Here is an 85,850-nt window from a genome sequence, read left to right as displayed (position 1 = left end):
CCATCAGCCCCGAGGTCTCCTTGTCGAGCCGGTGCACGATGCCCGCGCGCGGCAGACCCGCCGCGGCCTCGCCATAGCGGTGCAGCAGTCCGTTCAGCACGGTGCCGCTCCAGTTGCCGGCCGCCGGATGCACGACCATGCCGGCCGGCTTGTTGATGACGACCAGCGTGTCGTCCTCGTAGACGATCTCGAGCGGCACCGGCTCGGGCGTGAACGCGAGCTGCTCGGGCAGCAGATCGGGCACGAGCTCGATCGTGGCGCCGAGCGGCACCGGCTGGCGGATCTTCGCCGGCTTGCCGTCGACTCGCACCCGCTGCGCCTCGATCCAGCTTTGCAGACGGCTGCGCGAGAACTCCGGGAACACTTTGGCGAGCACCTTGTCGAGGCGCTCGCCGGCCAGTTCGTCGGGCACCACGACGCTGCGCGGCGGTTCGTCGGCCGCGCGCACGGGCACGGGCGCCGCCGTGGCCGCGGAGCCTTGCGGACCGCTTTCGGCGAGCGCGTCGCCGGCGAAATCGTCATCGAGGGAATCGACGCCCAACGCGTCGGCCGGGTCGGCGCTTACGCTATAATCTTTGTTGCTATTCCCGGCGCCTGCGGTGCCTGGAGTATTTGAGCGGGTCATTGAATCTGGGTCACCTGGACGTAAAGCTAGACTGGAAAATGCGAGCCTTGAACACCATCACTGAAGCGGCGATCAATTTGGCGGCCATCAAGAAGGCGGCCCGGAAAGTGGCCGGATACATTGCGTGCGCCGCGGCCGTCGTCGCTGTTGCGGCTTGCCACGGCCTGCCGGAGAAGACCGACGAAACGGCAACGTGGAATAACAACAAATTATATACGGAGGCGAACGACGCCTTGACCGGTGGTGACTGGGGCAAATGCGCGAAGTATTTCGAGCTGCTCGAAGGCCGCGACCCGTTCGGCCACTTCGCGCAGCAGGCGCAGATCAACGTCGCGTACTGCAACTGGAAAGACAACGAAAACGCCGCCGCCGACCAGGCCATCGACCGCTTCATCCAGCTGCACCCGGATCACCCGGACATCGCCTACGCGTATTACCTGAAGGGCATGATCCACTTCAACGACGACCTCGGTCTGTTCGGCCGCTTCTCGGGCCAGGACATGAGCGAACGCGATCCGAAATCGCTGCGCGAGTCGTACGACGCGTTCAAGGTCGTGGTGGACCGCTTCCCGAACAGCAAGTACGCGCCGGACGCCGCGCAGCGCATGCGCTACATCGTGAATGCGCTGGCATCGCACGAAGTCCACGCGGCGGACTATTACTATCGCCGCGGCGCCTATGTCGCCGCCATCAACCGCGCACAGCTCGCCTTGCGCGAGTACAAGAACGCGCCGGCCATCGAAGACGCGCTGCATATCATGATTCTGTCGTACGAGAAGCTGAACAACCAGCAACTCGCTGACGACACGCGCCGCGTGCTGGCCGGCACTTTCCCCGACAGCCCGTACGTGACCGGCCACGCACGGCCCGGCACCGCGAAGTCGTGGTGGCAGTTCTGACGCCTCACGCGCCGACGGCATAGACCGTCGTCTGAAAACGAAAACGCCACGAGCTCGGTCGTGGCGTTTTCGTTTGTGCGCGCGGCGAGACTCAATCGCGCTCGAACAGCGCAATCGATTCCACGTGCGACGTATGCGGGAACATGTTGACGACGCCCGCGCCTACCAGCCGATAGCCGGCCTCATGCACGAGCAGCCCGGCATCGCGCGCGAGCGTGCCCGGCGCGCACGACACGTAGACGATGCGCTTCGGCAGCGGCCCGTTGCCGCTCTGGGCGATCTCCGCGAGCGCCTTCGCGATCGCGAGCGCGCCTTCGCGCGGCGGATCGACCAGGAACTTGTCGAAATGGCCGAGCGCGCGCAGGTCGTCGGCGGTGACTTCGAACAGGTTGCGGCACGCGAACGACGTATGGCCGGCGACGCCGTTCAGCTCCGCGTTCGCGAGCGCGCGCTGGGTCAGCACTTCGCTGCCCTCGATACCGACCACTTCCCGCGAGATTCGCGCGAGCGGCAGCGTGAAGTTGCCGATCCCACAGAACAGGTCGAGCACGCGGTCCGTGCGCGCCGGCGCGAGCAGGCGCAACGCGCGGCTCACCAGCACACGGTTGATCGCGTGATTGACCTGGGTGAAATCAGTCGGCTTGAACGGCATGCGGATGCCGTATTCCGGCAGCGTGTAGTCGAGCTGCACGTCGAGCGGATAAAGCGGCGTGACCGTGTCGGGACCGCCCGGCTGGACCCAGAACTGCACCTTGTGTTCGTCCGCGAACTCGCGCAGCACCTGCTCGTCCGCGGCCGTCAGCGGTTCCAGGTTGCGCACGACGAGCGCCGTGACCGACGAGCCGACCGCGAGCTCGAGCTGCGGCATACGGTCGTAGATCGACAGCTTGCGGACCATGAAGCGCAGCGGCATCAGCATCGCCGACACATGCGGCGGCAGCACCTCGCAAGTCTTCATGTCGGCGATATAGCTGCTCTTCTTCTCGTGAAAGCCGATGCGCATGCCGCCGCGCTCCGGCAGATAGCGCACCGCGAGCCGCGCGCGATAGCGGTAACCCCAGGACGGTCCGTGAATCGGCCGGAACACCGTTTCGGGGCGCAGCTTCGCCAGATGCTGCAGGTTGTCCTCGAGCACACGCTGCTTGACCGCGACCTGCGCGCGCATGTCGAGATGCTGCATCGAGCAGCCGCCGCAGATGTTGAAGTACGTGCATTTCGGCGTCGTGCGGGTCACGCTCTCGCGGAACACCTGAACGACTTCGGCCTGCTCGAATTTCGGCTTGCTGCGATGCGTCGAATAACTGACGAGTTCACCCGGCAGTGCGCCTTCGACGAACACGACCTTGCCTGGCGTGCCGTCTTCGCCCGCGGTGCGGCCCACGCCGCGCGCTTCCATATCGAGCGAAACGATTTCGATGACTGGTTCGTTGCCGGTAATGGCGGGCGCCGGCGCCGGGGCGTGCGCCCTGGCATGCTTCGATGAGCGCCGCGGCGAGCGACGTTGGGGGGCAGTTCGGGACACCTGCGGACTTCCTGGCAAACTATGGGGAAAGGCGAGATTGTAGACGAAGCGCCGGGCTTGCCAGTGGCGTGGCGTGGACCGCGCCCGGAGCGTGTCCATATCGCGGCCCGGATTGCAGCGCGGCGCCCCGGCGGACGCCCTACTCGCGCGCCGCCCTTACGGCTCGAACGCCGCCAGATATTCCGCCCACTGTGGCGCGGTTTCCAGCGCGAGCGCGTTCTTCACGAGGTTGATCTCATCAGCATACTCCGACGGCGAAAAGCCGCCGCGCATCAGCTGGAAGCGGCAATACAGCAGGTACGTATTGACGACGTCGGTCTCGCAATAATTGCGGATTTCCTCGATGCGGCCTTGCTGGAACGCCTGCCACACCTGACTGCCGTCCATCCCCATCTTGCCCGGAAAGCCGCACATCTTCGCGAGCGCGTCGAGCGGCGCGTTGGCGCGCGCCTGGTACATCGCGAGCACGTCCATCAGGTCGGTATGGCGCGCGTGGTAGCGGCTGATGTAGTTGTTCCACTTGAAGTCGCGGTCGTCCTCGCCGACATCCCAGAACCGATAGGCGGGGATGCCGTTGACGAGCGCGCGATAGTTGAGCACCGGCAGATCGAAACCGCCGCCGTTCCACGACACGAGTTGCGGCGTGTACTTTTCGATCACGCGATAGAAAGACTGCACGAGCGTCGCCTCGCCGTCCTCGGGCGTGCCGAGGGAGCGCACGCGAAAACCGTTGTTGTCGCGAAACACGCAGGAAATCGCCGCGACCCGTTGCAGGTGATGCGGCAGAAAATCGCTGCCGGTTTTTTCGCGGCGCGCGGCGAACGCGTGCTCGGCGACCTCGGCGTCGCTCATCGACGCGGGCAAATCTTCAAGACGGCGGATGCCGGCGACATCGGGAATCGTCTCGATGTCGAAAACAAGAATCGGTGTCATCAGGTCAGAGAACGGCGTCTTTGCGGACACCGTTTGAGGCGAAGAAGCGCTTCAGTCGCACCAGCGCTTCCTGTTGGATCTGGCGCACACGCTCGCGCGTGAGGCCCATTTCGTCGGCCAGCTCTTCGAGCGTGGCGGGCTCGATATGATTCAGACCGAAGCGCCGCTCGATCACATGGCGGTGCTTGTCCGACAAACGCGCGAGCCATGCGCGTGTCAGCGTTTCGAGCTCGCGATGCTGCACCTCGGCGTCTGGCGACTGGCTCTGGTCGTCCGACAGCAGATCGAGCAGGCTGCTCGCCGGATCGAGGTCGAGCGGCGCGTCGAGCGACGCGGTGTGCTCGTTCAGCGCGAGGATGTCGGTGACTTCGTCGGTGGTCTTGCCGGTCAGATAGGCGATGTCGTCGATGCTCGCGTCGCGGCGCTCGGCGGCTTCCCCCGAATTCATCGAGTTCTTTTCCAGATGGCGCTTCGCCCGCAACACCTGGTTGAGCTCACGAATCACATGCACCGGCAAGCGCACGGTGCGCGCCTGGTTCATGATCGCGCGCTCGATGCTCTGGCGAATCCACCACGTCGCGTAAGTCGAAAAACGGAAGCCGCGCGTCGGATCGAATTTCTCGATTGCGTGCATCAGGCCGAGATTGCCCTCCTCGATCAGATCGAGCAGCGGCACGCCGCGATTCAGATAACCCTTGGCAATGCTGACGACCAGCCGCAGATTGCGCTCGATCATCACCTGCCGCGCTTCGAACTCGCCGGCCTTGGCAAGGCGCGAATATTTCTGCTCTTCCTCGACGGTGAGCAGCGGCTTCACGCTGATGCGGTTTAGATAATGCTGGATCGTGTCGGCCGTGAGTTCGGCCTGCAGCAGTGCGCGGAAGTCGTCGGCGTCGGGCAGCGCGTCGCTGGTGCTTTCGCGCGCGTCGGCGCCCTCGCTGTCGTCGAGGCCGCTCTGGCGTTCGTCGAGATCGCGCTCCTCGACGATCTCCTCTTCCACTTCCGAAGCGCCGCTTTCGTCCACTGCGGCGGACGTGACTTCGCTGATCGTCTCAGACTCGGCTTGCGGCGGGCGGCGCTTCGATTTCGGCATGGTCGTATCGCTTATTGCGGCGGCAAATACTTCAGTGGGTCGACTGGTTTACCCTGTCGGCGAACTTCGAAATGCAACATCACGCGGTCGGAATCGCTATTGCCCATCTCAGCGATCTTCTGCCCTTTCGTTACCGCGTCCCCCTCTTTTACCATCAAAGCGCGGTTGTGTGCATACGCGGTGAGATAAGTTGCATCATGCTTGATGATAATGAGATTGCCGTAACCACGCAGCCCATTTCCGGCATAAACGACGCGACCATCGGCCGACGCTTTAACCGGCTCGCCCGCGGAGCCGCCGATATTGACGCCTTTATTGGTCGAGTCGTTGAAGGTGTTGAGCAGCGGACCGCGCACCGGCCATGCAAATGCTACGTTGCCCGCCGCCGCGCTGCCGAGCTCGGCGTTCGCCGCAGAGGAATTGGCCGCAGGCGCAGCTACCGCACCATTCGCGGGCGTTCCGTTCGTCGCGCCGCCGTAGAGCGGCGGCATCGCGGCGCCGACCGCGGCCGGTGCGTTGTTGTTCAGTGGCGCGCTTTGCACCGCGCCCGAGCTGCCGATCGGCGCGGTCGACACGCCCGGCGTCATGGCCGCGGTATTCGCACCCGGCGGCACGACGCGCAGCAACTGGTCGACTTCGATCTGATTCGGATTGGTCAGGTTGTTCCACGTCGAGATGTCGCGGTAATTCTGGCCGTTCTCGAGCGCAATGCGGTACAGCGTATCGCCCGGCTTCACGCGATAGTAACCGGGCGGCGGCGGGCCGAGCGGCACCGCCGGTTGCGCCGCGCCCTGCGCGGTGGAGAGCACGCCGCCGCCGGAGCGGTCGACGACGGGCGCCTGGTCGAGCCGGGATGCACAGGCCGTCATCAACAGGGGCAAGGCGAGCACGCACACGCTGCGCTGGGTTACGGTCAGGGGGGTATTCGGGGTGGTTCTCTGCATCGCGCGCAACATACTCATCGGTGTCAAATCACTCCGGATTTTAAGGGTACAAAGAAAACGCGATCAAGCCGCGACTCGCGCCATTGCGCGGGCCCGAGGCGCTCGACCAGCGTCAGCACCTGGCTCTGTCCTTCCTGCGAGCCGACCGGCGCAACCAGACGTCCGCCGATCGCAAGCTGCTCGAGCAATGCCTGCGGCACGTCGAGCCCGGCAGCCGCGATCACGATCGCGTCGAACGGCGCCGCCGACGGCAAGCCGAGCCGACCGTCGCCGTAGTGCAGCCGGATATTCGGAATGCGCAGCGGACGCAGATTGGTCTTCGCGCGCTCGGACAGCGGCTTGATGCGTTCAATCGAATAAACCTCGCGCGCGACCTGGCTCAGCACCGCTGCCTGATAGCCGCAACCGGTGCCGATTTCGAGCACCGTGTTCAGCGCGCGCCCGGCCGCCGCGAGTTCGATCATCCGCGCGACCACCGACGGCTTCGAGATGGTCTGGTGATGACCGATCGGCAGCGCGGCATCTTCGTACGCCTGGGCCGCAAGCCCCGGATCGACGAACATGTGGCGCGGCACCGCCGCCATCGCGTTCAGCACACGCTGGTCGCTGACGCCATTGGCTCGCAGGCGTTCGACCATGCGTTCGCGAACCCGTTCCGAGGTCAGCGCGAGGGCGTTGTTCATCGCGCCGCTGCTCGCGCCGCCGAATGCGCCGCTCATTGCACCGGCTAGCGCGGCGTTCGACGCGGGTTTCGCGCTTTGCTGCAGTTGCGGCTGAAGTGGTGATGGTGTCGGACGTGCGCTGTGTGCAGACGCATGCGTCGAGGTTTTGCCTGGCTTGACCGACGACTTCGGTGCTTGCTTGACAGGCTGCCCCGCCAATCCACCGGACAACGAATTCGCCGTTGTCTTTGCGACTGGCGCGGCCTGCGGCTTCGGCGGCATCGCACCGGTGGTTCCCGTTGGCGTGCCCAACGTAGTGCTTTGCGTCTTCGCCTGGGGAATCACCTGGGGTCGTGTCGTCGGCGTGGATTGGGCAGCACCGGAAGTCCTCGCTTGCGCTCGTGCGGCCGCGCCGCCCTGCGTCGGTTTCGCCGACTGCTGCCGCGCATTCAACGCCGCGCTCGCCGCGAGCGCCGCCGCGCGCATCTCCCCCGGACGTCCCTCGGGCCGGCGCGGTTCGCGCACCAGGTCCTCGAGACCTAGCGGAAAGCGCTTCGCGCGCTCGCCGGTCATGAACTGCCGCTCCCGGCGCGTAGCCAGTCGCGCGCCGCGGGCAGCATTTGCGTGTAAGTCAGATCGAGCTGCAGCGGCGTGATCGACACGGCGCCGTTCGCGACCGCGTGGAAGTCCGTGCCTTCGCTCGCGTCGCGCGCCTGGCCCGAGGCGCCGATCCAGTAGATCGGTTCGCCGCGCGGATTGGTTTGGCGGATCACCGGCTGCGACGGATGACGTTTGCCGAGTCGGGTGATCTCCCAGCCGCGCAGTTGGTCATACGGCAGGTTAGGAATATTGACGTTCAGCAGCGGATGCCCCGGCAACGGCCGTTCGAGATAATGCGCGACGATTTCGGCGGCAACGCGCGCCGCGTCTTCGAGATGCACCCAGTCTTTGTCGACCAGTGAAAACGCTATGGCCGGCACGCCGAACATGATGCCTTCGGTGGCGGCCGCAACGGTGCCGGAATACAACGTGTCGTCGCCCATGTTCTGGCCGTTGTTGATACCCGACACGACGAGGTCCGGTGTATGGTCGAGCATGCCGGTCAGTGCGATGTGCACCGAGTCGGTCGGCGTGCCGTTCACGTAGTAGAAGCCATTCGCCGAACGCAGGACCGAGAGCGGCCGCCACAGCGTCAGGGAATTCGACGCGGCGCTGCAGTTCTGTTCGGGAGCCATCACGGTGACGTCGGCGATCGGCTTCAGCGCTTCGTAAAGCGCGGCGAGGCCCGGCGCCAGATAACCGTCGTCGTTGCTGAGTAGGATTCGCATGCGCCGATTGTAACCGAGGAAAGATGGCACGCGAACGGCATGCTCGGGGTGTCGGCGTGGCGTGCACGAGCGTCGTGCGAGCTGGTGTTTTTCAGGTGCGCGGATGCTTGCGTCGAGCGCAAAGATGCTGCCTTGCGTCGCAACCCGCAGCGCAATAAATCGTACGGTCGTGCGCTTTGCTTTACACTCGAAACCGTTGCGAACCCTGAACGATATGGAGACACGATGCGTGCGATTCGCTGCAAGCAGTACGGGCCGCCCGAGAGCCTGGTCGTCGATAACCTGCCGGATCTCGAACCGCCGCCAGGCCACGTCGTGATCGACGTGAAGTCCGCAGCCGTCAATTTTCCCGACGTGCTGATCATCGAGAACAAATACCAGTTCAAGCCGCCGCTGCCGTTCACGCCGGGCTCGGAAGCCGCGGGCATCGTGCGCGCGGTGGGCGAAGGCGTCACGCAGTTCAAGCCGGGTTCTCGCGTGGCGGCGTTCACCGGCTCCGGTGGTTTCGCCGAGCAGGCGCTCGCACCCGCCGCGGCCTGCGTGCCGCTCGACGACGATGTGTCGTTCGAACTCGCGGCCGCGTTCACGCTCGCGTATGGCACCTCGCATCACGCGGTGGTCGATCGCGGCGCGCTGCAGGCTGGCGAGACGATGCTCGTGCTCGGCGCGGCTGGCGGCGTCGGGCTGGCTGCGGTCGAAATCGGCAAGGCGCTCGGCGCGCGCGTGATTGCGGCGGCATCGAGCGACGAGAAGCTCGCGACCTGCGTCAAGCACGGCGCGGACGCTACGATCAACTACAGCAGCGAGGATCTGCGCGAGCGCATCAAGACGCTCACCGACGGCAAAGGCCCAGATGTGATCTACGACCCGGTCGGCGGCGTGTATGCGGAACCGGCGTTTCGCAGCATCGGCTGGCGGGGGCGTTATCTGGTGGTCGGCTTTGCCAACGGCGAGATCCCGAAGCTGCCGCTGAACCTGATGTTGCTCAAGGGCGCGAGCGTGGTCGGCGTGTTCTGGGGCGATTTCGCCAGGCGCGAGCCGCAGCGCAACCGCGCGGCATTCGAGCAGATGACCGGCTGGATTCGCGAAGGCAAGCTCAAGCCTTACGTATCGGCCCGCTATTCGCTCGAGGACACCGGCCGCGCGTTGCGCGATATGGCCGAGCGTCGCGTGATCGGCAAGGTGGTGATCACGCCGTAGTGCAACCAATCAGGCAGCATGAAAAACGGCGCGGCGCCCGAAGGCGATTTCGGGCGCCGCGCCGCTTGCGATCCACGCTCACAGCTTCTCGGTATCGCCGGTGCGCGGCTGCCACTTCATCAAACGCCGCTCCGCGATCCCGACGATCGCGTCGAGAATCAGCGCAAACGCGGTGAGCACCAGAATGCCCGCGAACACGGTGTTGATATCGAAGGTGCCTTCGGCCTGCAGGATCAGATAGCCGACGCCGCGCGCCGAGCCCAGATACTCGCCCACCACCGAGCCGACGAACGCCAGCCCCACCGACGTATGCAGGCTCGAAAACACCCAGCTCATCGCGCTCGGCAGATACACGAAGCGCAGCAGCTGTTTGCGGTTCGCGCCGAGCATGCGCGCGTTCGCGAGCACGACCGGGCTCACTTCCTTCACGCCCTGGTAGACGTTGAAGAACACGATGAAGAACACCAGCGTGACGCCGAGCGCAACCTTCGACCAGATGCCGAGGCCGAACCATACGCCGAAGATCGGCGCGAGAATCACGCGCGGCATCGAGTTCGCGGCCTTCACGTATGGATCGAACAGCGCGCTCGCGGTCGGCGCGAGCGCAAGCCACAGGCCGACGCCGAGCCCGATCGCGGTGCCGAACACGAACGCGAGCACTGTCTCGACGAGCGTGATCCACAGGTGCAGATAGATCTCGCCGCCGGTGAACCACTCCCAGATCCGCTGCAGCACTTTCTGCGGCTCGCCGAAGAAGAAGGCCGCCTTGTTTGGATCGTCGAAATAGAACGGCGGCATCAGCGTCGGACTCGTCAGCACGTACCACAGCACGAAGCACAGCACGAGCAGCAGCCACTGCCAGATCACCAGATTCGCCCGGTTTGGGCGCAACGTCTTCCACATGACTTGGATTGCCTTGGACGATTGTTGAACGCGTCTTCTCTTTAAATACGCATGCAGGGATGCGCGGCACACTCAAACAGCGGTGAGCTGCTGTTGATACCCCTTGAGCACTTCATCGCGCAGCACACCCCAGATCTGCGCGTGCAATTCGACGAAGCGCGGATGCGAGCGGATTTCGGCGACATCGCGCGGCCGCGGCAGATCGATCCGGAACTCGCCGATCGGATGCGTGGCGGGCCCGGCCGACAGCACGACCACGCGATCGGACATCGCGATCGCTTCGTCGAGATCGTGCGTGATGAACAGCACCGCCTTGCGCTTCGCGGCCCAGAGATCCAGCAGTTCGTTTTCCATCAGCTGCCGCGTTTGAATATCCAGCGCGGAAAACGGCTCGTCCATCAGGATGATGTCGGGATCGAGGATCAGTGTTTGCGCCATCGCGACGCGCTTGCGCATGCCGCCCGACAGCTGATGCGGATAGCGGTCGCCGAAGCCGCCGAGTCCGACGCGTTTTAACCACTCTTCGGCCTTCGCGCGCGCGTCTGCGGCCGACATACCGCGAAACGACAGGCCGGCCATCACGTTGTCGAGCGCCGAGCGCCACGGCATCAGCGCATCGGCCTGGAACATGTACCCCGCGCGGCGATTCAGGCCATCGAGCTTCTCGCCGAACACGCTGACCGCGCCCGTCGACGGCTGCAGCAGCCCCGCGCCGATGTTCAGCAGCGTGGACTTGCCGCAGCCAGTCGGCCCGACCACCGACACGAACTCGCCCGGCTCGATACGCAGCGTCGTGTCTTTGACCGCTGTGTAGCGCTGCGCGCGGTTGTCGCGCGCAGCGAACGTGCAGGTGATGTTTTCGAGCGCCAGGGCAGCAACGGTCATCGTACGGCTCGCTTCAGGGATCGGGTTTGCGGGGAGTTGTGGCGGCGACGCTGAAGGCGGTGGGCGTGGACAAGGCGAATCGCCCGGCCCACGTCCTCTTCGATACACCTACGCGCGCGCCGCATCGTTTACGCCTTGACGGTCGTCAGCGCCTTCTTCACGAAGTCGTTGGTCCAAGTCTTCGACAGATCGATCTGCGCGTTCCGGATCATCGGATCGAACGCTTTGAGCGTCTTCAGCGACGTCGCGGGACCGTCGGCGGGCATCAGGCCGTCGGGCGACATCGCTTCGCGCACGTGCTGCCACGCGTCGAGATAGAGTGCGCGGTCGCCGAGCAGATAGCTTTCCGGCACGGTGTTGATCAGTTCGCTGCCGCTCGCGTTCTGCAGCCACTTGAGCGCGCGCACCATCGCATTGGTCAGCGCCTGCGTGGTGTTCGGGTTCTTCGTGATGAACGACTGCGACGCGTACAGGCAGCCCGCCGGCATATCGCCGCCGAACACGGTGTGCGTATCGGCGAGCGTGCGCGTATCCGACACGACGCGCACTTCGCCGGCGCGCTCGAGGCGCGTGACGACCGGATCGAGATTGGCGATCGCGTCGATCTGCCCGGACTGCAGCGCGGCGATCGCACCGGCACCCGCGCCCACGCCGATGAACGCGACGTCTTTCGGACTGAGCCCGGCTTTCGCGAGCACGAAGCTGGCCATGATCGACGTCGACGAACCCGGCGCCGTCACGCCGATCCTCTTGCCCTTCAGATCGGCGATCGATTTGAAGTTCGGCATCGTCTTCTTCGATACCGCGAGCACGATCTGCGGCGCGCGGCCTTGCAGCACGAATTCGCGAAACATCTGCTTTTGCGCCTGCAACAGCAGCGTGTGTTCGAATGCCCCGGAGACCACGTCGGCGCTACCGCCGACGGCCGCCTTCAGCGCCTGCGAGCCGCCCGCGAAGTCGGAGATTTCGACTTCAAGCCCTTCGTCCTTGAAGTAGTTGCGGCGCTCGGCGATCGTCAGCGGCAGGTAGTAGAACAGGTTCTTGCCGCCGACCGCGATGGCGACCTTGGTGGTCTCGGGTTTGGCCTGCGCGAAAGCGAACGGTGTGGCCGCGAGCGAGGCGCCCGCGAGCGCCGCACCGCCTGCGAGGAAGGTTCTGCGTTGCATGGTCCGTTGTCTCCAGATTTTTTTAGTCCGGCCTTTCACCGCCCGTGTGCGCATTGCGCACGCGCTTGAGCTTGGTGTGTGGCTTGCCGGTCGCGCGGCGCGGATCGTCCGTCAGCGCGGCGCTTTAAGCGCTCTTCTCAATGCGTTGCATTGTGCGCATCAGACGATCTGTTGCGCCCGCAACCGCGCGATGCCGTCAGCATCATAACCTAGTGATTGAAGGACTTCATCGGTATGTTCACCCAGTTCCGGCCCTAGCCAGCGCGTCTCGCCGGGCGTCGCCGACAGCTTCGGCGTGACCGTGGGCAGCGTGATTTCCTTGCCGTCCTGCCACTTGAACCGCTGGATCATCTGTCGCGCGATGAACTGCGGATCGGTGAACATATCGGCGACGCTGTAGATGCGGCCCACCGGCACATCGGCCGCGTTCAGCACCGCGAGCGCTTCGTCGATCGTGCGCGTGGACAGCCACGCGGCGATCGCGGCGTCGATTTCCTGCGTGCGCGGCACGCGGCCATCGTTATGCGCGAGCGCCGGATCGTTCGCGAGATCGTCGCGTTCGATCGCGATCATCAGCCGCTTGAAGATCGGATCGCTATTGCCGCCGATCACGATGCTGCCGTCGCGGCACGGATACGTATTGGACGGCACGATGCCCGGCAGCGACGCGCCGGTACGCTCGCGCACCATCCCGTAGACGCCGTATTCGGGCACCACGCTTTCCATCATGTTGAAGACGGCCTCGTACAGCGCGACGTCGACGACCTGCCCCTTGCCGCCGTTCACCTGCTTGTGATGCAGCGCCATCAGCGCGCCGATCACGCCGTGCAGCGCAGCGATCGAATCGCCGATCGAAATGCCGATGCGCGGCGGCGGCAGGTCCGGATAGCCGGTGATATGGCGCAGACCGCCCATCGATTCGGCGATCGCACCGAAGCCGGGCCGATCGCGATACGGCCCGGTCTGGCCGTAGCCCGACAGACGCACCATCACGAGGCCGGGGTTCTCGGCGGACAGCACGTCGTAGCCGAGCCCGAGCTTTTCGAGCAGCCCGGGCCGGAAATTCTCGACGACGATATCGGCCTCTTTCGCGAGCCGCCGCACGATCTGCCTGCCCTCTTCGGCTTTCAGGTTGACCGTGACGGACTTCTTGTTGCGCGCCTGCACGGCCCACCACAGCGACGTACCGCCCACTTCCGGATACAGCTTGCGCCATTTGCGCAGCGGGTCGCCGCCTTTGGGGTCTTCGATCTTGATGACGTCGGCGCCGAATTCGCCGAGAAAACGCGCGGCGAACGGCCCGGCGATCAGCGTACCGAGTTCCAGCACCTTGACGCCGGCGAGCGGACCGCGTGCGTCATGCGGTGCGGTGCTCGCGCCTGAATCGGGGTTGGCGCTCATGAGTCTCCTTTGTCGGCCAGAGTTGGTGCACAGCGCTTACTCTGGTCCCCTGCAAGTGGGTTGCATTGTTTTGTATCGCCGTGCGCGCGGTCTGCATCACGGCTGGCGATGACGCGTGGCTTCACGGGTGCCGCGGCGGCCAACAAGCCGCGTGGCTACATCGAACGACGGTCGAGCATCGCGCGCGCGATCGTGCCCGCGTCGACATATTCGAGCTCGCCGCCCACCGGCACGCCCCGCGCGAGACGCGTGACGGCAAGGCCGCGCGCCTTCAGCGTCTGTCCGAGGTAATGCGCGGTAGCTTCGCCTTCGTTGGTGAAATTGGTGGCCAGCACGACTTCCTTGACGACGCCATCCGACGCTCGCTTCACGAGCCGGTCGAAATGGATCTCCTTCGGGCCGATGCCGTCGAGCGGACTCAACCGCCCCATCAGCACGAAATAGAGGCCGCGATAGGTCATCGTCTGTTCGAGCATGATCTGGTCGGCCGGCGTTTCGACGACGCACAGCAGCGACGGATCGCGCTCCTCATCGAGGCAGACCTCGCAGATCTGCGCTTCGGTGAAGGTGTTGCACTTTTCGCAGTGGCGCAGATGCTCGGTCGCGAACAGCAGCGAGCGGCCGAGCTTTTCGGCGCCTTCGCGATCGTGCTGCATCAGGTGATACGCCATGCGTTGCGCGGACTTCGGCCCGACACCGGGCAGCGCACGCAGCGCTTCGACGAGCGCCGACAGGGCGGAAGGTTGTTTCATGCGGATCGGCGTCGACGTGGATGGTGCTCGGGTAGGCGAATCGGGATGCGAAGTGGTGGCGGAGCGGGGCGCGCTTTCGCACCGCGGCAATGAACCGCCGCGGCGCTCAACCGCTCAGCCGGGTCTCAATCAGAGCAGATTCAGAACGGCAGCTTGAAGCCCGGCGGCAGCGGCAGGCCGGCGGTCATGCCGCCCATCTTTTCCTGCGCGGTCGCCTCGGCCTTGCGTACGGCGTCGTTGAACGCGGCGGCGACGAGATCTTCCAGCATGTCCTTGTCGTCCGCGAGCAGGCTCGGGTCGATCGACACGCGGCGTACGTCGTTCTTGCAGGTCATCGTCACCTTGACGAGACCGGCACCCGACTGCCCCTCGACTTCGATCTGCGCGAGTTGCTCCTGCATCTTCTTCATGTTTTCCTGCATCTGCTGGGCTTGCTTCATCAGCCCGGCGAGTTGGCCTTTCATCATGGACGTGCTCCTTCTAGATAGCGTGAAATCTGGCATTCCGGCGCCGCTCTGCGACGACGCCGCGAACGATGGATCAGTGGGCCGGCGCCGCGCCGTTCGGGGCGGCATCCGGGGTAATTGGGCGGATCGAGCCCGGCACGATGCTCGCGCCGAACTCGCGAATCAGCGACTGCACGAACGGATCGGCGCTGATTTCGCGCTCGGCCTCCTGCTGGCGCTGCGCGCGCAACTTCGCGTCGTGCGCGGCAGCGGTACGGCGCGCCGGGCCGACTTCGACCTGCACGTCGACGTTCTGGCCGAGCCGCTCGACGAGCGCTGCTTTCAGTTTAGCGACCTGCGACGTTTCCGCGTATTGCGGCACCGGCACGTTGAGCTTCAGCGTCTTGCCTTCGAGCGCCATCAGTTCGCTGTTGAACGCAAGCTGATACGAGATGCCCTTCAGCGGCAGATCGACCGCGAGCGCGGGCCAGTCGCCGGTGAAACCGAGCGGATCGAGCGGCACGGCGGGCGGCAGCGGGCGCGTATCGACGACCGGCGCCGGTGCGGCGGCCTGCGCGGCCGGGCCGTCCATGCGGACGTCGTCGGGGCCGCGGTCGAACACTGGCACGAAGTTGTCGTCTGGCGGAATGAAGTACGCGTCGTCTGCGGCCGACAGTGGCATATAGTCGTCGGGCGGCATGTCGTCCCAAGGTGCACTCGACGGGCTGTTCTGTTGCGCGTTGTTGCTGGCGTCGCTGCGGGCGTCGCGAGTGGGCGCAGCCTGAGCGGCGCTGTCTTGCGACGCGCGGCGGGGCGCACCGGGCGTCGGCACCGGCACGACCACGCGCGGCGCGGCGGGTTTTGGGGCGACCGGCGCGGCCGGCTTCGCGGCCGCGGGCGTATTGGCGCGGCCGCGGTCGGACGATACTTTCATGCCGGCGTTGCGCAGCACGTCGAGCGCGGCGCTCGCGCCGCCTGCGCGACGCGGCGCGGATTCGGCCGAGGCCGCCGAGGCCGCCGGTGCCGCCGTTGAAGCAGGGGCAGTCAATTCCTGGCGCGCTTCCGGTTCCGGTGGCGCGGTCTCTTCCGCGCGGGTCAGCGCGCTCGGCTCGGACCTAGGCGCAATTTCAGAAGATTCGTTCGAGACCGGCGCAGTCGAACTGGCGATCGCGGCACCGTCATTCGCGGGCGCATCTTCCCACGGTGCCAGCGGACGTGCGGGCATAGCCGGTGCGTCTGTCACGCGCGCTGCTTCAGCTTGCGCGGTGTCGGCCGTGGGCTTAGCGATCGGCTTTGCAACCGGCACAGCCAATTTCATCGCATCGTCCTGCTCCTCGCCGGCAACGCCCACCGGAACTGCACGAGTCGGCGCAGCGGCTGCCATGGCCGTCGCCGACGAAGGCGACAGCGCGCGCAGCGCGGCAACCGTCGGTGCACCAGAACGCTTCGCACCGGCGCCGGCCGCACCGGTCTGCGTGCCAGCGGCTCCCGCCGCCCCGCCACCGCCACCCGTCGGCGCCGGTTCGAACGCGAGCATACGCAGCAGCGTCATCGTGAAGCCCGCGTATTCGTCGGGCGCGAGGCCCAGCTCGCTTCGGCCGATCGTCGCGATCTGATAGAACAGTTGCACCTGCTCGGCGCTCAATGTGTCGGCGAAGCGGCGCAAGTCGGCCGCCTCCGGCCACTCGTCGAGCACCGACGAAGGCGCGAACTGCGCCCACGCGATCCGATGCAGCAGGCTCGCCAGATCCTGCAGCGCCGTCGAAAACGACAGGCTGCGCAAGGCCATTTCATCGGCGACCGCGAGCACTGCCGCGCCGTCGCCTTGCGCGAGCGCGTCGAGCAGACGGATCAGATAGCTTTGGTCGAGCGCGCCGAGCATGCCGCGCACCGCGTCTTCGCTGACCTGGTTCGCCGAATAGGCGATCGCCTGATCGGTCAGCGACAGCGCGTCGCGCATCGAACCGTCGGCCGCGCGCGCGAGCAGCCGCAACGCCTGCGCCTCGTGTGGCACGTTCTCTTCACCGAGAATGCGTTCGAGATGCGACACGATATGGCCGGCCGGCATCTGCTTCAGATTGAACTGCAGACAGCGCGACAGCACGGTGACCGGAATCTTCTGCGGGTCGGTGGTCGCGAGGATGAACTTGACGTGTGGCGGCGGCTCTTCGAGCGTCTTCAGCATCGCGTTGAACGCGTGGTTCGTCAGCATGTGCACTTCGTCGATCATGTAGACCTTGAAGCGCGCATCGACGGGCGCATACACCGCGCGCTCGAGCAGCGCGGCCATTTCATCGACGCCGCGATTGCTCGCCGCGTCCATCTCGACGTAATCGACGAAGCGCCCTTCGTCGATCTCGCGACACGCACGGCACACGCCGCACGGCGTCGACGTCACGCCGGTCTCGCAATTGAGTGCCTTCGCGAAGATACGCGACAGCGTGGTCTTGCCGACGCCGCGCGTACCTGTAAACAAATAGGCATGGTGCAGACGGCCGCCGTCGAGCGCATGGGTGAGCGCGCGCACCACGTGCTCCTGTCCGACGAGCGAAGCAAAATCCTTCGGCCGCCATTTGCGTGCGAGAACTTGATAGGTCATCCGGAAATTGTATCAGTAACAATGGCGCGCAAAACCGATTCGGCAAGACGCGCGAACGCGCGACACGGCCACGACGATGCGCCATCCGAATACGGCGAACGATCAATACGGAAGCTGAGAATGACTGCGGGGAAACTGCAGAGAAGCCGAGAAAACGGCCGTGGAGAAAAAAGCAAACGGAAGGTGACGAGCCCGACCCTCGGCACTGGTGGAAAACGGCTGTGGCTGCTTCGTTCCCGACCTGACCAGGTTGACCATCCCTCCATGCGAGGAGGCCCGTCACGAAAGATTCTATCATTGCCGCGCGCATTGTGCGACTGTTGATACGCGCAAAACGCGAACGACGCTCCGCCTCGAACGGCTTCGTACTGTTTACACCCGCGTCCTGCGCGCCGCCCGACGAGCTCGCAGCGCCGCGACGCCGCCCGCCACGCGAGGCACTTGAGTTCGTCGGGCCCGCCACCATTTAGATTGCAACGCGGCATCCGTGAGCCGCAGACACCGGCCGACGCCGCGGCGGCGACCTATTGGCCACACTGACCTGATGAGTACTATCGCCATCGGCAACGCATAGCGAATTAAGCTACACTGCCAGTTGAAAGACCCGCATACGCGACTCTTTCCGCGCATTCCGTGAAAACCCGGCGTTTTTTCAGACGGTTTTTCTGATTTTCACAGCCATGCGCGGCAAGTCTCCGGATGCGGCATAGCGAACGGAAATTTTCCCGGTTTTTGACGTATCGTGGCGAGCAATTCAGGCGGGCCTCGAACCGACAGAGGTATTCATAAATGAGCGAACAAATTAAGCATATTAGCGACGCATCGTTCGAACAGGACGTCGTGAAATCCGATAAACCCGTGCTGCTCGATTTCTGGGCCGAATGGTGCGGTCCCTGCAAGATGATCGCGCCGATCCTCGACGAAGTCGCGAAGGACTACGCCGATCGCCTGCAAGTCGCGAAGATCAATGTCGACGAGCATCAGTCCACGCCGGTCAAGTTCGGCGTGCGCGGCATCCCCACGCTGATCCTGTTCAAGAATGGCGCCGTCGCCGCTCAGAAGGTCGGCGCTCTGTCGAAGTCGCAACTCACAGCGTTCCTCGACGGCAACCTGTAATACATACAGAAGTACCTCGCGGCGCTCGCGGGTTCATCGCCCGCCGCGAGCCGTCAGGAATCGGGCGCATCGGTGCATGCATATCACCGCGCCCGCTGGTCGAGCGTGTTGTCAGCCGGCAACACGCTTTACGACAAAGATGCCACTCCGCCGCACTGGCGGAAATTGGCGTGTGCTATGCTAGAATCCAGAAAACGTCGAAAAGACGTGTAAGTCTTTGAGCGGTTCCGCTCACCCTCCTCCCAGATTTCATTTCGTCGCACCTTCTCCTGCGGGTTCTCCGTATGCATTTATCCGAGCTTAAGACTCTGCACGTGTCCCAATTGATCGAGATGGCCAATGGCCTCGAGATCGAAAGCGCGAACCGCCTGCGCAAGCAGGAATTGATGTTCGCCATTCTAAAAAAACGAGCCAAAGCGGGCGACACGATCTTCGGCGACGGCACCCTCGAAGTGCTGCCGGACGGTTTCGGCTTCCTGCGTTCGCCTGAAACGTCCTACCTCGCCAGCACGGATGATATCTACATCAGCCCGTCGCAAATCCGCCGCTTCAATCTGCATACGGGCGACACGATCGAAGGCGAAGTGCGCACGCCGAAAGACGGCGAGCGCTATTTCGCGCTGGTGAAGGTGGACAAGGTCAACGGCCAGCCGCCGGAGGCCTCGAAGCACAAGATCATGTTCGAAAACCTGACGCCGCTGCACCCGAACAAGGTGCTGCTGCTCGAACGTGAAATGCGTGGCGAAGAGAATGTCACGGGCCGCATCATCGACATGATCGCGCCGATCGGCAAGGGTCAGCGCGGCCTGCTCGTCGCCTCGCCGAAGTCGGGCAAGACCGTGATGCTTCAGCACATTGCGCACGCAATCAAGCAGAACCATCCCGACGTCGTGCTGTTCGTGCTGCTGATCGACGAGCGCCCGGAAGAAGTGACAGAAATGCAGCGTTCGGTGGCAGGCGAAGTGATCGCCTCCACGTTCGACGAACCCGCTGCGCGTCACGTGCAGGTCGCCGAAATGGTGATCGAGAAGGCCAAGCGCCTCGTCGAAATGAAGAACGACGTCGTGATTCTGCTCGACTCGATCACACGTCTCGCGCGCGCATACAACACGGTGGTGCCGGCCTCCGGCAAGGTGCTCACGGGTGGTGTCGACGCGAACGCGCTGCAGCGTCCGAAGCGCTTCTTCGGCGCGGCGCGCAACATCGAGGAAGGCGGATCGCTGACCATCATCGGCACGGCGCTGATCGAAACCGGCAGCCGCATGGACGACGTGATCTACGAAGAGTTCAAGGGCACCGGCAACATGGAAGTGCACCTCGAGCGCCGTCTCGCCGAGAAGCGCGTCTACCCGTCGATCAACCTGAACAAGTCGGGCACGCGCCGCGAAGAGTTGCTGATCAAGCCCGAAGTGCTGCAAAAGATCTGGGTGCTGCGCAAGTTCATTCACGACATGGACGAAGTCGAGTCGATGGAATTCCTGCTCGACAAGATCCGCCAGACGAAGAGCAACTCCGAGTTCTTCGACATGATGCGTCGTGGTGGCGGCAGCTAACGCGCGACGTTCGTGCTGGCCGTAGTCGCCGGCAACTGCATCGCATGAAAAACCGCTCGCAGATTGCGAGCGGTTTTTTTTCGCCGCCCGCCCACCTGGACAATGCGGCGTCACCAGTCTCGACAATTTCGCACAACGCGACGTTCTCGTTTTTCGCCAGCTATCTTCGCGATCGAAGAGTCCATGCACGGCTACCGGTTGAAGAACATCGTGCGGCAGTTGACCATCTCCTTCGCGACTGCCTCGGTGATCATCATCGACCAGCACCGGCTCGCGCTGCATCAAAGTCGCCTCGCGGCGTCCGTGAATCCGTACAATCCGGTCTACCAGAACACGCTCGCGAATCGCGTCGATCAGCCGGTTGGTCGCACAGCAGGCCAATTTCCTCGCGTCGCTCGACGGCTTCGATTTTCTGATCGGCGTCGCGATATGCGGCGGCCTGTTCGCCGCGTGGCAAAAACAGATCGACTGAAGGTGGGCTCAAGCATGCTGTCGAAACTCACGAACTGGCTGGGCACACGGCGTCGCGAGCGCGCGCTGCGCGATTACGCGATCGACGATTCCTTGTGGCAGGCAACACTCGCTGGTCTGCCCTTTCTCACGCATCTGGAAGCCCCCGATCTCGCGCGGCTACGCGAACTGACGAGTCTCTTCCTCGCGCAGAAGGAATTCTCGACCGCGCACGAACTCGAACTGACCGACGCGATGACGGTCGCCATCGCCGCGCAGGCGTGCCTGCCGGTGCTGAACCTCAGCCTCGATCTGTATCGCGGCTGGGTTGGCGTAATCGTCTATCCGGGCGAGTTCGTGATCCGCAAGACCGTCGAGGACGAAGACGGCGTCGTGCACGAGATCGAACACGACGCCAGTGGCGAGGCGTGGGAAGGCGGCCCGGTGGTGCTGTCGTGGGAAGACGCGCAGATGACCGACGGCAGCGACGCATACAACGTCGTGATCCACGAGTTCGCGCACAAGATTGACATGTTGAACGGCGAAGCGGATGGCCACCCACCGCTGATGCGCCGCTGGCACTCGCCGCTCGATACGCAGGCATGGGCCGACGTGTTCGACCACGCATACGATCATTTCTGCGCGAAAGTCGACGCTGTGCCCGAGCGACGTTGGACGCGTTTCGAACGCGAGTCGCTGATCGATCCGTATGCGGCGGACCATCCGTCGGAATTCTTCGCCGTGTGCAGCGAGGCGTTGTTCGTGAAGCCGCAAGCGTTCGAGGCGGAGTATCCGGAACTCTACCGGCTGCTCGCGCGCTACTACCGGCAAGACCCAGCGCGCGTCGGATTGACATTCACGCCGGTTTGAGACGCTGCGAACCGGCGCCGCTTGCGCCACAATAGAATCTGGTGGCAGAAAAATCGCCAAGGGACTGATTTTCTGGCATAATCGCGGTTTTTCGACCGTAGGCAAGTGGCTCGCGCCTGAAGGCAGTCTAATTTAAGGCTGCACGCGGGTTGGCTACCGCCAGATTAAAGGAAAGACCATGAAAGAAGGCATTCACCCGGATTACCGCGAAGTCCTGTTCATCGATATGTCGAACGACTTCAAGTTCGTGACCCGCTCGACCATCCAAACGCGCGAAACCGCGGAATTCAACGGCAAGACCTACCCGCTCGCGAAGATCGAAGTGTCGTCGGAATCGCACCCGTTCTACACCGGCCAGCAAAAGATCATGGACACGGCCGGCCGTGTCGAGAAGTTCAACAAGAAGTTCGGCTCCCGCGCTTCGGGCAAGGCAGCAAAGTAATACGGCAACGGTGCCGGCTTCCGGCCGGCAACGGAGCAAACAGAAAGGGCAGCGCGAGCTGCCCTTTTTTGTCGCCCACGCGCGGGCGGCCGCTGCGTCGCACACTTGCGATGGCATAACCCGGAACCAGCACACCGCGCTTTCACGACACCTGTTACAGGTTGTCCATCGACGTTGCCGGGCGTTACCGGCCGTGACGTGCATCGCACCGCACGACTACAATGCCGGATGCTCGAAACGGGCCCTCCCGCCCTGACTTGCCAAGTCGCTCCGGCCGCATCGTTTATCCAGACTCCACACACCGCATGAGACCTGTCGTCCGCCTCACCGCCTCTGCGACCAGTGCGTTGCCGCGCTGGCTGCTGCTGGCCATCTGTATCGTCTACGCCTCGTTCGGCCTGTTCGGCCGCGATCCGTGGAAGAACGAGGACGCGGCCGGCTTCGGTGTCATGTGGACGATGGCGAATGGCGGCGCGCACGACTGGCTCCTGCCGAATCTCGTCGGCAAATATCTGACCGAGGACGGCCCGCTCGGCTACTGGCTCGGCGCGAGCGCGATCCGGGTCCTTGCGCCATGGGTCGACGCGAGCAACGCGTCGCGCGTGTTCACGGGTCTGCTGTTCTGCGCGGGCTGTGCGTTCGTCTGGTACGCGGCGTATCTGCTCGGCCGGCGTGCCGAAGTGCAGCCGTTCAAATACGCGTTTGGCGGCGAGCCCGAACCACGCGACTATGGCCGCACGCTCGCCGATGGCGCACTGCTGATCCTGCTCGCGTGCTTCGGCCTCGCCGAGCGCGGCCACGAAACCACGCCGCAGCTCGTCCAGTTCGTCTGCATCGCGATGCTCGTGTACGGCCTCGTGCGCATGATCGACAAGCCGATCCAGGGAGCGCTGATCTGGGGCCTCGCGATCGGCCTCGTCACACTCGCGAGCAGCCCGGTGCTGGTCGGCGCGCTGCTGCTCGGCACGCTCGCGATGACGCTGATCGTGCGCGAAACGCGTTCGCGCTCGCTGCTGCTCGCGGGTCTACCCGTCGCGCTGGTGCTCGCGGTATCGTGGCCGATCATCGCGCTTGCCGCTTTCCCCGACGACGCCGTCTGGTACCTGAACCAATGGCTGCACGTGAGCCTGAGCTCGTTCGCGGGCCCACCCGGCTCCGTCGCCGCGTATGCACTGAAAAACCTGCCGCTCTTCACGTGGCCCGCCTGGCCGCTCGCGCTGTGGTCGTGGTTCAGCTGGAAGGGTCTGCGGCGCGCGCCGCACGTGGCGATTCCGCTGTCGGTGATCGGACCGCTGTTTGTACTCGTGGTGCTGCAAAGCCATCAATCGAATCGACTCTATATGCTGCTGCTGCCGCCGCTGGCGGTGCTCGCCACTTTCGCGCTGCCGACGCTCAAGCGCGGCGCGATCAACGCGATCGACTGGTTCGCGCTGCTGAGCTTCACGATCCTCGGCAGCTTCGTGTGGGCCGTGTATGCGGCGAGTCTGACCGGTTTTCCGCACCCGCTCGCGCGCAATCTCGCGCGGCTCGCGCCCGGCTTCGTGCCGCAATTCAAGATTCTGTCGTTCATCTGCGCGATCGCGGTAACCGTCTGCTGGTTCCTGCTGGTGCGCTGGCGCCTCGCGCGTCATCCGAAGGTGTTGTGGCGTAGCGTGGTGCTGTCGAGCGCCGGCACGACGCTGATGTGGGTGCTGCTGATGACGCTATGGCTGCCGGTGGTCAACTACAGCCGTACCTATCGCGACGTCGCGCAGCAGATCGCCAACCACTTGCCTGATGACTACACCTGCATCTCGCCGGTGCGCCTCGGCAATGCGCAGATCGCGACGTTCGCGTATTTCGGCGACATGCACTTCTCGTTCGACCAGGACTGCGATGTGATCCTGCGCCAGGACTCGCAGGACTACGGCGACCCCAGCGCGCTGCCCGACTACATCTGGAAGCTCGTGTGGGAAGGCCGCCGCGCGGCCGACCGCGACGAGCGCTTCCGCCTGTACGTGCGCATCGACCGTCCGAAGCCGCCGCCCGGCAAGCACCGCAACTGGCACAAGAAGCCCAACTGACCATGTTCGCCGACGTACGGAAAATCGCCGCGCTCGCGTGGCCCGTATTGATCGGCCAACTGGCCATCATCGCGTTCGGCGTGATCGACACGGCGATGGTCGGACGCTATTCGGCCGTCGATCTGGCCGCTCTCGGGCTCGGCTCGTCGATCTACGTCTCGGTCTATATCGGCCTGACCGGCATCCTGACCGCGCTGCAGCCGATTACCGCGCAACTGTACGGCGCGCGCCGCTACGGCGAGATCGGCGAAGAGGTGCGCCAGTCATGGTGGCTCGCCGCCGCGCTGACGGTGATCGGCTTTCTGATCCTGTTCTTCCCCGGGCCGCTGTTGTCGTTGTCGCACGTGCCCGACGCGCTGCACGAGCGCACGCTCGCGTATCTGCGGATTCTCGCGTTCGGGCTGCCCGCCGGCCTCGCGTTCCGGGTCTACAGTTCCGTTGCCAATGCGCTCGGCAAACCGCGGCTCGTGATGTTCCTGCAGATCGCCGCGCTGCTGCTGAAAATTCCGCTCAATACCTGGTTCATTTTCGGCGGCCTCGGCGTGCCGGCGCTGGGCGGTCCGGGCTGCGCGCTCGCGAGCACGCTTCTCAATTGGGCGCTCGCGGCGCTCGGCATGCTGCTGCTCGCGCGCATCGACGATTTCAAGGCGCTCGGTATCTTCACGCAGTTCTGCTGGCCGGTCTGGAAGCGCCAGGCCGCGCAACTGCGGCTCGGTATTCCGATGGGGTTGTCGTATCTGATCGAGGTCACGTCGTACACGTTCATGGCGCTCTTCATCGCGCGCTTCGGCACGACGACGCTCGCCGGGCATCAGATCGCCGGCAATATCGGCGCGGTGCTGTATATGACGCCGCTGTCGATCGGCATCGCGTCGTCGACGGTGGTCGCGCAGGCGCTAGGCGCGCATCGGCCGCAAGCGGCGCGCACGCTGTCGCGTCACGGCATCGCGATGGCGGTTGCGATCGCGTGCTGCTATGGCGCGCTCGTGCTGGTGCTGCGGCCGTATATCGTCGATGGCTATACGACGAACGCGCAGGTCGCGGCGAAGGCGTTGCCGCTGGTGCTGATCGTCGCCTGCTACCACCTGTTCGATGCTTTGCAGATCACGACCGCGTTCGTGCTGCGTGCCTACAAGGTCGCGGTCGTGCCGACCGTCATCTATGCGGTCGCGCTGTGGGGTGTGGGGCTCGGCGGCGGCTATGCGCTCGGCTTCGATACGACCGGCCTCACACCGCCCTGGCTGACCGGCGCGCGCGGATTCTGGGTCGCGAATACCGCGAGTCTCGCGATTGCCGGGGTCGGCTTGCTGGTGTATTGGCGGATCGTGAGCCAGCGCTATTTGCGCGAGACCGCTGCAGTGCGGGTCGATTCGGCTGTATGAGGCGATGGGGTCTCAGGAAGGCCCCGAACGGAATCATTCGGACGGTTAGTTGCGTCCCATCCTGGGTGAGACAAACCCGCTCCGCATCCCCTTTTCCCCTCCCCGCGCAGCCGGGCCCTCTCACGCTGCGGCCGCGGCCTGCTCTTTCTTCCCGCGCCGCGAACACGTTTCGGCAACCTGACCGATGGTGAGCGCGGTCGAGTGTTTCGACATGACGGACTCAGCTTAGGACTTCGAGTGCACTCCAAGTCAAGCGTCGGACGGTGTGATCCGTCAGCGTTACCGATTCTTTATCGCAAACGCATTATCGCGACCGGTATCGACCGATAAATCATCGGAAATAACCTGCCGCTAAAGTTTTAAAGATTGTGTGGCCGGATTTACTTGTCATCGATCGATCGGTATAAATCGACCGCTATCTCAAATCGGGCCTGCGATTTGTCCTATGCTTAAACGCAGCGCCCGCTGACAGGATAGGTCGACCGTTCCCGGCTAACTTTTTGCCCTCAATGGAGTGCTTGCCATGCTGAAAAAGCTTTTCATGCTTTGCGTCGCTGTGGCTTTGTCGCTGTCGGCCGGATTTGCCGCGGCAGTGGAAGTGAATACCGCCGATCAGGCCGCGCTCGAATCGGTCAAGGGCATCGGCCCCGTGCATGCGAAAGCGATCCTCGACGAACGCGCCAAAAACGGCCCGTTCAAGAACGCCGACGATCTCGCCGCGCGCGTGAAGGGCATCGGCCAGAAGTCGGTCGAGAACCTCGAAGCGGCCGGACTGACGATCAACGGCTCGTCGGCGCCGCCGACCGGCGCGAAGACGTCGACCAGGTCGACCACGAAAACGACGCCAGCGGCTCCCGCGGCAACCACCGGGGCCGCGCCCGCCGCCACGACAGCAGCGCCGGCCGCGGCCGCTCCCGCGTCGGCCGGGAAGCCGTCGAAGTCGAAGAAGAAGGCCGCTGCATCAGAAGCGGCGACTGCTGCGGCGCCGGCCGCCGCGGCAGCTAGCGCACCGGCCGAAGCATCCGGCACCAAGGCTTCGAAGAAGAAAACGAAGAAGAGCAACGCGGCATCCGCCGCGGCCGCGTCCGGCGCTTGAGGCCGGCGGGCTGCCGCCCTTGCGTTTCACCGCGACGCGCAACCGCGCGTCGTCGTCACCCGCCCGGCCGTCATGCACGCGCCGGCATTCAAGAGAGACCGTCATGAGCCTACTCGACACCATCGGTTCCCTGCTTGGCAAATCGCCAGAAGGCGGCGGCCAGCAAGCGCTGATCGCAGCCGCGCTCGAATTCGTCAATAACCAGCCTGGCGGCCTGAACGGCCTGATCCAGCGCTTCCAGGAAAAGGGCCTCGGCGACGTCGTGTCGTCGTGGGTCGGCAACGGCGAAAACCAGCCGATCGCGCCCGACGCGCTGCATAACGTGCTCGGCTCCGAGGCCGTCAGCGGCCTCGCCGCCAAGGCCGGCGTGCAGCCGGATCAGGTGACGGGGCTGCTGTCGCAGATCCTGCCGCACGTCGTCAACGCGGCGACGCCGGAAGGCGAGGTGCCGGCCGATGGCAAGCTGAACGCGACCACGGTGCTCGGCGCGCTCGGCGGCCTGTCGGCGCTGCTCGGCAACAAGGGCAACGCTTGAACACGCTGTGCGCGATGCGCTGATAGCGGCCCAAGCTGCCGGTCGAGGTCGACGCCCGGTTTGAAAACGGCGGGCAAAAGAAAACCGGCAACGAAGTCGCCTTCGTTGCCGGTTTCTTCACGTTGGCGGGAACGGCTCGACCGCCGCCGCCCCGTCACGTCATCAGGCCATCGCGCTCAGTGCACGACGCGTTCGAACCGCAGCTGGCCGTCGTCCACTTCGACCGGAATCACATCCTTCGGACCGAACTTGCCGGCCAGAATCAGCTTCGCGATCGGGTTCTCGATCTCCTGCTGGATCGCGCGCTTCAGCGGCCGCGCACCGAACAGCGGGTCGTAGCCGACCTTGCCGATGTGCTCGAGCGCCGCGTCCGATACCACCAGCTGCATGTCGAGCTTCGCGAGCCGCTCGTGCAGACGCTGCAACTGGATCCGCGCGATCGACTGGATGTTCGAGCGGTCGAGCGCATGGAACACGACGACGTCGTCGATCCGGTTCAGGAACTCGGGCCGGAAGTGCAGCTTCACCTCTTCCCACACCGCGTCCTTGATCGCTTCCTGCGACTCGCCGACCATCGCCTGGATCACCTGCGAACCGAGGTTCGAGGTCATCACGATCACCGTGTTCTTGAAGTCGACGGTGCGGCCCTGGCCATCTGTCATGCGGCCGTCGTCGAGCACCTGCAGCAGCACGTTGAACACGTCCGGATGGGCCTTCTCGATTTCGTCGAGCAGGATCACGCTATACGGCTTGCGGCGCACGGCCTCGGTTAGATAACCGCCCTCCTCGTAGCCGACGTATCCCGGCGGCGCGCCGATCAGTCGCGCGACGCTGTGCTTCTCCATGAACTCGCTCATGTCGATACGGATCAGGTGCTCTTCCGAGTCGAACAGGAACGACGCCAACGCCTTGCACAGCTCGGTCTTGCCGACGCCGGTCGGCCCCAGGAACAGGAACGATCCGTACGGACGGTTCGGGTCCGACAGACCCGCGCGTGAGCGGCGGATCGCATCGGCGACCGCGCTGATCGCCTCGTCCTGGCCGACCACGCGCTCATGCAGCTTCGACTCGATCTGCAGCAGCTTTTCGCGCTCGCCTTGCATCATGCGCGACACCGGAATACCGGTTGCCCGCGACACGACCTCGGCGATTTCTTCCGCACCGACCTGCGTGCGCAACAGACGCGGACGCTTCGGACTGTTCTGCTCCTCGGCTTCGGCGCGTGTGACTTCCTTCAACTGCGCTTCGAGCCCCGGCAGCTTGCCGTACTGCAGTTCCGCGACCTTCTCGAGCTTGCCCTCGCGCTGCAGACGCACAATTTCCGCGCGCGTCTTCTCGATCTCTTCCTTCAACTGCGCGCTGCCCTGGACCGCTGCTTTTTCGGCGGTCCAGATTTCTTCGAGGTCCGAATATTCGCGGTTCAGGCGCTCGATTTCCTCTTCGATCAGCTGCAGACGCTTCTGCGACGCTTCGTCCTTCTCCTTCTTCACCGCTTCGCGTTCGATCTTCAGCTGGATCAGACGACGGTCGAGCCGGTCCATCTCCTCCGGCTTCGAGTCGATTTCCATCTTGATCTTCGAGGCGGCTTCGTCGATCAGATCGATCGCCTTGTCCGGCAGGAAGCGGTCCGTGATGTAGCGATGCGACAGCTCCGCCGCCGCGACGATCGCCGGGTCGGTGATGTCGACGCCGTGGTGCAATTCATAGCGCTCCTGCAAACCGCGCAGGATCGCGATGGTCGCCTCGACCGACGGTTCGTCCACCAGCACCTTCTGGAAGCGGCGCTCGAGCGCGGCATCCTTCTCGATGTACTTGCGGTATTCGTCGAGCGTGGTCGCGCCGACGCAATGCAGCTCGCCGCGCGAGAGCGCCGGCTTCAGCATGTTGCCCGCGTCCATCGCGCCTTCGGCCTTGCCGGCGCCGACCATCGTATGAATCTCGTCGATGAAGACGATGGTTTGCCCTTCGTCTTTCGCGATGTCGTTGAGCACGGCCTTCAGGCGCTCCTCGAACTCGCCGCGATATTTGGCGCCCGCGAGCAGCGCGGCCATGTCGAGCGACAGCACGCGCTTGTTCTTCAGCGTTTCCGGCACTTCACCATTGACGATCCGTTGCGCGAGCCCTTCGACGATCGCGGTCTTGCCCACACCCGGCTCGCCGATCAGCACCGGGTTGTTCTTGGTGCGGCGTTGCAGGATCTGGATGGAACGGCGGATTTCGTCGTCGCGGCCGATCACCGGGTCGAGCTTGCCGGCGCGGGCGCGCTCGGTCAGGTCGATCGTGTATTTCTTCAGCGCTTCGCGCTGGCTTTCGGCGTCCTGGCTATGCACCTGCGAGCCGCCGCGCACCGCGGCGATCGCGGTTTCGAGCGCCTTGCGCGACAAGCCGTGCTCGCGCGCGAGACGGCCCACGTCGCCCTTATCGTCGGCGACCGCGAGCAGGAACATTTCGCTCGCGATGAACGTGTCGTTGAGCTTCTGCGCTTCCTTGTCGGCCTGATTCAACAGACCGGTCAGTTCACGGCCGATCTGCACGTTGCCGTCGGTGCCGTGCACTTGGGGCAGTCGCGTGATCGCGTCGTTCAGTGCGGTCTGTAGAGGTTGTACATGCACGCCGGCGCGCGATAGCAGCGAGCGGGCGGAGCCGTCCTGCTGCGCGACGAGTGCCGCGAGCACGTGGACGGGTTCGATGTACTGATTGTCGTGGCCAACCGCCAGACTCTGGGCGTCAGCGAGCGCTTCCTGGAATTTAGTGGTGAGTTTGTCGATTCTCATCAAGAGACCTCCAATTTCGATTACCACCAAAATGAGGCGATTTATTAGGGTTTCAAGCGCTTTTTTGGCCTCGGTCGCAACTATTTAACATTTGAGCGCAAGAACTGCCGCGATCCTTCCCCCGGGGCGACCGGAGGGGTTTGCGCACCCTGGAGCCGGCCCGAGGTTCTAGCTCTTGTGGCCCAACGTCGCCGAACTGCCGCCACGCGTGCCATCCGATGCCACCGGAATCGGCAGCGGCACCCTCTGAATATTGGGTCCCAACCCGAGCAATGCCGCGAGCGCACTTTTCGGTTGCGCGACTTCGCCGATGGTAAAGCGATCGAGTTCGGCGAGAAAAGCGAGGTTCGCCGCCTGCAACGCGCCGCGCAGCCGGCAGTGCGTCGTGATGACGCAAGGCCGCTGTTGGCCCTGCCGGTCCGGCAGACAGCCGACCAGCGCGAAGTCGCTTTCCGTGACCCGCACCACGTCGCCGACGGTCAGCGACAGCGTCTGTGCGGCGAGCCGCAACCCGCCGTTGCGGCCGCGCACGGTCTCGACCCAGCCGAGTTCGCCCAGTTGCTGCACGACCTTCATCAGATGGTTCTTCGAGATCCCGTAAGCTTCCGAAATGTCGTGGATCGTCGATAATCCGTCGCCCCGCACCGCGAGGTACAGCAGCACGCGCAGCGCGTAATCCGTATAGTCGGTAAGTCTCATAGGTCCTGGTATAGCTTGAAAAGCTGCGAGCAAGTGCGTTGAACGTGCCCGAAAACCGCGTCGACGCAAGGGTTGCGGTGAACCTGCGCCGCGCCCTAACATCACTGGCTGGCGGCGTCGTTCCTCGAATCGCGTTGCAAAACTGTATCGGATAGCAATAGTAGCTTTTTCCGCATCAACCGTTTGTTAGAAAAACGGGGGGTTCGAAGTTCAGTCAACCGCCACCGGCAAACGTATTTTTCTGGAATCCGCATGAATCCGTCTTTCCCCGCCGCGCCACCGGTCGAGCGCGCGGCCGAACCCACCGAGGCCAATATCCGCGAGCTCGTCTACGGCTTTTACGATCGGGTGCGCGCCGATCCGCTGCTGGGTCCGGTTTTCGACGCGAAGCTCGAGGGCCGCTGGGACGACCATCTGCCGAAGATGTGCACGTTCTGGAACAGCCTCGTGCTGGGTGCGAAGCAATATCGCGGCAACGTGCAGCAGGTGCATCAGCCGCTCGAAGGCATCGAGCCGCAGCACTTCAGCCGCTGGCTGTATCTGTTCCTGGATACGGTCGAATCGCGCTATCAACCGGCCGCAGCGATCCGTTTCATGGAGCCGGCACTACGGATTGCGCAGAGTCTGCAGCTGAGCCGTTACGGCTGGGATTACAAGATTCCGGCGGAGCAGCAGGCGCTGCTCGAGCGGGTGGCGCCGAAGCGTCGGCCCCGCGATGCTGACGACGATGGCGAGCATCCGTCGCGGCCGGCTGGGGAGCCGTTTCCGGTGCCGATCATCGGACGCTCAAGGGATCAGTGAACGTCGGTCGGCGCCGACGCGCCTGACACAAACACGCCGCGTGCGCCACCGCAGCGCCGCGGCCCGCGGTTCGGCTACTCCGCAGTCTGGTTCCCCGATTCGACGCCCCAGCGCGCGAGCGCGGCATCGTCGGTCACGCGCGCGTCGACCCAGCGCTCGCCCGCGTCGGTTTTCTCTTTCTTCCAGAACGGCGCTTCGGTCTTCAGATAGTCCATCACGAATTCGCACGACGCAAACGCATCGCCGCGATGCGCGGCCGTCGTCGCAACAAGCACGATCTGATCGAGCGGATAAAGCTTGCCGACACGATGCACGATCAGCACCTCGATGCCCGGCCAGCGTTCGCGCGCACGCTCAACGATAGCCTCGAGCGACTTCTCCGTCATGCCCGGATAGTGTTCGAGCTCCATCGTCTCGACCGCGCTGCCCTCGTTCAGGTCGCGCACGGTGCCGACGAAGCACGCGATCGCGCCGATCCTCGGATTGCGCGCGCGCAGCGCGGCCACCTCGGCGCTGAGGTCGAAGTCTTCGGTCTGGACGCGAACGGGCATGGACGACTCCTGAGGGCTTGTGACGCTGGCGTGGACGTGATGATGGGCTTGTGCCCGGCTCAGCCGCCGGTGACGGGCGGAAAGAACGCGACCTCGCAGCCCTCGGTGATACGCGTGCTCGCGTCGGTCATCACGTGGTTGCAGGCCATGCGCAGCGCGCGGCCTTCGGCAAGCGTCTCGGCCCAGATGCCGCCACGCACGCGCAGCCACGCGCGCACGTCGCCGACGGTCGCGATGCCGTCGGGCACCTCGACGGTTTCGTCGGAGGTATTGAGCGCTTCACGTACGCTCGCAAAGTATCGAAGTTCAATCTTCATCGGGATACCGCCGGTTTGTGCCGCGCATGCGGTGCATGCCGCGGATAGCCGGCCTCAGTTCAGCAGTTCGGAAAACGGAATGAAGCGCACGGTTTCGCCGGCGCTGATCGCGTGGTTCGGCGGATTGTCGATCAGGCCGTCGCCCCACACGGTCGAAGTCAACACGGCCGAGCTCTGATTGGCAAACAGATCCAGCCCGCCCGCTGCGTTGACGCGCGCGCGCAGGAATTCGTTGCGGCGATCGGCCTTGCCCTGCGTGAAGTCGGCGCGCAGCGACAACGCGCGCGGCGCGACCGTCTGCACCCCGGCCAGCCGCAGAACGAACGGACGCACGAACAGCAGGAACGTGACGAAGCTCGACACCGGATTGCCGGGCAGGCCGATGAAAAACGTTTCCGCCGTGCCCCCCGCGCCACGGCGCACCGCGCCGAACGCGAGCGGCTTGCCCGGCTTCATGGCGATCTGCCACATCGACAGACGCCCTTCGGCCTCGACCGCCGGCTTCACATGATCCTCCTCGCCGACCGACACGCCGCCGCAGGTGAGAATCAGATCGTGCGCCTCAGCGGCCTCGCGCAGGGTTGCGCGGGTCGCGTCGAGCTGATCGGCGACGATGCCGTAGTCGGTCACGTCGCAGCCGAGCTTCTCGAGCAGGCCACGCAGCGTAAAGCGATTCGAGTTGTAGATCGCGCCGGGCTTCAGCGGCTCGCCTGGCATCGTCAGTTCGTCGCCGGTGAAAAACACGGCGACCTTCACGCGCCGGCGCACCTCGAGCCGCGCACATCCGACCGACGCGGCAAGCCCCAACGCCTGCGGCGTGAGCCGCGTGCCGGCCGGCAGGATCACCGAGCCTGCGCGAATATCGGCGCCCTGCGCGGTGATCCACTCGCCCGCCTGCGGACGATGCACGATCGTCACTTCGTCGCCGGCCGCCTCGGTCTGTTCCTGCATCACGACCGCGTCCGCGCCAGCGGGCACCGTCGCACCGGTGAAGATGCGTGCCGCGCTATTGGGCGCGAGCGGCGCCGGTGCATGGCCGGCCGGAATCCGTTGCGAGACCGGCAGGCGGCTGCCGTGCGCGAGATCGGCGATACGAACCGCGTAGCCGTCCATCGCGCTCGTGTGCATCGGCGGCACGTCGAGCGGCGACGTGACGTCGGTGGCGAGCACGCGATTCAGCGCGTCGAGCGTCGGCAGCGTTTCGATACCGTCGATCGCGCGGGCGGCGTCGAGCAGGATGGCCAACGCATCGGCAGTGGCGAGCATCGGGGCGCGGGGCGTGGGTGTGGACATCGGGATGTGTCGAAGCCGCAGGTTAAAAGAACATTGTAGCGGCCGATGCCGTTAGCCTGGGCGGCCGGGCGTCATGGAGAGCTTTTTGTGATTTTCGCTGCGTGGCCGCCGAGGGTGCGGCCAGCGTTTTTTCGTAGTGCGGGCGTGGGAGTCGATTAACGCGAATCGACACGGCCGCGGGATGCCGCGTGAGCCGAAAACGGCCCGCGCGGCCCGTTTGACGTCGCCGGTCGCCCTTATGCGCCGGTATTCGCGACGATGAAGTCCTTCACCTTCTGCGCATCCGCGGGCACGACCTCGAAGCGCTGCGGCAGCGCTTCGAGTCCCGAGAACGCCGCCGGCCGCTCCGGTTCGCGCAGCAGCGCTTCGCGGATCGTCTCGCCGAACTTGATCGGCTGCGCGGTCTCGAGCACGATCATCGGAATGCCCGGTTGCAAATGCTCGCGCGCGACCTTCACGCCGTCGGCCGTGTGCGTGTCGATCATCGTGTCGTAGCGCTGGAACACGTCGCGGATCGTTTCGACGCGGGTGTCGTGGCTGCTGCTGCCGGACACGAAACCGAACTCCCTCACGCGCGCGAAGTCGCCGCTCGCCGCGAGGTCGAAACCGCCCTTCTCCTCGACGTCGCGGAACAGTTGCAGCACGCGCGCCGGATCGCGGCCGAGCAGGTCGTACACGAAACGCTCGAAGTTCGACGCCTTCGAGATGTCCATGCTCGGGCTGCTCGTGTGATACGTCTCGGCTGCCTTGCGCACCCGGTAGATGCCGGTGCGGAAGAACTCGTCGAGCACGTCGTTCTCATTGGTCGCGACGACGAGCTTCTCGATCGGCAGACCCATCATGCGCGCGATATGACCCGCGCACACGTTACCGAAGTTGCCCGACGGCACCGTGAACGACACACGCTCGTCGTTCGACTTCGTCGCGGCAAAGTAGCCCTTGAAGTAGTAGACGACCTGCGCGACGACGCGCGCCCAGTTGATCGAATTCACCGTGCCGATCTTGTACTTCGCCTTGAACGCGTGGTCGTTCGACACCGCCTTCACGATGTCCTGCGCGTCGTCGAACACGCCTTCCACCGCGAGATTGAAGATGTTCGGGTCTTGCAGGCTGTACATCTGCGCGGTCTGGAACGCGCTCATCTTTTTGTGCGGCGACAGCATGAACACGCGGATGCCCTTCTTGCCGCGCATCGCGTATTCAGCGGCGCTGCCGGTATCGCCCGAGGTCGCGCCGAGAATGTTCAGCGTTTCGCCGTGCTTCGCGAGCGCGTACTCGAACAGGTTGCCGATCAGCTGCATCGCCATGTCCTTGAACGCGAGCGTCGGCCCGTTCGACAGTTCGAGCAGCGACAGCGGCGCGCCGTCTTCGACGCCGAGCGTCTTCAGCGGCGTGATCTGCGCGGCGCTTTCGTCGTCGCGCACGTTGCAGTAGGTCGCGGCCGTGTAGGTCTTGCGCGTCAGCGCGCGCAGATCGTCGGCGGGGATGTCGTCGCAGAACTTCGACAGGATTTCGAACGCGAGATCCGCGTACGGCAGCGTGCGCCAGCGCGTGAGTTCGTCCGCGGTGATGCGCGGATATTCGGCCGGCAGATACAGTCCGCCGTCTTTCGCGAGACCGCCGAGCAGGATGTCGGAGAAGGTATGGCGCTCGCCGGCTCCGGCGCCGCGCGTGGAGAGGTAGTTCATAGTTCGGCCTAGTTCAGCGCTTCCATGCGCAGCTTCGTGACTTGCGAGACGACGGTCTCGAGCCCTTCGATCGACTTGATCGCGGCGTTGACCTGCTTTTCGACCGTCTCGTGCGTAATCAGCAGGATGTCGGTTTCGCCCTTGCCGTTCGCGTCGACGAGTTCCGATTCCTTTTGCAGCAGCGCGTCGATCGAAATGCCGGTGTCCGCCAGAATGCGCGTGATGTCGGCGAGCACGCCGGTCACGTCGGCGACGCGCAGGCGCAGGTAGTAGCCGCTCGTGACTTCTTCGATCGGCAGGATCGGCGTGTTCGACAGGCTGTCCGGCTGGAACGCCAGATGCGGCACGCGATGCTCGGGGTCGGCCGTGTGCAGACGAGTCACGTCGACCAGATCGGCGACCACCGCGGAAGCCGTCGGCTCCGCGCCCGCGCCCTTGCCGTAGTACAGTGTCGTGCCGACCGCGTCGCCGTGCACGACGACCGCGTTCATGGCGCCTTCCACATTCGCGAGCAGGCGCTTTTCCGGAATCAGCGTGGGATGCACGCGCAGTTCGATGCCTTTATCGGTGCGCCGCGTGATGCCGAGCAGCTTGATGCGATAGCCGAGTTCCTCGGCGTATTTGATGTCGATCGCGGCGAGCTTGCTGATGCCTTCGACGTACGCGCGGTCGAACTGCACCGGCACGCCGAACGCGATCGCGCTCATGATCGTCGCCTTGTGCGCGGCGTCGACGCCTTCGATGTCGAAGGTCGGGTCCGCTTCCGCGTAGCCGAGCTCCTGTGCGGCCTTCAGCGCGGTGGCGAAATCGAGCCCGCGGTCGCGCATCTCCGACAGGATGTAGTTCGTCGTACCGTTGATGATGCCGGCGATGTACTGGATACGGTTCGCCGTCAGCCCTTCACGCAACGCCTTGATGATCGGAATGCCGCCCGCCACCGCCGCTTCGAACGCGACCATCACGCCGTTCGCGCGCGCCGCCTGGAAGATCTCCGTGCCATGTACGGCGAGCAGCGCCTTGTTGGCGGTGACCACGTGCTTGCCGTTGTTGATCGCGCGCAGTACGAGGTCGCGCGCAATGCCGGTGCCGCCGATCATTTCCGCCACGATCGCGATCGACGGATCGTCGACGACCGCGTTGAAGTCATCGGTCAGCGCTACGCTGCCGGCTTCGCCGCCGAGCGCCGCGGTCGCCTTGGCCGGGTTGCGCACGGCGATGCGCGCAATCTCGATGCCGCGACCCGCGCGACGTTTGATTTCTTCCTGATTGCGGCGCAGTACCGTGAAGGTGCCTCTGCCTACCGTGCCGAAGCCCAGCAGTCCAACTTTGATCGGTTCCATGCAGCGTGTGTTTCTAATAGAGGTTTGAAAAGGGTGTCAAGGGTGGCACGAGCGGCGCGCCTGATGCGCCACGTCACGCGCCACATCGTACGCGAGGGCGGTTCAGGCTGTGTGACGCTTGCGGTAGCCATCGAGGAAGCGCGCGATCCGGTTGATCGAATCCGCGAGGTCGTCGACGTTCGGCAGGAACACGACGCGGAAGTGATCCGGCGTCTTCCAGTTGAAGCCGGTGCCCTGCACGAGCAGCACGCGCTCTTCGAGCAGCAGGTCGAGGATGAACTGCTGGTCGTTCTGGATCGGATACACCTTCGGGTCGAGGCGCGGGAACATGTAGAGCGCCGCTTCCGGTTTCACGCAGCTTACACCGGGGATCGCGGTCAGCATGTCATAGGCGAGTTCGCGCTGCTTGTACAGGCGCCCGCTCGGCACGATCAGGTCGTTGATGCTCTGATAGCCGCCGAGCGCGGTCTGGATCGCATACTGGCCGGGCACGTTCGGACACAGCCGCATCGACGCGAGGATGCCGAGGCCTTCCAGATAGTCTTTCGCGAGCCGGCGGTTCTCGCCGGTCAGGCCCGAAATGGCCATCCAGCCGGCACGGTAGCCGCACGAGCGGTAGCTCTTCGACAGGCTGTTGAACGTGACAGTCAGCACGTCTTCGGACAGCGACGCCATCGACGTGTGCTTCTTGCCGTCGTAGATGATCTTGTCGTACACCTCGTCGGCGAAGATCACGAGGCCGTGCTGGCGCGCGATCTCGATCAGGCCGAGCAGCAGTTCGTCCGAATACAGCGCGCCGGTCGGGTTGTTCGGGTTGATCACGACGAGCGCGCGCGTGTTCGGCGTGATTTTCGCGCGGATGTCGTCGAGGTCCGGCATCCAGCTATTCGACTCGTCGCAGATGTAGTGCACCGGCGTGCCGCCCGCGAGGCTCACGCCGGCGGTCCACAGCGGGTAGTCGGGCGCGGGCAGCAGCACTTCGTCGCCGTCGTTGACGAGGCCCTGCAGCGCCATCACGATCAGCTCGGACGCGCCGTTGCCGATGTAGATGTCGTCGAGCTCGACGCCGTGCACGCCCTTTTGCTGCGTGTAGTGCATGATCGCCTTGCGCGCGGCGAACACGCCCTTCGAATCGGAGTAGCCCGACGAGCTGGGCAGATTCAGGATCATGTCCTGAATGATTTCATCGGGCGCCTCGAAACCGAACGGCGCCAGATTGCCGATGTTCAGCTTGATGATGCGGTGGCCCTCTTCTTCGAGCCGCTTCGCGTGTTCGAGGACGGGCCCGCGAATGTCGTAGCAGACATTCAACAATTTATTGGATTTGAGAATCGGTTTCACGGCGGGCACTTCATCTGGTTGATGGCTGGGGGCAAACCTCGGGCAAACGGGGCCCGGCTGACGGCGCCGGGCCGCTCGGATTCACCGATACTGGAATTCGGACGCGGCGGCGCCACCAAAGGCGGCCAACTGCGAAATGGGGTCGAACTGTCGAGCGGCTACGGCTTTCCGGGTTCCGGCGCGGGGAAAAAACGCAGCGAAAGCGGGCGATGCCAGCACAGGTAGCCGGTGGGCCACGCCGATGTGCCCAGCGCAGCTTGTGGCGGCACTTGAGCGAGGGGCGCCGCAAGGCGGCTAAAAAGTTATAATTTAGCGGATTTTGGCCGACTTCCGCAATGCACCACCCGCAACGGCAAGCCTTTTCGGCCTTCTCGTGTGTCACACGCGTCGAACCGCGCGGCCTGTGCGACGTGCATCCAGGCCGGCCATACGCATGACGTCTCACGACGACTTCGGAAAACCAATTTGAAATTACATCAGGATTCCAGCGGCGCACTGAATACCGTTACCGGCTACGGCGCCGACTACGTCGAAATCAATCTGGTGCGTCACGCGGGCAGTCTGCTCGTGCTGCCGGACGCGCCGGTCATTCCCTGGCCCGTCTCGTCGTTCGAGCAGCTGAGCGCCGAGCATTTCGCGATGCTGGTCGACGCCGCGCCCGAAGTGGTCGTGTTCGGCAGCGGCGAGCGGCTGCGCTTTCCGCACCCGAGGCTGACCGCCGCACTCACCGCGAAACGCATCGGCGTCGAAACGATGGACTTCAAGGCCGCCTGCCGCACCTACAACATTCTGATGGCCGAGGGCCGCAAGGTCGCGGCCGCGTTGCTGATCGAAGCCTGAGCGGGCCCGGCGCCGGCGCATCCCGCGCGAGCCGGCGCCCGGCCGGCCCCGTTCTGGCCCCCGCGCCGCGCCTGCGCGCGCGTCGTCGATAACAAGAAGGGTTGATATTTCATGAACGATACGCCGTCGAGGCTACCGCTCAACCGCACCGCCATCCTGTTGCTGGTGCTGGTTCTCGCCGTGATCTGGTTCGTGCCGCTCGGCTGGCGCCATCTGCTGCCGAGCGACGAAGGCCGCTACGCCGAAATGGCGCGCGAAATGTTCCTGACCGGCGACTGGATCACGCCGCGCTACAACGCCTACAAGTACTTCGAGAAGCCGCCGCTGCAAACCTGGGCGAACGCGCTGACGTTCGCGTGGTTCGGCATCGGCGAATGGCAGGCGCGCCTCTATACCGCGCTGACGGGCTTCGCCGGCGTGCTGCTGATCGGCTTCACCGGTGCGCGCGTGTTCAACGCGGCGACTGGCGTGTTCGCGGCGCTCGTGCTCGCCTGCGCGCCGTACTGGAACCTGATGGGCCACTTCAACACGCTCGACATGGGCCTGTCGTTCTGGATGACGCTCACGCTTTGCGCGCTGCTGCTCGCGCAGCGGCCGAACCTGCGCCCCCCGTGCGTGCGCGGCTGGATGTGGGTGTGCTGGGCGTCGATGGCGCTGGCGGTGCTCTCCAAGGGTCTCGTCGGGCTGATCCTGCCGGGCGCGGTGCTGGTTCTCTACACGCTGATTGCCCGCGACTGGGCGCTGTGGAAGCGACTGCACCTGGTGAGCGGCCTGATCGTCTTCTTCGCGATCGTCACGCCGTGGTTCGTCCTCGTGCAGCAGCGCAATCCTGAATTCCTGAACTTCTTTTTCATCGTCCAGCAGTTCAAGCGCTATCTGACGCCCGAGCAGAATCGCCCGGGCGCGTTCTACTACTTCGTGCCGGTGCTGCTGGTGGGCTTCCTGCCGTGGCTGTCGGTAACCGTGCAAAGCGTGCGCCATGCGTGGCGTCAGCCGCGTCAGCCGAACGGCTTCGCGCCGGTAACGCTGATGCTCACGTGGATCGTCTTCATCTTCCTGTTCTTCAGCGCGTCGCACTCGAAGCTGCTGTCCTACACGCTGCCGATCGCGCCGCCGATCGCAATGCTGATCGGCATGTACCTGCCGCTCGTCACGCGCGAGCAGCTGCGCCGGCATCTGGCGGGCTACGCGCTGTTTTTCGTAGTCGCCGCGTTTGCGGCGCTGTTCCTGTCGCGCCTCGGCTCGGAGCGCAATCCGGCCGCGCTGTACGCCGAGTTCCGCGTATGGGTGCTCGCCGGGCTGGCCGTGGCCTTCGTGCTCACGCTGGTCGCGTTGTGGCTGAACCGTCGCGGTGAGAATGGCGCAGGCGCCAACGCACGGGCCGGCCTCGGCAGCCTCGCCGCGTTCGGCGCGGGCTGGCTGCTGCTCGCCACGATCGCGGGCACCGGCCACGACGTGTTCGGACGCCTGAGCTCCGGCGCGCCGCTCGCGCCCGCGATCAAGGCAAAACTCGCGCAGCTGCCGCCCGACACGCCGTTCTACTCGGTCGGCGTGCTCGACCATACGCTGCCGTTCTACATCGGCCACACGATGATCATGGTCGCGCACCCGGACGAGCTCGCCTTCGGCGTGTCCGTCGAGCCGCAAAAATGGGTGCCGACGATCGACGAGTGGATCGAGCGCTGGAAGGCCGATCGCTACGCGCTCGCGCTGATCCCGCCGCCGACCTACGAGCGCCTCGTCAAGCAAGGCGTGCCGATGCAGGTGATCGCCCGCGATTCGCGTCGCGTGGTGGTGATGAAGCCGCTCGCCGACGCGACTCCCGCCGCCGCTGCCCCCGCCTCCACGCCCGCGGCAAAGCCCTAACCCTATAGAGAACCAGACCGTTCGATGAACCCGATTTCCCTCTTCTGCATCCTCGCCGGCGTCACGCTGAACGCCGGCGCGCAGCTGCTGCTCAAGGCCGGCACGAATGCCGTTGGACACTTCGAATTCACCCGTGCGAACATCCTGCCCATCGGCTTCAAGCTGGCAACCCAGCCGCCGATCATCGGCGGGCTCGCCTGCTACGTGATCAGCGTGGCGGTGTGGATCATCGGGCTCTCGCGGGTGGACGTGTCGATCGCCTATCCGATGCTGTCGCTTGGCTACGTCGTCAACGCGATCGCCGCGTGGTACCTGTTCGGCGAAGTGATGTCCGTGCAGAAGCTGGTGGGCATCGGCATCATTCTGGTCGGCGTGGTCGTGCTCGCGCGCAGCTAGGCGCGGCGCCTCGCGCAGGAACCCGCGCGGCACACGAGCCGCCTAAGCCTGACGTAAGGTAGGGCGCGGTAAGCTGCACGGTTGCGTTTTTTCCGCCGCGGCCTTGGGTTTGCGCGTAGTTTGTGGTTTACTTCGCGCCCGTCGGGCCGCGCCCCTTTCAATCGAGCGATGCATTCATGAGCCAGTCACAAGTCCCGTTTTTGCCGTTTGTCAAACCCGAGATCGACGAGGAAACGATCCAGGGCGTCGCCGACGTGCTGCGTTCCGGCTGGATCACCACCGGCCCGCAGAACCAGAAGTTCGAGGCCGCGCTGTCCGAATTCTGCGGCGGCCGCCCGGTGCGCACGTTCAATTCCGGCACGGCGACGCTCGAAATCGGCCTGCGCATCGCCGGCGTCGGTCCCGGCGACGAAGTCATCACGACGCCGGCCACCTGGGTGTCGACCTGCAACGTGATCCTCGAAACCGGCGCGACGCCGGTGTTCGCCGACATCGACCCGGTCACGCGCAACGTCGATCTCGATCTGCTCGAAAAAGCCATCACGCCGCGCACCAAGGCGCTGCTGCCGGTGTTCCTGTCCGGCTTGCCGGTCGACATGGACCGTCTGTACGCAATCGCCCGCGAGCACAAGCTGCGCGTGATCGAAGACGCCGCGCAGGCATTCGGCTCGACCTGGCGCGGCGAGCGCATCGGCAAGCTCGGCGACATCGTGTCGTTCAGCTTCCACGCGAACAAGAACCTGACCTCGGTCGAAGGCGGCGCGCTCGTGCTGAACAACGAGGAAGAAGCGGTGCTCGCGCAGAAGTACCGGCTGCAGGGCATCACGCGCACCGGCTTCGACGGCATGGACTGCGACGTGCTCGGCGGCAAGTACAACCTGACCGACGTCGCCGCGCGCGTCGGCCTCGGCCAGCTGCCGCATCTGGAGCGCTTCATCGCGCAGCGCAAGAAGCTCGCGCGCGCGTACTTCGCGCAGCTCGAAGGCGGCGCGGCCGTGAAGCTCGGCGTCGGCCTGCCCGTCGCAGACTTCGAAAACAGCAACTGGCACATGTTCCAGATCACGCTGCCGCTCGAAAAGCTGTCGATCGACCGCGCCGGCTTCATGGGCGAGCTGAAGGAGCGCGGCATCGGCTCGGGCGTGCACTACCCGGCGCTGCACCTGTTTTCCCTGTACCGTGCGCGCGGCTTCAAGGAAGGCATGTTCCCGCATGCCGAACGCTTCGGCGCCACCACCGTCACGCTGCCGCTCTTCACGCTGATGAACGAAGGCGACGTCGAGCGCGTGTGCCGCGCGGTCAACGAAATTTGCGAACACTACGGAAAGTAAGCGGACATGACTTATTCGGAACATCGCGCCGTCGCACCGGAAGTGTCGATCATCATTCCGGTGTACAACGAGGAAGCCGGACTGGCCGCGCTGTTCGCGCGCCTCTATCCGGCGCTCGATGCGCTCGGCACCGGTTATGAAGTGATCTTCATCAACGACGGCAGCCGCGACAAATCCGCGGCGCTGCTTGCCGGGCAGTTCCGCGCGCGGCCCGACACGACGCGCGTGATCCTGCTGAACGGCAACTACGGCCAGCACATGGCGATTCTCGCGGGCTTCGAGCAGTCGCGCGGCGACATCGTGATCACGCTCGACGCCGACCTGCAGAATCCGCCCGAGGAAATCGGCAAGCTCGTCGCGAAAATGCGCGAGGGCTTCGACTACGTCGGCACGATCCGTCGGCAGCGCCAGGACAGCCTGTGGCGCCGCAAGGCGTCGCGCGCGATGAATCATCTGCGCGAGCGCATCACGCGCATCAAGATGACCGACCAGGGCTGCATGCTTCGCGCGTACAGCCGTCACATCATCGATACGATCAACCGCTGCGGCGAGATCAACACGTTCATCCCCGCGCTCGCGTACACGTTCGCGCAGAATCCGGTGGAAATCGAGGTCGCGCACGAAGAACGCTTCGCCGGTGAGTCGAAGTACTCGCTGTACTCGCTGATCCGCCTGAATTTCGACCTCGTCACCGGTTTCTCGGTGGTGCCGTTGCAATGGCTGTCGTTCATCGGCGTGATCCTGTCGCTAGGCTCCGCGGCGCTGTTCGTCCTGCTGCTGATTCGGCGCTTCATCATCGGCGCGGAAGTGCAAGGTGTGTTTACGCTGTTCGCTATCACCTTCTTCCTGCTCGGCGTGATCATCTTCGCGCTCGGCCTGCTCGGTGAGTACATCGGCCGGATCTATCAGCAGGTGCGTGCGCGGCCGCGTTATCTGGTGCAGACCATTCTCGAAGAACGCGACGGCGGCGCCGTCGCCGAAGCACCGCGCCAGACCGTCGCGCAAGGCGTGCAGCCGGTGCCGGTCGCCGATCAGGGACGTCAGCCATGAAGCCGCGCGCCGTCGTATTCGCGTATCACAATGTCGGCGTGCGCTGCCTGCAGGTGCTGCTCGCGCGCGGCGTCGACGTCGCGCTCGTCGTCACGCATGAAGACAACCCGAGCGAGAACATCTGGTTCGGCAGCGTGGCATCGGTCGCGGCCGAGCACGGCATCGCCGTCGTCACGCCGGCCGATCCGAAGAGTCCGGAACTGCGCGCCGCGGTGAGCGCCGCGCGGCCGGACTTCATCTTCTCGTTCTACTACCGCCACATGCTGCCGCTCGATCTGCTCGCGATCGCCGCACGGGGCGCTTACAACATGCACGGCTCGCTGCTGCCGAAGTATCGCGGCCGCGTGCCGACCAACTGGGCGGTGCTCAACGGCGAGAGCGAAACCGGCGCGACGCTGCACGAAATGGCCGCAAAGCCCGACGCCGGCGCGATCATTGCGCAAACCCCGGTGCCGATTCTGCCCGACGACACCGCCGCACAGGTCTTCGACAAGGTCACGGTCGCGGCGGAGCAAACGCTGTGGCGGGTGCTGCCGGCGCTGCTCGCAGGCGAGGCGCCGCATCTGCCGAACGATCTCGCACACGGCAGCTACTACGGCGGGCGCAAACCGGAAGACGGCCGCATCGACTGGAGCCAGTCCGCGCAGCAGGTCTACAACCTGATCCGCGCGGTCGCGCCGCCGTATCCGGGCGCTTTCACCGATCTGAACGGCCATCGGTTCGTCGTCGCACGCGCGCGTCTGGCCGTGCCCGGCGCGCTCCGCTCGGATTTGCCCCCGGGCCTGCACGTAAGCGATAATGCCGTTTTCGCAATTTGCGGCGACGGCCGCGCGATCAACATCCACGAATTGCGGCACCAGCACGATGGCGGCGAGACTGCCGTCAGTCCGGCGAAATTCGCCCAGCTCATCCAATCTCATTCATGAAAAAAGTCCTGATTCTGGGTGTGAATGGCTTTATCGGCCATCACCTGTCCAAACGCATTCTCGAAACGACCGACTGGGAAGTGTTCGGGATGGACATGCAGACCGAACGTCTCGGCGACCTCGTCAATCATGAGCGGATGCACTTCTTCGAAGGCGACATCACGATCAACAAGGAGTGGGTCGAATATCACATCAAGAAGTGCGATGTGATCCTGCCGCTCGTCGCGATCGCCACGCCCGCAACCTATGTGAAGCAGCCGCTGCGCGTGTTCGAACTCGACTTCGAAGCGAACCTGCCGATCGTGCGTTCGGCCGTCAAGTACGGCAAGCACCTCGTGTTTCCGTCGACCTCCGAGGTCTACGGCATGTGCACGGATGAGCAGTTCGATCCGGAAGAATCGCAGCTGTCGTACGGCCCGATCAACAAGCCGCGCTGGATCTACGCGTGCTCGAAGCAGCTGATGGACCGCGTGATCTGGGGTTACGGCATGGAAGGCCTGAACTTCACGCTGTTCCGTCCGTTCAACTGGATCGGCCCGGGCCTCGACTCGATCTACACGCCGAAGGAAGGTAGCTCGCGCGTGGTCACGCAGTTCCTCGGCCACATCGTGCGCGGCGAGAACATCAGCCTCGTCGACGGCGGTGCGCAAAAGCGCGCATTCACGGATATCGACGACGGCATCAGCGCGCTGATGAAGATCATCGAGAACAAGAACGGCGTCGCCACCGGCAAGATCTACAACATCGGCAATCCGACCAACAACTTCTCGGTGCGCGAGCTCGCGCACAAGATGCTGGCACTTGCGGCCGAATTCCCTGAATACGCGGACTCGGCCAAGAAAGTACAACTGGTCGAAACGTCGTCGGGCGCGTACTACGGCAACGGCTATCAGGACGTGCAGAACCGCGTGCCGAAGATCGACAACACGAAGCAGGAACTCGGCTGGGCACCCACGTCGACTTTCGACGAAGCGCTGCGCAAGATTTTCGAAGCGTATCGCGGCCATGTCGCGGACGCCCGCGCACTCGTCGAACAGCAATAAAAGGGCGCGTCCTTGGCTCGCATCGTCCTGAAGATCGACGTCGACACGCTGCGCGGCACCCGCGAAGGCGTGCCGAATCTCGCGCGCATCTTCGACCGTTTCAAGGCGCGCGCCACCTTCCTGTTCAGCCTCGGACCCGACCACACTGGTTGGGCGATGCGCCGTGTGCTGCGGCCGGGTTTTCTGAAGAAGGTGTCGCGCACGTCGGTGGTCGAGCATTACGGCGTCAAACAGCTGATGTACGGCGTGCTGCTGCCCGGTCCGGACATCGGCGCGAAAGCCGCGGCCGAAATGCGCGCGATCCACGAAGCCGGCTTCGAGTGCGGCATCCATACGTGGGACCACGTTTACTGGCAGGACAACGTGCGCGCCAAAGATCGCGCGTGGACCGTCGCGCAGATGCAGCAGAGCCACGCGCGCTTTATCGAGGTATTCGGCGCGCCGCCCGTCACGCACGGCGCGGCGGGCTGGCAGATGAACGGCCACGCGTTCGAGCAGATCGACGCGTGGGGCATGCACTACGCGTCTGATGGTCGCGGCCACTCGCCGTATCTGCCGGTGGTCGACGGCAGGACGCTCAAGCACGTGCAGATGCCGACCACGCTGCCGACGCTCGACGAAGTGCTCGGTGTCGATGGTGTCGACACGCACAACGTCGCCGCGTGGATGCTGAAACAAACCGAAAAAAATCCGCACGACCAGGTGTTCACGCTGCACGCGGAGCTCGAAGGCCAGAAGCTCGCGCCGGTATTCGAACAGTTGCTCGAAGGCTGGCGCGCGCAGGGCCACACGTTCGCCACGATGGGCGATTACTACGCTACGCTAGACCGCGCCACGCTGCCATCGTACCCTGTTACGTGGGGCGAGATTCCGGGGCGCTCCGGCGAACTGATCGTCCAGCCCTGAAGGGCTGCGGCGCGGCGCGAAAGTCGTCGGTAAGCACGCCGCTTGCTGCCTGCCCGTTCGCCGCGTGGCCTGCCGATCGGGCAGCCGCAAGGCAACCTCAAGGCAACCGCAAGCCGCACGCTGACCGAATCCCCGAACAACAACAACCTCGACGACAGACCGGCCGACGCCGCGGCACCTAGCGACGCCGGCCCCAACCACCGGAGAACCTCGTGTCCATCGCAGTCGACCAACCCATCCCCGACTTCACCGCCGCCGCGACGGGCGGCGAAATCACGCTGTCGAAGCTGCGGGGCAAGAAGGTGGTGCTGTATTTCTATCCGAAGGACAACACGCCGGGCTGCACGACCGAAGGTCTGCAGTTCCGCGATCTGTATCCGAAGTTCAAGAAGGCCGGCGCGGAAGTGATCGGCGTGTCGCGCGACAGCTTGCGTTCGCATGACAACTTCAAGGCCAAGCTCGAACTACCCTTCCCGCTGATTTCAGATCCGGAAGAAACGCTGTGCGCGCTGTTTTCAGTCATCAAAATGAAGAAAATGTATGGCAAAGAGGTACGGGGAATCGAGCGCTCCACGTTCCTCATCGACGCCGCTGGCGTGCTGCGCCAGGAGTGGCGCGGCGTCAAGGTGCCGGGCCACGTCGACGAAATTCTGGAGGCTGTACAAGCGCTTTGATGCGCGTTATATTGGGCCGCAATGAGTGCCTGTCCACCCCATATTTTTCTCCGCTGCGCCAGTTCTGACGGCCGCTTGACCGGATCCACCGGTGCCGTTCGGAGCGTGAGGCGCAATGCGAGCATCATCGTCGAGCCGCTAGCCCCGAATGCCGGGGCGGCGGCTTTTTTAATTGCGCGCAGCCGCTCGTTCACTGGTTCGCGCGCTTCCGTCAAGGAGCCTATCGAAGACCAGGCGAACCGGCATCTCTAGACCGAATGCGCGCCTCCTCGCGCAGACTGGGTGTCCCATGAGGACATCGTCAGAATGCGACGGGCGGCGCACGATATGTGACCCGATCATTTCGAGGGAAACCATGCCTTTGCCTACTCCCCCCAGCAAGCTCGGCAATCTTTTGTCGCCTGACGAATACAAGGCCAAAGCCGTCACGCCCGCGCGCTCCACTGCGAAAAAACAGGCGCGTGAAGGGGAATCCGCAGAGTCGGCCGATTACGGCCGCGCCAATGTTGCCACCCCGATGGCGCACGCCGCCAACGCCGCCACCACGTTGTGGCCCGTGCCCGCCGTCGAATCGCCGCCCGCCGCGCAACCCGCGCCGGCGCGCGGCCGCAAGACCAGGCAGACCGCCGCGCTGTTGCAGCCGGTTCCGTCCGCGCATGCGCAGCTCGACGCCGACGCGGCCGAAGCTCAACCGGTCGTGGCACGCGCGAAGCACCCCACGGCCGAAACAGCCGCCGCACCCGCCGCGGCGACCCCGGCCGCCACGCGCAAGAAACGCGGCGCCGGCGCCGCGCCAGTCGAGGTGCAGAAGCTTTTCGTGCTCGACACCAACGTGCTGATGCACGATCCGAGCTGCCTGTTCCGCTTCGAGGAACACGACGTCTATCTGCCGATGATGACGTTGGAAGAGCTCGACAACCACAAGAAGGGGATGTCGGAAGTCGCGCGTAACGCGCGTCAGGTGAGCCGCACGCTCGACGCGCTGGTCGCGAACGCGGGCGACATCACCGACGGCATTTCGCTCGCGCGGCTGGGCAGCCGCGAGGCCTCCGGACGGCTGTTCTTCCAGACCCGGCTGACCGCGATCGAGCCCGTCGAAGGGCTGCCCGAAGGCAAGGCCGACAACCAGATCCTCGGCGTCGTGCGCGCGCTGCAGCGCGATCGCGCGGATCGGCAGGTCGTGCTGGTGTCGAAAGACATCAACATGCGCATCAAGGCGCATGCGCTCGGCCTGCCCGCCGAAGACTACTTCAACGACCAGGTGCTCGAGGACAGCGACCTGCTGTACACGGGCATCCGCGCGCTGCCGCAAGACTTCTGGACCAGGCACGCGAAGGGCATGGAAAGCTGGCAGGACACCAAAACCGGCACCACGTACTACCGTGTGACGGGTCCGCTGTGCGCATCGATGCTGGTCAACGAGTTCGTTTATCTGGAGCCGCAGAATGGCGAGCCCGCGTTTCATGCACTGGTGCGCGAGCTGAATGGCAAGACCGCGCTGCTGCAAACGCTGCGTGACTATGGCCACCACAAGAACAACGTGTGGGGAATCACGGCGCGCAATCGCGAGCAGAACTTCGCGCTGAACCTGCTGATGAATCCGGAAATCGACTTCGTCACGCTGCTCGGCCAGGCCGGCACCGGCAAGACGCTGGTCGCGCTCGCGGCGGGCCTCGCGCAGGTGCTCGACGACAAGCGCTACAACGAGATCATCGTGACCCGCGCGACCGTGCCGGTCGGCGAAGACATCGGCTTCCTGCCGGGCACCGAAGAGGAAAAGATGCAGCCGTGGATGGGTGCGTTCGACGACAACCTGGAAGTGCTGCAGAAAACCGACGACGCCGCCGGCGAATGGGGCCGCGCCGCGACCCAGGAGCTGATCCGCTCGCGCCTGAAGATCAAGAGCATGAACTTCATGCGCGGCCGCACGTTCGTCGACAAGTATCTGATCATCGACGAGGCGCAGAACCTGACGCCGAAGCAGATGAAGACGCTCGTCACGCGCGCGGGTCCGGGCACGAAGATCATCTGCCTCGGCAACATCGCGCAGATCGACACGCCTTACCTGACCGAGGGCAGTTCGGGCCTGACCTATGTGGTCGACCGCTTCAAGGGCTGGGCGCACAGCGGACACGTGACGCTCGCGCGCGGCGAGCGCTCGCGCCTCGCTGACTACGCGTCGGAGATTCTCTAGGCGTTTGCAGTTTTTTCCGGCTTTCATCGCAAGCCGCGTCCGGTTCGATCCCGGACGCGGCTTTTTTATTGCGCCGACGTTCTCCGCAGGCAACACTTAGCGCACAAACTTCAAGTAATTTATCAACAATTCTTGCGGCAGCCTTGTTGGGCGGCTACCATCCCGACATCGTCAGTGAGTAAATGGGCGCTTACCGCCCGTGCTGTCTTCATGCGCCGACTCGCCCTATCGCTGCTGCCCGTCCTGCTGCTCGCCGCTTGCGCCGGCGCGCCGCAAAAGACGTCGCGCGGGTCCGGCGGCACCGTCGTCGCGAACGGCGCCTACCACGAGCCGCCGCCCGGCTTCCCCCATTTCGTCGATCACAGCATCGGCCGCGAGGAAATCTCGATTCAGGCGATGAGCCTCGTCGGCGTGCCCTACCGCTGGGGCGGCAATACGCCCGACAGTGGCTTCGACTGCAGCGGTCTGGTGCGCTATGTGGTGCTGCGCGCGGCGTCGGTGAACCTGCCGCGCACGACGGCCGAGATGAGCGGGCGCGGCGAATCCGTCGAGCCGGACGAAATCGCGCCCGGCGATCTGATCTTTTTCAATACTACCGGGCGCGCGCATTCGCACGTCGGCATCTACGTGGGCAAGCTGCGCTTCGTCAACGCGCCATCGACCGGCGGCACAGTGCGGCTCGACTATCTGACCAATCCCTACTGGGCGAAGCGTTTCGACGGCATCCGCCGGATGGCGGGACCGGCGGCGACGCCCGCGCCGTTCGATACGCCGAGCTATCAGGCGGCCGCGCCGCAAACGGAGCGCGCTGCCGCGGGCGCGGCGGCGACGGTGGCGGTTCGACCAGCGTCGACCTATGCCGGCACGATCCCGCCGACCGGTGCAGGCAGCGGCACGCCCGTCGCGCAATCCGATCAATTCGAGCCGCCGCCGTCGGGCCTCAGCGCCGCGCAACTGCAGGCGCGCTCGGCGGGCGCGGTGGCACCGACGCTGGTCCCGGTGGCTCAGACACGCACGTATGAAAGCGGCGCTCCTTCATCCGCTCAACCGATCCAGCCAGCCACGACTGCCCGCGTCCTCCCGCCAACCGCACCCGACGCAATCGACGCCGCCGCCGATGCATTCGAGCCGCCGCCGCCCGCATCCATCGCGGAACGCCAGGCCCGCCAGGCACAGCAGACCGACGGCGCTGGCGCCGTGCAGCTGATGCGCGCGTCGACGGTTTCCCACGGCGTGCCCGCCCCCACGCAAAGCAGTGACGACCCGATCGCCCGTTTCGCGAACGGCAACTTCTGACGTCGTGATCTGCTATCGTCATCGATATTCTTTCGACGGCGGGTAACGACCATGGAACTCGGGCTCAAAAATAAGGTGGTGCTCATCACCGGCGGCAGCAAAGGCATCGGTTTCGCCTGCGCGCGGGCCTTCGCACAGGAAGGCGCGAAGGTCGCGATCGTGTCGCGCGACCCCGCCAACCTCGCGCGCGCTTACGAACAGCTGAAACAGGAAGGATTCCACGTGCATCGCACGCGTGCCGACCTGCACGAGCCGCACAGTGCCGCCGATATCGTCGAGGAAGTCAGCGCCGCGGTAGGCCCGATCGACGTGCTGATCAATAGCGCCGGCGCCGCGCGCCGGTACGACCCCGAGACGCTCGATGCCGACGCATTTCGGGCGACGATGGAGGCGAAGTATTTCCCGTATATCTATCCGCAGCAGGAGGTGCTGCGCCGTATGGCCGAGCGCGCGAAGGCCAACGGCGGTGCCGAGCCGGGCACGATCGTCAATATCATCGGCATGGGCGGCAAGATCGCGAGCGACATCCATATCGCAGGCGGCGCGGCCAACGCGGCGCTGATGCTCGCGACCGTCGGCCTCGCGCACTACTACGCGCGCTATGGCATCCGCATCAACGCGATCAATCCGGGTGCGACGCTGACCGAGCGCGTCGAGGAAGCGGTCCGGCTGGAGGCGGCGCAACAAGGCATCGGCAACGACGAAGCGCTCGCGCGCGGCCAGGCCAGGACGCCGCTCGGCCGCTACGCAAAGCCGGAGGAAATCGCCGACGTGGCGCTGTTCCTCGCGAGTCGCCGTGCAAGCTATGTGACGGGCGCGATCATCCCGATGGACGGCGCAAACGCACCGCTGATCTGAACGGAAAGAGCGACGCGACGGCCTTCAGGACGGCGCAGTCGCGCGTTCAATCGAACTATGCAGGGAAACCGGTGCGATGTAACGGGCAGCATGAAGCCGAAGCCCGCGCGTGCGGTTCAGCCAGAGTCGGCCGATCGAGCAGCGCAGGCCTGCATCGCACGGTGATTACAGGAAGTGGTGGCCCAGCCACCAGGCTCCGCCGGACAGCAGCGCGGATGCCGGAATCGTCAGAATCCACGCCCACACGATGTTACCGGCCACGCCCCAGCGCACCGCGCTCAACTTCTGCGTCGCGCCGACCCCGACGATCGCGCCGGTGATCGTATGGGTGGTGGAGACGGGAATGCCGAGCGCCGACGCGGTGAACAGGGTAAGCGCTCCGCCCGCCTCCGCACAGAAGCCGCCGACCGGCTTCAGCTTCGTGATTTTCTGTCCCATCGTGCGGACGATGCGCCAGCCGCCGAACAGCGTGCCGAGACCCATCGACAGATAGCAGCCGCCGATCACCCACAGCGGCGGCGCATCCGCCTTCATCGACGCAAACCCGGTTGCGATCAGCAGCATCCAGATGACGCCGATTGTCTTCTGCGCGTCGTTGCCGCCATGACCGAGGCTGTACAAGCCGGCGGAGAGCAGTTGCAGGCGGCGGAAGCGCCTGTCGACCTTGCTCGGCGGCGTGCGGAAGTACAGCCACGACACCAGCAGCATGAAAAACGAACCGAGCACGAAGCCGAGCAGCGGCGAAATGAAGATGAACGCGACGGTCTTCATCAGGCCGTCCCAGTTCAGCGATCCCCAGCCCGACTTGGCGAGCGCCGCGCCGACGAGGCCGCCGATCAGCGCGTGCGATGAGCTGGACGGAATGCCGTAGACCCAGGTAATCACGTTCCACGCGATCGCGCCGACCAGCGCGCCGAAGATCACGTAATGATCGACGATGTCCGGATCGATCGTGCCCCTGCCGACGGTTGCGGCCACCTTCAGGTGAAACACGAAATACGCGATGACGTTGAACGCCGCCGCGAACGCCACCGCCTGCTGCGGCTTCAGCACGCCGGTCGATACGACCGTGGCGATCGAATTCGCCGCGTCGTGAAAGCCGTTCATGAAGTCGAACACCAGCGCAATGGCAACCAGGCCGGTTACGACCCAGATAGCGAGTTGTATCGATTGCATTATGCGTTTTCCAGCACGATGCCTTCGATGATGTTCGCCACATCCTCACACTTGTCCGTGATCGTTTCGAGCAGCTCGTAGATCGCCTTCAGCTTGATCAGGACCTTGACGTCGTCTTCCTCGCGGAACAGCTTCGACATCGCCGCGCGCAGCACGCGGTCGGCTTCCGATTCGAGCCGGTCGATTTCCTCGCAGGCCTTCAGGATCTGGCGCGCCTGCTTCATGTCCGACAGCAGGCTGACCGCGAACTGCACGCGCTCGCAGGTCGCCGTGCAGATATGCGCGAGCTGGCTCGCCTCCGACGTGACCGCTTGCACGTCGTACAGCGAGATCGCGGTGGCGACGTCCTCCATCAGGTCGAGGATGTCGTCCATCGTCGTGATCAGCTTGTGGATCTCGTCACGGTCGAGCGGCGTGATGAAAGTCTTGTGCAGCAGGTCGATGGCTTCGTGCGTGAGCTTGTCGGCCGCTTTCTCGGCCTTTTGCACGTTTTGCTTGTGGATTTCGGCGTCCTGCAGATTGTCGATCAGGAGCTCGAGTTCGCGGCTCGCCGAGATGATGCACCTTGCGTGCGAATTGAAGATTTCAAAGAACTTGCCCTCGGTGGGCATGAATCGACCGAACATTGGGATCCTGGAAATGGGTCACGTAATGGCTGACATAAAACCGCCATATTGTACCGTTCCGCCATCATTGCCGCACTCGCAACAGCGCCGTTACAACAGCCCACGGCGCTTCGCGTCACTCGCCGCCGTAGAAGTTCTGCGCACCTGCAAAATTGTCGAACTTCGTGTATTGACCATGGAACGTGAGCCGAACGGGGCCGATTGGACCATTCCGCTGCTTGCCAATGATGATCTCCGCCGTGCCCTTGTCGGGGCTGTCCGGGTTGTACACTTCGTCGCGGTAGATGAACAGGATCACGTCGGCGTCCTGTTCGATAGCGCCCGATTCGCGCAGGTCCGACATGATCGGCCGCTTGTTTGGCCGCTGCTCGAGGCCGCGATTCAGCTGCGACAATGCGATCACCGGCACGTCGAGCTCCTTCGCGAGGCTCTTCAGCGAACGCGAGATTTCCGAGATTTCGGTCGCGCGGTTTTCGCCGGCCGACGAGCCGCTCATCAGCTGCAGATAGTCGATGATGATCAGCCCGAGCTTGCCGCACTGGCGCGACAGCCGGCGCGCGCGCGAGCGCAGTTCCATTGGGTTCAGACCGCCGGTTTCGTCGATGAAGATCTGCGCCTCGCTCATTTTCTGCACCGCGTGCGTGAGCTTCGGCCAATCCTCGTCGGTCAGACGCCCGGTACGCATGCGATGCTGATCGAGCCGGCCAACCGAACCCAGCATACGCATCGTGAGCTGGGTGCCCGGCATTTCCATCGAGAACACCGCGACCGGCAGTCCGTACTCGACCGCGACGTACTCGCCGATGTTCATCGAAAACGCCGTCTTACCCATCGACGGACGGCCCGCGACGATGATCAACTCGCCGCCGTGCATGCCTGAGGTCATGCGGTCCAGATCGACGAAGCCGGTTGGCGTACCGGTCACGTCGCTCGGATTGGCGGTGTGATAGAGCGTGTCGATCCGTTCGACCACTTCGGTCAGCAGCGGCCCGATCTCGAGGAAGCCCTGGGTGCCGCGCGCGCCGTCTTCGGCGATCGAGAACACCTTCGATTCCGCTTCGTCCAGCAATTGCCGGACTTCCTTGCCTTGTGGGTTGAACGCGTCGGCGGAGATTTCATCGGCGACCGACACGAGCCGGCGCAGCACCGCGCGGTCGCGCACGATTTCCGCGTAGCGGCGGATATTGGCGGCGCTCGGCGTGTTCTGCGCGAGCGCGTTCAGGTAAGCGAGGCCGCCGACCTCTTCCGCCTTGCCCGAGGTGCCGAGCGCTTCGTAGACGGTGACCACGTCGGCCGGACGCGTGGCCGCGATCAGCTTGCCGATGTGCTCGAAGATGATGCGGTGGTCGTAACGGTAGAAGTCGCTCTGCGCGAGGAAGTCCGCGATGCGGTCCCACGCCGCGTTGTCGAGCAGCAGGCCGCCCAGCACCGATTGCTCGGCTTCGATCGAATGCGGGGGGACTTTCAGCGACTCGAGTTGGGGATCTTTGGACGGTGCGTTCATGGGGAGGAATTATCGGGCAATCCGACGACGGCTGCGAGCGGAAAAAACGCCAACTCGGGGGATACACGACGATAGTCGGGCACAAAAAAAGCAGGGGCCGGTTACCCGGCCCCTGCCCTTCACCAGCGAAGTGCTGGCTGATCCTGCGTGATGCTCAGCGCTCGACTTAGACGTGCTCGCCGATCACAGCCACCGTCACATCGACGAGAACGTCGGTGTGCAGCGAAACCTGAACCGGGTGCTCGCCAACCATCTTCAGCGGGCCTTCCGGCAGACGCACTTGCGCCTTTTCCACTGCGAAGCCTTGCTTGCCCAGTGCTTCGGCGATGTCGGCGTTCGTCACCGAACCGAACAGACGGCCGTCGACGCCGGCTTTTTGATTGATCTGAACGGTTTGGCCTGCCAGCTTTTCGCCTTGAGCCTGAGCGGCTGCCAGCTTTTCAGCGGCGACCTTTTCGAGTTCTGCGCGGCGCACTTCGAATTCAGCCAGGGCTTCCTTCGTTGCACGGCGAGCTTGCTTGTTCGGGATCAGGAAATTACGTGCGTAACCGTCCTTGACCTTCACGATGTCGCCCAGGTTACCCAGATTGACGACTTTTTCCAGAAGAATGATTTGCATTCGGATGCTCCTTATCGCGTCGTCGGGTTAGGCCTTGTGCTGGTCGGTGTACGGCATCAGCGCGAGGAAACGCGCGCGCTTGATAGCCGTGTCCAGCTGGCGTTGATAGTGCGCCTTGGTACCCGTGAGACGTGCCGGCGTGATCTTGCCGTTCTCGCCGATGAAGTCCTTCAGCGTTTCGATGTCTTTGTAGTCGATGTACTCGACGCCAGCGGCCGTGAAACGGCAGAACTTCTTGCGCTTGAAGAGCGGGTTCTGTTGCTGACGACGCTTGTCGAATTTCTTACCAGTCGGGCGGGGCATGATTAGTCCTTTCCAATGTCCTGCAATGCTGTGATGTGAAATACCAGAGTTCGCGCGTTACGGTGCTTTTTAGCCAGAAAACCTGTGAAGAGCGTTTCGACGCCCATCTGACAGTTTTCGAGCTTACCGCTCGCTTCGCCCGCGGCGACCGCCTGCATGGTTAGTTCGACCTGACGGGCAATGCCCGCCTCGACGACTTCCGTGCGGTGGTGCAACGTGCAGCTCGCAATCGGAACGCCGGCGGGGGTGTACCGCACCGCTTCGCGTTCGACGACGCTCGCCGTAAGTTGCAGCCGGTTCATGTACTTGAGATGCCTTCGTGTACGTGAGCGGAGCGACGCTGCGTGTCTGGTAGCTTAAATAGTGTGTCTTAAGCCTGCGCTTCGGTCGGCTGAGCGGCTGCCGACTTCTTGGCTTCTTCGCGCTGCACTTCCTTCATCATCGGCGACGGGCCGGTTTCGGCCTTCTTCATCTTGACGATCAGGTGACGCAGAACGGCGTCGTTGAACTTGAACGCATGTTCCAGCTCGTCGAGCGTGGTCTGGTCGCATTCGATGTTCATGCAGACGTAGTGAGCCTTCGCGAGTTTCTCGATCATGTAGGCCAGTTGGCGACGGCCCCAGTCTTCGACGCGGTGAATCTGACCACCGTGCGACGTGATCGTGCTCTTGTAACGCTCGATCATGGCGGGCACTTGCTCGCTTTGATCGGGATGCACGATAAAGACGATTTCGTAATGACGCATTACACACTCCTTGTGCTGACTTTTGGATAGAAGCCGCCCGGGCGTCGGAACCGGTGCGGCAAGTGAGAAGCCGAAAAGTGTAACCCGAATGGTGAAGGGTTGCAAGGCATGCCGCCGATTCGGCCATGGAATCGAATGTGTTTTCAAGAGCTTAGGGATTACAGAACCGGGGAAATCCGGCCGCGGCAGCCGCTCAACCCGCTTCTGTGCGTTGGCTGCCGCTCTGCAACCGCGCTCTGAGCGCCGCTTCGAAGCCCGTGAGCGCATCGGGCGCGGCGTCCGTGATCGCCCACCAGGTCATGCCCGCCGCGTCCCAGTGTGCGATCGAATAGCCGTCGTGACCAAGCGACGCCGGCGCCGCGCCCCCCGCCGTGGACTGCGGAAACACGTACACGTCGATCACGTGCTTGCCGTAGCGGTACACGAGCACCGCGACCCGCTGATGCGCGAGGTAGTCGAGCCGGCCACCCTGAAGCGCGAAGCCGGCCGCCGCGAGGTCCTCGACCGGCGGCGAATAGTCGAGTCGGCCGTTGAACCATGGCTTCACCGTGTGACGGTCTGTCGAAATCACGTCGATGTCGCGGCCGGAGACCTGCGCGCGCACATGGCTTTCGACGAGTTCGTCGGTGAACGGCGAGGATTCGGCCGGACGGTGCAGTGTCAGCGTCAGGACCGCGGCGGCTGCGCACAACGCGATCACCAGTGCCACAAGACCGCCGCGCGCGGCCGCGCGGTTTGCCCCGCCCGCGCCGAGCGGGCCGCCGAAGCCCCCGAGCCAGCCGTCGAGCCACACGGACCACCTCGCCGCGCGACGCTGACGCCGAGGTTGCTGCGTCGCCGGCTGCGTCATCCCGGCGGCGGACTGCTTCGGCACATCGTCAGGCGCACCCGTCGCGGCCAAAACCACGCCCCCTTCGTCGACGACGCCGGGCAAACCCGCCACGATCCGCGCCCGCAACGACTGCGGCGCCCGATGATACGGCGCCGCGCGCAGCGCGCCACTCAACGCACGCACGTTGTCGCTCGCGCGCCGGCAATCGTCGCAGCTCTCGATATGCTGCTGGACGCGGCGCGCATCGGGCGCCGGCAATTCGTGATCGGCATTCGCATCGAGGAGCGGCCGAGCTTCGTTACAGTCCATCCGGCGTCTCCTGAGCGGGGTCGGCGGCAGCGCCGGGAATGTTGAGGGGCCGGCCGTCGGCAAACGCCCGGAGCTGTGTCACTGTTGCGGTCGCGGGCATACCCGCCGACGAGCCCGGGCGACCGTCGCCTGAACTTCTGGCCGGCTGGGCGCAAGGTGCAGGGGCCGCGGTGGCCGCAGACCGTGCGAGTCGCCCGGTCTGCGCGTCCCGATCCGGCGGCCCCTCCTGCCGGCTACCCTGCCCGCCTTTACGCGCCTTGCCGACTGGCTCCCCTCCGCCTCGCTGCTGCGCCATCAACACCTCCGCCAGCTTGCGCCGCCCACGCGCGAGCCGCGACATCACCGTACCGATCGGCACATCGGCCACCACCGCGATCTCCCGATATCCCATCTCTTCGAGCTCACGCAAGATCAGCACCTCACGATACTCGACCGGCAAAAGCGCCAGCGCATCGTGCACCAGTCGCACATCCTCGTCGCGGATCAGCAGCGTCTGCGGATCGTCACCGCCTGCGCTCCAGCCGTCGAGGGTCGTGTCGTCCATCGTTTCGTCGAATTCGAGCATGTCGTGCGACGGCGCGCGCCGCCGCCATTCCGTGTACCAGGTGCGGCGCACGATCGCGAGCAGCCACGGCCGCGCGGAGTCGCCGCGAAACGTATCGAAGAAGCGGAACGCGCGCATGAACGCTTCCTGCACGACGTCCTCGGCATCGTTCGGATTGCCGCACAGCCAGCGCGCAAGGTTGTACGCGGCGTCGAGATGCGGCAACGCCAGCTGCTGGAAGCGGCGGCTTTTCGCTGCATCGGCGTCGGCATCGGCGTCGGCGCCGGCATCTGGCTCGCCGCGCGCGTGGGCGGCGTCTGAGTCGGTCTGGACCACGTGGGTCCCTCCAAGGGCATGGCGGCTGCGTCGTGCGGGTCGCTGCTGTCGAGCGCCCCGCGTGGTGTCGTTGCTGTCTTTCACAGCAGAACTGGCCATAGACCCAGTTTATTCCCGAGTTCCGCCAGCAATCCCAAAAAGTTCGGGCTCGCCCGCGCGCCTCTCGCCACCTCTCTCGCCAACCAATACGCCCGCTAGTACGACGGCCGGTTCCAGTAGTCGTCGCTGGCGTACACGTCTTTCAGATAGTCGATGAAATATCGCACCCGCGCCGGCACGTAGCGCTGCTGCGGATAGACCGCGAGGATGTCGTAATCGGGCAGCGCATACTCATCGAGCACGGTTTCGAGCTCGCCGCGCGCGAGCTGCTGCTGGATTTCCCATGTCGAGCGCCAGCCGAGTCCGAGCCCTTCCGAAACCCAGCGATGCAGCAGTTCGCCATCGTTGCAGTCGAGCGAGCCGCCAACCCGCACCGTCGCGAGCTTGCCGTTGCGGCGGAAGTACCAGCCGCGGTTCTGCCCGCCTTGCAGATTGAATGCGAGGCAGTTGTGGGCCGGCAGATCCTCGAGCGTCCTCGGCTTGCCGTGAAGGCGGAAATACTCGGGCGTACCGCACACCACGCGCCGGTTCGACGCGAGCTTCACCGCGACGAAGTTCGGATCGACCGTGCCGCCGATGCGAATCGACAGGTCGTAGCCCTCGCGCACCAGATCGACGACCCGGTCGGTCAGATTGAACGACATCTGCAACCCGGGCTTGTCGCGCAGAAATGCGGGCGCGAGCGGCGCGACGTGCTTGCGGCCGAACGCGGCCGGCGCCGACACGATCAGATGGCCATTCACCGCGCGGCGCCCCGCGCTCAGTTCGTTTTCCGCCTGATCCCACTCGCTGAGGAGCCCGCGGCAGCGTTCGAGAAACGCCGCGCCGTCCTCGCTGACCACCAGCCGCCGCGTCGTGCGATACATCAGCTTGACGCCGAGGCGCTTCTCCAGCGCGTCGATGCGCCGCCCGAGAATCACCGGCGAAACGCCCTCCTCCAGCGCCGCCGCCGCGAGACTGCCCGCATCGGCAACCCGCACGAAGGTTTCGATCTGTTTGAAGCGGTCCATGCTCGTCTCCCACCTGTCTCTTGCCGGGCTGATGATGCCGGCCGTGCGCCGGGCGCCACGCCATTCGATACTTTTTGTTTCGGAATAAGCGACCCGGACTGATCTTATCAAACCTTTGGCGCAGGCCTACAGTGTCCCTCAACCGACGTAATTACCGACATTGAGGAGACATCCATGGCCAAGATGAGAGCCGTCGACGCCGCCGTTCTGGTGCTCGAAAAAGAAGGCATCGATACCGCGTTCGGCGTGCCGGGCGCCGCGATCAACCCGTTCTACTCGGCGATGCGCAAAGCCGGCGGCATCAGCCACGTGCTCGCGCGTCACGTCGAGGGCGCATCGCACATGGCCGAGGGCTATACGCGTGCACAGCCGGGCAACATCGGCGTATGCATTGGCACGTCGGGCCCTGCCGGTACCGACATGATCACCGGTTTGTACTCCGCCCAGGCTGACTCGATCCCTATTCTGGCTATCACGGGTCAAGCGCCGCGCGCGCGTTTGTACAAGGAAGACTTCCAGGCCGTCGATATCGAAGCGATCGCGAAGCCCGTCACCAAGTGGGCCGTGACCGTGCGCGAGCCGGCGCTGGTGCCGCGCGTGTTCCAGCAGGCGTTCCATCTGATGCGCTCGGGCCGTCCGGGTCCGGTGCTGGTCGACTTGCCGATCGACGTGCAGCTGGCCGAAATCGAATTCGATATCGACACGTACGAACCGCTGCCGGTCTACAAGCCGAAGGCAACCCGCAAGCAGATCGAAGCGGCGCTCACGCTGCTCAACGATGCCGACAAGCCGCTGATCGTCTCGGGCGGCGGCGTATTGAACGCGGTGGCCGAAGACCTGCTCGTGAAGTTCGCCGAAACGGTCGGCGTGCCGGTAATCCCGACACTGATGTCGTGGGGCGCGATTCCCGACGACCATCCGCTGATGGCCGGCATGGTCGGTCTGCAGACCTCGCACCGCTATGGCAACGCGACGATGCTCGCATCCGACTTCGTGCTCGGCATCGGCAACCGCTGGGCCAACCGTCACACCGGCAGCGTCGATGTGTATACGAAGGGCCGCAAGTTCGTGCACGTCGATATCGAACCGACGCAGATCGGCCGCGTGTTCGGTCCGGATCTCGGCATCGTGTCGGACGCGAAGGCCGCGCTCGAACTGTTCGTCGAAGTCGCCGGCGAATGGAAGGCCGCGGGCAAGTTGAAGGATCGCAGCGCATGGGTCGCCGATTGCCAGCAACGCAAGCGCACGATGCTGCGCAAGACGCACTTCGACAACGTGCCGATGAAGCCGCAGCGCGTGTATGAAGAGATGAACCAGGTGTTCGGCCGCGACACCTGCTACGTGAGCACGATCGGCTTGTCGCAGATCGCCGCGGCGCAATTCCTGCACGTGTACAAGGCGCGCAACTGGATCAACTGCGGCCAGGCCGGCCCGCTCGGCTGGACGATTCCAGCGGCGCTCGGCGTGCGCGCGGCCGACCCGCAACGGCCGATCGTCGCGTTGTCGGGCGACTACGACTTCCAGTTCATGATCGAAGAGCTTGCGGCCGGCGCGCAATTCAAGCTGCCGTACGTGCATGTCGTCGTGAACAACTCGTACCTCGGGCTGATCCGCCAGGCGCAGCGCGCGTTCGAAATGGACTACTGCGTGCAGCTCGGCTTCGAGAACATCAACTCGCCGGAGACCAACGGCTATGGCGTCGATCACGTCGCGGTCGCCGAAGGTCTCGGTTGCAAGGCGATTCGCGTGTTCAAGCCCGAAGAGCTGAAGCCGGCGCTGCAAAAAGCGCAGTCGATGCTCGCCGAGTTCAACGTGCCGGTGATCGTCGAAGTGATTCTCGAACGTGTGACCAACATCTCGATGGGCACCGAGATCGACGCGATCAACGAGTTTGAGGAACTCGCCGAGAAGCGCGAGGACGCGCCGACGGCGATCAGCCTGCTCGACTGAGCGTCGCGGGTTCGCAGTACCCGCAGCATTCAGCGCGCACGATGCGCGAGGGCCGAGCTCATGCTCCGCGCCCTCGCCTCATCATGCCCAGCGCGCCATTCCCTGACCGACCTGAGAGACAAAAGCACCATGCCGAAATTCGCAGCGAACCTGACGATGCTGTTCAACGAAGTGCCGTTCCTCGACCGTTTCGCGGCAGCAGCCAATGCCGGCTTCCATGCCGTCGAATTCCTGTTCCCGTATCCGTATTCGATCGCCGAATTGAGCGAACGTCTGCAGCAGAACCGCCTGAAGCTGGTGCTGCACAACCTGCCGGCGGGCAACTGGGAAGCCGGTGAACGCGGCATCGCGTGTCTGCCGGATCGGGTCGCCGAGTTCCAGGAAGGCGTCGGCCGCGCGATCGAATACGCAAGCGCGTTGAAGGTGCCGCAACTGAACTGCCTCGTCGGCATTCCGGGTGTGAACGTGTCTGCCGACACCGCCCGCGCGACGATCGTCGGGAACCTGCGCTTTGCCGCGCGCGAGTTGAAGAAGGCCGGCATCCGGCTGCTCGTCGAGCCGTGCAACTCGTACGACATTCCGGGCTTCGCGCTGAACCGTTCGCGCGACGGACTCGACGTGATTCGCGAAGTCGGCTCGGACAATCTGTTCCTGCAATACGACATCTATCACATGCAACGGATGGAAGGCGAACTCGCGGCGACGATCGAAAAGAACCTCGCGCAGATCGCGCATATCCAGCTTGCGGACAACCCCGGACGGCATGAACCGGGCACCGGCGAGATCAACTATCCGTATCTGTTCGCGCTGCTCGACTCGCTCGGCTACGACGGCTACGTCGGTTGCGAATACAAGCCGCGCACGACGACCGAAGCCGGCCTCGGCTGGGTGCAAAGCGTCGCTGGTCAGGCACGCGGCGCGGCACATGCGGCGGCTTGAGACGCGTCAGGCTTAACGCACGCTCCCTATAACACTGGAGATTCACACACATGGCAAAGATCGGCTTCATCGGGCTCGGCATCATGGGCGCGCACATGGCGCGCAACCTTATAAAGGGCGGTCATACGCTGTTCGTGAACGGCGCCTATCCGGTACCGGACGACATCGCGAAGAGCGCGAGCGTGGTCGCCAGTTCGACCGCCGTCGCACAGGCCGCCGACATCGTCATCATCATGGTTCCGGACACACCGGACGTCGCCAACGTGTTGTTCGCTGATGACGGCGTCGCCGCTGGCCTCACCAAAGGCAAACTCGTGATCGACATGAGCTCGATCTCGCCGCTCGACACCCAGGCGTTCGCGAAGAAGATCAACGCGCTCGGCGTCGACTATCTCGATGCGCCGGTGTCCGGCGGCGAAATCGGCGCGCGCGACGCGACGCTGACGATCATGGTCGGCGGTCCCGAGAAAGCCTTTGCTTTAGCCAAGCCGCTGTTCGAACTGATGGGCAAGAACATCTCGCTGATCGGCGAGAACGGCGCGGGTCAGACCTGCAAGGTCGCCAACCAGATCATCGTCGCGCTGAACATCGAAGCGGTCGCGGAAGCGCTGCTGTTCGCGTCGCGCTCGGGCGCCGACCCGGAGCGCGTGCGCCGCGCGTTGATGGGCGGCTTCGCGTCGTCGCGAATTCTCGAAGTGCATGGCGAACGCATGACGAAGCGCACGTTCAATCCGGGCTTTCGCATCGAGCTGCATCAGAAGGACCTGAATCTCGCGCTCGATGGCGCGCGCAAGCTTGGCATCGCGCTGCCGCATACCGCGAGCGCGCAGCAGTTGTTCAGCGTGTGCGCGGCAAACGGCGGCAAGGCATGGGACCACTCGGCGATGGTGCGCGCGCTCGAAATCATGGCGAATCATGAGGTCGCGCAAACGCCCGAGAGCAAGGAAGCGAAGGCGGCTTGAGGTCCCTTCGTGTTCCTGTGTGATTGAGCTCGTCGTTGATTGCGCTGATGACCGCTTCGGCATCCGCGCGGTAATGATGAGCACAGGTGGGGCGCCCGTTCGTCGCCCGGCGGCTTCGGCCGCAGGCGCAGCGAAACGGGCAAATCGCGCCGCTCTGGGCTGAGAGCGGCAAGTGGGGTCCGCAGCGGCACCCGGCGACGCCGAGGAAGCCTTGGTCGGTCAGACGTCGTCGTCGGGTGTCCGGCTGTCGGATTCGTCGATCAGTATGTATCGAACACCTTTTGCAACGCAGCCGGCGCCGTATGGCCCGCTGCGAGCGCCAGCATCAACAGCACGCGCGCCTTGTACGGATTCAGCGTACCCGCGCTGACGAAGCCGAGCGCTTCGTCGGCTGCCGCGCCGTTGCGCATCACATGTCCCGAGCCCACACGCGACGAGCGCACCACCGCGATGCCGCGCGACACCGCGTCGGCGAGCGCCTGCTGCAACGCCTGATGGATCGAGCCATTGCCCGTGCCCGCGATGACGAGGCCGCGCACGCCCGCGGCGATGAGCGCATCGACGGCAATGCGCGACACGCCCGCATAGCTCGCGACGATCTCTACGTGCGGCCACGCCGTATCGATCGCGAACTCGCTCGCAAGCGTATGCGCGCGCACCACACTGCGTTGAAACTCGACGCGCCCATCCTGCACCCAGCCAAGCGCACCGATTTCCGGCGACTGGAATGCGTCGACCGCATAGGTGCTCGTCTTCACGACGTCGCGCGCGCAATGGATGCGATTGTTGAACGCGACCAGCACGCCCTGCCCGCACGAAGCCGCATGCGCCGCGACCGTCACCGCGTTCAGCAGATTCAACGGACCATCGGCCGATAGCGCCGACGCCGGCCGCATCGCCGCGGTCAGCACGACGGGCTTGTCCGACTTGACGGTCAGGTGCAACAGGTAGGCGGTTTCTTCGAGCGTGTCGGTGCCGTGCGTGACGACCACGCCGTCGACGTCGTCGCTCGCGAGCAGCGCGTTGATACGTTGCGCGAGCGTGGTCCACAGCGGCAGCGCCATGTCCTTGCTATCGACGCTGGCGATCTGCTCCGGCGCGACGCGCGCGACCGTCGACAGTGCCGGCACCGCCGCGAGCAACTGATCGACGCCGACGACGCCCGCCTGATAGCCGGACGTGTTGGCGGCATCCGGTGCCGCGCCGGCGATCGTGCCGCCGGTCGCGAGCACGGCGATGCGCGGCAACAAGGAAGCGGAGCCCGGCGTGCTCGGAGGAGTCGGGAGAGAGGATGTCGAGGTATTCATGGCGGCGATTGTAAGCGATGCGCCGCGCGCCGCCATGCGTGAAAGCGCGAGGCTTAAGCGGCCTCGCGCAACTGCGCCGCGATATCGGTCTCGCTCAGTTGCGGCGCGAACATTTCGATCAGCCGATACGCGTACGCGCGCAGGAACGCGCCCTTGCGCAAACCGACGCGCGTCGTGCTCGCCTCGAACAGATGCTGCGTATCGAGCGCGACGAGTTCGGTGTCGCGCTTCGGATCGTAGGCCATCGCCGCGACCACGCCAATGCCCATGCCGAGCTCGACGTAGGTCTTGATCACGTCGGCGTCGATCGCGGTCAGCACGACGTCGGGCAACGCGCCTGCTTTCGCGAATGCCTGGTCGATATGCGAGCGGCCCGTGAAGTCCTGGTCGTACGTGACGATCGGGAATTCGGCGATCTCGTCGAGCGTCAGGTTTTCGCGGCCGACCAGCGGATGATCCTTCGGCACCACCACCACGTGATGCCACGAATAGCACGGGAACGTGACGATGTCGGGGAAGCGGTCGAGCGCCTCGGTCGAGATGCCGATATCGGCCTCGCCGTTGATGATCATCTGCGCGATCTGCTGCGGGCTGCCCTGGCGCAGCGCCAGATGCACCTTCGGGAACACCGACGTGAACTGCCGGACCACCTTCGGCAGCGCGTAGCGCGCCTGCGTGTGGGTGGTCGCGACGACGAGATGGCCGCTGTCCTGATCCGCGTACTGACGCGCGACGCGGCGCAGATTCTCCGCATCGAGCAGCATCCGCTCGATCAACTGATGCACGGCCTTGCCCGGTTCAGTGAGGCCCGTGAGCCGCTTGCCGCGGCGAATGAAAATGTCGACGCCGAGCTCGTCCTCGAGGTCCTTGATCTGTTTCGACACGCCCGACTGCGACGTGTACAGCACGTTCGCCACTTCCGTCAGGTTCATGTTCTGCCGCACGGCCTCGCGCACGAAGCGCAATTGCTGGAAATTCATCGTTGTGTCTCCGGTTCTGCCAGAGTTGAGTTATTAGAGCTGTCAAATGCCAAAGGGAACCACTCGGTACGGCCGATACGTTTCTCGCCTGCTTCGTGCGCCGCACGGCGGCGCTGCCGTCTCACTGCGCCGGAAACACCCGCAGCGCGCGCGGCACTGCGGTCACACCGTCGCCGACCGCGAGTTGCAGATCACGCCACGTTTCGCGATCGAGTTCGGCTTCGAGCAGATTGCCCTCGCGACCGGCGAGTTCGACGCGCACCGAGCCGCCGAGCGTCACCACGCGCCGCACGTCGACGACGATGCCGTTTCGATGCCCGGCTGCCTGCGAATACAGCTGCAGATCATGCGGCCGCACATAGGCGAACGCGGGACCGCTGAAACCCGCCGTGATCGCGACCGGCAGCGCGGCGCCATCGACGACGAAGCCTTGCGCATCGACGTTGCCGTGCAGACGGTTTGCCGCGCCGAGAAACTCATAGACGAACGGCGTCTGCGGATGGTCGTACACGTCCTGCGGGCTTCCCACCTGCTCGACATGCCCTCGATTGAGCACGACGATGCGATCGGCCACTTCGAGCGCTTCTTCCTGATCGTGCGTGACGAAGATCGTCGAGATATGCAGATCGTCATGCAAACGGCGCAGCCAGCTGCGCAGTTCCTTGCGCACCTTCGCGTCGAGCGCGCCGAACGGCTCGTCGAGCAGCAGCACCTTCGGCTCCACGGCCAACGCGCGCGCAAGCGCAATGCGTTGCCGCTGACCACCGGACAGCTCGGACGGATACCGTTGCGCAAGCCAATCTAGTTGCACGAGCTTCAGCAGTTCATGCACCTTCTCGCGAATCACCTTCTCCGACGGACGTTCTTTGCGCGGCTTTACGCGCAGGCCGAACGCGACATTCTCGAACACCGTCATATGACGGAACAGCGCGTAATGCTGAAACACGAAGCCGACCTCACGCTCGCGCGCGCCGACCGCCGCGACGTCCTGGCCTTGCAGCTCGACCTGGCCGCCGTCCGCGTATTCGAGGCCCGCGATCACACGCAGCAAGGTCGTCTTGCCGCAACCCGACGGCCCGAGCAGCGCGACGAGTTCGCCTGGCGGGAAGTCGAGCGACACGTTGTCGAGCGCGACGAAATCGCCGAAGCGCTTTTGCAGGTTACGAACGGTGATACCCATTTACAGCTCTCCTTGCTTGAGCGGATGTCGCTGCGACGCAGGCGTGGCGTCGACGAAAAACGAATGAGAAGCGGACTGCGCGCTATTGGCCTGTGATGCACCGCCCGGCGCCGGTCCCGCATACGCGGGCACCTCACGCGCCGCCGACAGTTCCGCCGACATATGACGCTCGGCCAGCAGCTTGAGCCCCAGCGTGACCAGCGCCAGCAGCGCGAGCAGCGAGGCCACGGCGAACGCGGCCGAGAAGTTGTACTCGTTGTAGAGGATTTCGACGTGCAGCGGCATCGTGTCGGTCTGCCCGCGAATATGGCCGGACACCACCGACACCGCGCCGAACTCGCCCATCGCGCGCGCATTGCACAGAATCACGCCGTACAGCAGGCCCCACTTCACGTTCGGCAGCGTCACACGACGGAACGTCTGCCAGCCCGATGCGCCGAGCACGTGCGCGGCCTCTTCCTCGTCGTTGCCCTGCGCCTGCATCAGCGGGATCAGCTCGCGCGCGACGAACGGGAACGTGACGAAGATCGTCGCGAGCACGATACCCGGCACCGCGAAGATGATCTGCACGTTGTGATCTGCGAGCCACGGGCCGAACCAGCCCTGCGCGCCGAACATCAGCACGTAGATCAGACCGGAGATCACCGGCGACACCGAAAACGGCAGGTCGATCAGCGTGGTCAGCAGCGCCTTGCCGCGGAATTCGAACTTCGCGATACACCACGACGCCGCGAGGCCGAACACGAGGTTCAGCGGCACCGCGATCGACGCGGTGAGCAGCGTCAGCTTGATCGCCGACAGCGCATCCGGATCGGCGAGCGCTTCGAAGTAAAAACGCAGCCCCTTGTTCAGCGCCTGGTAGAACACCGCGGCGAGCGGCACGACCAGGAACAGCGCGAGAAACAACAGTGCGACGCCGATCAGCAGCCAGCGCACAACGGGCGGTTCGCTGACCGGATCGGGGCGGCGCGCACCGCTTGCCGGGTTGGTCGGACGGCGGCTCATGGCGCACCTCCACCGATTGCGGCGACGCTCGTGGCAGCTGGCGCGGGCCCCGCATTGCCGCGGCTCGTGCGGCGCTGCAGCCACCACTGCAGCGTGTTGATCAGCAGCAGCATCAGAAACGACACGACCAGCATCACGACCGCGAGCGCCGTCGCACCCGCATAGTCGTACTGCTCGAGCTTCGTGATGATCAGGAGCGACGTGATCTCCGACTTCATCGGCACATTACCGGCGATGAAGATCACCGAGCCGTATTCGCCGAGCGCGCGCGCGAAGGCGAGCGCGAAGCCGGTCAGCAGCGCCGGGAACACGGCCGGCAGCACGACGCGGCGAAACGTGAGCCAGCGCGACGCGCCGAGGCACGCGGCCGCCTCCTCCTGCTCGCGCTCGAACTCCTCGAGCACCGGCTGCACCGTGCGCACGACGAACGGCAGGCCGATGAACGTCAGCGCGACCAGCACGCCGACCGGCGTGAACGCGATCTTGATGCCGAGCGGCGCGAGGAACTGGCCGATCCAGCCGTTACCCGCATACACGGCCGCGAGCGAAATACCGGCGACCGAGGTGGGCAGAGCGAACGGCAGATCGACGACCGCATCGACGATGCGCTTGAACGGAAACCTATAGCGCACCAGCACCCACGCGACGAGAAAGCCGAACACCGCGTTGATCAGCGCGCCGCCGAGCGCCGAGAAGAACGTCAGCCGATACGACGCGAGCACGCGCGGCGACGTGACCGCGCGCACGAACTGGTCCCAGTCGAGCGTCGCGGTTTTCAGAAAGGTCGCCGCCAATGGAATCAGCACCACGAGGCTCAAATAAGCCACCGTGATGCCGAGTGTCAGGCCAAAGCCGGGCAATGCGCTCGGCTTGCGGAAAGTCAACGTGGTCATGCTGGATACTCGTTCATGGTTGATGCTCGCGGTTGTTCGTTTTGCTGTGTTGCCGTACTGCGGTGTTGCCGCCCTGCTGGCCACCGGACCCCGGTTAGCCGAAAGCGCGCCCACTGGGCGCGCTCTTTTGCCTGTGCCTGTGCTTCAGGCCGTGGTTGTTACTGCGGCTGATAAATCGAATCGAACACGCCGCCGTCCGCGAAATGGGTCTTTTGCGCGTTGGTCCAGCCGCCGAACGAATCGTCGATCGTGTACAGCTTCAGCTTCGGAAACTTCGCGGTCAGATCGGCCGGCACCTTGTTCGATCGCGGACGATAGAAATTGCGTGCGGCGATCTCCTGGCCTTCCTCGCTATACAGGAAGTTCAGATACGCGTCCGCCAGCTTGCGCGTGCCGTGTTTGTCGACGACCTTGTCGACCACCGCGACCGGCGGCTCGGCCAGAATGCTCGCCGACGGCACCACGATTTCGAACTTGTCCGGGCCGAACTCCTTCACCGACAGGAACGCCTCGTTTTCCCACGCGATCAGCACGTCGCCGATATCGCGCTGCACGAAGCTGGTGGTCGCGCCGCGCGCGCCCGAATCGAGCACGCCGGCGTTCTTGTACAGCTTGCCGACGAACTCCTTGGCCTTCTGGGCGTTGCCGCCCGGCTGATGCTCGGCGTACGCCCAAGCGGCCAGGTAGTTCCAGCGCGCGCCGCCCGAGGTCTTCGGATTCGGCGTCACGATCGACACGCCCGGCTTCACCAGATCGTCCCAATCCTTGATGTGCTTCGGGTTGCCCTTGCGCACCAGAAACACGATCGTCGACGTGTACGGCGATGCGTTGTCCGGCAGACGCTTCTGCCAGTTCTTGTCGACGAGCCCCTTGTTCGCGATCGCGTCGATGTCGTAAGCGAGCGCAAGCGTCACGACGTCGGCCTGCAGACCATCGACCACCGAGCGGGCCTGCGCGCCCGAGCCGCCGTGCGACTGCTTGAAGGTGACGGCTTCGCCGGTCTTGGCCTTCCATTCCTTGCTGAATGCCTGATTGATGTCCTGATACAGCTCGCGGGTCGGATCGTAGGACACGTTCAGCAGCGTGGTGTCGGCGTGCGCGACACCGCTTGCGCCCAACATGCCGAGCGTACCCGCCGCGCCGACGGCAAGCGCCGTGATCAGTTTTCTGGTTCGAGCCGCAAGCCCCGTATGCCGATGGTTCATTTCAGTTTTTCTCCGCGTGATGGTCCGCTGATAAGCGTCTGGTGTCGTTTTGCGTCGCGGTCACGTGCACATGAGCGCCAACCCGGAAGCCAGTCTATCGAAGGGCTTTCATCATTAAAAATAATGTTTCCTCATTTTTTAATGCCCAAAAGTGGTAACGGCAGACGCGCCGGCTGTTCCGACGCCGAAAACGCCGCCATGTCGCCGATAAACGACGCCCCAGCGCGCCCCTTGCGCCGAACTTAAAGTAAAGCTTGAAATGCGCCGAATACTGTATAAAAATACAGTCACCTGTTCATACATACAGTGGCCATGACAAAACTCACCGCACGACAGCAGCAGGTTTTCGATCTGATCCGCCGCGCGATCGAACGCACCGGCTTTCCGCCCACTCGCGCGGAAATTGCCGCCGAACTCGGTTTCAGTTCGGCCAATTCCGCGGAAGAGCATCTGCGCGCGCTGGCGCGCAAGGGCGTGATCGAACTGGCGGCCGGCGCGTCGCGCGGCATCCGCCTGCTGTCCGGGCAGGAGGATGCGCCGCACCAGTTCACGCTGCCACATGCGGGCCTGATGCAGTTGTCACTGCCCCTGATCGGCCGGGTCGCGGCGGGTAGCCCGATCCTCGCGCAGGAACATATCTCGCAGCACTACGCGTGCGACCCGGCGCTGTTCTCGAGCAAGCCCGACTACCTGCTGAAGGTGCGCGGCCTGTCGATGCGCGACGCGGGCATTCTCGACGGCGACCTGCTCGCGGTGCAAAAGCGCAGCGAAGCGAAAGACGGCCAGATCATCATTGCGCGCCTTGGCGACGACGTGACGGTCAAGCGTCTGAAGCGCCGGCCGAACGGCATCGAGCTGATCGCCGAAAACCCCGACTACGACAACATCTTCGTGGAAACCGGCAGCGCGGATTTCGCGCTCGAAGGGATCGCGGTCGGGCTGATTCGCCCCAGCGAGTTCTGATCCTTCGCTGTTGCCGGAACGCTCGCGCCGGTTTGTCCGACCCAAGCCGCATTAACGCCCGCATTACGCCGCGCATTTAAGCTGCATCGTCTGGAGGAACTCATGGAACGCCTTGCCCGTCTGCTGCCTTTTCGCCAGTTCGGCCGTCTGCGCCATCTGCGCAAGCTCACGCCTTGCGCGCCGCTCGAGGCGCCCGCGGCGCGCACGCCGTCGCTGTTCGACGTGACTGCCGAAGCTTGCGGTCTGCCGTCGTCGTTGCCGGCGTTTGCGCGCGTATCGCTGAATTCGGCGCTGAATATCGCGGAGCCCGCGCGCCGCGCACCGGTGCGGGTCTATCATGGACCGTCGCGACTGATCATGGTCGGCACGGTCGACGCCGTATGCCGTATGATCGATCGTTGCATAGCCGACGAAGCCAACGTGCACGGCGCGGTGTTCGAAGCCTGAGCGAATTCTGAGCACGCATGCAATAAGCACTTCGGATGTTCAGAGATTCGCGTGGGATGGGATCGTTTCGACCTCGCCGTGGTCGACGTTAGATCATCACTGACGTGGAGTCCCATTCGATGACCATTCCGAAACGCACACAGGGCAGCGCCACCCGGCCGCTGCTGATCACGCTGATCGTGGTGATCGTGATTGCCGCGCTGGGGTTTATTTACGCGTCGCCGTATCTCGCGGTGAACAATCTGAAACGCGCGGCAGACGCGCGTGACGTGCAAACCGTCAATCAGTACGTCGACTTCCCCGCGCTACGCGATAGCCTGAAGCAGCAGGTGGGCGCGATGCTGACGCGCCGGCTCGAAGCGGATGCCGGCAACAAGATGGCCACGATCGGCGCGGTGATCGGCGTGACACTGATCGGCCCGCTCGTCGATGCCTATGCGACACCCGACGGCGTCGCGGCACTGCTGAACGGCATGCCGCCGCGCGGCACACCGGGCGAGCAACCGTCCGCCCCACCAGCCGCGGGCGGTGAAGCGCCGGCCGCACCGTCCGCGGGCGACACCCCCACGCAGGCAAGCGCGCCGCCGCCCGGGCGTCAAAGCACGGCCGGCTACCGGAGTCTCAACGAGTTTGTGGTCACCTACCGGCGCGGCGAAGGCAACGCGAACTATTCGGCCATCTTCCGTCGCGAAGGTCTGGTCACGTGGAAGCTCGCGGCGATCAATCTGAACGAGTGAGGTTCAAGCCGTGAACTGAAGGGATGCGCGGGCTGGTCATTGCGGCCAGCCGCGTGTCAGGTTTGTTCGGGTTACGCCGCGGCCGCCTGTTGCTGCTCCTGCGCGGAAGAGCACGCCACCAGAATGCTGCACGACACGCGGTCGAGCAGCGGCGTGTTGCCCGCCCCCATCCACCACCGCGACAAACCGGTCCGGCAGCGATGACCCACCACCACGAGGTCAACCTGCAACTCGTTGGCAAGATTGGCGATCTCGTCGATCGGATGACCAAATGCGAAATGCCCCTGCGCGTTCACGCCCCGCTCGGTCAGCCAGTTCACGCCCTCCTGCAGAATTTCGCGGGCCGTTTTTTCGAAGCTTCCGCAGGCCACATCGGTCAATAAGCCCGCGCTTTGCGCGATGCTCGAACGCATGTCGACGACCGACAGCAGATGCGTTTCCGCCTTCAGGTCCAACGCCAGATCGGCGCCGCAACGCAGGGCTTTGCGGCCTTCGCGCGAGCCGTCGTAGCACAACAGGATTTTCTGGTAGCTCGCCATCTGTCTTCTCCCATTCGCGCGGAAAGCGCGGTCTGAATCAATCATGGTGCGCCGCAATTCGGCTTGCAAGGGATGGAAAACGCTAAGTGCATAGTCGGTGCGTGCTGACGCCGTCTGCACAAGCGTTGGGCCAGCTGAGGCAGTGTTCGCACACGTTTGCGGCACCGCAAAACTTGGTATGCGAACGCATCGCATCCCACGCATTACGCGTTCCCGGACACCCGCTCGCATCAGTGGCCGATACCCTAGAATAAGCGGCCTGTGCGCAATGCGTGCGTCGCAGGTATGTTGTTTGTTCTTGTGCGTACGTTATGTCTTGTTCCCGGAGCCTCGCTCGAGTCATGCCCGCCGCCCCCATCGAGTTCCATCAGGTCAGGAAAAGCTACGGCAAAAAAACGGTCGTCGACGGCTTGTCGTTTCATGTCAATACCGGCGAATGCTTCGGGCTGCTCGGCCCCAACGGCGCCGGCAAGACCACGACGCTGCGCATGCTGCTCGGCATCGCGGCGCCCGACGCCGGCGCGATCCGCCTGTGCGGCGAACCGATCCCGGGCCGTGCGCGCCTCGCGCGCTCGCGCGTGGGCGTGGTGCCGCAGTTCGACAACCTCGATCCCGATTTCACCGTGCGTGAAAATCTGCTCGTGTTCGGCCGCTATTTCGGGCTGAGCGCCGCGCAGTGTCGCGCGGCGGTGCCGGGTCTGCTCGAATTCGCCCGCCTCGAGAACAAGGCGGACGCGCGCGTGAGCGAGCTGTCCGGGGGCATGAAGCGGCGCCTCACGCTCGCACGCGCGCTGATCAACGATCCCGACGTGCTGATCATGGACGAGCCGACCACCGGTCTCGACCCGCAAGCGCGCCATCTGATCTGGGAGCGATTGAGATCGCTGCTAGCGCGCGGCAAGACCATCCTGCTGACCACGCACTTCATGGAAGAAGCCGAACGGCTTTGTCATCGACTGTGCGTAATCGAGGAAGGACGCAAGATCGCCGAAGGCGCGCCGCGCGAGCTGATCGAGTCGGAGATCGGCTGCGACGTGATCGAGATCTACGGTCCCGATCCGTTTGCATTGCGCGACGAACTCGCACCGCTCGCCGAGCGCACCGAGATCAGCGGCGAGACCCTGTTCTGTTACGTGAACGACGCACAGCCCGTGCATATGCGCCTGAAGCAGCGCGCGGATTTGCGCTATCTGCATCGGCCGGCGAATCTCGAAGATGTGTTTCTGCGGCTCACCGGCCGCGAAATGCAGGACTGAACCCGCAGCGAGGCACTTGATGGACGCACGCACCTACGAAACCCACGACGCCACGCCATCGGCACAAGAGCCGTTCGGCGCCTTCCCCGCCAACGCCACGAACTGGATCGCGGTGTGGCGCCGCAACTATCTGGTGTGGAAGAAGCTCGCGATCGCGTCAATGTTCGGCAACCTCGCCGATCCGATGATCTATCTGTTCGGTCTCGGCTTGGGACTCGGGCTGATGGTCGGGCACGTCGACGGCGTGTCGTATATCTCGTTCCTCGCGGCGGGCACGGTGGCGTCGAGCGTGATGATGTCAGCGAGCTTCGAGTCGATGTATTCGGGCTTTTCGCGCATGCACGTGCAGCGCACGTGGGAAGCGATCATGCATACGCCGCTTACCCTCGGCGATATCGTGCTCGGCGAGGTGGTGTGGGCCGCCAGCAAATCGGTGTTGTCGGGTGTCGCGATCATGCTGGTAGCGGGCGCGCTCGGCTATGCGAGTTTTCCGTCGATGCTGCTCGCGCTGCCGGTCATCGTGCTGGCCGGTCTCGCGTTCGCGAGCCTCGCGATGATCGTGACGGCGCTCGCGCCGTCGTACGACTTTTTCATGTTCTATCAGACCCTCGTACTCACGCCGATGCTGCTCCTCTCCGGCGTGTTCTTTCCGATCTCGCAGTTGCCCGGCGCCGCGCAAGCGGTGACCGCCGCGCTGCCGCTCGCCAATGCGGTCGATCTGATGCGCCCAGCGATGCTCGGCCGGCCGATGGAGCACGCGGCGCTGCATGTGAGCGTGCTCGCCGCGTATGCAGTCGGCGGCTTTATCGTGTCGGCGATCCTGTTTCGGCGCCGCATGATGAAGTGAGCCGAACGCGCCGGTCGTCGCTCTGCGCGTTTGCTACCGTCGCGCGCTCAGTCCTCGTCATCGGTCCACGGAATGTCGACGTCGGAGATGAACGCGACCGTCGCGAACGGGCCGCCCTCGTGACGACCGATCTTGCCATCGGCGCGCTGCCATTCGACCCGGAACACGGTGGCCGGATCATCCGCGATCAGCCGCACCGTGCGCAATTCGTCGGGATCGGCGTCCTCGACCGGACCGTCGAGCGAGATCAGCAACGCCTGCGGCCACAGACCATCGGCGGGATCGTAGATCTTGTCGCCGTCGTGAATCAATGTGAAGGCTTCCACGCCGATGGTCGCCGACGCATCGACGATCATCTTGGCGAGCGCACGCAACAGCGCGGTCGCTCTCGCCGAGTTGGCCTGGCGGATCGCGAGATCGCCGCGCGTGAGCGCCTGCTCGAGTTTCGGATTGGTTTTCTGTTGCGCCATGGATGTGTTGGTCCTATCGCTCTGTTGTGGGCAACGCGCCATTGGGACGACGCGCCGCGTTTCTTTTTGGGTCCATCTATTGCCGCTTGTGTGCATTGCAGCATCGCGGGCTGCGCGGCCGGTCCGCGCTTCGACTGCCATCGTTCTGCCGTTTCCCCCGATCGTGGCGCGCACCATCAGGGCCGTTTTTTCAGGGCCGTCCTTGCCGTCCACCACAGTTTAGGTCGTGATTCGGATTCAGGGAGAACATTTGCCGCTTATTGCGTGGCATGTGTCGCATTTCATGCATCGGCTCGCGGACGCCGCGGCGTGCGGTTGCCGCGCCCTCGGTCCGCCTTCGACGCCTGCGCCCCGGCCGGCTTCGGATCCGCGATCCGCGCGATCAGATGGTCGCGAAACGCCCGCACCGACGGCGGCAACTCGCGTCCCGCCATCGTCTGCACCTGGATGCTGCGCTGGCGCATCTGCGGGTCGGTCAGCGGAATCACGACGAAGCCGTCGGCCGCATAGCGGTCGCGCACCGACAGCAGCCCCGTGAACATGATCGCGCCGGACTTCTGCGCATAGCGATAGCTCGCGCCGCTGTTGTTGCAGATCAGGTCCGGCTCGAGCAGGATGCCTTCGAGCGCGCAGGTGATGTCGATCAACTGGCGAAGCGTTGTGCCAGTCTCCGACAACACCAGCGGATAACCGCTCACCTCGGCGAGCGACAGCTTCGCGCGCGCCGCGAGCGGATGATCGGCGCGCACCAGCACGAACACCGGCGCGCGTTCGGTGTGCTCCACCTTGACGCCCTTCTCCGGCGCGAGGCTGAACGACAACGCGATGTCGACGTCACCGTCGCGCACATGGCGGGTCGCGTCGGCCGGCGACATCACGGTCAGCGTGAAATCGATGCCGGGGTGCTCGGCGCGGAAATCCGCGATCGCGGTGGGCAGGAAGTCGACCGCGAAGCCCTCGGCCGTTGCGATCTTGATCCGGCTGCCGTGCAGACTCGCGAGGCCGCTTAGCTCCTTCATCACGTGCTCGGCTTCGAGCAGGCTGCGTTGTGCGTAGGCGAGCAGCCGCTCGCCGGCCTCGGACAGCGCCATGCCGCGCGGACGCCGCTCGAACAGCGTGACACCGAGTTCGCCCTCGAGCCGCGCGATCTGCCGGCTAAGCGCCGATACCGCGACATGCAGCCGTTCGGATGCGTCGCTCAGCGAACCGCTGCGCGCGACTTCGACGAAATAACGCAACGCGATGCCATGCAGTGAACGTGCCATCCGGGACGCCTCGATTGAATCGGTTGCAATGGTGTAGCGACGCTTTGCCTTTGCGGCAATGCAAGCTTCGAAACATGATCATTGTGACAAAAATGACGCGCTTCTAGAATCGGTCGCAATGGCATCGCGGGCAATTCGCCCGAAGACCATGCCATCGGGCCGCGGCTCTCTGCCGGCCTCACCCATCCCCCGCATTGGAGACACCGACATGAGCCGCAACCAGGCGATCGAGCTTGCCACCCGGCACTTTGAATCCGGCGCTTTTCTCGCCGACCTGAACCGCCGCGTCGGCATTCGCACCGAAAGCCAGGAAAGCGATCGCGGCGCGCTGCTGCTGTCTTATCTGACCGACGAAATCCAACCCGCAGCGGAGCGCCTCGGCTTCGGCACGCGCATCGTCGATAACCCGGTCGATGGCTTCGGTCCGTTCCTGATCGCGAACCGTCACGAAGGCGATCATCTGCCGACCGTGCTGATCTATGGCCACGGCGACGTCGTGCGCGGTTACGACACCCAGTGGCGCGCGCCGCTGACGCCGTGGGCGGTGACCGTCGAAGGCGAGCGCTGGTTCGGTCGCGGCACCGCCGACAACAAAGGCCAGCACTCGATCAACCTCGCCGCGCTCGCGTGCACGCTCGCCGCGCGCGACGGCAAGCTCGGCTTCAACACGAAGCTGTTGATCGAAATGGGCGAGGAAACGGGCTCGCCGGGGCTCGATGCGATCTGCCGCGCGCACCGCGACGAGCTCGCCGCCGACGTGCTGATCGCCTCCGACGGCCCGCGTCTCGCCGCGCGTCGTCCGACCGTGTTTCTCGGCTCGCGGGGCGCGGTCAATTTCAAGCTGTCGCTCAATCTCCGCGACGGCGCGCATCACTCGGGCAACTGGGGTGGCCTGCTGCGCAATCCGGCGACGGTGCTCGCCAACGCGCTCGCGAGTCTGGTCGATGCGCGCGGCGTGATCGCAGTCGACGGCCTGCGTCCGCCGCCGATCCCCGAGGCCGTGCGCCGCGCGCTTGCCGACATCACGGTGGGCGACGGTCCCGGCGACCCGACCGTCGACGACAACTGGGGCGAACCGGGTCTTTCCGCGCCCGAGCGCGTGTTCGGCTGGAACAGCTTCGAAGTGCTGGCCTTCAAGGCGGGCAATCCGGAGAACCCGGTCAACGCGATTCCGCCGTCGGCGTTCGCGGTCTGCCAGTTGCGTTTCGTGGTCGGCACCGATTGGGAAAACCTCGCCAAGCATCTGCGCGCGCATCTCGATGCGCACGGCTTTCAGCTGGTCGAAATCGACGTCGAACGCGGCGCACCGGCCACGCGGCTCGATCCGGACGATCCGTGGGTCAGATGGGCGCTCGCGTCGCTAGAAGCGACCACCGGCAAGAAGACTGCGCTACTGCCGAATCTCGGCGGCACGCTGCCGAACGAGGTATTCGCCGACACGCTCGGTCTGCCGACGATCTGGGTGCCGCATTCCTATCCGGCCTGCTCGCAGCATGCGCCGAACGAGCATCTTCTCGGCCCGGTGGTGCGCGAGGGCCTGCAGATGATGGCGGGACTGTTCTGGGATCTCGGCGAGAATGCGCCGCTTGCGGCGAAGCGCGAGGTCGTGGATGCGGCAAAGGCCGCGAGTTGAGTTCGGCTAGCGCCGATTGATTCGCTGTGCCTGCCGCGGCCGGCCCCGACATTCGACCGGGGCCACCGCGGCAAGCGGGTCGCGCTTACATCGACATCGACATCAAGGCGCCGGATTCGGCTGCAGCTCGTGCAGCTTGTCGATTTCCGCAAGCACTTCGGGCGACAGCTTCACGTCCGCGCTGGCGATGTTCTCCTTCAACTGCTCGAGCGACGTCGCGCCGATCAGATTGCTGGTCACGAACGGCCGGCTATTGACGAACGCGAGCGCGAATTGCGCGGGCGACATGCCGTGGCGCTTCGCGAGCTCGACATAACGCGTGGTCGCCTGCACGGCTTGCGGCTTGCTGTAGCGCGCGAAGCGCTCGAACAGCGTGATGCGTGCGCCGGCCGGACGCGCGCCGCCTTCGTACTTGCCCGACAGCCAGCCGAACGCGAGCGGCGAATACGCGAGCAGACCGATATTGTCGCGATGCGCGTACTCGGACAGACCCGCTTCGTAGGTGCGGTTCAACAGGCTGTACGGATTCTGGATGCTGACGATGCGCGGCAAGCCGAGTTTTTCGGCCGCGCGCAGAAACTGTGCGACACCCCACGGCGTTTCGTTCGACACGCCGACATGGCGCACCTTGCCAGCCTTCACGAATTCGGCGAGCACCGTCAGCGTTTCCTCGATCGGCACCGTGTACGCGTCGTCGACCCACGGATACGACGCACGGCCGAAGGTCATCGTGCTGCGATCGGGCCAGTGCAGCTGATACAGATCGACGTAATCCGTCTGCAGACGTTTGAGGCTGTCGTTGAGCGCCTCGGTCAGATTCTTGCGGTCGAACTGGTTCCCTTCGCCGCGAATATGACGCGGATTGTGCGGCTGACGCGCGGGACCCGCGATCTTGGTGGCGAGCACGATCTTCTCGCGCGCGCTCTTGTGCTGCGCGAGCCACGTGCCGATGTAGCGCTCCGTCGAACCTTGCGTTTCCGCGCGCGGCGGCACCGGATACATTTCGGCGGTGTCGATCAGGTTCACGCCGTGATCGAGCGCGTAGTCGATCTGCGCGTGCGCTTCCTGCTCGGTGTTCTGCTCGCCCCACGTCATCGTGCCGAGACCAATCAGGCTGACCTGCACGTCGGAGTCGCCGAGTCTGCGGTATTCCATCTAACTTGTCCTGTTGAAGAGGTGAACGGAAAGCGCAGACGTTACCACGCCGGCGCATTACCTGCAGCAAGGCTAGAATGCGGGGCCATGCGTTGCTGCGCGCCGCCTGGCGAGTTGCGCAGTACATGCTTTGCGCTCAAGACGCTCGCTTCATCATGACTTCGTTGCCATGAATCACGAACACCTCGAATTGCTGGTCACGCGCGTGATGCCCTACGGGAAATATAAAGGCCGCGTGATCGCCGACCTGCCCGGGCACTATTTGAACTGGTTCGCGAGCCAGGGCTTTCCGCCCGGCGAGATCGGCCGGCTGCTCGCGTTGATGCACGAGATCGATCACAACGGTTTGAAACCGCTGCTCGATCCGTTGCGCAAACCGAAGCCCAACGAGGGCTGAATCCGTCAGCGTGAAAGCGTTGCCAAGCCCGCTGAAAGTCGCGGCGCAGGCAAGCTGCAAGCAATGTCGGGCAGTCCGAATTCATACAGGTTTTTTCCTTGCGGATCGCGTTTGCATGGCCTTTAATCGGCATAGGTCGTCGCGCTGTGGAACGTCGATAGTGAAGCGGTTCAGTCATCGTTCGCTCCACTGTTTCCTTGTGTTCCGGCGCCGTGCGATCCCCCGCCTTCGTGACTGCCTGTATCCATGTCGCAATTCAACCTGTCCGCATTGCTCGACTTCATCGGTCACGATCTGTCGCCGGTGCGCGCGGTCATCCTGTTCTTCGTGATCGGCTACGTCGTGGTCGGACTGCCCGTGCATTTCCGCCAGGGCGCGGCGTCGCGCGACGTTTGGGGCACGGCCGCCGGCGTGACGATGGCGGCGATCTACGCGGCGTTCATTGCCGGCGTGTACCCGTGGCTGCATCACGTGTCGGTGATCGCGCACTGAGCGTCGGCCGCCGTCAGCTCGGCGCCGAAAACTTCCCATAGCGGTTCGAGCAATTCGCGTCGCGGCTGCCAGCGCCGCATCGACGTGCGGTACAACGGCCGGCGCACCTGCGCCGAACTCGCGGTGCTCACAGGCCGCGTCGTCTCAGGAAATGCGAGTGCGTTCGCTTCGAAATCATCGACCAGTTCCTCGTACGCGATCTCGAGCATCGCGCCCGGGGAAGAACGCGCCGTCAGTGCGCCGTCGACTGACCGTAGGTGCGATGACAGTTAGTCCGCGCCGAGCGCGCCCTACTGCGCCGCGTCCGCTTTGTTCAACGCCTCGACGTCGCATCGCTTGCGACTCAAGAGACGAATCGTCCGGCGGAAGTTAGCAGCGCTGCCCTTGAGTAGCGTTTCGAATGATTAACGAAGTGTTACCGCAGCGCCGTTCGATTAGACGCGGGAAGATTGGCGGAAAGGTCGAGCGTCGCGGCAACGGCTCGCATGGTCGCGGCCCTGAGCGCGGAGCGCCGCGCCAACGCCGGTAACGCTCGGACACAAACGCGGCTGAACTCCGTTGCGCGCGGTCTTTCTCAGGTTTACTTGGAGGAGAAAATCGTGACCAGGCTCATTGCATCGATGACGCTGCTAGCGGCGGCCGTAGCAGCGAGCGTCACTGGATGCGCCGTCGCGCCGCCAGCGGACTACGGCTATGCGCAACCCTATTATCCCTACGCGTACGGACCGCCTTACTACGGGCCGGTGTACGGCTCGGTTGGTTTCTACGGCGGTTTTGGCGGCCCATGCTGCTATTACGGACATGGCTATTGGCACGGCGGGCATGGCGGATGGCATGGCGGTGGTTGGCACGGCGGCCACGGCGGATGGCATGGCGGGACCGGCGGATGGCACGGTGGCGGCTTCGGCGGCATGCACGGCGGCGGCAGCGCGTGGACCGGTGGTGGCGGAATGGGGGGACACGGACACTGAGGCATTCAGGCATTGAGGTCTTGATGCATCGACGAACCGGTGTCCGCCCCCGTCGCGACAGTGACACGGCTTCAGCGCGCCCGGCGGTTTCTGGCCTTGCGGTAAAATTATCGTTTTGATTCAAGCCCGCTCGGCCGTTCCATGTCTTTACCCCGCACTCCCAGCCCTCGCCGCGTGTCCGTTGCCCCGATGATGGACTGGACGGATCGTCATTGCCGCTCGCTGCATCGAATGATTTCGCGCCATACGTGGCTTTACACGGAAATGGTGACGACCGGTGCGCTGCTGCACGGCGATGTGGCGCGTCATCTCGCTTTCACGCCCGAAGAAGCGCCGGTCGCGCTGCAACTCGGCGGCAGCGAGCCTGACGATCTCGCGCGTTCGGCAAAGCTCGGCGAGCAATGGGGCTATGACGAAATCAACCTGAATTGCGGCTGCCCGTCCGAGCGCGTGCAACGCGGCGCGTTCGGCGCATGCCTGATGAACGAGCCGCAACTCGTCGCCGATTGCGTGAAGGCGATGCGCGACGTCGTATCGGTGCCGGTCACGGTCAAGCACCGCATCGGTGTGGATACGGTCGAGGAATACGGCTTCGTCCGCGATTTCGTCGGCATGATCGCGCAAGCGGGCTGCGAGGTGTTTATCGTTCATGCGCGCAACGCGATCCTGAAGGGCTTGAGCCCGAAGGAAAACCGCGAGATCCCGCCGCTCAAGTACGACTACGCGTATCAGCTGAAGCGCGATTTTCCGCAGTTGGAGATCATCATCAATGGCGGCATCAAGACGCTCGACGAAGTCGACATGCATCTTCAGCACGTCGACGGCGTGATGCTCGGTCGCGAGGCGTATCACAACCCGTACGTGCTCGCCGATGTCGACGCGCGCTTCTATGGGTCGACGCAACTGCCGCTGACGCGCGACCAGGTCGAAGCGAAACTGATCGAGTATTGCGCGACCGAAATGGCGCGCGGCACCTATCTCGGCGCGATCACGCGCCATGCGCTCGGGCTGTATCGCGGCGAAGCGGGCGCGCGCGGTTGGCGTCGCGTTTTGTCCGACAGCAAGCGGCTTGCGGCCCGCGATCTGACCATCTTCGACGAAGCGAGACAGCATCTGCGCGAGCCTCTCGAAGTTTTTGAATAAAGGACTAGGCAAACCAAAATCTAGTCCCTATAATCTCGTTTCTTCGTCGGCGAGACAGGTTTTTAAAGCAAGTCAAGCGGATGTTAGTGGTGGCTGTAGCTCAGTTGGTAGAGTCCAGGATTGTGATTCCTGTCGTCGTGGGTTCGAGTCCCATCAGCCACCCCAAAGAATTCAAGCAAACGGCGTTGTGAGCAATCACAACGCCGTTTTTGTTTTGCTGGCCGCTTTTCCCGTTTCCCATGATGAACGTGCGGTCTTCCGGGCCCGCACCGCTCCTTCCCGCCCTGTTCCGAGCCGCAAAAAACCGTTTGGCCAACGGGGCCGGATCCCCGCTCTGCCTTGCCGCGCTTACGTCTGAACGATTGTTTCTTCGCCGGGAATAGTAATTTCAGATTATCGGCACAAATTCTCGATAGTAGGGGTATACACTGCCTTCCATCGACGTTGCAGACACCTGGTTCACTGGCTCCTGCAACATCTTCCTGAAATGCAGTCGAAACGTTATCGGAGTCCTACCATGAAGACCAAGTTTATCGCCGCCCTGCTGGTTGCCGCTTCCGCCTCGATCGCCGCTCCCGCTTTCGCAAGCGGCTATGGTCCGGCGCCGTACTATCGTCCGTCGGTTGGCGCGCCGGCTTCGCAACAAGGCCAGAACGCGCAGACCGTCGCTGCGGAACGCGCCGACGCTCAATCGAATGCGTACGGTGGCGTGAATAGCGTGTCGACCCAATCGGGCTCGCGCAGCGAACCCAAGTCGGGCCCGCAATCGGTGTACTTCGGCCACTAAGCCACCAGCAGTAGCAGTACCGTCAGATCCGCTGCCGCTGAAGGCAGCGATCAAACTGGGCGCCGCGCATGCAGTATCGATGCCGGCGCCCAGTTGCGTTTACGCCGGCCGGCTCTAGTGCGCCCGGCATCCTTCCGTCGCGATCCGGCTATCCGCCTTAGCTTGCCAGCCCCGCATCGATCAACTCGCGCGCCGCGCTAAAAGCCGCCTGGGCGGCCGCATTCTCGGTGGACCACAAGCTATCGATATGCACGAGTTGCCAGTCGACCACCGTCGAATCGTCGCGCAGCACGCGGAAATGCGCCTTGACGCCGGTCAGCACCTGTTCGACGGCCACCTCGATGTCATAGTCGCCATAGCGCGCCTCGTAGTCGCCCATGTCGACGCCCTTCGGCTCCATGTTCGTCTCCGTGGTTTCGCTGATCGCGGGCAAATGAACGAAACGAACGCGCGCGACTCACCCGCGACGCGCCGCCTCGCTCTTCACCCCCGCCATGCGGCCGGCCGCCTAGCAGCAGATCAGTTGCAGTCGCCGGAAAGATACTGCCGGCCGTTGCAGTTGATTTCGACCCCACCGCTGCCCGCTTCGGCAACGAGGTCGCATGCCAGCAACTCCGCCGCGACGGACTGCGCGACTTCGGGCGCCGTCTGTCCGACGCCGACGTCGTTCAGACGCCGCAACGCTTCGACCGCTTCGGGACTCAAGGACTTCGACATGGCCGTCTCCGTCGGAATGCTCAATTCATCGTAGCAAGTTTCATCGGCGGATGCAGGCGTGCCGCGTGCGCAGCGGCCCCGGAACACGGTCTGCTACTAGTGAATTGTGCACACAGCCGCGTGTCTACAAACGACGCGCGACATCGAAGGAGAACGACATGAAGCGAGGCAATTGGGCCACTGTAACGGCCACTGCTGCAGCGCTGGCGGCGCTGCTCGCGAGCGGTGTGAACGCCGTCGCGCAGACGGCGTCCAGCGCGCCGCCGGAAAGCCATGCGCCGATGGTCAAACCGCCCGAGGCGGCATCGGGCGCCGGGGGTTCGAGCAACCCGGACAACATGCCGATCAAGCGACCGGCGAAGCCGACCAACGACCACATGTCGCACGAGCCGCCGGCAAGCGGCGCAAACGCGAAGTAGCCGCCGCGCACGCCGCTCGCACTAGCGCAACGTGATCAAAGCCGCGCGATCGACACCTCGGTCGACTTCACCAGCGCGACTACCTCCGAGCCGACTTTCAGTTCGAGTTCGTCGACCGAGCGCGTCGTGATCACCGATGTAACGATGCCGAACGGCGTCTCCACGTCGACTTCGGACACCACCGAGCCGCGGATGATTTCCTTGACCTTGCCTTTGAACTGATTGCGCACGTTGATGGCGGAAATGCTCATTTCAGATGACTCCACAGAAGCGGTTGATAACGGAATGGATCAAATGGGATCGACTTGCTGGAAAGCTCAGACGGCCCAGCGCACCTCGGTCGGCCGCGTCAGACGGCCCGGTTCCGGCAGGCCGTACGGGTCATAGGCCTCGTACGCGCGATGCGCGAGCGTGTCGTCGTTCGGCGCGTTTTTCAGTACGCGTTGCAGCACGTGGTCTTCGAGCGCCGCGAAGCCCGCCGACGCCCGCGCACGCGGCCGCGCAAGCGCGACCGGCTGATCGAGCGCGATGCGGCCGTCCTCGATCAGCAGAATCCGGTCGCCGAGCGCGACGGCTTCGTGCACGTCGTGTGTGACGAGCAGCGCGGTGAAGCGATGCTCACGCCACAGCCGTTCGATCAGCGTGTGCATTTCGATGCGCGTCAACGCATCGAGCGCACCGAGCGGCTCGTCGAGCAGCAGCAATTGCGGACGATGCACGAGCGCCCGCGCGAGCGCGACGCGCTGCCGCTGACCGCCCGAGAGTTGCGCGGGCCAGTCGTTCGCGCGTTCGAGCAGGCCGACTTCGGCGAGCACCGCGCGCGCATCGTCGCGCGCGCCTCGGCCGCGGCCGAGGCCGAGCATCACGTTCTGCAGCACGCTTTTCCACGGCAGCAGACGCGCATCCTGAAACATGATGCGGGTGTCGAGCGGACCGCCATTACCGGCGCGTTTTTCGAGCACGCCCGAGCTGGCTTCTTCGAGACCGGCGACGAGTCGCAGCAACGTCGACTTGCCGCAGCCGCTGCGGCCGACGATCGCGACGAAGCTGCCCCGTTCGATCGACAGATCGAAGCCCGACAGTACCTCGCGCTCGCCATAGCGTTTGCCGACACCGCGCAACTGCACCGCGTAGTCGCTTGCTGGGCGCGCGTCGCTACGGGTCAGTGCGATGACGGGTCGCGAGCCGGCCGCCCCGTCCCGCTCAGTCTCCGCGGCCTCGTTGGCGTCGTGATCCGCGAGCCGCGGCTGCGCGAGTTCGGTCTCGAGGTCGCTGCCGGCGATGCCGCCGAACGTCGTCGCTAGCGTCGTTGCGCTCATGCTTTTGCTCCTCGCTGATAGGCCGGATGCCAGCGCAGCGACACGCGCTCGAGGCTCTTCGCGAGCATGTCCGCGAGCTTGCCGAGCGCCGCGTACAGCAGAATGCCGACCACCACCACATCGGTTTGCAGGAATTCGCGCGCGTTCATCGTCATGTAGCCGATGCCCGATTGAGCGGAAATCGTCTCGGCGACGATCAGCGTGACCCACATCAGGCCGAACGCGAAGCGCACGCCGACCAGAATCGACGGCAGCGCGCCCGGCAGGATCACGTGGCGGTACAGCGCGAAACCTTTGACGCCATAACTGCGCGCCATCTCGATCAGGTTCGCATCGACCGAACGGATGCCGTGGAACGTGTTCACATAGACCGGGAAGAACACGCCGAGCGCGACGAGGAACACCTTCGCCTGTTCCTCGATACCGAACCACAGGATCACGAGCGGAATCATCGCCAGCGCGGGAATGTTGCGAATCATCTGCACCGTCGAATCGAGCACGATTTCCGCGGGCTTGAACAAACCCGTCGCGAGTCCGAGCACGAGGCCGATGCCGCCGCCGATCGCGAAACCGGACACCGCGCGCCAGGTGCTGACCTTCACATCCGCCCACATTTCGCCGGACTGGATCAGCGACCATGCGGCCTTCACGACCGCGAGCGGCTCGGGCAGCACGCGTGTCGAGAGCGCGCCGCTGCGCGCGGCGATTTCCCACGCGAGCAGG

At 64.5% G+C, this 85,850-nt stretch carries 86 protein-coding genes, 1 tRNA gene, 1 other RNA gene and 1 pseudogene (1 of these 89 cut by a window edge); 40 read left to right on the top strand and 49 right to left on the bottom strand.

The genetic code is table 11. From position 1 onward, the window contains the following. On the bottom strand, positions 1-625 hold a 625-nt coding region (locus AB3X89_RS09280; RefSeq protein ID WP_368582904.1), incomplete at its 3' end, for a S4 domain-containing protein. A gap of 38 nt (positions 626-663) precedes the next feature. On the opposite strand from AB3X89_RS09280, the gene AB3X89_RS09275 reads away from it, so the two are divergent. Next, positions 664-1,524 carry an outer membrane protein assembly factor BamD gene (locus tag AB3X89_RS09275; protein WP_013089357.1) on the top strand — a complete coding sequence of 287 codons (861 nt, stop codon included), beginning with the start codon at positions 664-666 and terminating at the stop codon, positions 1,522-1,524. A 91-nt stretch (positions 1,525-1,615) separates the two neighbouring features. Here AB3X89_RS09275 and rlmD read toward each other — a convergent pair whose 3' ends face one another. The 6 genes from rlmD to surE form a co-directional block, all read right to left on the bottom strand. Then, complete coding sequence (gene rlmD, locus AB3X89_RS09270; RefSeq protein WP_368582902.1) at positions 1,616-3,046, bottom strand: 23S rRNA (uracil(1939)-C(5))-methyltransferase RlmD; 1,431 nt, start codon at positions 3,044-3,046, stop codon at positions 1,616-1,618. 156 nt (positions 3,047-3,202) lie between these two features. Next, entirely contained in the window at positions 3,203-3,979 is a 777-nt protein-coding gene (locus tag AB3X89_RS09265; protein WP_368582901.1) for a 3'-5' exonuclease, read from the bottom strand. Between the two features lie 4 nt (positions 3,980-3,983). Beyond that, the gene (rpoS, locus tag AB3X89_RS09260) at positions 3,984-5,072 is read right to left on the bottom strand and encodes an RNA polymerase sigma factor RpoS (RefSeq protein ID WP_368582899.1); all 1,089 of its coding nucleotides are present in this window, start codon (positions 5,070-5,072) and stop codon (positions 3,984-3,986) included. An 11-nt stretch (positions 5,073-5,083) separates the two neighbouring features. Further along, complete coding sequence (locus tag AB3X89_RS09255; protein ID WP_368582897.1) at positions 5,084-6,034, bottom strand: peptidoglycan DD-metalloendopeptidase family protein; 951 nt, start codon at positions 6,032-6,034, stop codon at positions 5,084-5,086. Between the two features lie 5 nt (positions 6,035-6,039). After that, a complete protein-coding gene (locus AB3X89_RS09250) occupies positions 6,040-7,251 on the bottom strand; it encodes a protein-L-isoaspartate(D-aspartate) O-methyltransferase (protein ID WP_368582896.1) in 1,212 nt (403 codons plus the stop codon). Further along, complete coding sequence (gene surE / locus AB3X89_RS09245; protein ID WP_013089351.1) at positions 7,248-8,006, bottom strand: 5'/3'-nucleotidase SurE; 759 nt, start codon at positions 8,004-8,006, stop codon at positions 7,248-7,250. The genes AB3X89_RS09250 and surE overlap by 4 nt, the downstream gene beginning before the upstream one ends. A gap of 225 nt (positions 8,007-8,231) precedes the next feature. Here surE and AB3X89_RS09240 point away from each other — a divergent pair, with 225 nt between their 5' ends. Beyond that, on the top strand, positions 8,232-9,206 hold the full coding sequence (locus tag AB3X89_RS09240) for an NADPH:quinone oxidoreductase family protein (protein WP_368582894.1): 975 nt from the start codon (positions 8,232-8,234) through the stop codon (positions 9,204-9,206). 78 nt (positions 9,207-9,284) lie between these two features. Here AB3X89_RS09240 and AB3X89_RS09235 read toward each other — a convergent pair whose 3' ends face one another. The 8 genes from AB3X89_RS09235 to ffs all read right to left on the bottom strand — a co-directional run bounded on the left by AB3X89_RS09235 (position 9,285) and on the right by ffs (position 17,639). Beyond that, positions 9,285-10,109 (bottom strand): ABC transporter permease, encoded by an 825-nt coding sequence (locus tag AB3X89_RS09235; RefSeq protein WP_368582892.1) that lies wholly within the window; start codon positions 10,107-10,109, stop codon positions 9,285-9,287. A gap of 72 nt (positions 10,110-10,181) precedes the next feature. Further along, positions 10,182-10,994, bottom strand: a complete 813-nt coding sequence (locus AB3X89_RS09230; RefSeq protein WP_176108651.1) for an ABC transporter ATP-binding protein — start codon at positions 10,992-10,994, stop codon at positions 10,182-10,184. 128 nt (positions 10,995-11,122) lie between these two features. After that, positions 11,123-12,160, bottom strand: a complete 1,038-nt coding sequence (locus AB3X89_RS09225; protein WP_368582891.1) for an ABC transporter substrate-binding protein — start codon at positions 12,158-12,160, stop codon at positions 11,123-11,125. A gap of 159 nt (positions 12,161-12,319) precedes the next feature. Further along, positions 12,320-13,561: a CaiB/BaiF CoA transferase family protein gene (locus AB3X89_RS09220; RefSeq protein ID WP_368582890.1), complete on the bottom strand. Its 1,242-nt coding sequence runs from the start codon at positions 13,559-13,561 to the stop codon at positions 12,320-12,322. A 155-nt stretch (positions 13,562-13,716) separates the two neighbouring features. After that, positions 13,717-14,313, bottom strand: a complete 597-nt coding sequence (gene recR, locus AB3X89_RS09215; RefSeq protein WP_018418135.1) for a recombination mediator RecR — start codon at positions 14,311-14,313, stop codon at positions 13,717-13,719. 140 nt (positions 14,314-14,453) lie between these two features. Further along, complete coding sequence (locus AB3X89_RS09210; protein ID WP_008923976.1) at positions 14,454-14,780, bottom strand: YbaB/EbfC family nucleoid-associated protein; 327 nt, start codon at positions 14,778-14,780, stop codon at positions 14,454-14,456. 73 nt (positions 14,781-14,853) lie between these two features. After that, complete coding sequence (locus AB3X89_RS09205; protein ID WP_368582888.1) at positions 14,854-17,358, bottom strand: DNA polymerase III subunit gamma/tau; 2,505 nt, start codon at positions 17,356-17,358, stop codon at positions 14,854-14,856. A 182-nt stretch (positions 17,359-17,540) separates the two neighbouring features. Next, positions 17,541-17,639: signal recognition particle sRNA small type (ffs, locus tag AB3X89_RS09200), an RNA gene on the bottom strand. A 508-nt stretch (positions 17,640-18,147) separates the two neighbouring features. On the opposite strand from ffs, the gene trxA reads away from it, so the two are divergent. From trxA to AB3X89_RS09155, 9 genes and pseudogenes are all read left to right on the top strand, one after another. Beyond that, positions 18,148-18,474 (top strand): thioredoxin TrxA, encoded by a 327-nt coding sequence (trxA, locus tag AB3X89_RS09195; protein ID WP_013089343.1) that lies wholly within the window; start codon positions 18,148-18,150, stop codon positions 18,472-18,474. Positions 18,475-18,758: 284 nt separating this feature from the next. Further along, positions 18,759-20,027: a transcription termination factor Rho gene (rho, locus tag AB3X89_RS09190; RefSeq protein ID WP_008921615.1), complete on the top strand. Its 1,269-nt coding sequence runs from the start codon at positions 18,759-18,761 to the stop codon at positions 20,025-20,027. A gap of 162 nt (positions 20,028-20,189) precedes the next feature. Next, positions 20,190-20,499: pseudogene (locus tag AB3X89_RS09185) on the top strand (MFS transporter); the annotation flags it as partial. 14 nt (positions 20,500-20,513) lie between these two features. Next, the gene (locus tag AB3X89_RS09180; RefSeq protein ID WP_368582887.1) at positions 20,514-21,347 is read left to right on the top strand and encodes a zinc-dependent peptidase; all 834 of its coding nucleotides are present in this window, start codon (positions 20,514-20,516) and stop codon (positions 21,345-21,347) included. Positions 21,348-21,525: 178 nt separating this feature from the next. After that, on the top strand, positions 21,526-21,789 hold the full coding sequence (locus AB3X89_RS09175) for a type B 50S ribosomal protein L31 (protein ID WP_368582886.1): 264 nt from the start codon (positions 21,526-21,528) through the stop codon (positions 21,787-21,789). A gap of 305 nt (positions 21,790-22,094) precedes the next feature. Then, positions 22,095-23,852, top strand: a complete 1,758-nt coding sequence (locus AB3X89_RS09170; RefSeq protein WP_368582884.1) for an ArnT family glycosyltransferase — start codon at positions 22,095-22,097, stop codon at positions 23,850-23,852. 2 nt (positions 23,853-23,854) lie between these two features. Continuing rightward, on the top strand, positions 23,855-25,234 hold the full coding sequence (locus tag AB3X89_RS09165) for an MATE family efflux transporter (protein ID WP_368582883.1): 1,380 nt from the start codon (positions 23,855-23,857) through the stop codon (positions 25,232-25,234). Positions 25,235-25,757: 523 nt separating this feature from the next. After that, a complete protein-coding gene (locus AB3X89_RS09160) occupies positions 25,758-26,330 on the top strand; it encodes a ComEA family DNA-binding protein (protein WP_368582882.1) in 573 nt (190 codons plus the stop codon). Positions 26,331-26,433: 103 nt separating this feature from the next. After that, positions 26,434-26,865 (top strand): YidB family protein, encoded by a 432-nt coding sequence (locus AB3X89_RS09155; RefSeq protein WP_176108661.1) that lies wholly within the window; start codon positions 26,434-26,436, stop codon positions 26,863-26,865. Positions 26,866-27,041: 176 nt separating this feature from the next. Here the strand turns inward: AB3X89_RS09155 and clpB are convergent, their stop codons facing one another. Beyond that, positions 27,042-29,639, bottom strand: coding sequence for an ATP-dependent chaperone ClpB (gene clpB / locus AB3X89_RS09150; protein ID WP_368582880.1), 2,598 nt, complete (start codon positions 29,637-29,639; stop codon positions 27,042-27,044). A 168-nt stretch (positions 29,640-29,807) separates the two neighbouring features. Further along, complete coding sequence (locus AB3X89_RS09145) at positions 29,808-30,338, bottom strand: Rrf2 family transcriptional regulator (RefSeq protein ID WP_368582879.1); 531 nt, start codon at positions 30,336-30,338, stop codon at positions 29,808-29,810. A 252-nt stretch (positions 30,339-30,590) separates the two neighbouring features. On the opposite strand from AB3X89_RS09145, the gene AB3X89_RS09140 reads away from it, so the two are divergent. After that, entirely contained in the window at positions 30,591-31,139 is a 549-nt protein-coding gene (locus tag AB3X89_RS09140; RefSeq protein ID WP_368582878.1) for a group III truncated hemoglobin, read from the top strand. Between the two features lie 74 nt (positions 31,140-31,213). Here AB3X89_RS09140 and AB3X89_RS09135 read toward each other — a convergent pair whose 3' ends face one another. From AB3X89_RS09135 to AB3X89_RS09110, 6 genes are all read right to left on the bottom strand, one after another. Then, complete coding sequence (locus AB3X89_RS09135) at positions 31,214-31,690, bottom strand: molybdenum cofactor biosynthesis protein MoaE (RefSeq protein WP_368582877.1); 477 nt, start codon at positions 31,688-31,690, stop codon at positions 31,214-31,216. A 59-nt stretch (positions 31,691-31,749) separates the two neighbouring features. Further along, entirely contained in the window at positions 31,750-32,007 is a 258-nt protein-coding gene (gene moaD / locus AB3X89_RS09130) for a molybdopterin converting factor subunit 1 (protein WP_176108666.1), read from the bottom strand. Positions 32,008-32,061: 54 nt separating this feature from the next. After that, entirely contained in the window at positions 32,062-33,273 is a 1,212-nt protein-coding gene (gene glp / locus AB3X89_RS09125) for a gephyrin-like molybdotransferase Glp (RefSeq protein ID WP_368582913.1), read from the bottom strand. A gap of 263 nt (positions 33,274-33,536) precedes the next feature. After that, positions 33,537-34,988, bottom strand: coding sequence for a threonine synthase (gene thrC, locus AB3X89_RS09120; RefSeq protein WP_368582876.1), 1,452 nt, complete (start codon positions 34,986-34,988; stop codon positions 33,537-33,539). Between the two features lie 8 nt (positions 34,989-34,996). Beyond that, complete coding sequence (locus AB3X89_RS09115) at positions 34,997-36,328, bottom strand: homoserine dehydrogenase (RefSeq protein WP_368582875.1); 1,332 nt, start codon at positions 36,326-36,328, stop codon at positions 34,997-34,999. A 102-nt stretch (positions 36,329-36,430) separates the two neighbouring features. Continuing rightward, on the bottom strand, positions 36,431-37,678 hold the full coding sequence (locus AB3X89_RS09110) for a pyridoxal phosphate-dependent aminotransferase (RefSeq protein WP_368582873.1): 1,248 nt from the start codon (positions 37,676-37,678) through the stop codon (positions 36,431-36,433). Positions 37,679-38,134: 456 nt separating this feature from the next. On the opposite strand from AB3X89_RS09110, the gene AB3X89_RS09105 reads away from it, so the two are divergent. The 12 genes from AB3X89_RS09105 to AB3X89_RS09050 all read left to right on the top strand — a co-directional run bounded on the left by AB3X89_RS09105 (position 38,135) and on the right by AB3X89_RS09050 (position 51,046). Further along, on the top strand, positions 38,135-38,509 hold the full coding sequence (locus tag AB3X89_RS09105) for an Mth938-like domain-containing protein (protein WP_230560588.1): 375 nt from the start codon (positions 38,135-38,137) through the stop codon (positions 38,507-38,509). A 111-nt stretch (positions 38,510-38,620) separates the two neighbouring features. After that, the gene (locus AB3X89_RS09100) at positions 38,621-40,375 is read left to right on the top strand and encodes a glycosyltransferase family 39 protein (RefSeq protein ID WP_368582872.1); all 1,755 of its coding nucleotides are present in this window, start codon (positions 38,621-38,623) and stop codon (positions 40,373-40,375) included. Between the two features lie 24 nt (positions 40,376-40,399). Next, on the top strand, positions 40,400-40,771 hold the full coding sequence (locus AB3X89_RS09095) for an SMR family transporter (protein ID WP_013089326.1): 372 nt from the start codon (positions 40,400-40,402) through the stop codon (positions 40,769-40,771). A 176-nt stretch (positions 40,772-40,947) separates the two neighbouring features. After that, positions 40,948-42,099 (top strand): DegT/DnrJ/EryC1/StrS family aminotransferase, encoded by a 1,152-nt coding sequence (locus AB3X89_RS09090; RefSeq protein WP_368582871.1) that lies wholly within the window; start codon positions 40,948-40,950, stop codon positions 42,097-42,099. 6 nt (positions 42,100-42,105) lie between these two features. Next, a complete protein-coding gene (locus tag AB3X89_RS09085; RefSeq protein ID WP_368582870.1) occupies positions 42,106-43,149 on the top strand; it encodes a glycosyltransferase in 1,044 nt (347 codons plus the stop codon). Next, positions 43,146-44,075, top strand: a complete 930-nt coding sequence (locus tag AB3X89_RS09080; RefSeq protein WP_368582869.1) for a formyltransferase — start codon at positions 43,146-43,148, stop codon at positions 44,073-44,075. Before AB3X89_RS09085 ends, AB3X89_RS09080 begins: the two co-directional genes overlap by 4 nt. Next, entirely contained in the window at positions 44,072-45,118 is a 1,047-nt protein-coding gene (locus AB3X89_RS09075; RefSeq protein ID WP_176108676.1) for a bifunctional UDP-4-keto-pentose/UDP-xylose synthase, read from the top strand. Before AB3X89_RS09080 ends, AB3X89_RS09075 begins: the two co-directional genes overlap by 4 nt. A 12-nt stretch (positions 45,119-45,130) precedes the next feature. Continuing rightward, positions 45,131-46,024, top strand: a complete 894-nt coding sequence (locus AB3X89_RS09070; protein ID WP_368582867.1) for a polysaccharide deacetylase family protein — start codon at positions 45,131-45,133, stop codon at positions 46,022-46,024. 212 nt (positions 46,025-46,236) lie between these two features. Beyond that, positions 46,237-46,698 carry a peroxiredoxin gene (locus tag AB3X89_RS09065; RefSeq protein ID WP_368582865.1) on the top strand — a complete coding sequence of 154 codons (462 nt, stop codon included), beginning with the start codon at positions 46,237-46,239 and terminating at the stop codon, positions 46,696-46,698. Between the two features lie 355 nt (positions 46,699-47,053). After that, positions 47,054-48,892, top strand: coding sequence for a PhoH family protein (locus AB3X89_RS09060; RefSeq protein WP_368582864.1), 1,839 nt, complete (start codon positions 47,054-47,056; stop codon positions 48,890-48,892). Between the two features lie 210 nt (positions 48,893-49,102). Then, positions 49,103-50,188, top strand: coding sequence for an NlpC/P60 family protein (locus AB3X89_RS09055; RefSeq protein WP_368582862.1), 1,086 nt, complete (start codon positions 49,103-49,105; stop codon positions 50,186-50,188). A gap of 51 nt (positions 50,189-50,239) precedes the next feature. Further along, positions 50,240-51,046, top strand: a complete 807-nt coding sequence (locus tag AB3X89_RS09050; protein WP_368582860.1) for an SDR family NAD(P)-dependent oxidoreductase — start codon at positions 50,240-50,242, stop codon at positions 51,044-51,046. A gap of 165 nt (positions 51,047-51,211) precedes the next feature. Here the strand turns inward: AB3X89_RS09050 and AB3X89_RS09045 are convergent, their stop codons facing one another. The 10 genes from AB3X89_RS09045 to AB3X89_RS09000 all read right to left on the bottom strand — a co-directional run bounded on the left by AB3X89_RS09045 (position 51,212) and on the right by AB3X89_RS09000 (position 59,149). Beyond that, the gene (locus AB3X89_RS09045; RefSeq protein WP_368582859.1) at positions 51,212-52,222 is read right to left on the bottom strand and encodes an anion permease; all 1,011 of its coding nucleotides are present in this window, start codon (positions 52,220-52,222) and stop codon (positions 51,212-51,214) included. Further along, positions 52,222-52,848 carry a DUF47 domain-containing protein gene (locus AB3X89_RS09040; protein ID WP_368582858.1) on the bottom strand — a complete coding sequence of 209 codons (627 nt, stop codon included), beginning with the start codon at positions 52,846-52,848 and terminating at the stop codon, positions 52,222-52,224. Before AB3X89_RS09040 ends, AB3X89_RS09045 begins: the two co-directional genes overlap by 1 nt. Before the next feature lie 115 nt (positions 52,849-52,963). Beyond that, positions 52,964-54,352, bottom strand: coding sequence for a replicative DNA helicase (locus tag AB3X89_RS09035; protein WP_368582857.1), 1,389 nt, complete (start codon positions 54,350-54,352; stop codon positions 52,964-52,966). Between the two features lie 166 nt (positions 54,353-54,518). Next, a complete protein-coding gene (gene rplI / locus AB3X89_RS09030) occupies positions 54,519-54,971 on the bottom strand; it encodes a 50S ribosomal protein L9 (protein ID WP_013089313.1) in 453 nt (150 codons plus the stop codon). Between the two features lie 27 nt (positions 54,972-54,998). Further along, complete coding sequence (gene rpsR / locus AB3X89_RS09025; RefSeq protein WP_008922421.1) at positions 54,999-55,274, bottom strand: 30S ribosomal protein S18; 276 nt, start codon at positions 55,272-55,274, stop codon at positions 54,999-55,001. Positions 55,275-55,276: 2 nt separating this feature from the next. Continuing rightward, positions 55,277-55,576 (bottom strand): primosomal replication protein N, encoded by a 300-nt coding sequence (gene priB / locus AB3X89_RS09020; RefSeq protein ID WP_176108684.1) that lies wholly within the window; start codon positions 55,574-55,576, stop codon positions 55,277-55,279. Between the two features lie 68 nt (positions 55,577-55,644). Beyond that, on the bottom strand, positions 55,645-56,019 hold the full coding sequence (gene rpsF / locus AB3X89_RS09015; RefSeq protein ID WP_013089311.1) for a 30S ribosomal protein S6: 375 nt from the start codon (positions 56,017-56,019) through the stop codon (positions 55,645-55,647). A gap of 193 nt (positions 56,020-56,212) precedes the next feature. Beyond that, a complete protein-coding gene (locus AB3X89_RS09010; RefSeq protein ID WP_368582856.1) occupies positions 56,213-57,160 on the bottom strand; it encodes an anti-sigma factor in 948 nt (315 codons plus the stop codon). Then, positions 57,150-58,040, bottom strand: coding sequence for an RNA polymerase sigma factor (locus AB3X89_RS09005; RefSeq protein ID WP_368582912.1), 891 nt, complete (start codon positions 58,038-58,040; stop codon positions 57,150-57,152). The genes AB3X89_RS09010 and AB3X89_RS09005 overlap by 11 nt, the downstream gene beginning before the upstream one ends. A gap of 194 nt (positions 58,041-58,234) precedes the next feature. Continuing rightward, positions 58,235-59,149 (bottom strand): LysR substrate-binding domain-containing protein, encoded by a 915-nt coding sequence (locus AB3X89_RS09000; protein ID WP_368582854.1) that lies wholly within the window; start codon positions 59,147-59,149, stop codon positions 58,235-58,237. Between the two features lie 174 nt (positions 59,150-59,323). On the opposite strand from AB3X89_RS09000, the gene gcl reads away from it, so the two are divergent. From gcl to AB3X89_RS08985, 3 genes are all read left to right on the top strand, one after another. Then, complete coding sequence (gene gcl, locus AB3X89_RS08995) at positions 59,324-61,099, top strand: glyoxylate carboligase (protein ID WP_152851937.1); 1,776 nt, start codon at positions 59,324-59,326, stop codon at positions 61,097-61,099. A gap of 129 nt (positions 61,100-61,228) precedes the next feature. Continuing rightward, positions 61,229-62,038 (top strand): 2-oxo-tetronate isomerase, encoded by an 810-nt coding sequence (gene otnI / locus AB3X89_RS08990; RefSeq protein WP_368582853.1) that lies wholly within the window; start codon positions 61,229-61,231, stop codon positions 62,036-62,038. 50 nt (positions 62,039-62,088) lie between these two features. After that, entirely contained in the window at positions 62,089-63,000 is a 912-nt protein-coding gene (locus AB3X89_RS08985; protein ID WP_368582851.1) for a 2-hydroxy-3-oxopropionate reductase, read from the top strand. 260 nt (positions 63,001-63,260) lie between these two features. Here the strand turns inward: AB3X89_RS08985 and AB3X89_RS08980 are convergent, their stop codons facing one another. From AB3X89_RS08980 to AB3X89_RS08955, 6 genes are all read right to left on the bottom strand, one after another. Then, on the bottom strand, positions 63,261-64,307 hold the full coding sequence (locus AB3X89_RS08980) for an asparaginase (protein ID WP_368582850.1): 1,047 nt from the start codon (positions 64,305-64,307) through the stop codon (positions 63,261-63,263). Positions 64,308-64,360: 53 nt separating this feature from the next. Continuing rightward, positions 64,361-65,287, bottom strand: coding sequence for a CysB family HTH-type transcriptional regulator (locus AB3X89_RS08975; RefSeq protein ID WP_013089301.1), 927 nt, complete (start codon positions 65,285-65,287; stop codon positions 64,361-64,363). Between the two features lie 121 nt (positions 65,288-65,408). Next, on the bottom strand, positions 65,409-66,467 hold the full coding sequence (locus AB3X89_RS08970; RefSeq protein WP_368582849.1) for a sulfate/molybdate ABC transporter ATP-binding protein: 1,059 nt from the start codon (positions 66,465-66,467) through the stop codon (positions 65,409-65,411). Beyond that, positions 66,468-67,472, bottom strand: a complete 1,005-nt coding sequence (cysW, locus tag AB3X89_RS08965; RefSeq protein ID WP_368582848.1) for a sulfate ABC transporter permease subunit CysW — start codon at positions 67,470-67,472, stop codon at positions 66,468-66,470. Continuing rightward, a complete protein-coding gene (gene cysT, locus AB3X89_RS08960; protein ID WP_368582847.1) occupies positions 67,469-68,365 on the bottom strand; it encodes a sulfate ABC transporter permease subunit CysT in 897 nt (298 codons plus the stop codon). Before cysT ends, cysW begins: the two co-directional genes overlap by 4 nt. Positions 68,366-68,523: 158 nt before the next feature. Next, on the bottom strand, positions 68,524-69,570 hold the full coding sequence (locus AB3X89_RS08955; RefSeq protein ID WP_368582846.1) for a sulfate ABC transporter substrate-binding protein: 1,047 nt from the start codon (positions 69,568-69,570) through the stop codon (positions 68,524-68,526). 312 nt (positions 69,571-69,882) lie between these two features. Between AB3X89_RS08955 and lexA the strand changes: the two genes are divergently transcribed. From lexA to AB3X89_RS08940, 3 genes are all read left to right on the top strand, one after another. Beyond that, entirely contained in the window at positions 69,883-70,533 is a 651-nt protein-coding gene (gene lexA, locus AB3X89_RS08950) for a transcriptional repressor LexA (RefSeq protein ID WP_008922406.1), read from the top strand. 102 nt (positions 70,534-70,635) lie between these two features. Further along, positions 70,636-70,980, top strand: coding sequence for a hypothetical protein (locus AB3X89_RS08945; protein WP_368582845.1), 345 nt, complete (start codon positions 70,636-70,638; stop codon positions 70,978-70,980). Between the two features lie 119 nt (positions 70,981-71,099). Then, the gene (locus AB3X89_RS08940; RefSeq protein ID WP_368582843.1) at positions 71,100-71,717 is read left to right on the top strand and encodes a DUF2939 domain-containing protein; all 618 of its coding nucleotides are present in this window, start codon (positions 71,100-71,102) and stop codon (positions 71,715-71,717) included. Positions 71,718-71,788: 71 nt separating this feature from the next. Here AB3X89_RS08940 and AB3X89_RS08935 read toward each other — a convergent pair whose 3' ends face one another. Continuing rightward, entirely contained in the window at positions 71,789-72,256 is a 468-nt protein-coding gene (locus AB3X89_RS08935) for a universal stress protein (protein WP_062122949.1), read from the bottom strand. A gap of 341 nt (positions 72,257-72,597) precedes the next feature. Here AB3X89_RS08935 and nodI point away from each other — a divergent pair, with 341 nt between their 5' ends. Together nodI and AB3X89_RS08925 are read left to right on the top strand one after the other, a co-directional pair. Further along, complete coding sequence (nodI, locus tag AB3X89_RS08930) at positions 72,598-73,512, top strand: nodulation factor ABC transporter ATP-binding protein NodI (RefSeq protein WP_368582842.1); 915 nt, start codon at positions 72,598-72,600, stop codon at positions 73,510-73,512. 19 nt (positions 73,513-73,531) lie between these two features. After that, positions 73,532-74,359: an ABC transporter permease gene (locus AB3X89_RS08925; protein ID WP_368582841.1), complete on the top strand. Its 828-nt coding sequence runs from the start codon at positions 73,532-73,534 to the stop codon at positions 74,357-74,359. 47 nt (positions 74,360-74,406) lie between these two features. Here AB3X89_RS08925 and AB3X89_RS08920 read toward each other — a convergent pair whose 3' ends face one another. Beyond that, on the bottom strand, positions 74,407-74,829 hold the full coding sequence (locus AB3X89_RS08920) for a hypothetical protein (protein ID WP_013089291.1): 423 nt from the start codon (positions 74,827-74,829) through the stop codon (positions 74,407-74,409). Between the two features lie 281 nt (positions 74,830-75,110). Further along, positions 75,111-76,094, bottom strand: a complete 984-nt coding sequence (locus AB3X89_RS08915; protein ID WP_368582840.1) for a LysR family transcriptional regulator — start codon at positions 76,092-76,094, stop codon at positions 75,111-75,113. A gap of 208 nt (positions 76,095-76,302) precedes the next feature. Between AB3X89_RS08915 and AB3X89_RS08910 the strand changes: the two genes are divergently transcribed. Continuing rightward, positions 76,303-77,727 carry a M20 family metallopeptidase gene (locus AB3X89_RS08910; protein WP_368582839.1) on the top strand — a complete coding sequence of 475 codons (1,425 nt, stop codon included), beginning with the start codon at positions 76,303-76,305 and terminating at the stop codon, positions 77,725-77,727. A 102-nt stretch (positions 77,728-77,829) separates the two neighbouring features. Here the strand turns inward: AB3X89_RS08910 and AB3X89_RS08905 are convergent, their stop codons facing one another. Then, on the bottom strand, positions 77,830-78,882 hold the full coding sequence (locus tag AB3X89_RS08905) for an NADP(H)-dependent aldo-keto reductase (RefSeq protein WP_176377901.1): 1,053 nt from the start codon (positions 78,880-78,882) through the stop codon (positions 77,830-77,832). A gap of 169 nt (positions 78,883-79,051) precedes the next feature. On the opposite strand from AB3X89_RS08905, the gene AB3X89_RS08900 reads away from it, so the two are divergent. Together AB3X89_RS08900 and AB3X89_RS08895 are read left to right on the top strand one after the other, a co-directional pair. Then, a complete protein-coding gene (locus tag AB3X89_RS08900) occupies positions 79,052-79,279 on the top strand; it encodes a DUF3820 family protein (RefSeq protein ID WP_368582837.1) in 228 nt (75 codons plus the stop codon). A gap of 246 nt (positions 79,280-79,525) precedes the next feature. Beyond that, positions 79,526-79,771, top strand: a complete 246-nt coding sequence (locus AB3X89_RS08895) for a hypothetical protein (protein WP_176367880.1) — start codon at positions 79,526-79,528, stop codon at positions 79,769-79,771. Here AB3X89_RS08895 and AB3X89_RS08890 read toward each other — a convergent pair. After that, entirely contained in the window at positions 79,747-79,980 is a 234-nt protein-coding gene (locus AB3X89_RS08890; RefSeq protein WP_368582836.1) for a hypothetical protein, read from the bottom strand. The two genes, AB3X89_RS08895 and AB3X89_RS08890, sit on opposite strands and share 25 nt — an antisense overlap. A gap of 390 nt (positions 79,981-80,370) precedes the next feature. Here AB3X89_RS08890 and AB3X89_RS08885 point away from each other — a divergent pair, with 390 nt between their 5' ends. The 4 genes from AB3X89_RS08885 to AB3X89_RS08870 all read left to right on the top strand — a co-directional run bounded on the left by AB3X89_RS08885 (position 80,371) and on the right by AB3X89_RS08870 (position 82,672). Then, on the top strand, positions 80,371-80,742 hold the full coding sequence (locus AB3X89_RS08885; protein ID WP_368582835.1) for a hypothetical protein: 372 nt from the start codon (positions 80,371-80,373) through the stop codon (positions 80,740-80,742). 141 nt (positions 80,743-80,883) lie between these two features. Next, entirely contained in the window at positions 80,884-81,885 is a 1,002-nt protein-coding gene (dusA, locus tag AB3X89_RS08880) for a tRNA dihydrouridine(20/20a) synthase DusA (RefSeq protein ID WP_368582834.1), read from the top strand. Between the two features lie 89 nt (positions 81,886-81,974). Beyond that, a tRNA-His gene (locus AB3X89_RS08875) sits at positions 81,975-82,050 on the top strand. Positions 82,051-82,402: 352 nt separating this feature from the next. After that, positions 82,403-82,672: a hypothetical protein gene (locus AB3X89_RS08870; RefSeq protein ID WP_368582832.1), complete on the top strand. Its 270-nt coding sequence runs from the start codon at positions 82,403-82,405 to the stop codon at positions 82,670-82,672. Positions 82,673-82,829: 157 nt separating this feature from the next. Here AB3X89_RS08870 and AB3X89_RS08865 read toward each other — a convergent pair whose 3' ends face one another. Beyond that, positions 82,830-83,072, bottom strand: a complete 243-nt coding sequence (locus AB3X89_RS08865) for a DUF6566 family protein (protein WP_368582831.1) — start codon at positions 83,070-83,072, stop codon at positions 82,830-82,832. Between the two features lie 119 nt (positions 83,073-83,191). After that, positions 83,192-83,389: a hypothetical protein gene (locus AB3X89_RS08860; RefSeq protein WP_013089281.1), complete on the bottom strand. Its 198-nt coding sequence runs from the start codon at positions 83,387-83,389 to the stop codon at positions 83,192-83,194. Positions 83,390-83,547: 158 nt separating this feature from the next. Here AB3X89_RS08860 and AB3X89_RS08855 point away from each other — a divergent pair, with 158 nt between their 5' ends. Continuing rightward, positions 83,548-83,808, top strand: coding sequence for a hypothetical protein (locus tag AB3X89_RS08855; protein WP_368582829.1), 261 nt, complete (start codon positions 83,548-83,550; stop codon positions 83,806-83,808). 35 nt (positions 83,809-83,843) lie between these two features. On the opposite strand, the gene AB3X89_RS08850 is transcribed toward AB3X89_RS08855, so the two are convergent. The 3 genes from AB3X89_RS08850 to ssuC all read right to left on the bottom strand — a co-directional run. Continuing rightward, entirely contained in the window at positions 83,844-84,059 is a 216-nt protein-coding gene (locus AB3X89_RS08850) for a molybdopterin-binding protein (protein ID WP_008922916.1), read from the bottom strand. 66 nt (positions 84,060-84,125) lie between these two features. Further along, on the bottom strand, positions 84,126-85,127 hold the full coding sequence (locus tag AB3X89_RS08845) for an ATP-binding cassette domain-containing protein (RefSeq protein WP_368582828.1): 1,002 nt from the start codon (positions 85,125-85,127) through the stop codon (positions 84,126-84,128). Beyond that, positions 85,124-85,850, bottom strand: the 3' portion of a protein-coding gene (gene ssuC, locus AB3X89_RS08840) for an aliphatic sulfonate ABC transporter permease SsuC (RefSeq protein ID WP_368582827.1). Its footprint extends 122 nt past the window's final position; only the last 727 of its 849 coding nucleotides appear in the window; its start codon lies beyond the right edge, outside the window — the gene reads right to left on this strand; the stop codon is at positions 85,124-85,126. Before ssuC ends, AB3X89_RS08845 begins: the two co-directional genes overlap by 4 nt.

The organism is Paraburkholderia sp. BR14320 (assembly GCF_040948665.1).
In the GTDB taxonomy this organism is placed as follows: Bacteria; Pseudomonadota; Gammaproteobacteria; order Burkholderiales; family Burkholderiaceae; genus Paraburkholderia; species Paraburkholderia youngii.
The sequence above is the reverse complement of the archived record's forward strand: the minus strand, read 5'-3'. Positions and strand labels throughout refer to the sequence as shown.

Coding starts and splice junctions, on each gene's coding strand:
- AB3X89_RS09205 (WP_368582888.1), bottom strand. CDS start 17,358: ATGACCTATCAAGTTCTCGCACGCAAATGGCGGCCGAAGGATTTTGCT.
- AB3X89_RS08860 (WP_013089281.1), bottom strand. CDS start 83,389: ATGTCGAAGTCCTTGAGTCCCGAAGCGGTCGAAGCGTTGCGGCGTCTG.
- AB3X89_RS08855 (WP_368582829.1), top strand. CDS start 83,548: ATGAAGCGAGGCAATTGGGCCACTGTAACGGCCACTGCTGCAGCGCTG.
- AB3X89_RS09275 (WP_013089357.1), top strand. CDS start 664: ATGCGAGCCTTGAACACCATCACTGAAGCGGCGATCAATTTGGCGGCC.
- AB3X89_RS08905 (WP_176377901.1), bottom strand. CDS start 78,882: ATGGAATACCGCAGACTCGGCGACTCCGACGTGCAGGTCAGCCTGATT.
- AB3X89_RS09220 (WP_368582890.1), bottom strand. CDS start 13,561: ATGAGCGCCAACCCCGATTCAGGCGCGAGCACCGCACCGCATGACGCA.
- AB3X89_RS08940 (WP_368582843.1), top strand. CDS start 71,100: ATGACCATTCCGAAACGCACACAGGGCAGCGCCACCCGGCCGCTGCTG.
- AB3X89_RS09055 (WP_368582862.1), top strand. CDS start 49,103: ATGCGCCGACTCGCCCTATCGCTGCTGCCCGTCCTGCTGCTCGCCGCT.
- AB3X89_RS09090 (WP_368582871.1), top strand. CDS start 40,948: ATGAGCCAGTCACAAGTCCCGTTTTTGCCGTTTGTCAAACCCGAGATC.
- rpsR (WP_008922421.1), bottom strand. CDS start 55,274: ATGCCCCGCCCGACTGGTAAGAAATTCGACAAGCGTCGTCAGCAACAG.
- AB3X89_RS09135 (WP_368582877.1), bottom strand. CDS start 31,690: ATGCCCGTTCGCGTCCAGACCGAAGACTTCGACCTCAGCGCCGAGGTG.
- AB3X89_RS08850 (WP_008922916.1), bottom strand. CDS start 84,059: ATGAGCATTTCCGCCATCAACGTGCGCAATCAGTTCAAAGGCAAGGTC.
- AB3X89_RS08845 (WP_368582828.1), bottom strand. CDS start 85,127: ATGAGCGCAACGACGCTAGCGACGACGTTCGGCGGCATCGCCGGCAGC.
- AB3X89_RS09085 (WP_368582870.1), top strand. CDS start 42,106: ATGACTTATTCGGAACATCGCGCCGTCGCACCGGAAGTGTCGATCATC.
- AB3X89_RS08925 (WP_368582841.1), top strand. CDS start 73,532: ATGGACGCACGCACCTACGAAACCCACGACGCCACGCCATCGGCACAA.
- AB3X89_RS09240 (WP_368582894.1), top strand. CDS start 8,232: ATGCGTGCGATTCGCTGCAAGCAGTACGGGCCGCCCGAGAGCCTGGTC.
- rplI (WP_013089313.1), bottom strand. CDS start 54,971: ATGCAAATCATTCTTCTGGAAAAAGTCGTCAATCTGGGTAACCTGGGC.
- AB3X89_RS09075 (WP_176108676.1), top strand. CDS start 44,072: ATGAAAAAAGTCCTGATTCTGGGTGTGAATGGCTTTATCGGCCATCAC.
- dusA (WP_368582834.1), top strand. CDS start 80,884: ATGTCTTTACCCCGCACTCCCAGCCCTCGCCGCGTGTCCGTTGCCCCG.
- AB3X89_RS09140 (WP_368582878.1), top strand. CDS start 30,591: ATGAATCCGTCTTTCCCCGCCGCGCCACCGGTCGAGCGCGCGGCCGAA.
- AB3X89_RS09115 (WP_368582875.1), bottom strand. CDS start 36,328: ATGGAACCGATCAAAGTTGGACTGCTGGGCTTCGGCACGGTAGGCAGA.
- AB3X89_RS09265 (WP_368582901.1), bottom strand. CDS start 3,979: ATGACACCGATTCTTGTTTTCGACATCGAGACGATTCCCGATGTCGCC.
- otnI (WP_368582853.1), top strand. CDS start 61,229: ATGCCGAAATTCGCAGCGAACCTGACGATGCTGTTCAACGAAGTGCCG.
- AB3X89_RS08985 (WP_368582851.1), top strand. CDS start 62,089: ATGGCAAAGATCGGCTTCATCGGGCTCGGCATCATGGGCGCGCACATG.
- AB3X89_RS09170 (WP_368582884.1), top strand. CDS start 22,095: ATGAGACCTGTCGTCCGCCTCACCGCCTCTGCGACCAGTGCGTTGCCG.
- gcl (WP_152851937.1), top strand. CDS start 59,324: ATGGCCAAGATGAGAGCCGTCGACGCCGCCGTTCTGGTGCTCGAAAAA.
- thrC (WP_368582876.1), bottom strand. CDS start 34,988: ATGAACTACCTCTCCACGCGCGGCGCCGGAGCCGGCGAGCGCCATACC.
- AB3X89_RS09165 (WP_368582883.1), top strand. CDS start 23,855: ATGTTCGCCGACGTACGGAAAATCGCCGCGCTCGCGTGGCCCGTATTG.
- AB3X89_RS09010 (WP_368582856.1), bottom strand. CDS start 57,160: ATGGACTGTAACGAAGCTCGGCCGCTCCTCGATGCGAATGCCGATCAC.
- AB3X89_RS09230 (WP_176108651.1), bottom strand. CDS start 10,994: ATGACCGTTGCTGCCCTGGCGCTCGAAAACATCACCTGCACGTTCGCT.
- rho (WP_008921615.1), top strand. CDS start 18,759: ATGCATTTATCCGAGCTTAAGACTCTGCACGTGTCCCAATTGATCGAG.
- AB3X89_RS08910 (WP_368582839.1), top strand. CDS start 76,303: ATGAGCCGCAACCAGGCGATCGAGCTTGCCACCCGGCACTTTGAATCC.
- clpB (WP_368582880.1), bottom strand. CDS start 29,639: ATGAGAATCGACAAACTCACCACTAAATTCCAGGAAGCGCTCGCTGAC.
- AB3X89_RS09040 (WP_368582858.1), bottom strand. CDS start 52,848: ATGTTCGGTCGATTCATGCCCACCGAGGGCAAGTTCTTTGAAATCTTC.
- AB3X89_RS08890 (WP_368582836.1), bottom strand. CDS start 79,980: ATGCTCGAGATCGCGTACGAGGAACTGGTCGATGATTTCGAAGCGAAC.
- AB3X89_RS09235 (WP_368582892.1), bottom strand. CDS start 10,109: ATGTGGAAGACGTTGCGCCCAAACCGGGCGAATCTGGTGATCTGGCAG.
- AB3X89_RS09000 (WP_368582854.1), bottom strand. CDS start 59,149: ATGGACCGCTTCAAACAGATCGAAACCTTCGTGCGGGTTGCCGATGCG.
- surE (WP_013089351.1), bottom strand. CDS start 8,006: ATGCGAATCCTACTCAGCAACGACGACGGTTATCTGGCGCCGGGCCTC.
- rpsF (WP_013089311.1), bottom strand. CDS start 56,019: ATGCGTCATTACGAAATCGTCTTTATCGTGCATCCCGATCAAAGCGAG.
- AB3X89_RS09210 (WP_008923976.1), bottom strand. CDS start 14,780: ATGATGAAAGGCCAACTCGCCGGGCTGATGAAGCAAGCCCAGCAGATG.
- AB3X89_RS08970 (WP_368582849.1), bottom strand. CDS start 66,467: ATGGGTATCACCGTTCGTAACCTGCAAAAGCGCTTCGGCGATTTCGTC.
- AB3X89_RS08980 (WP_368582850.1), bottom strand. CDS start 64,307: ATGAATACCTCGACATCCTCTCTCCCGACTCCTCCGAGCACGCCGGGC.
- AB3X89_RS09160 (WP_368582882.1), top strand. CDS start 25,758: ATGCTGAAAAAGCTTTTCATGCTTTGCGTCGCTGTGGCTTTGTCGCTG.
- AB3X89_RS09100 (WP_368582872.1), top strand. CDS start 38,621: ATGAACGATACGCCGTCGAGGCTACCGCTCAACCGCACCGCCATCCTG.
- lexA (WP_008922406.1), top strand. CDS start 69,883: ATGACAAAACTCACCGCACGACAGCAGCAGGTTTTCGATCTGATCCGC.
- AB3X89_RS08955 (WP_368582846.1), bottom strand. CDS start 69,570: ATGAACCATCGGCATACGGGGCTTGCGGCTCGAACCAGAAAACTGATC.
- AB3X89_RS09035 (WP_368582857.1), bottom strand. CDS start 54,352: ATGAACGCACCGTCCAAAGATCCCCAACTCGAGTCGCTGAAAGTCCCC.
- AB3X89_RS09095 (WP_013089326.1), top strand. CDS start 40,400: ATGAACCCGATTTCCCTCTTCTGCATCCTCGCCGGCGTCACGCTGAAC.
- AB3X89_RS09145 (WP_368582879.1), bottom strand. CDS start 30,338: ATGAGACTTACCGACTATACGGATTACGCGCTGCGCGTGCTGCTGTAC.
- AB3X89_RS08865 (WP_368582831.1), bottom strand. CDS start 83,072: ATGGAGCCGAAGGGCGTCGACATGGGCGACTACGAGGCGCGCTATGGC.
- cysW (WP_368582848.1), bottom strand. CDS start 67,472: ATGAGCCGCCGTCCGACCAACCCGGCAAGCGGTGCGCGCCGCCCCGAT.
- AB3X89_RS08915 (WP_368582840.1), bottom strand. CDS start 76,094: ATGGCACGTTCACTGCATGGCATCGCGTTGCGTTATTTCGTCGAAGTC.
- AB3X89_RS09045 (WP_368582859.1), bottom strand. CDS start 52,222: ATGCAATCGATACAACTCGCTATCTGGGTCGTAACCGGCCTGGTTGCC.
- trxA (WP_013089343.1), top strand. CDS start 18,148: ATGAGCGAACAAATTAAGCATATTAGCGACGCATCGTTCGAACAGGAC.
- AB3X89_RS09060 (WP_368582864.1), top strand. CDS start 47,054: ATGCCTTTGCCTACTCCCCCCAGCAAGCTCGGCAATCTTTTGTCGCCT.
- AB3X89_RS09225 (WP_368582891.1), bottom strand. CDS start 12,160: ATGCAACGCAGAACCTTCCTCGCAGGCGGTGCGGCGCTCGCGGGCGCC.
- cysT (WP_368582847.1), bottom strand. CDS start 68,365: ATGACCACGTTGACTTTCCGCAAGCCGAGCGCATTGCCCGGCTTTGGC.
- priB (WP_176108684.1), bottom strand. CDS start 55,576: ATGAACCGGCTGCAACTTACGGCGAGCGTCGTCGAACGCGAAGCGGTG.
- AB3X89_RS08900 (WP_368582837.1), top strand. CDS start 79,052: ATGAATCACGAACACCTCGAATTGCTGGTCACGCGCGTGATGCCCTAC.
- nodI (WP_368582842.1), top strand. CDS start 72,598: ATGCCCGCCGCCCCCATCGAGTTCCATCAGGTCAGGAAAAGCTACGGC.
- AB3X89_RS09155 (WP_176108661.1), top strand. CDS start 26,434: ATGAGCCTACTCGACACCATCGGTTCCCTGCTTGGCAAATCGCCAGAA.
- glp (WP_368582913.1), bottom strand. CDS start 33,273: ATGCTCGCCACTGCCGATGCGTTGGCCATCCTGCTCGACGCCGCCCGC.
- AB3X89_RS08895 (WP_176367880.1), top strand. CDS start 79,526: ATGTCGCAATTCAACCTGTCCGCATTGCTCGACTTCATCGGTCACGAT.
- AB3X89_RS09255 (WP_368582897.1), bottom strand. CDS start 6,034: ATGAGTATGTTGCGCGCGATGCAGAGAACCACCCCGAATACCCCCCTG.
- AB3X89_RS09250 (WP_368582896.1), bottom strand. CDS start 7,251: ATGACCGGCGAGCGCGCGAAGCGCTTTCCGCTAGGTCTCGAGGACCTG.
- rpoS (WP_368582899.1), bottom strand. CDS start 5,072: ATGCCGAAATCGAAGCGCCGCCCGCCGCAAGCCGAGTCTGAGACGATC.
- AB3X89_RS09180 (WP_368582887.1), top strand. CDS start 20,514: ATGCTGTCGAAACTCACGAACTGGCTGGGCACACGGCGTCGCGAGCGC.
- moaD (WP_176108666.1), bottom strand. CDS start 32,007: ATGAAGATTGAACTTCGATACTTTGCGAGCGTACGTGAAGCGCTCAAT.
- AB3X89_RS08935 (WP_062122949.1), bottom strand. CDS start 72,256: ATGGCGAGCTACCAGAAAATCCTGTTGTGCTACGACGGCTCGCGCGAA.
- AB3X89_RS08870 (WP_368582832.1), top strand. CDS start 82,403: ATGAAGACCAAGTTTATCGCCGCCCTGCTGGTTGCCGCTTCCGCCTCG.
- AB3X89_RS09080 (WP_368582869.1), top strand. CDS start 43,146: ATGAAGCCGCGCGCCGTCGTATTCGCGTATCACAATGTCGGCGTGCGC.
- AB3X89_RS09175 (WP_368582886.1), top strand. CDS start 21,526: ATGAAAGAAGGCATTCACCCGGATTACCGCGAAGTCCTGTTCATCGAT.
- AB3X89_RS08975 (WP_013089301.1), bottom strand. CDS start 65,287: ATGAATTTCCAGCAATTGCGCTTCGTGCGCGAGGCCGTGCGGCAGAAC.
- AB3X89_RS09050 (WP_368582860.1), top strand. CDS start 50,240: ATGGAACTCGGGCTCAAAAATAAGGTGGTGCTCATCACCGGCGGCAGC.
- AB3X89_RS08945 (WP_368582845.1), top strand. CDS start 70,636: ATGGAACGCCTTGCCCGTCTGCTGCCTTTTCGCCAGTTCGGCCGTCTG.
- AB3X89_RS08920 (WP_013089291.1), bottom strand. CDS start 74,829: ATGGCGCAACAGAAAACCAATCCGAAACTCGAGCAGGCGCTCACGCGC.
- recR (WP_018418135.1), bottom strand. CDS start 14,313: ATGAAACAACCTTCCGCCCTGTCGGCGCTCGTCGAAGCGCTGCGTGCG.